The 114240-nt window shown below is 70.3% G+C and carries 100 protein-coding genes and 1 pseudogene (2 of these 101 only partly in view); 41 read left to right on the forward strand and 60 right to left on the reverse strand.

The genetic code is table 11. The annotated features are described in order from the left end of the window. On the reverse strand, positions 1-579 hold the 5' portion of the coding sequence (locus tag F4553_RS38960) for a fatty acid desaturase family protein (RefSeq protein ID WP_184846617.1). It extends 429 nt beyond the left edge of the window; only the first 579 of its 1008 coding nucleotides appear in the window; it begins with the start codon at positions 577-579; its stop codon lies off the left edge, out of view. A gap of 44 nt (positions 580-623) precedes the next feature. Then, positions 624-3368, reverse strand: coding sequence for an AfsR/SARP family transcriptional regulator (locus tag F4553_RS38965; protein WP_184846619.1), 2745 nt, complete (start codon positions 3366-3368; stop codon positions 624-626). Positions 3369-3511: 143 nt separating this feature from the next. Here F4553_RS38965 and F4553_RS38970 point away from each other — a divergent pair, with 143 nt between their 5' ends. Continuing rightward, on the forward strand, positions 3512-4738 hold the full coding sequence (locus F4553_RS38970) for an aminotransferase class I/II-fold pyridoxal phosphate-dependent enzyme (protein WP_221470655.1): 1227 nt from the start codon (positions 3512-3514) through the stop codon (positions 4736-4738). A gap of 4 nt (positions 4739-4742) precedes the next feature. Here F4553_RS38970 and F4553_RS38975 read toward each other — a convergent pair whose 3' ends face one another. From F4553_RS38975 to F4553_RS39010, 8 genes are all read right to left on the reverse strand, one after another. After that, on the reverse strand, positions 4743-5492 hold the full coding sequence (locus tag F4553_RS38975) for a hypothetical protein (RefSeq protein ID WP_184846621.1): 750 nt from the start codon (positions 5490-5492) through the stop codon (positions 4743-4745). Positions 5493-5671: 179 nt separating this feature from the next. Next, entirely contained in the window at positions 5672-6670 is a 999-nt protein-coding gene (locus F4553_RS38980; protein WP_184846622.1) for a hypothetical protein, read from the reverse strand. Continuing rightward, a complete protein-coding gene (locus F4553_RS38985) occupies positions 6667-6987 on the reverse strand; it encodes a PadR family transcriptional regulator (RefSeq protein ID WP_312875553.1) in 321 nt (106 codons plus the stop codon). Before F4553_RS38985 ends, F4553_RS38980 begins: the two co-directional genes overlap by 4 nt. Positions 6988-7071: 84 nt before the next feature. Then, positions 7072-7536, reverse strand: coding sequence for a hypothetical protein (locus F4553_RS38990; protein ID WP_184846623.1), 465 nt, complete (start codon positions 7534-7536; stop codon positions 7072-7074). Between the two features lie 56 nt (positions 7537-7592). Further along, positions 7593-8552 carry a sugar kinase gene (locus F4553_RS38995; RefSeq protein ID WP_184846624.1) on the reverse strand — a complete coding sequence of 320 codons (960 nt, stop codon included), beginning with the start codon at positions 8550-8552 and terminating at the stop codon, positions 7593-7595. Between the two features lie 5 nt (positions 8553-8557). Continuing rightward, the gene (locus F4553_RS39000) at positions 8558-9256 is read right to left on the reverse strand and encodes an SDR family NAD(P)-dependent oxidoreductase (protein WP_184846625.1); all 699 of its coding nucleotides are present in this window, start codon (positions 9254-9256) and stop codon (positions 8558-8560) included. Next, positions 9253-10149, reverse strand: a complete 897-nt coding sequence (locus F4553_RS39005) for a dihydrodipicolinate synthase family protein (RefSeq protein ID WP_184846626.1) — start codon at positions 10147-10149, stop codon at positions 9253-9255. Before F4553_RS39005 ends, F4553_RS39000 begins: the two co-directional genes overlap by 4 nt. Then, complete coding sequence (locus tag F4553_RS39010) at positions 10146-11288, reverse strand: mandelate racemase/muconate lactonizing enzyme family protein (RefSeq protein WP_184847496.1); 1143 nt, start codon at positions 11286-11288, stop codon at positions 10146-10148. Before F4553_RS39010 ends, F4553_RS39005 begins: the two co-directional genes overlap by 4 nt. Before the next feature lie 97 nt (positions 11289-11385). On the opposite strand from F4553_RS39010, the gene F4553_RS39015 reads away from it, so the two are divergent. The 11 genes from F4553_RS39015 (at position 11386) to F4553_RS39065 (ending at position 25265) form a co-directional block, all read left to right on the forward strand. Beyond that, positions 11386-12201 carry an IclR family transcriptional regulator gene (locus F4553_RS39015; RefSeq protein WP_184846627.1) on the forward strand — a complete coding sequence of 272 codons (816 nt, stop codon included), beginning with the start codon at positions 11386-11388 and terminating at the stop codon, positions 12199-12201. Next, positions 12198-13094 (forward strand): carbohydrate ABC transporter permease, encoded by an 897-nt coding sequence (locus F4553_RS39020; protein WP_312875554.1) that lies wholly within the window; start codon positions 12198-12200, stop codon positions 13092-13094. The genes F4553_RS39015 and F4553_RS39020 overlap by 4 nt, the downstream gene beginning before the upstream one ends. Further along, positions 13091-13981 (forward strand): carbohydrate ABC transporter permease, encoded by an 891-nt coding sequence (locus F4553_RS39025; RefSeq protein WP_184846629.1) that lies wholly within the window; start codon positions 13091-13093, stop codon positions 13979-13981. Before F4553_RS39020 ends, F4553_RS39025 begins: the two co-directional genes overlap by 4 nt. 55 nt (positions 13982-14036) lie before the next feature. Further along, positions 14037-15332, forward strand: a complete 1296-nt coding sequence (locus F4553_RS39030; RefSeq protein WP_184846630.1) for an extracellular solute-binding protein — start codon at positions 14037-14039, stop codon at positions 15330-15332. After that, a complete protein-coding gene (locus tag F4553_RS39035) occupies positions 15329-15961 on the forward strand; it encodes a bifunctional 4-hydroxy-2-oxoglutarate aldolase/2-dehydro-3-deoxy-phosphogluconate aldolase (protein ID WP_184846631.1) in 633 nt (210 codons plus the stop codon). Before F4553_RS39030 ends, F4553_RS39035 begins: the two co-directional genes overlap by 4 nt. Before the next feature lie 159 nt (positions 15962-16120). Continuing rightward, a complete protein-coding gene (locus F4553_RS39040) occupies positions 16121-16963 on the forward strand; it encodes a fumarylacetoacetate hydrolase family protein (RefSeq protein WP_184846632.1) in 843 nt (280 codons plus the stop codon). A gap of 10 nt (positions 16964-16973) precedes the next feature. Further along, on the forward strand, positions 16974-18002 hold the full coding sequence (locus F4553_RS39045; RefSeq protein WP_184846633.1) for a glycoside hydrolase family 88 protein: 1029 nt from the start codon (positions 16974-16976) through the stop codon (positions 18000-18002). A 49-nt stretch (positions 18003-18051) separates the two neighbouring features. Further along, on the forward strand, positions 18052-21627 hold the full coding sequence (locus tag F4553_RS39050; RefSeq protein ID WP_184846634.1) for a glycoside hydrolase family 2 TIM barrel-domain containing protein: 3576 nt from the start codon (positions 18052-18054) through the stop codon (positions 21625-21627). 5 nt (positions 21628-21632) lie between these two features. Beyond that, positions 21633-22847, forward strand: coding sequence for a mandelate racemase/muconate lactonizing enzyme family protein (locus tag F4553_RS39055; RefSeq protein ID WP_246468041.1), 1215 nt, complete (start codon positions 21633-21635; stop codon positions 22845-22847). Further along, a complete protein-coding gene (locus F4553_RS39060; RefSeq protein WP_184846638.1) occupies positions 22840-24096 on the forward strand; it encodes a BNR-4 repeat-containing protein in 1257 nt (418 codons plus the stop codon). Before F4553_RS39055 ends, F4553_RS39060 begins: the two co-directional genes overlap by 8 nt. Continuing rightward, a complete protein-coding gene (locus F4553_RS39065; RefSeq protein WP_184846640.1) occupies positions 24096-25265 on the forward strand; it encodes a glycoside hydrolase family 16 protein in 1170 nt (389 codons plus the stop codon). The genes F4553_RS39060 and F4553_RS39065 overlap by 1 nt, the downstream gene beginning before the upstream one ends. A gap of 61 nt (positions 25266-25326) precedes the next feature. Here F4553_RS39065 and F4553_RS39070 read toward each other — a convergent pair whose 3' ends face one another. The 4 genes from F4553_RS39070 to F4553_RS39085 form a co-directional block, all read right to left on the reverse strand. Next, a complete protein-coding gene (locus F4553_RS39070; RefSeq protein WP_184846642.1) occupies positions 25327-25824 on the reverse strand; it encodes a hypothetical protein in 498 nt (165 codons plus the stop codon). Between the two features lie 218 nt (positions 25825-26042). Further along, positions 26043-27419, reverse strand: a complete 1377-nt coding sequence (locus tag F4553_RS39075) for a lamin tail domain-containing protein (protein ID WP_221470656.1) — start codon at positions 27417-27419, stop codon at positions 26043-26045. Positions 27420-27536: 117 nt separating this feature from the next. Then, positions 27537-28724, reverse strand: a complete 1188-nt coding sequence (locus F4553_RS39080) for a hypothetical protein (protein WP_184846644.1) — start codon at positions 28722-28724, stop codon at positions 27537-27539. 108 nt (positions 28725-28832) lie between these two features. Further along, on the reverse strand, positions 28833-29840 hold the full coding sequence (locus F4553_RS39085) for a TIGR03617 family F420-dependent LLM class oxidoreductase (RefSeq protein WP_184846646.1): 1008 nt from the start codon (positions 29838-29840) through the stop codon (positions 28833-28835). A gap of 220 nt (positions 29841-30060) precedes the next feature. Here F4553_RS39085 and F4553_RS39090 point away from each other — a divergent pair, with 220 nt between their 5' ends. Further along, positions 30061-31323 (forward strand): aminotransferase class I/II-fold pyridoxal phosphate-dependent enzyme, encoded by a 1263-nt coding sequence (locus F4553_RS39090; RefSeq protein ID WP_184846648.1) that lies wholly within the window; start codon positions 30061-30063, stop codon positions 31321-31323. Here F4553_RS39090 and F4553_RS39095 read toward each other — a convergent pair. From F4553_RS39095 to F4553_RS39110, 4 genes are all read right to left on the reverse strand, one after another. Beyond that, the gene (locus F4553_RS39095) at positions 31231-33525 is read right to left on the reverse strand and encodes a helicase C-terminal domain-containing protein (RefSeq protein WP_184846650.1); all 2295 of its coding nucleotides are present in this window, start codon (positions 33523-33525) and stop codon (positions 31231-31233) included. The two genes, F4553_RS39090 and F4553_RS39095, sit on opposite strands and share 93 nt — an antisense overlap. A 187-nt stretch (positions 33526-33712) precedes the next feature. Further along, complete coding sequence (locus tag F4553_RS39100; RefSeq protein ID WP_184846652.1) at positions 33713-34393, reverse strand: SEL1-like repeat protein; 681 nt, start codon at positions 34391-34393, stop codon at positions 33713-33715. A gap of 45 nt (positions 34394-34438) precedes the next feature. After that, positions 34439-35374 carry a transglutaminase-like domain-containing protein gene (locus tag F4553_RS39105; protein WP_184846654.1) on the reverse strand — a complete coding sequence of 312 codons (936 nt, stop codon included), beginning with the start codon at positions 35372-35374 and terminating at the stop codon, positions 34439-34441. A gap of 179 nt (positions 35375-35553) precedes the next feature. After that, the gene (locus tag F4553_RS39110; protein WP_184846656.1) at positions 35554-36687 is read right to left on the reverse strand and encodes a lytic polysaccharide monooxygenase auxiliary activity family 9 protein; all 1134 of its coding nucleotides are present in this window, start codon (positions 36685-36687) and stop codon (positions 35554-35556) included. A gap of 256 nt (positions 36688-36943) precedes the next feature. Here F4553_RS39110 and F4553_RS39115 point away from each other — a divergent pair, with 256 nt between their 5' ends. Continuing rightward, on the forward strand, positions 36944-37333 hold the full coding sequence (locus tag F4553_RS39115; protein ID WP_184846658.1) for a DUF1801 domain-containing protein: 390 nt from the start codon (positions 36944-36946) through the stop codon (positions 37331-37333). Here F4553_RS39115 and F4553_RS39120 read toward each other — a convergent pair. From F4553_RS39120 to F4553_RS39140, 5 genes are all read right to left on the reverse strand, one after another. Then, positions 37330-38493, reverse strand: a complete 1164-nt coding sequence (locus F4553_RS39120; protein WP_184846660.1) for an ABC transporter substrate-binding protein — start codon at positions 38491-38493, stop codon at positions 37330-37332. The two genes, F4553_RS39115 and F4553_RS39120, sit on opposite strands and share 4 nt — an antisense overlap. Positions 38494-38554: 61 nt before the next feature. Beyond that, positions 38555-39265 (reverse strand): ABC transporter ATP-binding protein, encoded by a 711-nt coding sequence (locus F4553_RS39125; protein ID WP_221470657.1) that lies wholly within the window; start codon positions 39263-39265, stop codon positions 38555-38557. Continuing rightward, complete coding sequence (locus F4553_RS39130) at positions 39262-39993, reverse strand: ATP-binding cassette domain-containing protein (RefSeq protein ID WP_184846662.1); 732 nt, start codon at positions 39991-39993, stop codon at positions 39262-39264. Before F4553_RS39130 ends, F4553_RS39125 begins: the two co-directional genes overlap by 4 nt. Further along, the gene (locus tag F4553_RS39135) at positions 39990-40931 is read right to left on the reverse strand and encodes a branched-chain amino acid ABC transporter permease (RefSeq protein ID WP_184846664.1); all 942 of its coding nucleotides are present in this window, start codon (positions 40929-40931) and stop codon (positions 39990-39992) included. Before F4553_RS39135 ends, F4553_RS39130 begins: the two co-directional genes overlap by 4 nt. Further along, the gene (locus tag F4553_RS39140) at positions 40928-41782 is read right to left on the reverse strand and encodes an ABC transporter permease subunit (protein WP_184846666.1); all 855 of its coding nucleotides are present in this window, start codon (positions 41780-41782) and stop codon (positions 40928-40930) included. The genes F4553_RS39135 and F4553_RS39140 overlap by 4 nt, the downstream gene beginning before the upstream one ends. Positions 41783-41961: 179 nt before the next feature. Between F4553_RS39140 and F4553_RS39145 the strand changes: the two genes are divergently transcribed. Further along, on the forward strand, positions 41962-43140 hold the full coding sequence (locus tag F4553_RS39145) for a toll/interleukin-1 receptor domain-containing protein (protein WP_184846668.1): 1179 nt from the start codon (positions 41962-41964) through the stop codon (positions 43138-43140). Position 43141: 1 nt separating this feature from the next. On the opposite strand, the gene F4553_RS39150 is transcribed toward F4553_RS39145, so the two are convergent. Next, on the reverse strand, positions 43142-44134 hold the full coding sequence (locus tag F4553_RS39150; RefSeq protein WP_184846670.1) for an aldo/keto reductase: 993 nt from the start codon (positions 44132-44134) through the stop codon (positions 43142-43144). Positions 44135-44242: 108 nt separating this feature from the next. Further along, positions 44243-45049: a ricin-type beta-trefoil lectin domain protein gene (locus F4553_RS39155; RefSeq protein ID WP_184846672.1), complete on the reverse strand. Its 807-nt coding sequence runs from the start codon at positions 45047-45049 to the stop codon at positions 44243-44245. Between F4553_RS39155 and F4553_RS39160 the strand changes: the two genes are divergently transcribed. Next, positions 45048-45452 carry a hypothetical protein gene (locus tag F4553_RS39160; protein ID WP_184846674.1) on the forward strand — a complete coding sequence of 135 codons (405 nt, stop codon included), beginning with the start codon at positions 45048-45050 and terminating at the stop codon, positions 45450-45452. The genes F4553_RS39155 and F4553_RS39160 overlap by 2 nt on opposite strands. A gap of 334 nt (positions 45453-45786) precedes the next feature. Next, on the forward strand, positions 45787-46902 hold the full coding sequence (locus F4553_RS39165) for a DNA polymerase III subunit beta (RefSeq protein ID WP_184846676.1): 1116 nt from the start codon (positions 45787-45789) through the stop codon (positions 46900-46902). Between the two features lie 16 nt (positions 46903-46918). Here the strand turns inward: F4553_RS39165 and F4553_RS39170 are convergent, their stop codons facing one another. Together F4553_RS39170 and F4553_RS43070 are read right to left on the reverse strand one after the other, a co-directional pair. Further along, complete coding sequence (locus F4553_RS39170) at positions 46919-48046, reverse strand: hypothetical protein (RefSeq protein ID WP_184846678.1); 1128 nt, start codon at positions 48044-48046, stop codon at positions 46919-46921. 299 nt (positions 48047-48345) lie between these two features. Next, on the reverse strand, positions 48346-48471 hold the full coding sequence (locus F4553_RS43070) for a hypothetical protein (RefSeq protein WP_376776345.1): 126 nt from the start codon (positions 48469-48471) through the stop codon (positions 48346-48348). A 3-nt stretch (positions 48472-48474) separates the two neighbouring features. Between F4553_RS43070 and F4553_RS43075 the strand changes: the two genes are divergently transcribed. Then, positions 48475-48702, forward strand: a complete 228-nt coding sequence (locus F4553_RS43075; protein WP_184846680.1) for an RICIN domain-containing protein — start codon at positions 48475-48477, stop codon at positions 48700-48702. A gap of 113 nt (positions 48703-48815) precedes the next feature. Here the strand turns inward: F4553_RS43075 and F4553_RS43080 are convergent, their stop codons facing one another. Beyond that, positions 48816-49175, reverse strand: coding sequence for a DUF1062 domain-containing protein (locus F4553_RS43080; RefSeq protein WP_184846682.1), 360 nt, complete (start codon positions 49173-49175; stop codon positions 48816-48818). Positions 49176-49471: 296 nt separating this feature from the next. Here F4553_RS43080 and F4553_RS39185 point away from each other — a divergent pair, with 296 nt between their 5' ends. Beyond that, entirely contained in the window at positions 49472-50647 is a 1176-nt protein-coding gene (locus F4553_RS39185; RefSeq protein WP_184846684.1) for a cytochrome P450, read from the forward strand. 19 nt (positions 50648-50666) lie between these two features. On the opposite strand, the gene F4553_RS39190 is transcribed toward F4553_RS39185, so the two are convergent. Next, positions 50667-51707, reverse strand: a complete 1041-nt coding sequence (locus F4553_RS39190; RefSeq protein ID WP_221470658.1) for a LacI family DNA-binding transcriptional regulator — start codon at positions 51705-51707, stop codon at positions 50667-50669. A 431-nt stretch (positions 51708-52138) separates the two neighbouring features. Between F4553_RS39190 and F4553_RS39195 the strand changes: the two genes are divergently transcribed. The 5 genes from F4553_RS39195 (at position 52139) to F4553_RS39215 (ending at position 57673) form a co-directional block, all read left to right on the forward strand. Continuing rightward, positions 52139-53401, forward strand: coding sequence for an ABC transporter substrate-binding protein (locus F4553_RS39195; RefSeq protein ID WP_184846686.1), 1263 nt, complete (start codon positions 52139-52141; stop codon positions 53399-53401). A 143-nt stretch (positions 53402-53544) separates the two neighbouring features. Then, complete coding sequence (locus F4553_RS39200; RefSeq protein WP_312875576.1) at positions 53545-54375, forward strand: carbohydrate ABC transporter permease; 831 nt, start codon at positions 53545-53547, stop codon at positions 54373-54375. After that, the gene (locus tag F4553_RS39205; protein ID WP_184846688.1) at positions 54372-55259 is read left to right on the forward strand and encodes a carbohydrate ABC transporter permease; all 888 of its coding nucleotides are present in this window, start codon (positions 54372-54374) and stop codon (positions 55257-55259) included. Before F4553_RS39200 ends, F4553_RS39205 begins: the two co-directional genes overlap by 4 nt. A gap of 244 nt (positions 55260-55503) precedes the next feature. Continuing rightward, positions 55504-56760, forward strand: a complete 1257-nt coding sequence (locus F4553_RS39210; RefSeq protein WP_184846690.1) for an arginine deiminase — start codon at positions 55504-55506, stop codon at positions 56758-56760. A 49-nt stretch (positions 56761-56809) separates the two neighbouring features. After that, positions 56810-57673, forward strand: coding sequence for a hypothetical protein (locus F4553_RS39215; RefSeq protein ID WP_184846692.1), 864 nt, complete (start codon positions 56810-56812; stop codon positions 57671-57673). Positions 57674-57796: 123 nt separating this feature from the next. On the opposite strand, the gene F4553_RS39220 is transcribed toward F4553_RS39215, so the two are convergent. Genes F4553_RS39220 through F4553_RS39230 form a run of 3 tightly spaced genes read right to left on the reverse strand, consistent with a single transcriptional unit; the run spans position 57797 to position 60945 of the window. Beyond that, positions 57797-58816, reverse strand: coding sequence for a 5'-3' exonuclease (locus F4553_RS39220; protein ID WP_184846694.1), 1020 nt, complete (start codon positions 58814-58816; stop codon positions 57797-57799). Between the two features lie 35 nt (positions 58817-58851). Next, entirely contained in the window at positions 58852-59715 is an 864-nt protein-coding gene (locus tag F4553_RS39225; RefSeq protein ID WP_184846696.1) for an LLM class F420-dependent oxidoreductase, read from the reverse strand. Between the two features lie 60 nt (positions 59716-59775). Beyond that, on the reverse strand, positions 59776-60945 hold the full coding sequence (locus F4553_RS39230) for a polysaccharide lyase family 7 protein (RefSeq protein ID WP_184846698.1): 1170 nt from the start codon (positions 60943-60945) through the stop codon (positions 59776-59778). A 177-nt stretch (positions 60946-61122) separates the two neighbouring features. Here F4553_RS39230 and F4553_RS39235 point away from each other — a divergent pair, with 177 nt between their 5' ends. Beyond that, positions 61123-61710 carry a cysteine hydrolase family protein gene (locus tag F4553_RS39235; protein WP_184846700.1) on the forward strand — a complete coding sequence of 196 codons (588 nt, stop codon included), beginning with the start codon at positions 61123-61125 and terminating at the stop codon, positions 61708-61710. Next, positions 61707-62612, forward strand: a complete 906-nt coding sequence (locus F4553_RS39240) for a GlxA family transcriptional regulator (RefSeq protein WP_184846702.1) — start codon at positions 61707-61709, stop codon at positions 62610-62612. Before F4553_RS39235 ends, F4553_RS39240 begins: the two co-directional genes overlap by 4 nt. A gap of 22 nt (positions 62613-62634) precedes the next feature. On the opposite strand, the gene F4553_RS39245 is transcribed toward F4553_RS39240, so the two are convergent. Then, positions 62635-63330 (reverse strand): VOC family protein, encoded by a 696-nt coding sequence (locus F4553_RS39245; protein ID WP_184846705.1) that lies wholly within the window; start codon positions 63328-63330, stop codon positions 62635-62637. 167 nt (positions 63331-63497) lie between these two features. Between F4553_RS39245 and F4553_RS39250 the strand changes: the two genes are divergently transcribed. Continuing rightward, positions 63498-63755, forward strand: a complete 258-nt coding sequence (locus tag F4553_RS39250) for an acyl-CoA-binding protein (protein WP_184846707.1) — start codon at positions 63498-63500, stop codon at positions 63753-63755. Between the two features lie 18 nt (positions 63756-63773). On the opposite strand, the gene F4553_RS39255 is transcribed toward F4553_RS39250, so the two are convergent. Beyond that, the gene (locus tag F4553_RS39255; protein ID WP_184846709.1) at positions 63774-64580 is read right to left on the reverse strand and encodes a TIGR02452 family protein; all 807 of its coding nucleotides are present in this window, start codon (positions 64578-64580) and stop codon (positions 63774-63776) included. 100 nt (positions 64581-64680) lie between these two features. On the opposite strand from F4553_RS39255, the gene F4553_RS39260 reads away from it, so the two are divergent. After that, the gene (locus tag F4553_RS39260) at positions 64681-65406 is read left to right on the forward strand and encodes a GNAT family N-acetyltransferase (RefSeq protein WP_184846711.1); all 726 of its coding nucleotides are present in this window, start codon (positions 64681-64683) and stop codon (positions 65404-65406) included. A gap of 39 nt (positions 65407-65445) precedes the next feature. Here the strand turns inward: F4553_RS39260 and F4553_RS39265 are convergent, their stop codons facing one another. Beyond that, positions 65446-66288 (reverse strand): SDR family NAD(P)-dependent oxidoreductase, encoded by an 843-nt coding sequence (locus tag F4553_RS39265; RefSeq protein WP_312875555.1) that lies wholly within the window; start codon positions 66286-66288, stop codon positions 65446-65448. 74 nt (positions 66289-66362) lie between these two features. Between F4553_RS39265 and F4553_RS39270 the strand changes: the two genes are divergently transcribed. Next, complete coding sequence (locus F4553_RS39270) at positions 66363-66818, forward strand: winged helix-turn-helix transcriptional regulator (protein ID WP_184846713.1); 456 nt, start codon at positions 66363-66365, stop codon at positions 66816-66818. Here the strand turns inward: F4553_RS39270 and F4553_RS39275 are convergent. The 7 genes and pseudogenes from F4553_RS39275 to F4553_RS39305 all read right to left on the reverse strand — a co-directional run bounded on the left by F4553_RS39275 (position 66785) and on the right by F4553_RS39305 (position 77100). Next, positions 66785-68272 carry an RNA-guided endonuclease TnpB family protein gene (locus F4553_RS39275; protein ID WP_184846715.1) on the reverse strand — a complete coding sequence of 496 codons (1488 nt, stop codon included), beginning with the start codon at positions 68270-68272 and terminating at the stop codon, positions 66785-66787. The two genes, F4553_RS39270 and F4553_RS39275, sit on opposite strands and share 34 nt — an antisense overlap. A 98-nt stretch (positions 68273-68370) precedes the next feature. Then, a pseudogene (locus F4553_RS39280) lies at positions 68371-69237 on the reverse strand (IS5 family transposase); the annotation flags it as partial. 393 nt (positions 69238-69630) lie between these two features. After that, on the reverse strand, positions 69631-72222 hold the full coding sequence (locus F4553_RS39285) for a CBM35 domain-containing protein (protein ID WP_184846717.1): 2592 nt from the start codon (positions 72220-72222) through the stop codon (positions 69631-69633). A 122-nt stretch (positions 72223-72344) separates the two neighbouring features. Beyond that, positions 72345-73973, reverse strand: coding sequence for an alpha-amylase family protein (locus F4553_RS39290; protein ID WP_184846719.1), 1629 nt, complete (start codon positions 73971-73973; stop codon positions 72345-72347). 35 nt (positions 73974-74008) lie between these two features. After that, positions 74009-75301 carry an ABC transporter substrate-binding protein gene (locus F4553_RS39295; RefSeq protein WP_184846721.1) on the reverse strand — a complete coding sequence of 431 codons (1293 nt, stop codon included), beginning with the start codon at positions 75299-75301 and terminating at the stop codon, positions 74009-74011. 24 nt (positions 75302-75325) lie between these two features. Continuing rightward, positions 75326-76186: a carbohydrate ABC transporter permease gene (locus F4553_RS39300; RefSeq protein WP_221470659.1), complete on the reverse strand. Its 861-nt coding sequence runs from the start codon at positions 76184-76186 to the stop codon at positions 75326-75328. Continuing rightward, positions 76183-77100, reverse strand: coding sequence for a carbohydrate ABC transporter permease (locus F4553_RS39305; RefSeq protein ID WP_184846723.1), 918 nt, complete (start codon positions 77098-77100; stop codon positions 76183-76185). Before F4553_RS39305 ends, F4553_RS39300 begins: the two co-directional genes overlap by 4 nt. Before the next feature lie 139 nt (positions 77101-77239). On the opposite strand from F4553_RS39305, the gene F4553_RS39310 reads away from it, so the two are divergent. Continuing rightward, positions 77240-78268: a LacI family DNA-binding transcriptional regulator gene (locus tag F4553_RS39310; RefSeq protein WP_184846725.1), complete on the forward strand. Its 1029-nt coding sequence runs from the start codon at positions 77240-77242 to the stop codon at positions 78266-78268. A 99-nt stretch (positions 78269-78367) separates the two neighbouring features. Here F4553_RS39310 and F4553_RS39315 read toward each other — a convergent pair whose 3' ends face one another. Next, complete coding sequence (locus F4553_RS39315) at positions 78368-81424, reverse strand: hypothetical protein (RefSeq protein ID WP_184846727.1); 3057 nt, start codon at positions 81422-81424, stop codon at positions 78368-78370. Between the two features lie 456 nt (positions 81425-81880). After that, positions 81881-82357, reverse strand: coding sequence for an NUDIX domain-containing protein (locus F4553_RS42135; RefSeq protein WP_184846729.1), 477 nt, complete (start codon positions 82355-82357; stop codon positions 81881-81883). Here F4553_RS42135 and F4553_RS39325 point away from each other — a divergent pair. From F4553_RS39325 to F4553_RS39335, 3 genes are all read left to right on the forward strand, one after another. Beyond that, entirely contained in the window at positions 82356-83576 is a 1221-nt protein-coding gene (locus F4553_RS39325; RefSeq protein WP_184846731.1) for an acyl-CoA dehydrogenase family protein, read from the forward strand. The two genes, F4553_RS42135 and F4553_RS39325, sit on opposite strands and share 2 nt — an antisense overlap. Positions 83577-83688: 112 nt before the next feature. Continuing rightward, positions 83689-84123 (forward strand): cupin domain-containing protein, encoded by a 435-nt coding sequence (locus tag F4553_RS42725; protein WP_221470660.1) that lies wholly within the window; start codon positions 83689-83691, stop codon positions 84121-84123. 19 nt (positions 84124-84142) lie between these two features. Further along, positions 84143-84691, forward strand: a complete 549-nt coding sequence (locus F4553_RS39335; protein ID WP_184846735.1) for an EF-hand domain-containing protein — start codon at positions 84143-84145, stop codon at positions 84689-84691. 64 nt (positions 84692-84755) lie between these two features. Here the strand turns inward: F4553_RS39335 and F4553_RS39340 are convergent, their stop codons facing one another. Then, a complete protein-coding gene (locus F4553_RS39340) occupies positions 84756-85394 on the reverse strand; it encodes an N-acetylmuramoyl-L-alanine amidase (protein ID WP_184846737.1) in 639 nt (212 codons plus the stop codon). A 164-nt stretch (positions 85395-85558) separates the two neighbouring features. Between F4553_RS39340 and F4553_RS39345 the strand changes: the two genes are divergently transcribed. Next, positions 85559-86146: a GNAT family N-acetyltransferase gene (locus tag F4553_RS39345; protein WP_184846739.1), complete on the forward strand. Its 588-nt coding sequence runs from the start codon at positions 85559-85561 to the stop codon at positions 86144-86146. Here the strand turns inward: F4553_RS39345 and F4553_RS39350 are convergent. After that, positions 86143-86550 (reverse strand): ankyrin repeat domain-containing protein, encoded by a 408-nt coding sequence (locus F4553_RS39350; protein ID WP_184846741.1) that lies wholly within the window; start codon positions 86548-86550, stop codon positions 86143-86145. The two genes, F4553_RS39345 and F4553_RS39350, sit on opposite strands and share 4 nt — an antisense overlap. Before the next feature lie 140 nt (positions 86551-86690). Between F4553_RS39350 and F4553_RS39355 the strand changes: the two genes are divergently transcribed. Beyond that, a complete protein-coding gene (locus tag F4553_RS39355) occupies positions 86691-88337 on the forward strand; it encodes a catalase (protein ID WP_184846743.1) in 1647 nt (548 codons plus the stop codon). 119 nt (positions 88338-88456) lie between these two features. Here F4553_RS39355 and F4553_RS39360 read toward each other — a convergent pair whose 3' ends face one another. Next, positions 88457-89002 (reverse strand): hypothetical protein, encoded by a 546-nt coding sequence (locus F4553_RS39360; RefSeq protein ID WP_184846745.1) that lies wholly within the window; start codon positions 89000-89002, stop codon positions 88457-88459. A gap of 153 nt (positions 89003-89155) precedes the next feature. Between F4553_RS39360 and F4553_RS39365 the strand changes: the two genes are divergently transcribed. Beyond that, a complete protein-coding gene (locus tag F4553_RS39365) occupies positions 89156-90133 on the forward strand; it encodes a hypothetical protein (RefSeq protein ID WP_184846747.1) in 978 nt (325 codons plus the stop codon). A gap of 267 nt (positions 90134-90400) precedes the next feature. Then, the gene (locus tag F4553_RS39370) at positions 90401-91315 is read left to right on the forward strand and encodes a GNAT family N-acetyltransferase (protein WP_184846749.1); all 915 of its coding nucleotides are present in this window, start codon (positions 90401-90403) and stop codon (positions 91313-91315) included. Here the strand turns inward: F4553_RS39370 and F4553_RS39375 are convergent. The 5 genes from F4553_RS39375 to F4553_RS39395 all read right to left on the reverse strand — a co-directional run bounded on the left by F4553_RS39375 (position 91299) and on the right by F4553_RS39395 (position 96429). After that, on the reverse strand, positions 91299-92117 hold the full coding sequence (locus F4553_RS39375) for a hypothetical protein (RefSeq protein ID WP_184846751.1): 819 nt from the start codon (positions 92115-92117) through the stop codon (positions 91299-91301). The two genes, F4553_RS39370 and F4553_RS39375, sit on opposite strands and share 17 nt — an antisense overlap. Before the next feature lie 116 nt (positions 92118-92233). After that, positions 92234-93118, reverse strand: coding sequence for an SRPBCC family protein (locus F4553_RS39380; protein WP_184846753.1), 885 nt, complete (start codon positions 93116-93118; stop codon positions 92234-92236). Next, positions 93115-93738: a winged helix-turn-helix domain-containing protein gene (locus F4553_RS39385; protein ID WP_184846755.1), complete on the reverse strand. Its 624-nt coding sequence runs from the start codon at positions 93736-93738 to the stop codon at positions 93115-93117. Before F4553_RS39385 ends, F4553_RS39380 begins: the two co-directional genes overlap by 4 nt. An 81-nt stretch (positions 93739-93819) precedes the next feature. Next, complete coding sequence (locus F4553_RS39390; RefSeq protein WP_312875556.1) at positions 93820-94839, reverse strand: arabinan endo-1,5-alpha-L-arabinosidase; 1020 nt, start codon at positions 94837-94839, stop codon at positions 93820-93822. A 96-nt stretch (positions 94840-94935) separates the two neighbouring features. Then, entirely contained in the window at positions 94936-96429 is a 1494-nt protein-coding gene (locus F4553_RS39395) for an arabinofuranosidase catalytic domain-containing protein (RefSeq protein WP_184846757.1), read from the reverse strand. Positions 96430-96762: 333 nt separating this feature from the next. On the opposite strand from F4553_RS39395, the gene F4553_RS39400 reads away from it, so the two are divergent. Beyond that, positions 96763-98310: a sigma-70 family RNA polymerase sigma factor gene (locus F4553_RS39400; protein WP_184846759.1), complete on the forward strand. Its 1548-nt coding sequence runs from the start codon at positions 96763-96765 to the stop codon at positions 98308-98310. Between the two features lie 88 nt (positions 98311-98398). Here the strand turns inward: F4553_RS39400 and manD are convergent, their stop codons facing one another. After that, entirely contained in the window at positions 98399-99607 is a 1209-nt protein-coding gene (manD, locus tag F4553_RS39405) for a D-mannonate dehydratase ManD (RefSeq protein ID WP_184846761.1), read from the reverse strand. A gap of 95 nt (positions 99608-99702) precedes the next feature. Between manD and F4553_RS39410 the strand changes: the two genes are divergently transcribed. Continuing rightward, positions 99703-100266 carry a GNAT family N-acetyltransferase gene (locus F4553_RS39410; protein ID WP_184846763.1) on the forward strand — a complete coding sequence of 188 codons (564 nt, stop codon included), beginning with the start codon at positions 99703-99705 and terminating at the stop codon, positions 100264-100266. An 84-nt stretch (positions 100267-100350) separates the two neighbouring features. Further along, positions 100351-102285: a PrsW family glutamic-type intramembrane protease gene (locus F4553_RS39415; RefSeq protein ID WP_184846765.1), complete on the forward strand. Its 1935-nt coding sequence runs from the start codon at positions 100351-100353 to the stop codon at positions 102283-102285. A gap of 52 nt (positions 102286-102337) precedes the next feature. Here F4553_RS39415 and F4553_RS39420 read toward each other — a convergent pair whose 3' ends face one another. Next, on the reverse strand, positions 102338-104545 hold the full coding sequence (locus F4553_RS39420) for a pectate lyase-like domain-containing protein (RefSeq protein ID WP_184846767.1): 2208 nt from the start codon (positions 104543-104545) through the stop codon (positions 102338-102340). Positions 104546-105001: 456 nt separating this feature from the next. On the opposite strand from F4553_RS39420, the gene F4553_RS39425 reads away from it, so the two are divergent. Then, the gene (locus F4553_RS39425) at positions 105002-106198 is read left to right on the forward strand and encodes an ROK family transcriptional regulator (RefSeq protein WP_312875557.1); all 1197 of its coding nucleotides are present in this window, start codon (positions 105002-105004) and stop codon (positions 106196-106198) included. 58 nt (positions 106199-106256) lie between these two features. Here F4553_RS39425 and F4553_RS39430 read toward each other — a convergent pair whose 3' ends face one another. The 6 genes from F4553_RS39430 to F4553_RS39455 all read right to left on the reverse strand — a co-directional run. Then, positions 106257-107363, reverse strand: coding sequence for a substrate-binding domain-containing protein (locus F4553_RS39430; RefSeq protein WP_184846770.1), 1107 nt, complete (start codon positions 107361-107363; stop codon positions 106257-106259). 62 nt (positions 107364-107425) lie between these two features. Further along, positions 107426-108724 carry a multiple monosaccharide ABC transporter permease gene (mmsB, locus tag F4553_RS39435; RefSeq protein WP_184846771.1) on the reverse strand — a complete coding sequence of 433 codons (1299 nt, stop codon included), beginning with the start codon at positions 108722-108724 and terminating at the stop codon, positions 107426-107428. After that, entirely contained in the window at positions 108721-110301 is a 1581-nt protein-coding gene (gene mmsA / locus F4553_RS39440; protein ID WP_446680439.1) for a multiple monosaccharide ABC transporter ATP-binding protein, read from the reverse strand. Before mmsA ends, mmsB begins: the two co-directional genes overlap by 4 nt. A gap of 338 nt (positions 110302-110639) precedes the next feature. After that, positions 110640-111950: a family 43 glycosylhydrolase gene (locus F4553_RS39445; protein ID WP_184846775.1), complete on the reverse strand. Its 1311-nt coding sequence runs from the start codon at positions 111948-111950 to the stop codon at positions 110640-110642. Between the two features lie 78 nt (positions 111951-112028). Further along, the gene (locus F4553_RS39450; RefSeq protein WP_184846777.1) at positions 112029-113666 is read right to left on the reverse strand and encodes a pectate lyase family protein; all 1638 of its coding nucleotides are present in this window, start codon (positions 113664-113666) and stop codon (positions 112029-112031) included. A gap of 293 nt (positions 113667-113959) precedes the next feature. After that, a protein-coding gene (locus tag F4553_RS39455) for an FAD-binding dehydrogenase (RefSeq protein ID WP_184846779.1) crosses the window boundary here: on the reverse strand, positions 113960-114240 show its 3' end. 1369 nt of this gene lie beyond the right edge of the window; only the last 281 of its 1650 coding nucleotides appear in the window; the start codon falls outside the window, past its right edge — the gene reads right to left on this strand; the stop codon is at positions 113960-113962.

Below are 114240 nucleotides of genomic sequence, written 5' to 3' on the forward strand. Positions count from 1 at the left end.
GACCTGGAAGGCGATGCGGTCCCGGCGCATCCGCCGCCGCCAGGCCGGGCTGAGCACCGTGTCGGGCGCGCTGCCGAGGAACCGGTCGCGCACCAGGTGCCACAGGTAGGGCGCCACCTTCGACCCCAGTGCGGGCGCCACGAGCAGGCGGAACCGCGTCGTCGCCGGTCCGTAGACGCCCTGCTCCAGGTGGTGGCGGAGGTCCGGGTCGGCCGCCGGGTCGCCCAGGTGGGGATGGTGCCGCGTGACGTGGCTGTGCTTGTAGGCGAAGTGGAGCTGGAAGATCGGATAGGCGGCGCAGACGGTGCCCAGCATCAGGTTGAGCCTGCGGTTCGCGGCGAGCGTGCCGTGCGCGCTCTCGTGCAGCAGGTTGGAGAAGGCCCGCTGTCGCGAGCCGATCACGATCAGCGCCAGCGGATAGCACCACCAGCTCAGCCGCACGCATGCGGCCACAGACAAGATCAAAAGCAGGACATCGCGGGTGTACGCCACCAGTCCGTGCCAGTTGTCGAGAACGTTGAGCTGCCGCATGCCTTCGTCGACAGCGGGAATGAATCTGTACCTGTGCCACCCGATCATGTGGCCGATGGTTCAACCGCCGGGATGGCGGTTCCTTGGAGATTTCATGAATGGCTGGCCAGCCGCCTCCTCACGTCCGCCGCCGCCTCCGCCGCGTGCTGCTGGAGGTAGGTGCCCAGGGCTTGGCGCCAGGCTTCGCGCGCCTCGTCGAGGTCCCCGGTGAGCTGCTTGGCGTCGCCGAACCCGACCAGCATGGCGGCGGACTCCACGACGTTGCCGCAGCCGTCGAAGACGTCGGACGCGGCCCGGAAGCAGCGCGCCGCCTCGTCGTGGTCGCCGGTGCGCTGGGCGATGACCGCGAGGCTCTCCCAGGCGGCGGCCCGGCCCTGGTCGTCGCCGCCGGCGGTGAACCGCACCAGGGCCTGCTCGCAGAGCTCCCGGCCCTCCCGGTAGCGGCCGCGAGCCGCGTTGCGCCAGCCGAGGGTGTTGAGGCAGCACGCCACCCAGGTGGGCGAATCCGTGGCTTCGAAGAGGCGGCGGGCTTCGGTGAGGTGGTGCTGCCAGTCGCGGGGTGCGATGGTGCCCAGCAGGTAGTGGGCGACGGCCAGCCCGCGGCGGTCGTCGAGCCCGCTGAGCGTACCGATCGCATCGCGGAGCAGCTGTCGCGCGGCGCGTTTGTCGCCGCGCATGGAGTGCAGATAGCCCAGGTAGCGCTGTGCTGTGCCGATCGCGGCGGGGTCGCCGAGCCGCCGGGCGGCGTCGAGCCCGGCGAGCCAGGCGGCGATGCTGTCGCCGTTGTGGCCCTGCCTGCGCCGATGGCTCGTCGCCGACCAGGCCAGTTGCCAGACGAGGTCGTCCCAGCCGTTGTCGGTCGCGACCTGCTGGGCCATGTGCAGGCTGCCGATCTCGGCGGCGAACCACGCCGACGCCGCCGACGGGGTCGCGAGCACGACCGGGTGGGTGCCGGGCTCCGCCGCCGCGAGCGCGATGTCGGGCCGGAACGGGTCGGTGAGCCGGTCCGCGTGGTGCGAGGTGTGCAGGTAGCAGCTCACGAGGCGCCGCAGGGCAGCGTCGCGGACGGCGTGAGGGAGTTCGGCGGCCCGGCGCGAGGCGTAGAGCCGGACCAGGTCGTGCAGGCGGTAGCGGTCCGCGCCGGACTGGGTCACGAGGTGGGCCTGCACGAGCCGGCTCAGCGCAGCCCGCGCCTGCGGGAGCGAGCACCCGGCGAGGCTCGCCGCGGCGGCCAGGCCGACCTCGGCTCCGAAGGCGAGCCCGAGCAGGTCGAGCAGGTCGGCGGCCGAGGCCGGCAGGGCGTCACGGGACTGCTGGAACACCAGGCCGAGGTTCATCGAGACGTCGCCGGTGTGCAGCCCGTCCAGTCGGTCGGACAGGTCGCGCAGCTCGTCCACGAGCGCGGCGAGCGGCAGCTGCGGGCTGTTCGCCGCGCGGGCCGCCAGCATCGCCAGTGCCAGTGGCAGCCCCGCGCAGTAGCCGATCAGCTCCGCGACCGCCGCCGGCTCCGCGGCGACCCGAGCCTCGCCCAGGTGCGCGGTGAGCAGCCGGCCGGCGTCGTCGTCGTCGAACCCGGGCAAGGACATCGGGTGTACGCCGTTGTGGACCGCCAGGCCCGGCAGCCGGTCGCGGCTGACGACGATCGTGAAGCAGCTCGCACCGCCGGGCAGCAGCGGCAGCACGTCGTCGAGGCTCCGGGCGTTGTCGAGGATGACGAGGACGTCGCGCCCGTCGATGGCGCTGCGGTAGTGGGCGGCCAGCGCGTCGACGCCGCCGGTCAGCGGTGGACCGGCCGCGCCCAGCGCCTCCAGCAGCACCCGCAGCGCGGTCTCGGTCGGCAGCGGCCGGTTCGCCGGACCGTATCCGTGCAGGTCGAGGTAGACGACGCCGTCGCCGAACTGGCGCTGGTGCTCCTCGGCCCAGCGTAGCGCCAGCCAGGTCTTGCCGATGCCGCCCGGTCCGGTGATCGCGACGAGCCCGGTGACCCGGCGCGAGCGGGTGAGCGCCGCGAGGCTCTCCTGCCGGCCGATGAAGAGCCGGGGCGGGGCGGGCAGCTGGCGGGGCTTCGGCGAGCTCTGCTGCGGGCTGCGGTGCAGATCCGGGTCGGCGCTGAGGATGCGGTGGTGCAGGTTCTGCAGCTCGGCTCCGGGATCCATGCCCTGCTCGTCGACGAGCCGGTCGCGGACGGACCGGTAGTGCTCCAGCGCCTCGGCGGACCGACCGCTGCGGTGCAGCGCGAGCATGAGCTGCCCGGCGATGCGCTCGTCGGTGGGGCGCTGGGTCGCCATCAGTGTCAGGCCGGGCAGCAGCGCCTCGTGCTCGCCGAGGTGCAGGGCGATCTCGTTGCGGGCCGTCCTCGCGGCGAGCAGCTGCTGCGACAGGCCGCCGCGCAGCCCGGCCAGCCAGGGCGCGTCGAGTCCGGCGAAGGCGTCCCCGCGCCACAGCGCCAGGGCGTTGTCGAAGAGCGCGAGCGCCTGCCGCCCCTCGGCGGCGAAGGCCTGCCGCAGCAGCTCCTCGAACCGCAGGCGGTCGACGGCGGCTGCGGGTACGTCGAGCAGGTAGCCAGCCTTACGGCGGTCGATCCGCACCGCCGGGGCCCCGGCGAGGGTGTGCCGGAGCCGGGACAGGTAGCTGTGCAGCGTGTTGCGGGCCGACACCGGCGGGCTGTCACCCCAGACCCGGTCCACCAGTAGGTCGACGGAGACGGTCCGGTTGGCGTCGGTCAGCAGCGCGGCCAGCACCAGTTGCCCCCGCGCGTGGCCCAGGTCGACCTGCCGCCCGCCCAGCCGCATCTCGAGCGGGCCCAGCAGCCTGAACTCCACCCCCGACTCGCTCACCGATCGATATTAGATGGGTTGTCCCCGTCCCCGTGCCCCGGCGACTTCGGCCAATCCCGGTGAAGGGCCCGGGCGTAGCTCGGCAAAAGGATAGATTAGGGGCATTCTTTCGCCATGTCGCCGACAGACTGAGGAGCTATCCGATGTCCACGGGCATCCATGCGCCGTCGACCAGCGAGCTTGATCGACTGCTGAGCGAGACCACCATGTTCGACGCGGTCATCGAGGAGATCGACGGGCGGCGGATCCGGATCGGCGATCGCTGGCTGACCGACTACGCGTCCTGCAACTACCTGGGTTTCGACCTCGATCCGGAGATCATCGACGCGATCGGGGTGGCGCTGCGCCGGTGGGGTACGCATCCGAGCTGGTCGCGACTGCTGGGCAACCCGCGGCTGTATCCGGACATCGAGGAGCGGCTGACCGAGCTGCTCGGCGCACCCGAGACGCTGGTGCTGCCGACGATCACGCACATCCACTTCTCCGTGCTGCCGGCGCTCGCGGGGGCGGGGACGGTCTTCGTCGAGGCGCAGGCCCACAAGACGATCTTCGACGGCGCCAGCCACGCGCAGGTCAACGGGGCCACCATGCACCGGTTCCGGGAGAACGACCCGGACCGCCTCGCCGACATGCTGCGCGCGGCACCAGCCGATCAACCCCGGATCGTGTGCCTCGACGGGGTCAACAGCATGACGGGCAACGTGCCCGACCTCGTCACCCTCGCCGCGGTCACGCGTGAGCACGGCGCGCTGCTCTACGTCGACGACGCCCACGGATTCGGGATCATCGGCGAGCGGACGGAGCACGAGCCCAGCCCCTACGGCATGCGGGGCAACGCGATCGTGCGGCACGTCGGGGAGAGTTATGACGGGATCGTGCTGGTCGGGGGGTTCTCCAAGGCGTACTCGTCGCTGTTGGCGTTCTTGACCGTTTCTCCCGAGCTCAAGCAGCACCTCAAGGTGACGGCGGCGCCCTACCTGTATTCGGGACCGTCGCCGGTGGCGTCGCTCGCCAGCGTGCTGGCCGGGTTCGACGTCAACGAACGCCGGGGAGAGGCGCTGCGAACGCACCTGCACGCCCTGTCGGTGCGGGTGCTGGAGCATGTGCGGTCGCTCGGGGCGGTGACGCCCAACGTCGGGTCGACGCCGGTGGTCGAGCTGCTCGTGGCCCAGGGCAGGGACCTGGCGGAGGTGTCGGAGCTGCTGTGGGAGCGGGGTGTCTACGCCACGCTGGCCGCCTATCCGCTGGTCCCCCGCAGTCAGACCGGGTTCCGGCTGCAGCTGACGGCCGCGCACACGCACGAGCAGGTCGACGAGCTCTGCCGGGTGCTCACCGAACTCGCCGACCGCGGCGTGCTCCGCATCGCCTGACCCGTCAGGACGCTGCGACGCGCCGGAGGATCGCCTCGCTGAGCTCCCAGCGGTCGGTGTCGCGGCGGAATGCCAGTCCCCGCGCCTTCTTGACGGCGATGGTGACCCGGTCCCGCTGCACCGCGTCGAGGTCGTCGACCATCAGGTCGATCAGGCGCAGCGTGTGGTACTGCTCGAAGGGGGACGCCGGATCGGCGAGCGCCGCCAGGACCGCCTCGAAGTCGCGTAGCGAGGCGTTGCCCTGCATCATCCCTATCGCTGTGATCCGCTGCTCCTTGGCGCCCTCGCGCAGCAGCCGGGACACCTCCGCCGCCTCGAACCTCCCGGTGACCGCGAGCTTGCGGGCCTGGTCGACGACGCGCTCCAGTGCCGCGACCCGCTCCCGGCTCGCGGCCTGCGAACCGCGGATCTCGCTGTATGCCGAGGCGATCGGCGCCGTCGCGTCGAGCAGCGCCTGGGCCTGTGCCCGCAGCCGGGCCGCCTCCTCGGTCTCGCCCTCCCGCTCCGCCTCGGCGGCGGCGGCGAAGAGGTCGGCAGCCTGCCGCACCTTCAGCTTCGCGCCCCCGAACTCGATCTCCTCGATGCGGTTGCCGAGGATCGCCAGCACCAGCAGGATCCCGCCGAAGGCGAGCAGCACCGCCGCCCCTGTGCCGTTCTCGGTGCGGAAGACCGCCAGGACCCCGGCGCCGAAGGACCCGGCACCGAGCAGGCCGAGCACGATGCGGATGGGCACGCTGAAGGTCGAACGCGGCATGGCGACTCCTCGGTCCACACGGTCTATATCGACAACCCGCACAGGGTCGCACATCCCGTCACGGGCTCCCACCCCTGCGCCGCATGGTCTGCCGCGCAGGGGCCGAGGGCTGGATCGATCACGTCGGATACGGAGAACCAGACGCGATCATGGAGGGAGATCGCGTCTGGTTCTCCGCGTCAGACGCGATCTCCCGCCAGGTCGGAGCGGAGCGGTGAGCGGCGTGTCGCCAGGCCCGCCGCGGTGAGGACGATGGCGAGCAGGCTGGACACGAAGAGCATCGCCACGTAGGGATCCTGGATCTCGATCCGGCTGTTGGCGAGGTTGTCAGCCGGAGTGATCGCGGCCGGTACGAGGTTCGGGATGAGGCTGTCCGGGCCGTAGCTCGACAGCACGACCACCGAGACGAAGATCAGCAGTGCCGACACCATCCCGGCGCTGAGCCCGGCGAGCAGGGCGTGTGCGGGACTGCCCCGGTGCCCCGCGTTGCCCCCGGCCGCGAGGGCCGTCGCGATCAGGGTCAGCACGAGCGCCAATCCGACCTCGGTCGGGATCGGCGGCACCGCGAAGGCGAGCACCGTCCACAGTGCAGCCGCGGCCGTGCCCGCTCCGGCGCCGGTGACGAGGACCCGGGCGGTTGCCGCCGTGCGATGGGCGGTCAGGGCCAGGAAGCCGAGCAGGTAGCTCGTCAGCGCCACGGCGAAGATCGGCACCCCGTATGCGGCCTGCTCGACGGCGTTGCCCTTGGTGGCGGCGGAGGCGACGAAACCGGCGGTCATCGCGCCGACGAGCAGGTAGCCGCCGGCTCGCACCAGCCTCGCCGGACCGTCGTCGCGGACCGGGCCGAGGAGTCCGGGGCGCCGGCCCAGCCAGGAGACCGCGACGAGGAGGGTCACGAGGGCCACCATGCCCCAGTGCAGCGGTGCGTAGGCGATCCGGGTGCTCCACACCGCGACGGTGGCGAGAGCGGCGAGCATGAGCAGGGAATATCCGGCGTGGCGCAGCGTGGCCGGTTGGGTGGCGATCACGCGGACGCACCCCCGGGCGAAGCTCCGCCGGTCCGGACCGGGAGCGAGCTCGGCCAGCTCGGCCCGCATCGCCCGGCCCCAGTCCCGGCGGCTCGGCGGCAGCAGCCGGATCGCGGCGTCGAGGAGAATGCTCGCGGCATCTCGGGTCACCACGCACCTCGCAGTTCGGCGCGCGGCGCGCGGGCCGCGGCGGGCGCGCTGTCGCGGGCGACCTCGGCGGCGAGCTGCTCGCCCGCGCCGGTGAGCCGGTAGAGGTGGCGCGGCGGGCGCCCCTGCGGCGGCTCGGTCTCCCAGGCCGCGTCGAGCAGGCCGCGGTCGCAGAGGCGGATCAGGATGGGGTAGAGCGAGCCTGCCTTGAGGCCGACCTCCTGGCCGAGCTCGTAGCCGTATCGCCAGGTGGCGGGCTGGTCGGCGAGGGCGCGCAGCACGCTCACCGTCTGCGGGGATGGTCGTCGGTTCCGGGTCACCCGATAACTCTATCTAGGTAGAGAAAGTGTCGGCATCCGCCTATCGGGCAGGGATCGGCGCGGGGACGGCCCCTGCCCGCGGGTCTATCCGTCGATGCTCACGCTGTCGTAGAAGGCGCAGTTGTACGCCTGTGCCCACGGGCCGTTGCGGGAGCAGACCTGCAGGCTGATGCCGTCGCCGCCCTTCACGTTGCCGTTGGGGAAGGGGTCGAAGTAGACCGTCTTGCCGTGGCCGAGCCCGTTGTATTTGCCGCCGAGCCAGACGCCGTTGAGGCCGACGTTCACCTGCACGCCAACGCCGTCACCGCACATGTCGGTCAGGGTGACGTAGTCGTCGTTGTTGGCGCTGTTGCCCGGATCGCCGGGGCCGTAGTCGACGAACTCGGCGTACGCGGCGGGCGTGTTGGGGTTGGAGCAGCCGCTGGGGATGTTGGACGAGGTGCCGAAGCTGTCGTCGACCGACGCGGCGGCGGGGCCGGCCGTGGTCAGGAGCATGACCGCGGTGGTGGCGACCGCCAGGATCAGCCTGGTGTGCGTGTTCTGTGCCATGGTGTCAACGTATTGATCGACAGATTGCCGAACATCCCGCCATGGATCGACCGGCCCTACGACTTCCGCGGTACCACGCGGGCCAGCAGCGCCCGGGCGGTGGCCCCGTCGGGCAGCCCGTCGGTGTCGCCGGCCGCAGCGACGACCCCCGCCGCGAGCCGGCTGCCGAGCCAGGCGGCACCCGCCGGGGACGCACCGCGCAGCCGGGCCGCCAGGTAACCGCCGCCGAAGGCGTCGCCGCCGCCGACCGGATCCACCACGGTGGACGCGGCGGACGGCAGGTGGACGATGCGATCACCGTCGGCGTGGTAACAGCCGTCCGCGCCCGCCTTGAGCACGGTCTCCCCGACCCCGGCCGCCGACGCCGCCCGGAACACCGCGGCGGGGTCGGCGGTGCCGAGGATCGCCTCGGCCTCCTCGACCCCGATCAGCAGGTAGTCCGCGCTCGCGAGCAGTTCGCGGGCGAGCGCGATCTGGCCGTCGAGGTCACCCAGCGCCGGGCGGAGGTTGGGATCGAACGCGACCGCCGTTCCGGCCGCGCGGGCCTCCCGCAGCAGCGTGCGTACGCCACGCAGCGGCCCCGGACCCAGCGCCGCCGTGATCCCGGAGACCGCGACGACGGCCGGGCGGGCGGCGAGGAGCCGCCGCGCGTCGGCGGAGTCCATCGTGGACGCCGCCGAACCGCGCCGGTAGTAGTGCACCCGCCGCTCCCCGTCCGGCCGCACGTCCTTGAGGAAGAGCCCGGTGGGGTGGTCCGGGTCGACCAGGACCAGGCCGGTGTCGACCCCGAGAGCCCGGGCGTGGTCGGCCACCCGCTCGCCGAGCGGATCGGCACCGACCCGGCTGCAGAGTCCGGCCGCCAGCCCCACCCGTGCGACAGCGGCGCAGAGGTTGAGCTCGGCCCCGGCGACATGCACACCGAGCTGCGCCGATGAGCGCAGATCCGCGCCGATCGGGGGCTGCATCAGCACCATCGCCTCGCCGAACCCGACGACATCGAGGCCGTCCGTGATCACGCCGGTCACAGCCACCGGGCCCGCAGGTCGTCGCGCAGGAACGCGGCCGGGGACGCGATCGACAGCCCGCCGTCCACCGGCAGCACCGCGCCGGTGACGAACCCCGCTCCGGCGAGGAAGTGCACCGCGGCGGCCACCTCGTGCGGCCGCCCGGTCCGCCCGGCCGGGTAACCGGCGGCCGCGTCCGGGTTGCCGCCGTCGTCGATGTAGCCCGGTGCGACCGCGTTGACGCTGATCCCGTGCGGCCCGTACTCGAGTGCGAGCTGCCGGACCAGCCCCTCCAACCCGGCCTTCGCCGCCGCGTAGGCGGGCAGTCCTGGTGCGGCGAGGGTCGCGTTGACAGAGCTCACAGCCACGATCGCGCTGCCGCGGGGCAGCAGCGGGATCGCCGCCCGGCAGACCGCGAAGGCGGTCCCCAGGACGGCGTCGAACGAGGCGTGCCACTGCGCGTCGGTGGTGGCGGTGATCGGCGCGACCGGCATGACGGCGGCGGCGAGGACCACCACGTCGAGGTGCCCGGCCCGGTCGATCACCGCCCGCACGGCGGACTGCGCACCGGCGTCGGTGGCGCAGTCCAGGTGCAGGTCGGCCGCGCCCGCGAGGGAGACGCCGACGACGGTGTCGCCGCCGTCGGCGAACGACGCCGTGATCGCCTGCCCGATCGGGGAGCTCGATCCGACGACGAGCACGCCCCGGCCGGTCACACCAGCCCCAGGTCGGCGAGGATGTCGTCGAGCCACGCGAGGGAGGCGGCGTCGGCGTCGACCGCCGGGGGACGGACGGTGGCGGTGGCGATGATGCCGCGGCGTACCAACACGTGCTTGTGGATGGACCACGCGATGCCCGGCTGCAGGCCGAAGCGGATGAGCGGCAGCAGCCGGGCGAAGGCGGCGCGAGCGGCGGCGGCCTCGCCCGCGGCCCACTGGCGCAGGACCGGGACGAGCAGGTCGGGGAACTCGCAGGCGGGCATCGTGCCGACGGCACCGCGGGCGTACTCCTCCAGCAGGAACAGGGCGTTCTGCCCGCCGAGGGTGAGGAAGTCGTCGGTCGTGCCGTCGTGGACGGCGGCGACCTTCGGCGCGGTGGGCTGGGTCTCGACCTTCACCGAGTCGACACCGTCGATTTTGGACAGCTCGATCAGCAGCGAGGTGGGCATGTTGACGCCGGTCGGGCCGGGCGCGTCCTGCACCATGATCGGCAGTCCGCCGGCGGCGGCGACGGCGCCGTAGAAGTCGACCATCTGGGCCGGGCTGGGCTTGACCATGTAGGGCGGCAGCAGCATCGCGACGCTGGCCCCGTTGGCGGCGGCGGCGCGGGTCTGGTCGATCGCGTCGCGGGTGCCGGTCGCGCCGACCCCGGCGACGATCGGCAGGTCGGGTCCGGCCACGTCGACGATGGTCCGCAGGATCTGGGCCCGCTCGGCGGCGGTCAGGGTGAAGCCCTCGCTGGCGAAGCCGAAGGTGGCGACCCCGTCCACGCCCGAGGCGACCTGGAACTCCATCAGCCGCGCCAGCGACGGCAGGTCCAGGTCGCCGTCGGCGAGGAACGGGGTGGCGAGGACCGGGATCAGTCCGCGTACGTCGGTCGAGCGGGTCATGGTTCCTCCGTGAGGGTGGTGACATCGACGTCGACGCCGAGGCCGGGGGTGTGGGGGAGAGCGAAGCTGACCGGTCCGCCGACGATCGGGGCGGTGAGGATCCGGCTGGCGACCGCCATCGTCCCAGGCTGGAACTCGAAGGCGGGCATGTCGTCGATGGCGGCGCTGACGTGCAGCCCGGCGGCGACGGCGACGCCGAGGCCGACGGAGTGGTGCGGTGCGACGGGCAGGTGGTGCGCGGCGGCGACCTCGGCGATCGCCATCGCCTCGGTGATCCCGGTGCGCCCGACATCGGGTTGGCACAGGTCCACGGCGCGGGCGGTGAGCCACTCGCGGAACTCGTAGCGGTTGCGCATCGCTTCGCCGACCGCGACCGGCGTGCTCAGCGCGGCGGCGAGCTCGCGGTGCGACGTGATGTCCTCGGGCACCAGCGGCGCCTCCAGGAACCAGGCACCGCGCTCGTCGAGCCCTCGCCCGAGGCGCAGCGCGTCCCCGAGGGGGTAGGCCCAGTGCGCGTCGACCGCGACCCGCAGCTCCGGGTGCGCCGCCTGGACCGCGTCGAAGGTGGCGAGGTCCCTCGCCACCCCGTGGCCCAGGTGCAGCTTGATCGCGCGCACGCCGCCGTCGGTCCACCGCCGGGCCAGCGCCGCGCGCTCTTGGTCGGTCGGCGTGGGCAGCCCCGAGACATAGGTCGGGATGTCATCCCGAAAAGCACCACCCAGAAGAGCATGCACGGGTACGCCGTGCGCCTTGCCCGCGAGGTCCCACAGCGCGATGTCGACGGCGGCGAGGGCGTCGGCCTGGTGCCCGACGAGGTGCCCGCGTTCGCGCATGAGACCGGTGAGGGTCGACCACAGCGGCCGGACCCGGCGGGGATCGCGGCCGAGGAGCACGGGCGCGAGGAGCCGGTCGACGATCGCCTGGAGGATCTCCGGCGCGACGGGTGCGAGCGCCTCGCCCCAGCCGTAACTGCCGTCGTCGCAACCGATCCGCACGAGCAGCGACTCGAAGCGGTCGGAGTAGAGGCTGCGCCACGGCGGCCGCAGGTAATAGGCGTCCTTCTCTATGATCCCGTCCGGGCGTGCCCCAAGGTACGCCTCCGGTGGGCGGAGCTTGACGACATAGGACTCGACGGTCATCACTTTCACAAGCTGCTCCCGCTCACTGGTTGACGCCTTGCAACATACGGGATACCTTGCCGTATCGCGCAAGCAATATCCAGAGGGGTTTTCTCACATGGCTTCGGAAACGAGCAGCAACCAGAGCGTCGAGCGTGCGCTCGGGGTCCTGCGGGTGTTCACAGCCGGGCGCGCCGAGCTGCGGGTCTCCGACGTGGCGAGCGCCGTCGGCCTGACCCTGTCGACCGCGTCGCGGCTGCTGGCGACCCTGGAGACGGCCGGCTTCGTGGACCGGGACCCGGTGAGCGGCCTCTACCGCCTGGGCCTGGACATGGTCTCCTTCGGCGGCGCCGTGCTCAACAGCCACCCGGTGCACCGCGAGGCCCGCCAGGTCGCCCAGAACCTCGCCGCGGAACTCGGACTCGGCGCCAACGTCGCGATCCGCCGCGGCGACGAGCTGTTCTACCTGCTCAACTTCGAGGGCCGCTCGGCGCCCCGGCCGTTCGTCCTCTCCGGCCAGCGCAACCCGCTGCACTCCACCGGCCTGGGCAAGGCCCTGCTCAGCGGGCTCAGCCCGACCGAGCGGCGGGTGCTGCTGGAGGACCTGCCCGCATACACCCCCCGGACGGTGACGACGCACGCCGCGCTCGACGAGGCGATCGCGCAGACCGTGGCGCGGGGCTACGCGAGCGAGGTGGAGGAGCTGGCACTGGGCCGAGCCTGCGTCGCTGCGGCGATCCGCGATGGATCCGGCGCCGTGGTCGCAGCGCTCTCGGTCTCGGGCCCACTTTCTGCAATCGACTTGCAGAATCGGGAAGCGGTTCTCGCCCGCGCCGTCATCGAGGCCGCCGATTCGATCAGCATGGGCCTCGGCTACCACGGTCCGGCGCGGGTGCCGTCGCAGCAGAGCTACGCGGAGGTGTGGCAATCGTGACCGCCCCCACCGTCGAGCGGCGACCGCTGTCCAACAAGACCTTCGGGTTCCTGCTGACCCTGCCCGCGCTCGTGCTCTTCGGCGCGATCGTCCTCTACCCGCTGGTCGGGTCGCTGACGACGAGCCTGTTCGAGCAGAGCCTGGTGCAGGAGGGCCGGGAGTTCGTCGGGCTCGACAACTTCCGCGCCGTCCTCGACGACCAGTTCTGGCCGGTCCTGTGGAACACGCTCGTCTTCACGGCGCTGGGCACGCTGGTCCCCTTCATCCTCGGCTTCGCCCTGGCGCTGGCGCTCAACACCCGGCTGCCCGGGCGGGCGGTGCTGCGCGGCGCCTTTCTCTTCCCCTGGGTGATCCCGGGCGTCGTCGTCTCCTTCGCCTGGCTGTGGATCTTCAACGCCAACTACGGGCTGCTCAACGGCATCCTCGTCCGGCTCGGCCTCATCGCCGAACCGGTGAGCTGGCTCGGCGACCCCGACACCGCGATGTGGGCGGTGATCGTCGCCAAGTCGTGGGCCAGCTTCCCGTGGATCATGGTGATGCTCCTGGCCGGGCTGCAGACCGTACCCAGCGTCCTGCATGAAGCCGCCGGGATGGACGGCGCGGGAGTCCTGCGGCGGTTCTGGCACGTCACGCTGCCGCACCTGCGCGGCATCATCGGCATCGTGGTGCTGCTGGAGATCATCTGGAACTTCCAGCACTTCGACATGATCTACGTGCTCACCGGCGGCGGCCCGGCCGGCGCCACCACCACCTTCGCCGTCGCCGTCTACGACACCGCGTTCAAGGGCTTCGACCTGGGCCGGGCCGGTGCGCTCGGCGCCCTGTGGCTCGTGCTGCTGCTCGTGCTGGTCGTCGTCTACGTCCGGTTCGCCGAACGGGAGGAGCAACCGTGACCGCCACCGCACACGCCCCGGCGCAGACCGCCACCGTGGTCGTGCCCCCGGCCCGCACCCGCAGGCGCCGGCCGAGCAACTGGGTCGCCGGGATCACCGTCGCCGTCATCGGGGTCTTCGCCTTCGGGCCGGTCTACTGGCTGCTCGTCACGGCGTTCACCCCCAACGACGACGTGTTCCAGTTCCCGCCCCGGTTCTGGCCGGAGCACTTCACCCTGGAGCACTTCACCAACCTCGCCGACAACGCGGTGCTGGGGCGCTACCTCGTCAACAGCCTCATCGTCTCGACGCTCACCGCACTGCTCACGGTGCTCGTCTCGGCCTACACCGCCTACTCCTTCAGCAAGTTCCGCTACCGGGGGCGCAAGTCGCTGATGTCGCTGATCCTGGCGTCGCAGATGTTCCCGCAGGCACTGCTGCTGATCACGCTCTACCTCGTCTTCAGCGCCTATGGACTGCTCAACTCCTACCTGGCGCTGATCCTGTCCTTCACCACCTTCACGCTGCCGCTGTGCGTCTGGATGCTCAAGGGGTTCTTCGACACGATCCCCAACGAGCTGCTGGAAGCGGCGAAGGTCGACGGTGCCGGGCAGTTCGCCATCATCCACCGCATCCTGCTGCCGGTATCCCTGCCCGGCCTCGTCGCCACCGGCCTGTTCGCCTTCATCCGGGGCTGGAACGACTTCATCTTCGCCCTCACCCTCGCCGGACCGGAGAAGCAGACCCTGCCGCCCGGCCTCGTCAACACCTACCTCGGGGAGTTCCAGGCCGCGTGGCCCGACCTCATGGCCGCCTCGCTCGTCGTGTCCCTCCCCGTCGTCATCGGCTTCGTCATCCTGCAGCGCTACCTCGTCGCCGGGCTCACCGCCGGCGCGGTCAAGGGCTGAGCACCACCCTGCACCCCTCCCTGAAGATCCAGCGCAAATCCCCTGGAGAACAACGATGTCTCTGTCACCGATGAACCGCCGCAACGCGTTCAAGCTGCTCGGCCTCGCCGCCGGAGCCAGTGCCCTCGCCGCCTGCGCCCCCTCGGGCAGCAAGTCCGAGACCTCCGGCGACCCGCTCGCCGAGAACGGCGTGAAGAACTTCAACTTCACCGCCTGGTCGCTCAACGAGGCCTCCACCAAGGACGCCCTCACCGGCCTCGTCGACACCTACGCCGGTGCCTCCGGCGGCAAGATCACGACCGCGTCGTACCCCTACAACGACTACCTCAACCAGCTCCTGCTCCAGGTACGCGGCGGCAGCCTCAGCGGTGTCGTGCAGCTCGACGTGGCGTGGCTGGCGACGCTCGCCGCCACCGGCAAGCTCGTCGACCTCGGGCCCCTCGTCGCCCAGGGCGGCTACACCGACGCCGCCGTCGGCATCGGCAAGGCGGCCGGCAAGCAGTACGGCCTGCCGTGGACCTCGGCCGGCATCGGCCTCATCGGCAACTCGGAGCTGCTCGGCCGGGCCGGCATCACCGCCGCCCCGAAGACGATCGACGAGTTCGAGCAGGCGCTGCGGGCACTCAAGGGCCTCGGCGGCGGCGTCGTACCGTGGGCCGCGATGACGAAGGTCGACCAGCTCAAGGACTTCATCGCCTGGATGTGGGCCTTCGGCTCGCCGGTCGTCGAGAACGGCAAGATCACGGTCGGCGACGACGCGAGTGTCGAGGCGCTGATCTGGTACAAGAAGCTCTACGACGAGAAGCTCACCGCACCGGACGTCAACCGCTTCGACGCCCGCGCGCTCTTCTCCCAGGGCAAGGTCGGCTTCTACGAGGACGCGATCGGCGGCCGGGGCGCGGTCACCAAGACGGCGCCCGACAAGGAGCTCGGCTCCAAGCTGATGCCGATCTCCCGCCCGGTCAAGGCGTCCGGCGACACCCCGCGCCACCTCGCCTGGGGCCACGCGCTCGCCGTCCTGCAAGGTGAGGGCTCCGGTGCCGCGGCGAAGTTCGCCTCGACGATCACCAGCGACCCGGCGTACACGGCGAAGTGGTTCAAGACCGCGGGCCTGCCGCCGACGACGAAGGCCGGACTCGCGACCTCCGACGTGACCAGCGATGCCTATATCGCGGCCTTCACCAGCACGATCGGCGCCAACACCACGCCGGACCCGTTCTGGATCTACCCGAAGTTCGCGCAGATCGAGACGGCGCTCGCCAACGCGGTGCAGTCGGCGCTGATCGGCAAGGCCGCCCCGAAGGAGGCTCTCGCCACGGCGAAGTCCCAGATGGACGCCCTGACCTCATGAGTGCCGACGGCGGGCTCGGCCGAGTGATCGCCATCATCAGGCTGCCGTCCGCCGAGGACGCGGTCCGCGTCGGCGAGATCATCGCCGGCGCGGGCCTCACCGCGGTCGAGGTCACCCTGACCACCCCCGGCGCGCTCGACGCGGTCACCGCGCTGCGTGCCGCCCTCCCGGCATCGTGCCTGGTGGGAGCGGGCAGCGTGCGTACGCCGCAGCAGGCGCTGTCGGCGCGCGACGCGGGGGCGCAGTTCCTCGTCACCCCGACCCTGAAGCTGCCCGTCCTCGCCGCCACCGCCCTGCCGGTGATGTGCGGCGCGTTCAGCCCCACCGAGATCGAGACGGCGTCCGAGGCGGGCGCCGCCCTGGTCAAGGTCTTCCCGGCCGGGGCGATGGGCCCGAGCTATGTCCGCGAACTCCTCGCCCCCATGCCGGAGTTGAAGCTGGCCCCCACCGGCGGCGTCACCCCCGACCTGGTCGGCGCCTACGCGGCAGCCGGTGCGGTGGCGGTAGGCGTAGGCAGCGCCCTGGTCAGCGCCGCCCTGGTCGCGTCCCGGGACTGGCCCGCCCTGCACACCCGAGCCACCGCCTTCGCCACCGCCGCAGCGGCGGCCTGGCCCGACAATTCCTGTTGATCAAGGGAAGACTCGCCGCATATCGGACCCCCGTGATGGTGAGTCTTCCCTTGATCAACGCGAAATAGCTGTAGCGCAGCGTGACCGGAGCCGCGGCGGAATCGCCGTGGCTGGGTGGGGTGCGTCTTTTTCGACCTGTGAGACGGGAGGCGGTGTGCCATGCGGTTCATGCGGATCGGATCGGTCGGGCTTGAACGGCCCGCGGCGATGGATCGGGACGGGACGGTCTTCGACCTCTCGGCGATCACGCCGGACGTGGGCGGGGACTTCCTCGCCCACGGCGGGGTGGACCGCGCCGAGGTGGCCGTCGCCGCCGGCGGGCTGCCCGTGCTGGACCTCGCGGGGCAGCGGATCGGTGCGCCGATCGCGCGGCCGGGGAAGGTGGTCTGCGTCGGGCCCAACTTCCGCAAGCCGGGGGTGACCGACTACCCGGACGAGCCGGCGCTCTTCCTCAAGGCGGCCGGCACCGTCGTCGGCCCCGACGACACGGTGCTGCTGCCGCGCGGGGGAACCGCCGTCGACTGGGAGGTGGAGCTCGCCGTCGTCATCGGGGCGACCGCCCGCTACCTGGACTCGCCGGCTGACTCGAAGGGCGTGATCGGGGGATTCGCGGTCTCGCACGATGTCTCCGAGCGGGCCTTCCAGCACGAGCGGGGCGGCACCATCGACAAGGGCAAGAGCTGCGAGACCTTCAACCCGCTCGGGCCGTGGCTCGTCACCCCCGACGAGCTCGGCGACGCCGACGGGCTGGGCATGCGCCTGTGGGTCGACGGGGTGCTCCGCCAGAACGGCACCACCAGCGACATGGTCTTCGATGTCGCCTACCTCGTCTGGTACGCCAGCCAGTTCATGGTCCTGGAACCCGGCGACGTCATCAACTGCGGCACCCCGCCCGGGTGCGCGATCGGGCTGCCGGACAAGCCCTACCTGCGCGCCGGTCAGATCGTCGAGATCGAGATCGACGGCCTGGGCCGCCAGCGCCAGGTCATCGGCCAGGCCTGAGGGAGGGCGGATGCGCGACACGATCGAGTCGGTGGCGTCGCGGACGCTCGACCACGACTACCGGGTCTGGGGATTCGGCGAGGGGATGGCCCTGCTGGGGCTGCTCCGCGCCGGAGACCGCTACGACCGTCCGGAGTGGATCGACGCGGTCGCCGACCTCGTCGTGCCCTCCCTCGGATGGCGGGCGGAGCCGACCGACCACCTCATCCCGGTCGAGGTGCTCGTCGAACTGCACCGGCTGCGGCCGGGGATCCGGGTCGACGCGGCGGTCGCCCGCTTCGTCGCCGCCGTCTGGCGCGACGGCGCCCCGCTGCCGGTGCACCGGCCCGACCTGGTCGAGCTCGGCGACACCGTCTGGGTCGACTGCATGCACACCGACTCGCCCGGCCTGGCGCTCGCCGGGCAGCCGGACGCCGCCACCGCCGCGATGACCCTCGCGTGTGCCCGGTTGCAGGACGAGTCCGGACTATTCAGTCACGGGTTCACCACCTCGACCGGGCTCGCCAACGGTGTCCACTGGGGACGCGGGCAGGGCTGGGCGCTGCACGGCCTCGTGGCGCTCCCACCGGCCGATCCGGAGCGGGACGCCGCCTACGGCGCGCTGCGGCGCAGGGCTTCCCGACTGCTGGCGGCGCTGGCCCGCCACGAGAACGGCCCCGGCAGAGGCTCGGAGAACGGCCCCGGCAGAGGCCCCGAGAACGGCGCCGCGAACGGTCCCGAGGATCGGCACGAACGCGACGGGACCTGGCGCACCATCGTCGACGACCCGGCCGCCCCGGTCGAGCACAGCGTCTCGGCGCTGGTGGCGGCCGGGATCTACCACGGTCTGCGTACCGGGATGGTGGATCCGAGCCGGCGTGCCCTCGCCGACCGGAGCCTCCGCGCGGCCGTGACCGCCCTCGACGGCTACGGCGGGCTGCCGGTCTCGGCAGCCACCCCGGCCGGAACCACCGACAGCTACCTCCACCGCACCACCGGCGTCTTCCCGTGGGGCCAGGGCCCGCTCCTGCTCGCGCTCCTCGACGCCGCGACCCCTTGATATCCGTTCACCCGCTCCCACCCGAAACCCCGTCCTCCCGGAGGCGTCAATGTCCCTGCCACGCCGCGATATTCTGAAGATCATCGGTGCCGGTTCCGCCGGTGCGCTCCTGCCCACCTCCCTCTTCGCGAGCAGCGCCGAAGCGCTCGCACCCGGCCACGCCGTCACCGCCGGGCAGGTCGACGTCAGCCTCGACGGGGTGTGGAAGTTCGCCACCGACCCCGGCCGGACCGGTGAGGCGAGCGGCTTCGCCGGCACCGCCCTCAACGACACCGCCTGGGCCGACCAGCTCGTCCCGGGCAACTGGGACGCCCACGACTCCTACGCCAACTACCGGGGTCTCGCCTGGTACCGCGAGAAGGTGCCGAGCCCCGCCCACACCGCCGGGCAGGTGGTGCGGCTGCGCTTCGAAGCCGCCTACTACCAGGCGAAGGTCTGGTTCAACGGCACGCTGCTCGGCGAGCACAAGGGCGGCTACACCGCGTTCGAGTACGACGTGACGGCCCTGCTCGCCGGGTCCGGCGACAACACGATCGCGGTCGCCGTCGACAACACCTACTCCGTGGGTGCTTGGTGGCCGTGGGGCGGGATCAGCCGGTCGATCGGGTTCACCGTCAACGACGCGGTGCGGATCGAACGCCAGCACGTCATCACCACCGTCACCCTGGCCGGACCGTCGGCGCAGCTCAAGAACTGGGTGACCGTCTCCAACAGGTCCGCGACCGCGCAGACCGTGACGCTGACCGGTGTCGTCAGCAACGCCGCCGGGCAGGTGCTCGCGGGAGTCACCGTGCCGAGCGTGCAGGTGACCGTCCCGGCCGGCGGCAGCACCGAAGGGCTCTTCACCGTCAACCTGCCGACCGGCAGCTTCGCGCTGTGGGGCCTGGACCAGCCCAACCTCTACACGTTCACCACCACGGCTAAGGTCGGCGGCACCGTCCGGCACGCGCTCGCCGACCGGTTCGGGCTGCGCACCGTGCAGGTGCAGGGCACGTCGCTGCTGCTCAACGGCGAGCCGGTCCGCCTCAACGGCTACAACCGGGTCGGCGACGACCGGGTCGTCGGTGCCACCGAGCCGACCTACCTGATCCGCCGGGACCTGGACCGGATGAAGGCGTCCGGCGCCGCCATGTCCCGCATCCACCACGTCGCCCAGGCCCCGGAGCTGCTCGATTACGCCGACGAGAAGGGGCTGCTCATCATCGAGGAGATCCCGGTCTGGGGGAGCGGCGCCAACCTCAACCCGACCGACCCGGTGACGGTCGGGCAGCTCACCGACATGATCCGCCGCGACTACAACCACCCGTCGGTGATCGCCTGGTCGGTGGCGAACGAGATCCAGGGCGCCAGCGCCGCCGGGCGCGCCTACGTGCACGACATCATCGACTACGCGCGGTCCACACTGGACAGCACCCGCCTCTACACCTACGTCTCCAACAGCTTCGGCAGCGCCGCCACGGGGGCCGACGAGGCGCTGCAGTACACGGACTTCGCCTGCATCAACATGTACGGCGGGTTCGGCAGCGGCGCCGACCACGTGCACAACCTCTACCCGAACAAGCCGATCTTCGTCAGCGAGTACAGCTCGGACTCCTTCACCTTCCCGATCACCCGCGAGGACGTCGACTTCACCACCAGCTCGGCGGCGACCGCGACCGCGTTCACCGGGCGGCCCTGGCTGATCGGGTCGTCGCACTGGACCTACAACGACTACCGCAGCAACTACAGCGGCACCTCGCCGAACCAGGTCCGCGGCTGGGGCATCCAGAACGTGTGGGGGCAGCTCAAGCGGGCGTACCCGCAGCTGCAGGCGACGAACGCGCCGATCCGGTCGCTCGCGATCACCACCTCGGCCGGGTCCGGCGCGCGGCTGAGCCTGCTCACGCTGACGCCGCGGGGGACCCTCGCCACCGACGCGCCCGCCTACATCCTGCGCGGCTACCGGCTCGCCTGGCAGGTGACGAACGCCGCCGGTCAGGTGCTCGACGGGCGTCTCATCGACCTGCCGGAGATCGCGCCCGGCGCCGCGCCGATCCAGGTCGGCGTCGGTTGGACCGACCCGGGCACGGCGGTCGGGCAGCGGTTGACGCTGCTCAGCCCGCTCGGCTACGAGATGGCGGTCACCACCGCCGACCTGCGGTTGCCGTCCACGCCGGGCGGCATCACGACCGTCGCCGCCGACGGGGCGCTGCGGATCGCGTTCGCACCGGTCGCGGGAGCCGTCGGCTACCAGGCCACCGCCACGGTCGGCTCGACCGTCGTCACCTCCGTCGACACGGCCGACCCGTTCATCGACATCACCGGGCTGGCCAACGGCACGGCCTACCAGGTGTCGGTCAAGGCCCGCAACGGCTTCGGCAGCTCCGCGGCGTCGGCGCCGGTCACGGTCACCCCGTCGGCGGGGGCGCTCGGCCTGCCGCCGCGCTGGCAGGACCTCGCCCCGATCCCGGGCGGCCTCGTCGCCGGGTTCATGACGGTGCCGAACGCCGTCAGCTACCAGGTCGAGGTGAGCACCGGCGGGACCGTGGTCCGCGACTACCTGACCACGCTGAAGGCGTCGACCAGGATCGAGGGCCTCGCGGCCGGGCAGGCGCACAGCGTCCGGATCCGGGCCCGCAACGCCTCCGCCGTCATCACCGCCTGGTCGGAGCCCCGGACCGCCGCGACCCAGGGGACGATCACCACGACCGTCCACGGTGCGCTGCGCGGCGACGACAGCCTCGGCGTCCGCATCACGCCGGACCGCTATGCCGAGCGGCACGAGGTCGCCGTCACCGGCGGTGCCACCCACGTCATCGAGGCGGCCGCGGTCGACCTGCTGACCGTGCCGGGCCTGTCTGCCGACCAGAACCACACGCTCGCGGTGCGCACCCAGACCGCCACCGGCTGGTCGTCACCGGTCACCGTCACCGCCAGGACCAGACCCACCACCCCCGGGGGTACGCCGACCGCACCCACCGGTCTGACCAGCGCCAACAGCGGCGGCCAGACGACGCTCACCTGGACCGCCGTGGCCGGGGCCGAGGGCTACCTCGTCACCGTCGACGACTGCGGTGCCGAGACACCACTGGCGACCGTAGCCGGTGTCACCAGCCTCCTGCTAGGCACGATCGCCGAGGCGGCCGGACGGACACACCGGGTCCGCGCGGTCACCTCGGGCGGGATCAGCGCGGGGTCGTCGGCGTACCTGGTGCCCGGCACGCCCGGACCACGGCAGGTCGTGCTCACCGTCGCGGCGACCGCGCCGAACTGCTCCGGCACCGTCGGTTACACCGAGACGACCGGCACCTGGTCGGCGAGCTCCCTCATCGGCGTCGACGGCACCCCGAGCCGTTACAGCGACACCGCCGGTGCCACCGCCACCTGGCGGCCGACGATCGCCGCGGCCGCCAGCTACAAGGTCGAGATCTGGGTGCCGGCGAATTCGCTCAGCACCACCGCCGCCCAGTACGCCGTCACCCACACCGGCGGCACCGCGACCGTCGCGGTCAACCAGGTGACCCAGTCGGGTGCCTGGATCACCCTCGGCACCTGGGCGATGGCGGCGGGCGCGGGCAAGGTCGTCACGAGCTTCAGCGGCGGGTTCCTGCGGACCAACGCGATCCGCTTCACCCCGGTGGTGTGACCGCGATGAAGGTCGTCTCCGTCGAGGCGTTCCCGCTGCTCGCCGAGCCGATCGGCGAGCGCTACTGGGGAGCCAGGGCCTGGAGCACCAGCGGGGCCGCGCTCGGGACCTACCCGGTGCGGGCGCGGCGGCGCTACGCCTACTCCGCCACGATCGACACCGTCCTGGTGCGGGTCGAGACGAGCGACGGCGTCGTCGGGTGGGGCGAGTCCAAGGCGCCCGTCGCCGCCCGGGTCACCGCCGCGCTCGTCACGGAGCTGCTCGTGCCGCTCGTCGTCGGCAGCTCCGTCGACGAGATCGCGGTGACGTGGGAGCGGATGTACGCCGCGATGCGGGTCCGGGGGCACGACGCCGGGTTCTGGCTGGAAGCCGTCGCCGGGGTGGACATCGCGCTGTGGGACGCCTGGGGACGGACCCTGGGCCAGCCGGTGCACAGCCTCCTCGGTGGCGGGTTCCGGGTGGGCGTACCCGTCTATGCCTCGGGAATCCCCGCGGCGCCCGCGGGCTCCGGCGATGCTGGACTCGCGACGGTCCGCCAGACCGCGCAGCGGTTGCGCGACGCCGGCTGGACCGCCGCGAAGGTCGCGATCGGGGTGACCCCGGAGCGCGACCTCGCCTCGGTCGCCGAGGTGGCGGCGGTGCTGCCGACCGTCTACGCCGACGCAGCCGGGCAGTACGACGTGCGCCAGGCCCTGCGGGTCGGGCGCGGGCTGCAGGACCTCGGCGTCGGCTTCTTCGAGATGCCGGTGCCGCCCGAGCAGCTCGACGACTACCGGCTGCTCGCCGACCGGCTCGACCTGCCGATCGCCCTGGACTCCCTCGCCAACCGCTACCAGGCGTTGGAGTTCCTCCGCGCCGGTGCCCTGCACGTCCTGCAACCGGACGTCTGCCGGGCCGGCGGGATCACCGAGACGATGCGGATCGCCGCGCTCGCCGACGCCTTCGGCGCGCAGGCCACCCCGCACGTGAGCATCGGCTCGGCGGTGCACTTCGCAGCGAGCCTGCAGTGCGCGGCAGCGATGCCCAACATCGAGGTCATGGAGCACTGGATCGTCGAGAACCCGCTCGCCGCCGTCGCCACCGACCTCGACGCACCCCTCCCCGGGCCGGGCGGACCGATGGTCCGCACCGTGCCCACCGCGCCCGGCCTGGGCATCACCGTCGACGAACCGACGGTGCGGCGCCTCGCCGGGCAGTCAGTCAAGGAGTGTCATGCGTAGAACAACGCTGGTCGGTGTCGCGGTCCTCGCGGCTCTGGCCCTGCTCCCACCCGGCTCGGCGAGCGCCGCGGCCGTCATCACCACCGTCCCCTACACCATCGACTCGTCCAACCAGGCGGCCTGGTGGTCGCCGCTGGAGACCCACGTCACCGGCAACCAGTACGCCTACCTGGCCTTCAACGAACCCGGCGCCACCGCCGGGACGCACAAGGTCGCGATCGCCCGCCGCGACAACGCCGGTGCCTGGACCAGGCTGCCGGTGATGAACGGCGGGTCCCAGGCCGAGTACACCGACGACATCGGCCACAACCAGCCCTCGATGGCCCGCGACGGCAGCGGACGCTTCCACGTCTTCGCCTCCATGCACAACAACGCGTGGCGCTACTTCCGCTCCGACACCGTCGGCGGCAACCCGCAGAACCACTCCGCCGACCTGCCCGACCAGGGCGTCGGCGTCACCTACCCGGTGGTGACGGTCGCGCCCAACGGCGACCTGTATCTCATCGCCCGCCTCGACGGCGCCACCGCCCGGTCCGGGCGCCTCTACCGCTGGACCAACGCGACCTCGACCTGGTCGCTGATCGGGAAGTTCGCCGAGTCGGCCAACCGGGCCGTCTACCCCGACGACCTGCAGTTCGACAGCGCGGGCAACCTGCACATCCTGTGGGAGTGGGGGCTGTACCCCGCGACCGCGTTCCGGCACGAGCTGAGCTACCTGCGCTATCAGCCGTCGACCGGCGTCTTCACCGACCGCAGCGGGGCCGTCGAGACCGTGCCGGTCAGCCTCGCCACCGCCGACATCATCCAGCCGCTGGAGGCGAACGAGGTCTACGGCGGCAACGCCAGCACCGGACCCGCCGTGCAGAGCGCCAAGCTCACCCTCGACGGCACGAGTCCCAAGGTCGCCTACCGCTACCGCAACACCGCCAGCGGTGCCACCTTCATGGTCCGCTACGCCTGGGTGACCGGGGGAGCGTGGTCGCACGACACCGTCTACTCCGCGAGCCAGACCTCGGCCGCGATCGACATCACCTGGCACCCCACGGACGGCAAGCGGATCTACTACATCACCACCACCGGCACCGACCGGGTCTTCATGGCCACCCTGCCCGCGACGACCTGGGTCAGCGCCTCCGTCGCACCCGGCAAGGTCATCGACCGGCTCGCCGTCGAGCGCGACGCGACCGGCACCGACATCCTCTACCTCGCCGACTCCGCCGGCGGGCACCTCTATTACGGGAGGAACTAATGCGCCGCCTTGTCATCTTCACCGCTGTGGCCGCATGCGCCGCCGCCCTGGTCACCGCCGCTCCGGCGCAGGCCGACCCGGTCGGCACCGGCTGGACGCTCGCCTTCAACGACGACTTCAACGGCACCGCCGTCGACACCGCGAAGTGGAACTTCCGCACCGACGTCAAGGCGTTCAGCGCGCAGCGCCCGGAGAACGTCACGGTCGCCGGTGGGTTGATGAGCATCAACCTCAAACAGGAGGCGTACGCCGGGAAGAGCTTCACCGGTGGCGGTCTCATCAGCAAGCAGGCGCTGCGCTACGGGTATTACGAGACCCGGGCGAAGATCAACGACGGGGTGGGCTGGCACAGCTCCTACTGGCTGATGGCCGGGGACGGCAGCACCACCTTCGGACCGGAGCGGCGAACCGAGATCGACGGCTTCGAGATCGACTCGAAGTCGTCGCCGACGGCGCTGAATACCAACCACTCCGGCGTCCACGCCTGGAACGGCACCTCCACCATCGACGCCTACCACCCGGGCTCCACCTACAACACCGGGCTGGACCTGCGGCAATGGCACGTCTACGGCATCGACTGGTCCGAGACGTCGGTGAAGTTCCTCATCGACGGCGTGCTGAAATACACCGCGCCCTACACCCCGGCGCAGTGGACGCACGACTACACCAACATCTGGCTCACCAGCATCGGCTACGGCACGTCACCGGACCCGGCGTTCCTGCCGACGGCGGTGCAGTTCGACTACATCAAGTACTGGCAGCGCGACTACTACCTCGACAACGACGGTCCGGCCGCCTACGGCTACTCCGAGACCGGCACCTGGCTCGCCTCCACGCTGAACGGCTGGAACTACACCTCGCCCAGCCGATACGCCGCCTGCCACAGTGCGGGCAACACCGCCACCTGGCGGCCCAACCTGGGTGCGGCCGGGAACTACGAGGTATTCGTCTACAAGATCGCCGCTGCCAACAGCGACAGCAACGTCCGCTACGACACCGTCCACAATGGTGTCACCAGCACGTCGTACGTCAACGGTACGACCGGCACGTCGGGATGGGTGTCGCTCGGCTCCTACTCCTTCGCGGCCGGCACGGCTGGATCGGTCAAGCTGACCTCCAGCGGTTCGGGCTGTGCCCGGGCCGACGCGGTCAAGTTCGTCCGGGCCTGACCAGCCCTTCGTGATCGTGGGGCGGGACCGTGCCGGGCCCGCCCCACCCGTGACGGCCCCTTCAGGTGGTGGCGCAGAAGCTGACCGTGACCCGGACCAGGGTCTGGCGGGCGGCGTCCTGCCAGTCGCGCTGCAGGCTGACGCAGGCGCCGGGGTTCAGATCGGGGTGGACGGAGAAGTCCACCGAGCCGTGCGCGAACGGCTGCGACCGGAACGCCCCGACCTGGTCGAGCTCGAACTCGACCGTGAACGGGCTGTCCACGTCGACGCTGCCGAAGCTCACGACCTGGAAGGTCGCCGCGTCGTCGACCGGCAGGCTGCCGCCGAGCCCGGAGCAGACGACGGTCGGGCGGCCGGGGCTGCTGGCGAAGACCGGCTGCGCGAGCTCGTCGGTGTGCGCGTCGACGCTGCCCTCCAGCATGAGGCAGCCCCGGCCCTGGCTGGCGACCTGGATGTCGGTGACGGTCACCGAGAAGATGCTCTCGGTGGACTCGAGGACGGGTGCGCCCATCGCCAGGCCCGCCGCAGTGAGTGCAATTACTGAAAGTGACGAAATCATGCTAAAACTGTAGCATTTTGTAAGGCAATGTCCGTTGAAAGTAACGGAGAGTAGTTTTTCGGCGATTCACGGGCTAGAGAGTTGACATCGCAAAAAACGAGCCCACGGATTCGGGAAATGCATGATCGCGTTGTTTCCGGGAAACAGTCCCCTCGCAGGCGGGGTGAGGGCACCGCTTCCCGGAAACAACGCGATCATGCGAGCGGTCGAGGTTCGGATCAGCAGGCGATGGTTCCGCTGCGCAGGGCGTGGCTGCTGGTGTTGCCGTCGTCCGACCACAGCACCGGCTTCAGGCCGCCGGAGCAGGCCGCCGGGGGAGCGATGGCGAAACCTTCGTTGTTGTAGTTCGACATCCCGGTCGGCCGGTTGTAGGTCGTGGTGGCGGCGTACCGGCCCTGCGCGTTGACGACCATGGTGACCGCGCGTCCCTGGCAGGTGTCGTCGCAGGCGGCCCAGAGCCGTCCGGTGGCCGGGTCGAACTCCAGGTCCATGACGGCGGCGAGCCCGCTGGCGATCGTGGCGACCCGGGTGAAGCCGGTGCCCGTCTGGGTCAGTGCGTACGCGTAGACGGTGCCGGTGGCCTCGGCGGCGACGAAGTAGAGCCCGCTGCCGTGGTTGGCGTAGGAGTTCGGGTCGTAGGCCGCACCGGTGTGCTCGTCCCGGAAGCCCGCCGCCGTCAGAGTCGCGTCCGGGACCCAGGTGATCCCTTCGAGACCGCTGTTGGCCGCGACCGACGGCAGGTCGGCGGTGAGGTTCCACTCGGCCGTGGCGTTGAGCGTGGTCGCGGTACCGGCCGCGCTGAATCGCAGAACCTTCTGCAGGCTGGTGCCGCTCTGGTCGTTGTTGCGCTCGGTGACCACCAGGATCCCGTCCGGGGTGACGACCACGCCCTCCGCGTCCGGGTCGCCGGAGCCGTTGGCGTAGCGCAGGGTCTTGCCGGCCGACCAGCCGTTCGCGGTGTCCGCCTGCCACAACGAGCCGTTGGGTATGAGCCGGTAGAGCCTGCCCGGACCGTTCTTCACCGCCCAGACCACACCGGTGCCCTCATAGGACAGTCCGCTGAGGTTGGTGCCGAAGAAGCCGCTGGTGTCGGCGTTGGCGACGGCCGAGCCGCCCGGCCACGCGCTGGGCGGCGGGGGCGGGCAGGCATTGGCCGAGCCCTTGGTGGCCGCGGTGGTGGTGACGAAGGAACCGGTCCCGTTGGCGCACCGGCCATAGGTGGTGGAGGCGTGGCTGGTCCAGGAGTAGGTGTCCACCAGCGTGCTGCCGCCGGGCTGGTAGAGCCGCGCCGAGTCGGCACTTCCCAGTCCGAACGCCGGGTCCACGTCGAGGGCGACGTACCCGCCGGGTGCCAGCGACACGCCCGACCCGATCGTGAACGTGTGACTGCTGTCGTTGTCCTTCACCACCCAGCCGGACAGGCTCACCGCAGTGGTGCCGATGTTGGTCAGCTCCACCCAGTCGCCGGGGCTGCCACCGCTGGACTCGACCTCGTTGATGCGGATGTCCGCGGCGTCCGCGTGTGCCGCCGGGCTGAGCAGTCCGACAGTCGCCACCCCGACGAGGACCGCCATGGTGAGCCGAAAGATACGCACAGTGGTTCTTCCCTTCACAGCTACGGCGAAGCCCACGATCATGGGCTTCGCCGTATCGTTCATCGGGGCCACGGCTGCGAGCTGAACAACGGACGAACGCAGCGGTGACCCCGGCTGTCAGGAATATTTCGCCTGCTCCACGGTGAAGACGTTGCGGGTGCCCTCGTTCTCGCGAACCGTCCACAGCAGATCCGGACCGTCGGCGTCCTCCCAGTAGGAGAGCCCTTCGGTCACCGAGACCCAGGTGAACGACTTCGCCGCCGCTCCCGGCTCCCAGTAGTAGAGCGCCTTGGGCGAGCTCGCCCCGAACCACCAGCGCCCGTTGTGGGACACCGCGCCCTGCACGTGCGGGTAGGTGTAGGTCAGCGCCTCGCTCGCGTGCACCATGCCGTCGGCGCCCGGCTTGAAGACCTGGGTGGTGGCGTCGAGGGGGAAGCGCACCGCGTGCTTCGTCCCGGTGGTCTCGATCCACTCGGTCGTGACGAGGGAGGTCTTGGCCCGGTCCAGACCCAGCGTGGACCACTGCAGTCCCGACGAGCCGGCGTTGCGCACGGTGCCGACCGAGGGCAGCACGTACTTGTAGCCCGCCGACGTGTAGGTGCCGTCGGCTTGGCGGCCGATGCCGTCTCCGGTGCTGACCTGCCAGATCTTGCGCATGTCGAAGACCTCCAGGCCGACCGAGCCGTTGGAGACGTAGAGGTAGTTGCCGTACCAGGAGATGCCCGACGTGTGCATCGTGTAGGCGCTGAAGGTGGGCCTGCCCTGTGCGTCGGTGTAGGGCTTGACCAGCATCAGCTTGCGGTACATGTTGGGGAAGTCGGCGTCCCAGTCGGTTAGGATGATCTTGCTGCGGATGGTGGTGTCGCCCCCGCACTCGTCCTTCTGGTACCAGCTCGTCGCCACGAGCTGGTGGCCGCTGTAGTCACCGCCGGTCGCGTCGCGGGTCGTCGTGAGGCCCTGCGGGAAGGTGTGGCAGTCGGCGGTGTCGTCGGCGTTGAAGCAGAATCCGTCGACCGTCCCGACCAGGGCGCTGAGCGTGCTGGTGTTGCAGAGCGCCCGGCGGTCGTAGTTGGCGTCGTCCATGACGTTGCCGACCGTCTTGCTGGGCAGCAGCGCGTCGAGGGCGGCGGCCGCGGCGGCGTACGCGCCATAGTTGACCTTGATGGCGAACGGTGCCGTCGAGACGACCTTGGGAGTTGCCACCGCGGCCGAGGCCGGCTGGGGCGCCGCTATGAGCGAGACGGCGAGGCCGGCCACGATGACCAGGCCCGTCCTGGCCCACCGATGGGAACGGAGTCGGCGCATGAGCACTCCTTCGAGAGTCGCAGTTCGTGCCCTATCGGGCGAAGTGCTTCTCATGCTCACGATGTCCGCTACAGATCCGCTACGAAACGGCACCAATCATCGTCGATGTCATGCTTCCCTCAGCAGCCGCATCACCTCGGCGGTCAGAGCCGGGTCGACCGGGTAGGGCGTGTAGAGCGAGATCCGGCCGACCGTCGCGCCGAACCGCTCCCGCAGCCCGGCGGCGACCTGCGCGGCATTCCCGCTGACGGCGAAGGTCGACAGCACCGGGTCGTCGATCGCGGCACCCATCTCCTTCCAGGCGCCCTGCCGCGACAGCAGGTTGAGCCGCTCACCCAGGTCGCCCCAGCCGTGCTGGTCCAGCACCGGCCGGTAGGACGGGGTCGAGCCGTAGAACGCGATCTGCTGCCGGATCGCCGCCTCCGCGATGGCCCGCTCCCGCTCGTCGGCGCCGAGCACCGCCAGCACCGGCAGGCAGAACGTGAACCCGTCGAGCGAACCGCCCCGGCCCTTCCTGACCGCGGGCACCGTGTGCTCGGCCAGGTAAGCCGGGGTGGTGAAGCTGTGGCACAGCACGCCGTCGGCGACCCGCCCCGCGACCTCGGCCATCCGCTCGCCGACCGCCGCCAGCAGGATCGGCGGGTTGCCGTGCGGGTTGGGGCCCGGGTTGAAGAACTCCGTCATCAGCGTATGGGTGTAGAACGCACCCTTGAAGTGCAGCCGGTCGCCGGTCGACCAGGTCCGCCAGATCGCCCGGACGGCGGCGATGAACTCCTCCATCCGCGCGGCCGGCCGGCTCCAGGGCATGCCGAAGCGGCGCTCGATGTGGGCCTGCACCTGCGAGCCGAGGCCGAGCTGGAACCGGCCGCCGGAGAGGAGCTGCACGTCGTTGGCCTGCATCGCGACCGTCATCGGGTTGCGGGCGAACGCGACGGCGATCGACGACTGCAGCGTGATCCGCTCGGTGGCGCGGGCGGCCAGGGTCAGCCCGGTGAAGACGTCGTGGCGGGTCTCGGGCACGCCGAGCCCGTCGTAGCCCGCCGCCTCGGCGGCCACGGCAGCGGCCTCCACCTGGAACGGCGTCGCCGCGATGTCGGCGCCGAAGTCGACGAGCATGAATCCCCCTGCGTGGTAGTGGCCGGGCAATCGTCGCAGACCCGTCCGGCATCGGACGGCGCGGATCGCTGGTCGGCCGATCGGGGGTGAGGAATCCATCCTGATCGCTCTACGCATCCACCGGTCGTCCTGACATGATCATCGCAGTCGGCCCCCGGCGCAGCGGGCGGATCGCCAGCGACGATCCACTCAGCGGCGACGCCGCAGACCTGGAGCTCCGGTGCCTTCCCTCTTCGACAAGTGCAACCGTTTCACCACCGCTCGGGACCTGCAGAACGCGGGCACCTACCCCTACTTCCGCCCGATCTCGGAGTCCGCCGACACCGTCGTCGTCATCGACGGCGAGGAGCGGATCATGATGGGCTCCAACAACTACCTCGGCCTCACCCACCACCCGGAGGTGCTGGGTGCCGCCCGGGAGGCCCTGCGGCGCTACGGCTCCGGCAGCACCGGCAGCCGCCTGCTCAACGGCACCCTGGACCTGCACGGGGAGCTCGAACGGGAACTCGCCGCCTTCCTCGGCAAGGACGACTGCCTCGTCTTCTCCACCGGATACCAGGCCAACCTGGGCCTCATCTCGACCCTGGTCGGGCGCGGCGACCTGGTCCTGCTCGACAAGCTCGACCACGCCTCGCTGCTCGACGGCGCGAAGCTCTCCTACGGCGAGGCGCGCAGGTTCCGCCACGGCGACCTCGGGGAGCTGGCGGCCCGGTTGTCGCAGGTCGCCGACGGCACCGGGGTCCTGATCGCGGTCGACGGTGTCTTCTCCATGGACGGTGACATCGCCGACCTGCCCGGCCTCGCCGCGCTCGCCCGGCGGCACGGCGCGGCGCTCGCGGTCGACGACGCCCACGCCCTCGGCGTCCTCGGCCCGCAGGGACAGGGAACCGCCGGGCACTACGGGATGACCGGCGAGGTCGACCTCATCGTCGGGACCTTCTCCAAGGCGCTCGGCTCGATCGGCGGCTACATCGCCGGAGACGAGCACGTCGTCCACTTCCTGCGCCACCAGTCGCGGCCGCTGATGTTCACCGCGTCGCTGCCCGCGGTCAACACCGCCGGAGTCCTCGCCGCCCTGCGGGTGCTGCGGCGCGAGCCCGAACGCCGGGCGGCGCTGTGGCGCAACACCGCGCGGCTGCGCGACGGGCTGCGGGCGGCCGGGTTCGACCTCGGTGCGACCCGGACGCCGATCATCCCGGTGCTCACCGGCACTCCGGAGGCGACCTACCGGATGTGGTCGCGGCTCTTCGAGGCCGGTGTCTTCACCAACCCGGTCGTGCCGCCCGCGGTCGCCGCCGCCGGGTGCCGGTTGCGGATGACGGTGACGGCGACCCACACCGACGAGCAGCTCGACCACGTGCTGGACGTATTCGTCCGGCTCAGCCGGGAGCTACTCACCGGGCCCGAGGGGCTGGACGGTCGCGATGCGGCTGACATTGAACATTCTGGTGTCCGCACGCGTCCGGCACCAGGCATGCAGTGACCCGCCGTGGAGCTCGATCTCCTCGATGACGCGCAGGCTGCTGCTGCCGTTTCCGTCGACATACCCGATGGTGACGGGCAACCTGTTCTCGACCACATGGGCGAGCACCCGCACCTCGGCGTCGCTGAGCTGCCGGGAATTCGCGCGGAGCGCGGCGAAGGTCGGGGTCGGCTTGGCCGTACTCATGTCCGGTGCCGCGAGCAGAGCCTTCGCAACCGTCACCGGATCCGCCACCGAGTCCGCAGGAGCGGTGCGGGGCTTGGGCTGGGCAGCGACCGTGGCGCTGCGGACGGTGGTGCGGACCTCCACGACGGGCTGGCCGTCGGCGGACTCGGCGACGGGGGAATAACCGGCGTCCCGGAGAGCCGCGATGGTCTCCGCGAGGGAGACGGTTGACGTCAGGACGGTGGGGGCGATCAGGCGCAGGCCGAGTTTGCGCAGGCGGCGGTCGGCCGCGATCTCGGCGAGCAGTGCGGTCTCGTCGCTGCGCAGGCAGCATCCGGCAGCGATCGCCCGGACGTTGCCGTGGCGGCGCGCGACGTCGTTGAGCAGGTAGGTCAGCGGCTGCGGCAGCCCGTCGGGGGAGATCGCGGCGAGCCGGTCGAGGAGTTCGGCGGCGGTATGCCCGGCGTCGAGTGCGCGGCGGACGCTGCCCGGGCTGAAACGCCAGGTGCTCGCGGTGCCGCGGGTCTCCGGATCCGCGGTGAGATCGAGCAGTTCGGTGAGCTCGGGTGCCGGGGTTCCGGCGACGATGGCGCTGAGGTCGGCCTGCAGCCGGGCGATGCGCTGCGAGCTGCCGATATCCCCGATCGTCGTGGCGACGTTCCCGCCGCCGAGCAGGGCGTGCCCGGCCGGGCTGACCGCGTCGGCACCGATGAGGCCGAGCAGTGACGCTTCGCGCCACGTGGCGAGCGCGTGCTCGGGAGTGAACCCGGGACCGAAGGCGGCGGGCCGCTGCCAGATCATCGAGGCGATCAGCGGCGCCGGATCCTTGACCGCACTCGACGGTACGAGGGCCGCCTCGCCCAGCAGCGCGGACCGCAGCACCGGGGCGTCCAGCGGGTCGTCGGACGGCTGCAGCGGCACGAAGGGCAGCCGCCACCAGGCTTCGACGAGCACGGTGAGCCGAGCTGCGGGCTCGCTGCGCAGCCACTCGTCGTAAGCGGCGGTCGGTGCCACCCCCGCCTCGGCCCGGGCGAGCAGACCGGCGCCCTCGGCGAGGTCCAGGCACAGGAGCGCCTCGTGGTCGGCGCAGCCCATGAGCTTGACGAGCCGCCGGATCTCCCGGACACCGAGGCCACCGGACTTGAGCGTGGTCAGGGGCGCCCGGTCTGCCTCGCCGAGCAGGGCGGCCGCATGGCGTACCAGCGATGATCCGCTCGCGGCGGCGGCCCGCGCGATCGTGGCCGGGTCGACCGCGACGCGGGCGACCTGCGGCTGGACCGCGTCGAAGGGCGCGGTATAGGTCTCACCGCGCAGCGCCAGCGCCACCTCGGCCGGCATGGTCAGCTCGTATCCCCAGTCCGTCCGAACGAGCAGGCCGCACTCCATCGCCCAGCGTTCGGGCTGCTCCGGCCGCCGCCCGCCGTAGAAGCCGAGGTCGATGAAGTCGACGTCCTCGCCGGTCAGGGCGACGTGGTGCAGCAGATCGCGCACCGCCTCCGGTGCGTCGGCGACGACGGCCCGGACGTGCGCGGCGTCGCAGAGTGCGGCGGTCACGGCCGCGAGGGTCTCGGCCTTGCGCGGCGCCGCCGTGACGCGCAGGCCGCGCGCGAAACCCCGCAATTCCTCGCTGGTACGCCGAGCCAGCGCCTCCTGCACGGAGATGCCCAGTCCGAGGGGCTTGCCGAAGGCATCCCGGACGATCGGCATCAGCACCGGGCGATCACCTGTCCGCAGCAGCCCATGGTCGACAAGGGACGCGATCGCGTCTTGGAGAGCGGCCGGATCGGGCCTGCCGAGCAGGTGCCGCAGCGTGATCGGGTCCGCTTCGCCGCCGAGTGCCGCGATCGCCTCGGCGACCTGCAGGGTCGGCCGGTTGAGCCGCTGCAGGGCGCCGACCACCGACCGGGGGGTCGACAGCCGCTCGGCGAGCTCGGTCAACGACAGGGGAACGGGCGCGGTCAGGGCATCGGGGCGCCGCTGGAGCAGGCCGGTGAGGCCGTGCTCGCCGAGGTCGCGCATCACCATGGCGTCGATCATCGGCGGGCTCCTGAATCCGGGGGTTCGCGCGGACGGCGAACGGTCCTGAGACACCGCTACGCTACCCGTCGACCGAATCACCGGCCGACCCAAGCAGGCACGTCAGCCGTCAGAGCTACGGGTCCGGCTCTTCACCGTCCCGAGGACCGCTGGACGCTCCGCCGTGGCGGTGCGGAGGGAACCGGGTTCAGGAAGTGGACGGGGTGTAGAGGGTGGCCCGGTCGACTCCGGCGGCGCGCAGCTCCTCGATGATGATCCGGATCAGCGTGCGGGCCATCATCGGCATCGGCGCGTCCTGGCAGTCGAGGTAGAGCTCGGGATCGCCGTCGTCGGCATTCACGCCGACGTCGTCGGGTGTGAAGAGGGCGTCGTCCTCCGGTCTAGCCTCCTGCGCTGCGAAGAATGCGTCCTCGTCCGCGTGCTCCTGTCCGTTCTCGTCGACCAAGAACATGCGGTCCTCGGCGGTGCCGAGGGCGCGGAGGACCGCCCGCCGGTCGTCGGACCGGACCTTGACCGACCATTCCTGGCCTTCGATGGAGGTGCCGTCGTCGTCGAGCTGGAGGTGGAAGGTGTCCGGGTCGACGGCGACGCCCTGCGGGTCTCCCATCGAGCTCGCCGCGCGGCGCAGCCACTCGCGGGCCGCGGGATCCTCGGCCTCGAGGTATGCCTCCGTGATGCGCCAGAGCATCTCCGGGTCCGAGCCCTGAGCGGCGCGCTCGAACCAGGCGACGGCCTCGTCGTGTGTGGTCCACGGCTGGTTCACGTGGTGGCGGCCGAGGAGGAACGCAGCCTCGGCGTCGCCGTCCTGGGTGGCACGGCGGGCCCACTGCTCGGTCTCGGCCGTCCCCGCCCCGATCGATTTGTTCATGGCCACATGATGTACGCCGGGTACGACATCACGGTCGGCACCGCCCTACGGATCGACCCAGTCGGGCAGCTCGACCGTCACGGGGACCGGGGTGGCGTGGCTGAAGCTCAGCACGCTGCGGGGCACCCGGTAGCCGGGCCGGTCGTAGCGGGCGGCGAGGTCGGCCACCGGCGTACCCGGATCGAGCATCGCCCTGGCCAGGTCGTCGAGCTCGCGCTCGCGCGCGGCCGTGAGGCCGTCGGCGGCCTCGTCGAAGATCCCCCACGAGTCCCAGCAGAGCATCTCGCGCTTGTTGAGGGCGGCGAGTTCGGTCAGCAGGTTGTGCACGAGGAACTGCCGGCCGCTGGTACCGGGAGTGTCCACATCGGGCGCGACGATGAAGAGGTTCGGGTGGATCTCCCCGGCCCGCGCGGCGAGCCAGGCCTGCGACGAGGAGATGAACCGGTCGGTCGCCACGTCGAGGGGGTCGATCACCTCGCCGTCGGTGGGGTCGGCGAAGCCGTCCTCGAGCTGCGCGTCCACCCTGCGCCAGCGCTGCTCACGGGCGTCCCACGCCTCCGCGATGACGTGGTCCATCTTCCAACCGCCGATGAGGTACGTCGCGAAACCGGTCCGGACCCGTGCGGGGATCCCGACCTGGCGGGCGATGGAGACGAAGGTGACCGCGGCGTCCCGGCAGCAGCCGACGACCCGCTGCAGAGTCGGGCGGGGCGTCGTCAGGGGCACATCGGCCAGCTCGAACGCGCGGGAGAAGATCGCCGACGAGTAGCGCAGATCGATCTCGGCGATCCGCTCCGGCGCGAACCCGTGCTCGGCGATCCCGCCGTCGGCCCAGTAGTAGTGGATCAGCTCGCGGGTCGCGTCGCGTACCGCAGGGATGTCGCCCGGGAGCGCGGCGAGCCGTGGCGCGTGCGGGCCGGGGTCGGTGATCGGGCTCTGCTGGGCGTAGTAGGCGAGGTCGGACCGGGTCGGACTGGTCATGCGGGGGCTCGCCTCTCCGATCACCGTCAGTATCGAGGCAAATCTATAAGCTCTGGTTCGCGACCAGCAAGGCGTGCGTTATTCGCCCGTGCCGTCTTGCGTGCGACGCCCGGCATCGTGACGGCATCGGGGTCCGGCAGGCGTGCCGATGCCTGCCGGACCCCTGGAGCGCTGCTCGCCTAGACCGGTGCGCAGGTCAGGGTCGGTGCTCCATTGGTGCTGGTGGTGGCGCTGCCGAGGAAGCCGAATGTCGTGCTCGCCCCGGCCGCGAGAGCGCCGTTGTAGGTCTCGTTCTTCGCCGTGGCGACCGTGCCGCTCACGGTGACGAGCGCGCCCCAGCCGCTAGTGATCTTCTGGCCGTTGGTCCAGCTCGCGGTGACGGTCCACTTGGTGATCGCAGCGGAGCCCGCGGTCACCTTGATCTCGCCCTGGAAACCGCCGGGCCACTGGCCGACCAGCGAGTAGGTGGCAGCGCAGCCGCCCGGGACCGGAGACACGGACGGCGTCGGCGGCGGGGTCGACCGGCTCGGCGACACCGAGGGGCTCGGTGAGGTCGACCGGCTGGGCGACACCGACGGGCTCGGCGAGCGCGACGCGGACGGCGACACGGACGGGGTCGGACCGCCGAAGTTCACGTCGCTGCAGAAGTAGTACGACTGGTCCAGGTGGCTGGCCTGCCAGATCGTGTAGACGATGTGGCGGCCGGTGCGCCCCGGCGCGGTGGTGGGGACCTGGATGGAGACACCGCCGGTCTCGGGGGTCCACTGCGAGGCCGGAGTGTTGCCGACGTGCCCGAGCAGCTCCAGGTTGCCCCAGCCCAGCGGTTGGGTGAGGGGGTTGTAGCCCTGCTTGGTGACGTAGACGGCGATGTAGTCCGCACCGTGGCTGGCCTGGTCGAAGAGCTTGACGCTGAAGCTGTTGCCGATCGACTGGGCCTTCCAGTCGCCGACGGTGTCCATCGCCCGGTAGCGACCGCCCTGGGTCAGGCCGGCGCTGCACAGCTGGCCGTCGGGGATGGCGCCCTGGTGGTTGCCCGCGACACCCTCGCGGAACAGGCCGTTCCAGTTCCACATCGCGTTGGTCTCGGTCTGCCAGGCCTGCCAGCACATCGGGTCCTGGGTGGCCATCGCCGGGTTCTGGAAGTCGCTGCCCCAGCGCTGCCAGCAACCGTAGTTGCGGGATGCGGGGGCCACGATGTTGCCGTGGGCGTCGGCGACATCCGCCAGCACCGTGGTGAGTGTCGAGGCCGCGACGACCGCCATGATCATGGCGTAGAGGGCGATCCGCAATCGTCGGGCGTTTGAGGTGGGCATGAGGGCTCCTCCTTGGGGAAGCGTCATGCACGCGTGGGCGTCAGCCAGTGGAGCCGGGACCGCCAACCGTACCGAGGCACACGCATGGACGGACATTGGTGAGATGCGGGGGAACGCCCTTCCACCCGCGCCACTGCTGGCTCCCGCTGCAGTATGGCATCGACCATACGTAATCTTCTGAGCCCCGTCAAAGGTCGGATCACCTGGTGGCGGAGTCGGGCTGCGAGAGCCGACGCCAGAGGCTTAGCGTGGGGGGATGAGTTACGTCGTCGATCCCCGAGTGGACGCATACATCGGGCGGCTGTCGGCCTGGCAGCAGGAGATCTGCCAGCGGGTCCGGGAGCTGGTCCACGCGGCGGACCCGGAGGTCGTCGAGACGATCAAGCGCACCGACAAGCCGTACTTCGTGCTCGACGGCAACGTCTGCGCGCTGCTCGCGGCGAAGGACCACGTCAACGTCTTCGTCTACGACGGCGCCATCGTGCCCGATCCGGAGGGGATCATCACGGCCGGGCACGACAACAAGACCGCACGCACCGTCGCGTTCCGCCAGGGCGAGACGATCAACGCGCCCGCCCTGACGGCGATGCTCAAGCAGATCATCGCCAACAACCGGGCCGGTGGCTGGCGCAAACTAAAGTCCTAACCGCCGCAGCCCGTCGGGACCTCGCCGGTGTCGCGGGGCTGCTGCGGCCCGAGCACCTCGACGATCTCCAGGCTGCCGCCGGGCGTCACCTTCGCGATGATGCTGTTGGTGACGAGCTGGGTCCAGCCGCCGAACTTCACGAACGTGGCCGTGCCCTGCGGCGCGTTCGCGACGGTCACCCCGCGCAGCGCCGTGCGGACCGCCCCGGTCTCCGTCGTCCCGGCCGCCTCCACCGCCGCCTTGTAGGCGTGGACGCCGGTGTAGAGCGACTCGCCGATCTGCGCGAACGCGGCCTTGCCGCCGAAGCGATCGTTGGCGCGCTGGACGAACTGGCTGCTCTCGGCGGTGGTGAGGCTCGCGACCCAGGCCTGGTTGGTCTCGGCGCCGGGCAGCACCCCGGCGAGCTCGTGGGCGCGCAGCTCGTCCATGCCGGGGGAGGCGAACTGGGCCTTCACGCCGAACTGCTTGTACTGATTGGCGAAGGTGAAGAAGTCGTTGCCCGTGACGACCGTGAAGACGACATCGGCACCGGTGGACTGCGCCTTGCGCAGCGATGTGGAGAAGTCTCCGGTCGCGAAGGGGTAGAAGTCGGCTCCGACGAGCTCGCCGCCGTTCGCCGCGAGGGTCTCCTTCAGGTTGTCCAGGACGAAGCGCGGGTATTCGAAGTCGGTCCCGACGAAGTAGACCTTCGAGCCGTACGTTTTGATCAGGTGCGGGATCCAGGGCCCGTTCTGCTGGCTGTCGAGCTGGCCGAGGCCGACGAGCACGTCGGTGCACTGCGGCAGCAGCGACGAACCCTCGGTGGGGAAGAAGAGCAGCTTCTGGGCCTCGGTGGCGATCTTCAGCGCGGGGGACAGCTCGATCCCGGTGAAGGGACCGAAGATGACGTCGGCGACGCGGACCAGGTCCCGGGCCGCGGTGGTCGTCGTCCGCGCGTCGGTCGCGGTGTCCTTCACCACGATCTCAAGCCTTCGTCCGCGTACGCCACCGGAGCCGTTGATCTCGTCGGCGGCCATCGTGACGTAATCGATCATCGACTGGCCGACGTAGGAGCCGACACCCGTCTGCGGCACCAGCAGCCCGAGGCGGATCGGCCTCGTGGCCTCCTCCTCCGGACCACCCGGGGTACCGCAGGCGGCAACGCCCGCCAGCAGCGCCATGACCGCGGCCACCGCCAGCCGGCCTCTCCAAGGACGTTGTGTCTTCACAGTCCAACCTCTCTCACACCGAAAGGAACACACGCAGGCTCTGCTCGTCGCCGAGCTGCTCGGCCGTCAGCTCGCCGACCACGGAGCCCTTCTCCAGCAGCAGCGCTCGCTCGACCGTGGCGGCGAGCAGGGTCGTGTTCTGCTCGACGAGGAGCAGGCCGACGCCCCGGTCGCGGCTGATCGCGAGCAGCGTGTCGCGCAGGCCCTCGACGGCCACCGGGGACAGGCCCTCGGCGGGCTCGTCCAGCAGGAGGACCTTCGGGTCTCCGGCCAGCGCCCGCGCGATCGCCGCCAGCTGCTGCTCGCCGCCGGACAGCGTCCCGGCGAGCTGGTGGCGCCGGTCGGCGAGGTGCGGGAAGTAGTCGTACACCCCGGAGGTCGGAAGGTTCTTGGAGCGGGCCGCGAGGCGCAGGTTCTCGTCGACCGTGAGGCGCGGGAAGAGCCGGCGGCCCTGCGGGACGTAGCCGAGGCCGTGCGCGGCGATCACGTAGGGCGGGCGCCCGGCGATGTCGTGCCCGCCGAGCCGGACGGTCCCGCGCGTCGGCGCGACGATCCCGATCAGGGCCGCGAGCAGCGTGGTCTTGCCCGCGCCGTTGCGGCCGACGACGCCGACGCGCTCACCGGCCCGGACGTCGAGGGTGATGTCGCGCAGCACCGGTACGCCCCGGTAGCCCGCGGCGAGGCCCGCGACCTCCAGCCGCACGTGTCGTTCACCGGCGCTCATCGGGCCGACCGTCCCAGGTAGACATCCTGCACCGTGTGGTCGGCGCGGACCTCGTCGAAGGTGCCCCGGCGCAGCACCGCGCCCTGGTGCAGCACGATCACCTCGCCGCCGACCGCCTCGACGAAGCGCATGTCGTGCTCGATCGCGATCACCGTCATCTCCCCGCACAGCTCGTCGATCATGCGGGCCGTGGCGAGGGTCTCGTCGTCGGTGAGGCCCGCGCTCGGCTCGTCCAGCAACAGCAGTTTCGGGGCGGTGACCAGCGCCATTCCGATCTCCAGCCACTGCCGCCGCCCGTGTGGGAGCTCGCTGGCGGTGGTCCGGGCGAGGTCGGCGAGCCCGGTCACCGCGAGCACGTCGGCGAGCGCGGGCGGGGTCGCGCCCGCCGCGATCCGGCTCCGGGCGGCCGGGCTCTCGGCGGCGATGCGCAGGTTGGTCCCGACGCTCGCCTCGGGGAAGCAGCTCGGCACCTGGAACTTGCGCGCGATACCGCGACGGGCGATGCGGTGCGGTGACCGGCCGGTGATCTCCGCGCCGTCGAGCAGTACGCGTCCCGCGCTCGGCCGGACCGCTCCGCAGATGACGTTGGCGAGGGTGCTCTTGCCCGCGCCGTTGGGCCCGATGACGCAGTAGCGCGCCCGGGCGGCGAAGTCGAGGCTGACGTCGTCGAGGGCGAGCAGCCCGCCGAAGCGGCGCGAGATGTGCTGGAGGGAGAGCAGCACCGTCACGGCGCCACCCCCGCGCGGCGCTGCCGCAGCGCCTCGGTGACCCGGGGGGCCAGGAGCACGACACCGACGAAGAAGAGCCCGAGCAGGATCGGCCAGGCCTGCGGGACGACGGCGGTGACGACCTGCTGGAGGAGGCGGACCACGAGCACCGCCGCGACGGCGCGGTAGACGTTGCCGCGCCCGCCGACCGCCGCCCACGCCACGGCCTCCGTCGCGAGCAGCAGTCCGACCAGTTCGGCGGAGGTGACCTGTGTGGTCAGGGCGTAGAGGCCGCCGCCGATCCCGGCGACGGCGCCCGCCGCCGTGAACGCGAGCGTCAGGTAGAGCGGAGCGGGGATGCCGAGCGACACGGCCTTCGCCTCGTTGGTGGCGATCGCCGACAGTGCGCGGCCGTGGCGTGAGCGCAGGACCAGGACGGTCGCGGTGCAGACGGCGACGCAGACCGCCAGGGTGAGGTAGTAGCGCGACACCGAGTCGTCGAAGACCAGGCCGGGGCCCAGTTCCAGCGGCGGGTAGAGGTAGAGGCCGGTCTGCCCGTTGGTGAGGTCGCCCCAGGCCAGGGCGACGGACCCGGCGATAGCGGTCAGCGGCAGTGTGACGATCGCGAAGAGTGCCCGGCGTACGCCGCCGTAGAGCAGGAAGTAGCCGATCACGCCCGCGACGGCCGCCGGAACGATGACCGTGAGCAGCAGCGGGAGCCAGCCGACGGCGCCGGACCGCGTACCGATGACGGCGACGCAGTATGCCCCGATGCCGAAGAAGACGGACTGGCCGAAGCTCATCAGGTCGCACCGTCCCCACAGGACGGTGACGCTCACCGCGAGCAGGCCCAGCGCGAGCGTGTCGGCGGCGAAGTCGAGCCGGTAGGCGGGCAGCAGCCACGGCAGCCAGAGCAGGCCGGCGAGTGCGGCGAGGCCCGCCAGGACTCGTGCCTTCATCGGGCTGATCCCAGCAGTCCGGCCGGGCGGAGCCGGGCGAGCACGACGGCGAGGGCCAGGACGATCGCGTTGGCGGTGACCGGGGTGAGGGCCTCGGTGAAGAACTGCTGGCTGACGCCGAGGATCGCCGCGGCGGCGAGCAGGCCGGGGATCGAGCCCTGACCGCCGATCAGCACGACGAGCAGGGCGGGCACGAGATAGGGCAGCCCGATCCACGGCGTGACGTTGGTCTGCCCGGCGAGCAGCACCCCGGCGAAGGCCGCGAACGCCGACCCGATGCCGAACGCCAGCGTGTTGACCCGCGCCGTGTTGATCCCGATCGCCGGGGCGATCTCGCGGTCGGAGATGATCGCGCGGATCTGCAGCCCGAAGGTGGTGCGGTAGAGCCACCACAGCGCGAGGGCGCTCACCGCGACGGCGGCGACGATGGTGAAGGCGCGGTACTGCGGGTAGGACGTGCCGAGGAGGCGGATCTGGCCGCTGAGCGGGGCGTCGACCGGCTTGGAACGCGATCCGAAGACCAGCTCCAGGGTCTGCAGCAGGATGAGGCCGACGCCCCAGGTCGCGAGCACGGTGTCGAGCGGCCGCTGATAGAGGAACCGGATCACCGAGCGCTCGGTCGCGACGCCGATCGCCATCCCGGCGGCCGGTGCGGCGAGCAGGGCCAGCCAGAAGGAGCCGCCGGCCTCCATGACGGCGTATGTCGTGTAGGCGCCGATCGCGATGAAGGCGAGGTGGGCCAGGCTGATCACGCCCATCACGCCGAGGGTGATGCCGAGGCCGAGGGCGACGACGACGAGCAGGCCGATGAGGTGCAGCGCGTTGAGCACGTCGACCAGGGCGTCGCCCATGAGCGCCATCACCTCCGGTCGCCGAACGCAAACATTGAGCCAAATCTATAGCTGGCGCAATGGGGTCCGCAAGGTGTGTTTTATCCTGCTGTGCGGCATTAGTGCGTCCGCCTCCGGGTGGCGGCCGCCATCGCATCGGCCGATGTCGACCGTCCGATGTGTCCGTAGCATGACCCTGCGTGAGTGGTCACGTCTTCATCAGCTACAGCCGCGTGGACCGTGCCTATGTCGAGGAGCTCGCCGCCTTTCTCGCCGCCGCCGGGACGGAGGTCTGGTTCGACTACGAGATCGAGTTCGGCAGCCGCTTCGACGAGGAGATCCAGGAGCGGATCGCGACCTGCGGCGTGTTCGTCGTGGTGCTGACCCCGGACTCCGCCCGCTCCACCTGGGTCAGACGCGAGATCGGCTACGCCGACGACCGAGGTAAGACGATCATGCCGCTGCTGCTCGCCGAGTGCGATGTGCCGATTCGGCTGACCGGCAGCCACCACGAGGACGTCACCGGCGGGCAGATGCCGAGCGAGCCGTTCCTGGCGCAGCTGCGCCGCCTGGTCACGCTGGCGCCCGAGGATCAGCGGCCCGGCTCCGAGCCCGACACGGTGGCCGGGATCGTGCGGCAGACCCGGGACAATCTCGCCAGGATCCGTGCGGAGCACCCGGGTGCCCGGGACCGGATGCCGAAGGCCGCGCCGGTCTACGACGCCCGGGACTGGCCCGACCCCGCATCGATCAAGACCAGCGAGGACTTCCGGTCGGTGCTGCAGATGACGCTGGTCCGAGCGGGCGCGCCCAGCTATGAGGAGCTGGCCCGGCGGACCGGCGGCATCCTCAGCGCCGCCGACGTCCGCGACGCGATGGAGCGGACCTACTTCTGGGAGAGCTCCGCCGACGACGACTGGCGGGAGGTCTCGCTGATCCTGGGGGCGTTCGGCGTGTCCGGGGCGCTCGTCGCGAAGTGGAAGCGCGCCTTCCACCGCATGCTCCGGCTGGACCCGATCCTGGAGAAGCGGGCGGCACACCCCCACTCGCTCGCTCGTCTCCTGGGCTGGACGCTGCTGGGCACGGTGGTCCTCTTCCTCGTCGGCACCGCGCTCTCCCAGCTCCCCGGCGGGTTCGGCGGCGGCAACTGGGTGGCGTTCGCGGTCAGCATGCTCGTGCTGGGCTTCCTGGTGCTGGGATCCGGGTCCTCGGCATGGGACGCGGCGAACAACTACGGCAGCACCCTGCTCAAGATCGTGTGGCCCGTGCTCTTCGTCGCGGCGTTCCTGACGGGGTGGCGGGTGGTCGGTCAGCTGCGCGGCGACGACGTGGCGACCATCGGCCGGGTCGCCCTGTCCTGGCTCGGCTGGCGGTTCTGAACTACTCCCCGGTCGGTGCGGCCGCCGGCAGCAGGCCCGCGCTCGTGAGCTCCGCCCACAGCCCGCCGGGGATCGGGTGGTCGAGCAGCGCCGCGGTCTCGGCGATCTCGTGCGGTGCCCGCGCGCCGACGACGACGCAGCTCACCGCCGGGTGCGCCAGCGGAAACCGCAGAGCGAGAGCCAGCGGGGGTACGCCGAACCGCGCGCACGCCGCGCGCAGCAGCCGGACCCGCTCCACCACCGATGCCGGAACGCTGTCGTACCCGTAGGCCGCCCCGGTCCGCGGCTCGGCGAGCAGCCCCGACTGGAACACCCCGGCGATCATCACTCCGAGGTCGCGTTCGGCGCACAGCGGCAGCAGCTCGTCGAGTCCGGACTGGTCGAACAGCGAGTAGCGCCCCGCCAGCAGCACGCAGTCCAGGCCCGGCGAGGCTGCCTCACGCAGGAAGCGTGCCGCGACGTCGGCGTGGTTGACCCCGAGCGAGACCGCCCGGATCACCCCGGCCGCCCGCAGATCGGCGAGGGCGCGGTAGGACTCCCGCAGCGCGGTCGGGTAGTCCTGGTCGGGGTCGTGGATGTGCAGGATGTCGATGCGGTCGAGCCCCAGCCGGTCGAGGCTCTCCTCGACCGAGCGGATCACCGCCGGGTAGCTGTAGTCCAGCCGCGGCCCGACACCCGGCGGGGGATCGGCCCAGATCGCCTGGGTGTCCGGCCCGTCGGCCTCGATCAGCCGCCCGACCTTGGTGCAGAGCACGAAGTCGTCGCGGGTCCGGTGGCGCAGCGCGAGTCCGGTGCGGGTCTCCGAGCGGCCGTAGCCGTAGACCGGGGCGGTGTCGAAGAGGCGGAGACCGGCGTCCCACGCCGCGTCGACGGTGGCGATCGCCTGTTCCTCGGCGACCGGTTCGAAGAGTCCGCCGATGGAGGCGAGACCGAGTCCGAGGCGGCTCACCCCGATGCCGGTGCGGCCCAGCGGCACCACGTCGTCCGCACGCATGGGCCGACATTAACACCATGATCGTCGCAATCAGCCGAGATGCTCTAGCGGATGTGATGCCGGACGTGCGGGCACGGCTCGACCTGCGCCGCATCGAGCGGGGGAGGCCTATCCGACGAGCTTGTACTGCTGCGCGGTGCCGCCCTGGCACTGCACGAGCCCCAGCTGCGTGCCGTTGTCGACGATGCCGTACGGGTCGTCGATGCAGATGTTCCCCGCGACGTTGACGATGGCCCCGTCGGGTTGGACCTGCCACCGCTGGACGTCACCGTTGGAGTCCTCGCACCGCTGCACCTCGAGGGGCGTGCCCTGACGGGTGCGCAGCCCCTGCGGAATGATGCAGAGGTAACGGTAATTGGTCAGGGAGATCGTCCCGTTGCCGTTGAAGGTCCATTGCTGCATCGCCGAGCGGTCGACGCAGTCGGTCACGACCACGGCCGTTCCGGATTCGGGGACACTGCCTTTCGCCGCGATGCATTTGCCGCTCGGCACCACCGTCGAGAGGATCACCGTGCCCTGCAGAACGGCGGGTTTCGCCGACTTGGACGGCTGCGGTGGTTTCGCCCGCGTCGTGGCCGGTGCCGGATGTGACGACGGCGCCGACGGGCTGTCATCAGGCTGAACCGGGTGGCCCTGGCTCACGTCGCAGATCCCGGTGCCGCTGCATATCACCGGAGCCCACCACGGTGACGACGCCAATCCGACGAGCGCGGTCAGGAGACCCAGTACCGCGACGACAATATTGGCGCTGACGCCTTTGCGCTCGTCGTTCGGCATCGGTCTCCTTCGCAACACGGCATACATGACGGGCAATGTCAGAGGCAGCTGCATGGTACCGATCGGCGGCAAGCCCGGTCCATCACGCCCGCCGACCTCGGCCGCATTGTCGGTGGGCGGTGGCACCATCTCGCGCATGACGATCCGACCTTCCGAGAGCTGGCGCAACCTCGTCGCCCGCGAGGCCGCCCAGGTGGCCGAGGGCACCCTCGCCCAGGCCGACGCCTATGCCGCGCAGCTCTTCCCCGAGTCGCTGCTGACCGCGACCGACAAGCTCCTCGCCAGGTTCGAGGACGAGGTTCGGGGGCTCGGCACCGACCCGTCCGACGACGACGTGATGGCCGCCGTCCGCGATGTCGTGCTGAAGCTCAACGACATCAACGACGAGCACGACGGCGCGGCCTACGAGACCGGCGAGCGCGAGCAGCTCTGCGAGTACATCGACGGCTTCCTCGGCGAGTCCGGCATCGACGTCGAGGCGCTCGCCGGCCGGCAGGGGTTCGGCCGCTGGGAGCTCACCGACGAGTGGCGCGACTGGTAAGCACTGGCCCGAGGAGTGAGGGAGCGTGGCGGCTGAGCCCCGCCGGGCGCGCCGGGGAGCTGCGCTGGCCCGAGGAGTGAGGGAGCGTAGCGACTGAGCCCCGCCGGGCGCGCCGGGGAGCTGCGCTGGCCCGAGGAGTGAGGGAGCGTAGCGACTGAGCCCCGCCGGGCGCGCCGGGGAGCTGCGCTGGCCCGAGGAGTGAGGGAGCGTAGCGACTGAGCCCCGCCGGGCGCGCCGGGGAGCTGCGCTGGCCCGAGGAGTGAGGGAGCGTAGCGACTGAGCCCCGCCGGGCGCGCCGGGGAGACTGTCGGTGGTCGCCGCTAGCCTGCGGGTCATGCAGACCACCGTCGTCACCGCGCGGCTCGCCGAGGCCGCCGCCCTGCTGGTCCGGCTCATGCCCGGGCGTCCGGCCTTCGCCGCTCATGCCGGGGTGCTCCTCACCGCCGACGACGACGGCATCGAGCTGGCCGCCACCGACGGCGAGCTGACCGCGCGGGTGCGGGTGCCGGGCTTCGGCCACGAGCCCGGTGCCGCGCTCGTCTCCCGGCGCGGTTTCGCGGCGACGACGGCGGCAATCGACTCCGCCGAGATCCGCCTGATGGCGGAGGGGTCGCGGCTCGCGGTGCGGACGCCGAACGCCCGGTTCGCGCTGCCGCTGCTGGACCGGGTCGGTTACACGCCACCGGCGCAGCCGCCGGCCGTGGTCGGCACGATCGACGGCGGGCTGCTGCGGTCGGCGGCGGTCCCGGTGGCCGGGGCCGCGTCGCAGAAGGACGCGCTGCCGATCTTCACCGCGGTCCGGGTGCGGTCCGAGGGCGATCGGCTGGAGCTGGTCGCGACCGACCGGTTCCGGATGGCGATGGCGGCTCCGGCCTGGTCTCCGGCGGCTCCGGCCGGGGTGGACGCGCTGGTCCCGGCGGGGTTCCTCGCCGAGGCGGCCCGGCAGGCGGCGGGCTCGGGCGACGTGGCCATCCACGCGGACGGCGACCGGTTCGGGTTCTCCTTCGGCGGGATCAGCGTCTTCGGCCATGTGCTGGCGCAGGCCTTCCCCGATGACCAGGTCCGGCGCCTCTTCCTGGCGGAGCCCGAGGCCGAGGCCGGGCTCGACGCCGGTGAGCTGGCCGGGGCGGTGGAGCGGGCAGCCCTCTACGCCGGGGCGCGGGGCCGGGTGTCGTTGCAGCTCGGCGGCGGGGTGATCATGGTCCGGGGGAGTGACGAGCAGGCGGGGGAGTCCGAGGAGTCGGTCAAGGCGACGGTGCGGGGCGGGTTGATCAGCCGGACCTACCAGGCGCGCTACCTGCTGGATGCGCTGCGCGGGTTCACCGGCGGTCCGGTGGTGCTGCGGATGCAGGCCGGGATCCGGCCGACGGTGTTCGCCCGGCCGGAGGGCGCCGATCCTCGGGAGCTGCGCTATCTCGTGGTGCCGCTGCGGCTCGCCCGAGACGAGTGAGCCGCAGCGAGGCTGCTCAGGGCGTGCGCGGGGCGATCCCGTCCTTCGGCTCCGGATCGATGTGGAACCCGGCCTGGATGCTGAGGAAGCGGTATGTCGCCTGCTTCAACGCCCACAGCAGCCATCCCGGCTCGCCCTCGGCGATGGCCCGCCCGTCGGCGTGCCCCGACGTCCCCACGAGCACCCACGAGTGCGCGACCGAGAACACCGACCGCACCGGCCCGTTGACCCCGAGCGGGGTGACCGCACCGATGCCGTCGCGTACCTCGCGAGCGGCGTCGTCGCTTCCGTAGAGCACGGCCCGCAGCGTGACGAGCGCGTCGCTGTCGTCGGTGGTGTAAGTCGCTGTGACCGTTCGGATGCAGTGCCGGTACTCCAGCAGCGAGTCGGCGGCGAAGACCCCGGCGCAGCCGTCGAACTCGTCCCGGTCGACCCGCTGCAGGACGTCGCCCGAGGCGGTGATGGTGGTGTCCGGGAACGCGTCGGCGGCCCGGTAGTAGGTGGGGTCGGCCCGGGTGATCGCCACGGGAAGCGCGGCGAGGACGGCGAGCACGGCCAGGCCGACCGGAAGCAGCGGCGAGGTGCGCCCCTTCGAGACGACCGAGGTGGCGAGGACGAGCACGATCCCGATGCCGATCCCGATGCCGGCCCAGCGGATCCCGGTCGCCATCTGGTCGCTGCCGGGTCCGGCCAGGATATCGTCGAGGTCGGTGTGCTTGCCGGGGACGAAGAGCAGCACCTGCAGGAAGAGCGGAACGCCCAGCAGCGCATAGCCGATCCGAAGCCAGCCGGGTTTGACAACGGCGGCGAGGTTCCACCCGATGAGGCTCCATCCGGCTAGGTAGAGCATGGGGAGGCTGATCACGAGCCATCCCGCAGCCGCCATCCCGCCCGAGGTGCAGCCGGTGACGACGCAGGCCGTCTGCATGATCGCCGACCGGGAGTCGCGGCCGAGCAGGACGTAGAAGGCGATCAGCGCCGCGATCCCGAGGAAGACGAGCATGCCCCACCGGCCCGAGCCCTGCTTGCGTTTCGCCGCCTTGGGGGCGGTCGCGGAATCCGCCGCGCGCTTGGCTGCGGCGGCAGCCCGGCGCTCAGCGCGAGTCGTGACCTGCTGGACGGGATTGGGGGTCTCCTCGCTCATGATCGGCGATCGTAGTAGGCGCGCGCACGTCCGGTCGTTCCAGGTCACGAAGTATGTGATCGGTATCAGTGCACGAATACCCACCATCGTTTTACATGACGAGCATCCGTCCGCTCGCAATGACAACGTTGTCTGGCCTTATGTGCTGAAAATAGACCCGCAGGTCGGCGGGTGCCTGCCGCACTTCGCGTCTCGGCGACGGCGCCGGGTACGTTCGACCTGCCGCTGCCCTACAACGACAACTTCGACGGGTAGGCCACCCGTCCGATGGCGAAGCTCTTGCCCGACATGCAGGGCTCCTACGAGGTGCGGCCCTGTGCCGCCAGCCAGACCAGCGGCATCCGCCCGGCGCTGTGGGACTGCAACAACGGCTTCAACCAGGACCGGGTCTCCACCACCTCCAACCAGCTGAAGGTCTTCGACACCAGGTGCCTGGAGGCGGCCGGTGGCGCGACCGCCGACGGCACCGCGGTGCAGATCTACCACTGTGCAAAGGCTCGGCCGCCCAGCAGCGGCGGATCCGCACCGACGGCGCCGTCGTCGGAGTCGGGTCGGGCGAGTGCCTGGATGCCTCCGGGAACGGCACCGCCAACGGCACGCTGTTCGTCATCTGGACCTGCGGCGTCGCCGACAACCAGAAGTGGTCGCGTAGCTGACGACGATCCGTCCCTGTAGATCGCCCGCCGATTGGCCACGTGGCCAATCGGCGGGCGCCCCAGCCTGCCCCAACGGGGCAGAGCGCATCAGTTCAGCGGCCGTTGCCTCTTGATCAATAAGACCCGATCTGCCGGTGTCTAGGCGCCAGGCGTTGTCCCAGCCGAGGGCGATGCGAGTGTGGCATCGCACGACCGGAACCTGGTGCGGTTCGACTGTCGGGCCGGCGGCGTCGTACGGCCGGTCCGACACCTCCGGACGTGTGGAGCCGCATGTTCATCCGCTCCAGGACCGTGAGTCTTCCCGGCTCCCCGTAAGCGGTGCAGAGCGCGAGCAGCCAGGTGTCGAGGATCTTCTGGTGTGCGTTGACGCGAAATCGGCTGTCGGCCCGGAAGTGCTCGGAGGGATGCGCGTGGCAGCAGCGGCTCGCGAGCGGTAGGCAGGTGGGCACGGCGGCGGCCCAGTTCTTGAGCATGGAGGTACACCGGTTCCAGTGAGAAGTCCGCAGCAGGAAGGAGCGCGGCGCACAGGGGCGACGCGCGACGAATCAGTGTTCGGGAGGTCTCACAGGGTGTACAACGGAGTGTCCTTGCCTTGTCGACTTGGCTGGGCAGCACGGTAGCGGCGCGAAGCGCCGGTAATCCACCGGTTTTCGAGCACCTCGCCGGCGGGTGTGGCTTACCCGGCTCCGGGTGACACGATCGAGTGAGGTTCGTGTCAAATATTTGGCTTAATGAATGTCTAGGTGGGTGGAAGCTCGATCATCGGGAGATGATTTCCAGCACGGAGAGCCCGTTCACCGTCGGCTCGCCATCGCCCGGGGCGCTGGGAAGCGCGCTCGCGGCGATCGGCCGCGACCAACCCGTCGTCATGGACGAACACATGGGCGCGCCCCTCGTGCTGCGTCACCGCGACGTCTCGGCCGCGCTGCGCAACCCGGCCGCGTTCAGCACGCGGTTCTACGGCGTGGGCCCGATGGCCGACTCGCTGATCGCGCGCGAGGGGTCCGACCACGCCCTCCAGCGGCGCATCCACAACCGATTCTTCAGCCCTGCGGCGAGCGCGCGCTACGCCGCGGTCGTCGCGCCGATCGCCCGGGCGGCCTTCGGTGGCCTCGCCGCGCGAGGTGAGGCCGAACTCATCGAGGATGTCATCGCCAGGTATCCGATGAAGGTCTTCCTGAGCCTGCTCAACGTTCCCGACGAGCTCGGCGATCAAGGACTCACCTGGGTACGGGAGATCATGATCTGGCTCAGCTCGCCGATGAACGCCGAGTTCGCCGCGCAGGGCACCCGGTCCTTCGCCGAACTTCAGGACTACACGACCGGGCTGGTGGAGCGGGAGCGGGTCAGCCCGAGTGACAGCATGCTCGGCGAGATCGTCAAGGCGCACCTCGACGAGGGCGGCTACTCCGCCGAGGCGGTCACCGTCGCGGTCGTATCGCTGCTGCTGGGCGGGTTCGAGACCACGGTGCAGCTGCTCACCGCCACGGTCGCCTCACTGCTGCTGCACCCCGAGGCGCTGCAGCGGGTGCGGGCGGACCCGTCGCTGGTGAACGCGGCGTTCGACGAGGCGTTCCGGTGGGCGAACCCCACCGCCGGGCTCTACCGGCAGGTCGTGCGGGACATCGAGATCGCGGGCGAGCCGGTCCTGGCGGGCGGCATGGTCTATCTCGCCATCGCCGCCGCGCACTTCGACGCGGACGCCTTTCCGGATCCGGAGCGCTTCGTGCTCGGCCGGACCGCCTCACACCTGGGTTTCGGTCTCGGCGCGCACTACTGCGTCGGTGCGCCGCTCGCCCGCATCGAGGCCCGGGCCGCGCTCTCCGAGCTGCTGGCCGCCTGCCCGGGGCTGCGGCTGGACCCCTCGGCCGAGCTGAGCTTCCGCTATGGCGCCAGAGGATTCCCGCAGCACGGCGCCGAGGCGCTGCACGTCCTGACGTCCTGACCGGCCGGGTGTCGCCGGATCAGCGCACCAGGCTGGCCGGATCCGGCGGGACCTCGCCCGAGCCGCGCAGCACGAGCTGCGTCGGGATCACGGTCTGCAGGGGTGGCCCGTAGAGGTCGGAGGAGCGGGCTATCGCCAGGCTGACTGCTTCGCGCCCCATCCGCTCGGGGTCGTGGGTGACCACGGTGACGCCGAGGGTGTCGGCGAGGTCGAAGTCGTCGAAACCGATGAAGGCGACCTGCTGCGGCACGTCGCGCAGTGCGCGCAGGACACCCGTACTCACCCGGTTGTTGCCCGCGAGGATCGCGGTCGGCGTGACGGGCCCGGCGAGCAGCTCCCGGACGACCCGCTCGGCGTCGGCGGCCGTGACGGCGTCCTGGCGCTCCCATTGCGGCACCGCGGCGACACCGGCCTCGAGGAGTGCCTGGCGGTAGCCGGCGAGCCGCTCGTCGTGCGTGTACATCGCGCTGCCGATGAAGGCGATCCGCCGGTGGCCGTGTGCGAGCAGGGACTGGACCGCCTCGGCGGCGCCGGCCCGGTTGGCGAAGACGACGCTGTCGGCGGCGAGGTTGTGCGCGGGCCGGTCGATGCAGATCACCGGCGTGCCGAGCTGCTGCTCGCCCGCGAGATAGCTCTGGTCGCCCGCGATGGGGACGAGGAGCAGGCTGTGCACCCGCCGCTCCAGCATCGCCCCGACGACGCGGGCTTCCTGCGCCGGGTCGTCGCCGGTGGCGGCGAGGACCATGGTGAGGCCGTGCTCGGCGAGGAAGCGCTCGATCCCCGCGGCGACGTGGGAGTAGAACGGGTTCTTCAGGTCGCCCATGACGAAGGCGACGGTCCGGGAGACGCCGCCCTGGCGCAGGTCCCGCGCGAGGTGGTTGGGGCGGAACCGCAGCCGCTGGGCGGCCTCGAGGACCCGTTCGCGCGTCGACGGGCTGACGTTGTGGTGTCCGGTGATGACCCGGGAGACGGTCTTGGCGCTGACGCCGGCGAGCCGTGCCACGTCGGAGAGGCGTGCGCGACCCGGAGGCAGGCGCATCGGGTCTTCGTCGCCGAGCATCCGCAGACTCCCCAGGACCTATCGACTAACCGCTGGTCGAGCAGAATCTACACGGTCTCCGCGCTGCGTCGATGGGGGGAGCGGTACGCCTTCTCCGCCGACGAAGATCACTTAAGGTTGCAGTTTCATAAACGGCGGGTATCGGGCGGGTGCCTCCCGGCGACGGCCTCGATTGCTGGTGCTCGATCTGCGGAGTGCGAGTTTGTTCGAGTGTGTTGATAAGTGTGGCAGGTCACCGCACTCGCGCCGTTCGAGGCGCTGGATCCCCTGGATTGCCGGTTCGATCGGTGCGGGATAGCTTGCGTGTCTGCTCACTGCGCGACGGCCGGGAAACCGGCCGGAAACAACGGTTGCCGCGATTGACAACGTTGACAGCTTTCGCCATGGTGAGTTCCGCATCTGAGAAATCAACTTCTGTGACCGGAGGAAACATGCGTTTTACCAGGAGTACGGCGGTGGCAGCGCTCGCTGTCGCAGCCCTGTTCTCTGCTTCGGCCTGCTCCGCTGACGAGACCGCCGCGGCGAGCAAGGACGTCGAGGTGTTCACGTGGTGGGCGGACGGTGGTGAGAAGGCCGGACTCGACGGTCTGGTCGCGCAGTTCGGCACCTCCTGCGCGGACTACAAGTTCGTCAACGGCGCGGTCGCCGGTGGCGCGGGCACCAACGCCAAGGCCGTTCTCGCCAGCCGCCTGCAGACCAACGACCCGCCGAGCACCTTCCAGGCGCACGCGGGTGCCGAGCTCAGCGACTACATCAACGCCGGGCAGGTCGAGGACATCTCCGCCGAGTACGCGACCTGGGGCCTGACCAGTGCGTTCCCGAAGGGCCTCATCGACAACATCACCGTCGACGGCAAGATCTACTCCGTCCCGGCGAACATCCACCGCGCCAACGTGCTGTGGAGCAACAAGACCGTCACCGCCAAGGCCGGCATCACCAAGGACGCCGACACCCTCGACGGCTTCATCGCCGACCTGGACAAGCTGAAGGCCGGCGGCGTCGCCGCCCCGCTCGCCCTGGGCAAGGACTGGACCCAGGTCATGCTGCTGGAGGCCGTGCTCATCAGCGACCTCGGCGCCGACAAGTTCACTGGCCTGTGGAACGGTTCGACCGACTGGAAGGGCGCCGATGTCACGGCGTCCATCGAGAAGTTCAAGAAGCTGCTCACCTACACCAACAAGGACCGCGACACCCTCGACTGGACCGACGCCGAGAAGTCGATCATGGAGGGCAAGGCCGCCTACCAGCTCATGGGGGACTGGGAGGCCGCCGACCTCGACGCCAAGGGCTTCAAGGACTACGGCTACTCGGTCTTCCCGGGCAACGGCTCGACCTTCCAGTGGCTCGCCGACGCGTTCGTGCTCCCGAAGGGCGCCAAGAACGTCGACGGCACCAAGTGCTGGCTGAAGACCGTCGGCTCGGCCGAGGGCCAGAAGGCGTTCAACAGCAAGAAGGGCTCCATCCCGGCCCGTACCGATGTCAGCTCGGACGGCTTCCCGGCCTACCAGCAGGCCGCCATGGCCGACTGGAAGTCCGCCAAGCAGGTCCCGAGCTGCGCCCACGGTGCCGCGTGCTCGCAGGGCTTCCAGGGCGCGATCGTCAGCGCCGCCGGTAAGTTCTCCTCCGACGGCAACGTGGCCGCGCTGCAGGCCGCGCTCGCCGCTGTCGCCGCTCAGTTCGCCGGCAAGAAGTAGCACAGCCGACCGGGGGCGCCGCGTGACCTCGCGCGGCGCCCCCGACCGGAAACCATTGTCAAAGGAGCCCCTGCATGCGCGCCTGGAAGCGGCCGTGGCTATCCGGCCTGCTGCTGATCTCACCCTCGCTGATCCTGCTCGCGATCCTGGTCTACGGCCTCATCGGCTGGACCATCAACCTCTCGATGCAGGACCGTCACAACGCTCGTGACTCCAAGGGTTTCGTCGGCCTCGACAACTACACGAAGCTCTTCACCGATGACATCAACGACCGGTTCCTGCACTCGCTCAAGAACCTTCTGATCTTCACCGCCGTCTTCATGATCGGCACCCTGGTACTCGGCATGATCTGGGCGCTGCTGCTGGAGCGCGGCGCGCGTGCCGAGGGTATCTTCCGGACCGTCTACCTCTTCCCTATGGCCGTCTCGTTCGTCGCGTCCGGCGTGGTGTGGCGCTGGCTGATGAACCCCGGCCAGGACGACAACTCCGGCGGCATCAACGCGATCTTCCACGGATTCGGGCTGGACTTCCTGCAGAACCCCTGGTGGACCGACCCCGACTGGGGCATGGCCGCGATGGCGGTGCCGGCCATCTGGCAACTCGCCGGGTACGTGATGGCGCTGTTCCTCGCCGGGTTCCGGGGGATCCCCGACGAGCTCCGAGAGGCGGCCGCGATGGACGGCGCCACCACCTACCAGCTCTACCGCCGGGTGCTCTTCCCGCAGCTCACGCCGACGGTGCTGTCCGCGATGATCATCACCGGGCACATGTCGATGAAGATGTTCGACCTGATCATGTCGGTCTCCGGTGCCCAGTGGATCACCGAGGTCCCCGCGGTCTACGTCTGGCAGACCCTGCTCACCAGCGACTACGCCAAGGCGGCGGCCATCTCGGTCTTCCTGCTGATCGTCGTCGCGATCGTGGTCGTGCCCTACCTCGTCAACGTCAACCGGGCGGAGAAGCGTTCATCATGACCACCCTCGCCCCCGACGTGACCCGGCATGCCCCGCCGCTGCTGAACAAGAAGAAGTCCCGCAGCCCGTTCAGCGCCGGCAACATCGCGCGTCACGTGCTGCTGATCTTCTTCGTCCTGATCGTGCTGATGCCGCTCTACGTCCTGATCGTGACGAGCTTCAAGTCCGGCCGCGAGATCGGCGTCAACGGCCAGTGGACCCTGCCCGAGACCTGGACCCTCGCGTCCTGGCAGAAGGCGTGGACCGCGCTCGGGCCGTCGTTCCTGCGGACGTTCCAACTCGCCATCCCGGTCGCCCTCATCTCGTCGTTCGTCGGCGCGGCGAACGGCTTCGTGCTGTCGCGCTGGCGGTTCCCCGGTGCCGACGTGGTGTTCACGCTGATCCTGTTCGGCATGTTCATCCCCTACCAGGCGGTCATGATCCCGCTGCGGGAGGTCGTGCAGTTCATCGGCCTGCCCAGCGGCATCCCGACGCTGACCTTCGTCCATGTCATCTACGGCATCCCGATCTGCACGCTGATCTTCCGCAACTACTACGCCACCACGGTGCCGGTCGAGCTCATCGAGGCCGGCCGGGTGGACGGTGCCGGGCTGCTGCGGACCTTCCGCTCGCTGATCCTGCCGATCTCCGTACCCGGATTCGTGGTCACGATCATCTGGCAGTTCACCTCGTCGTGGAACGACTACCTGTTCGCGATCTTCCTCTCCAACACCCGCAACGGGCCGATCACGATCGCGCTCAACGCCCTCGCCGGTGCGCAGTCCCCGGACTACGCGGCGTCGATGGCGGGCGCGCTCATCACCTCACTGCCGACCCTGCTCGTCTACGTCCTGCTCGGCCGGTGGTTCATCGGCGGACTGATGGCCGGAGCGGTCAAGAGCTAGGCGGTCCTGGGCTGGGCGTTCCGGCCTTCCGGACCGGGACGCTCGACGGCGGTGCCCGGCCTTCGTCGACACCGCGAAGACCGGGCACCGCCCAGAACGGGCGGTGTGGCACACGTCGCCGAACGCGTGGCCGCACCGTCCGTTCGCCGATTGGCTCGCCCCGCCGCTGTCCTGCATATATGGTTTGGGTGGCTAGGAGTCCGTCGCCCCGGAAGCCGTGGGTTGCGAACCGACGGGGGTGGCGATGCAGCAGTTCGGCGTTCATTCCGAGGTCGGCACCCTGCGCAAGGTGATGGTGCACCGGCCGGACCTGAGCCTGCTGCGGCTCACCCCGTCCAATCACGACGAGCTGCTCTTCGACGACGTGCTGTGGGTGGAGCGCGCGCAGTACGAGCACGACGAGTTCGTCGACCGGATGCTCGAACGCGGCGTGGAGGTCTTCCACCTGCACAACCTGCTGGCCGAATCGCTGGCGGCGAGTGACGAGGCGCGCCTGCAGGTCATCGAGATGACCGCGTCCGAATACACGGTCGGGGTGTCGCTCGTCGACGAGGTGCGCAGCGTGCTGGCCGCCTTGAAACCGGAGGATCTCGCCACCCACCTCATCGGCGGGCTGACCGTGGCCGAGTCCGGCCTCGACGTCGGCAAGTTCAAGAAGACCTCGCTCCCCGCGGCGGCGCTGACGGACACCGGCACCTTCATCCTGCCCCCGCTGCCGAACACCCTCTACACGCGCGACTCGTCGTGCTGGATCTACGGCGGTGTGTCGATCAACCCGATGTACTGGGAGGCCCGGCGGCTGGAGGCGTACAACGTCGCCGCGATCTACCGCTGGCACCCGATGTTCGCCGGGGGCGGGTTCGACCACTGGTATTCGGAGTTCGGCGAGCGCTTCAACGCGATGGACTTCGGTCGCACCTCGCTGGAGGGCGGCGACGTGCAGCCGATCGGCAACGGCACCGTCCTGATCGGACAGAGCGAGCGCACCCAGGCGCGCATGATCGAGCTGCTCGCGAGGGAGCTGTTCGACAAGGGCGCCGCCGACCGCGTGATCACGGTCGTCATGACCAAGGACCGGGCGCACATGCACCTGGACACCGTCTTCACGATGCTCGACCGCGACGCGGTGACGCTCTACCCCAAGGTGATCGACAACGCGCGCACGATCAGCCTGCGTCCCGGGCGGAAGTCCGGCCAGTTCCACGTGACCCAGGAGAAGGGGCTGCTGCCCGCCGTGGCCGATGCCATGGGCGTACCCAGGCTGAGGGTCGTGGAGACCGGTGGCGACGCCAATCAGCGCGAGCGCGAGCAGTGGGACGACGGCAACAACGTGGTGGCGCTGGCGCCCGGCGTGGTGGTCGCCTATGAGCGCAACACCTACACGATCGAGAAGATGCGCCAGGCCGGGATCGAGGTCATCACGATCGAGGGGTTCGAGCTCGGCAAGGGACGCGGCGGCGGACACTGCATGACCTGCCCGCTGCTCCGCGATCCCGTCTGAGCGTCCGGCCCGCCGAGTCCCGCGGGCGCGTCCGTGGAACGATGCCCCGATGAGCAATGTGAATTTCTTGATCAACGGACGCCGGGCCGCCGTCGGTGCGCTGGTGGTCGCAGTGACCGCGGCCCTCGGCCTGGTGGCCACGCCGGGGATCGCGGCGGCGGCGAGCTTCTCCTCCTTCAGCGCGGGCGTTTTCGCGCCGGGCCAGGTCAAGCACGTGTGGTGGAACAACGCCAACTCCGACGCGTACGCGCCGGGTCTGCAGGCGGTGGGGGTCGACGACCCGGACGTGTTCTGCAACGTGGAGGTGCTGCGGACCTGGTACCAGCGCACCTCCGCCGGCGAGCGCGAGTTCCACCTGGAGATCGAGGGCGACCAGGCGGAGCGGTGCCAGGTGACGGTGTGGCTGGCCCGGCTGACCAAATTCCGCGAGTCCGCGACCGGCGACCTGGCGCCGGGCGCCTCCAAGGCCTCGGTCTGGAACAACGCCCACTCGGACCAGAACATCTACGCCGTCGGCGTGCTCGCCGCGCAGCCGGCATCGGGTTCCTGCGCGATCGAGGTGACGACGCAGTACCGCACCCAGCCCAACGGGGAGAACGAGTTCGTCTACCGGGCCACCAACGTCGGGACCGTCACCTGCTCGGCCCAGCTGCGGCACGTCGTGCTGCCGGTCTACAACAGCCTCGACATGATCCCGGTCAATCCCGGCATCGGCATCAGCATCTGGCCCGAGCTCTTCCCGGTCGGCCGGAAGGTGGTCGTGCCGGGAGCCGCGCCCGCCGCCGTGTCGGCGGGACCGTGCCAGTTCAGCGTGGGGACGACGAGCTATGTCGGGGCGGACAGCTCCTTCACCCGCTACAAGAACACCGGCGCGGTGGCGTGCGGGGTGAAGGCCGTTTTCGCGGCGCTGTGACGACCGCTTCCCTGAACTTTGATGCTGGACCGGCGGCGTGTCGGAGTCGATCCTGACGGTTGTTGCGGAATGCGCGGCGTGTCCAGCATTAAAGTTCAGGGAGGTGCGGGGGCCAGGCGGGTCTCAGAAGAGGGCCAGCTGGCCGGGGGTGGGGTCCCGGCGGGAGGCCATGCCTCGGCGGAAGGTCCACGGGCGCAGCTCCACCACCGGCTCCTCGGCCCGCTGCGGCGGCAGTCCGCCGGTGAGCGCCCACAGCGACGGACCGAGGTTGATGCCCCGGTCCGACAGGGCCTGCCGCATCACCATCCGGTTCAGCGGCAGCCGCACGGTGTCGAGCTCCGGCACCGGCAGGTCGTCGCGCATGCTCATGATCCGGCGGTTGCGCTCGACGATCGCCCGCATCGCCGGTTTGCCCAGCTCCTCGGCGGCGAGCTCGCCGACGACGTCGCGGACGGACTGCTCGTCGCCGCGGTCCAGGGCGGCCCAGGCGGCCTCGACGGTGTCGAAGGCCTGGAGCAGGCGCGCGGCGGTGGCGGCGCCGAATCGGCGTACCCCGTGGAGGTTGTCGGAGGGATCACCGCGCAGCGCGGCGTAATCGCGGTATTGCCGGGGTTGCACGCCGCAGATCGCGAGCAGGCTCGCGGCGTCGACCATGACCGCCTCGTCGAAGCCGCCGTTGCGGATGCGCAGCACCGAGGTCGTGTCGTCGATGAGGGCGAAGGCGTCGCGGTCGCTGGTCATCAGCACCGAGCGCCAGCCGCTGCGGCGGGCGTGCTCGGCGGAGCTGGCGAGCACGTCGTCGGCCTCGAACGCGGTGGGGACCACGGTGCAGATCCCGGCGGCCCGCAGCAGCTCCGGCGCACCGGCGAGCTGCTCGACGAGGTCGGCGGCCTTCTCCGGGCGGTGGCCCTTGTATGCCGGGTAGTCCAGGCGGCGGGCGGAGTGGTCGGGGCAGTCGAAGCCGACGACGACCGCTTGCGGCCGCAGGTGCGCCGCCGCGCGGGCGACGTAGTTGAACAGGCCCCGCAGTGCCCAGACCGGGCGGCCGGACCGGTCGGTGAACCCCTCCAGCGACGCGGCGTGGTAGGCGCGGTGGAGCAGGCTGTTTCCGTCGAGAACGAGCAGCAGGGGTGCGGGGGGCACCGGACCAGACTAACCGGCGCCCCCGCCCGGTCCCGTCAGGCGTCGGCGAGCGCCGGGATGACGTCGCGGCCGATGAGCCGCAGCGGTTCGAGGTCCCACACGCCCTGGACCGAGCCGAGCGCGCCCTGGAAGCCCAGGCCGGCGAGGCGGCGCAGGTCCTCGACGATCGCGTCGGCGCCCTTGGCGGGGTCGAAGCTGTAGTAGACCGTCTTGTAGATCTCGTCGTAGTCGCGGCCCTCGCGCTCGCAGTGCTCCTTGAGGATGTCGAGCTTGCGGCCGACATCGGGGGTGGCGAAGAGGTTGCAGGCGTCGCCGTACTTCGCGACCAGGCGCAGGGTCTTCTTCTCGCCGCCGCCGCCGATCATGATCGGCGGGTGCGGCCGCGACAGCGCCTGCGGCGAGTTGATCGGCCGGTCGAGCTGGAAGTGCTTGCCCTGGAACGGGGTCTCGTCGCCCTGCCACATCTGGTGGCAGATCCGCAGCGTCTCCTCGAGGATCTCGAAGCGGGCCGAGACCGGCGGGAAGCCGAAGCCGAGCCCGAGGGACTCCTCCTCGTTCCATCCCGCGCCGATGCCGAGCCAGGCGCGGCCCTGGGAGAGCACGTCGAGCGTGGTGATCGTCTTGGCGAGCAGGCCGGCGGTGCGGTAGTGGCCGCCGGTCACGACCGTGAGCAGCTTGATCCGCTCGGTGCGCGCGGCGAGGAAACCCAGCGTGGTGTACGCCTCGAGCATCTCGTTCTCCGGCGGGCCGACCATGCTGATCTGGAAGAAGTGGTCCATCACCGCCAGCCACTCGAAGCCCTGCTCCTCGGCGACGGAGGCCACCTCGGCGAGCGCGGGACCGAGGGTGGCGGGGCCCTGCGGGCGGGTGAAATCGGGAATCTGCAGACCGATACGCATCCATCGACCCTATATCGGCGGTGGGCGCTCCTGGCGGAGAAGCACCCACCGCGGCTGCTCCTAACCGTGCGAGACGTTCAGCGCGTAGAACTTGACCTTGGCACCGTTGCTCGTGCTGCTCGACGACGACTGGTTGTAGTCGCCGGCCTTGAAGTACTGGCGGTACTGGTTGAACGACGACGGGATGGGGTAGCTGGTCGTGGTGCCGTTGATGGTGAGGTTGATCCGGCCGCCGGAGATGTTGATGACATAGCTCCACTGGGTGCCGAGTGCCACGTGGCCGACCGGGTGCCGGGTCTGGCCGCCGTCGGGGGAGTTCTCGGTGCCGAGCGCGATGTCGCCGTTAGCCGCGTAGTAGAGCTCCAGCAGCGGCTTGGTCGACGGTCCGCCCGAGCCGAGGTGGACCTGCCCGACGCAGACGCTCTTGGTGACGGAGACGACGCGCAGGCGGGCGCTGAGGGTGTGGTTGCCCGACAGCGTCCAGTCGGCGGCGCTGCCGTTGGCGTTCATCTCCCGCAGCTCCGTGCGCGCGTAGTTGGAGTTCGGCGTGGTGACGCCCGCCTCCGGGTCCCAGAAGGTCATCGAACCGTCGTTGGCGTCGGTCCAGAAGTAGCTGGGGTTGGTGTAGCCGTTGGGGCCCTTGAGCTGCGCGGGCTGGATCGTGGTGGGGGAGCCCGGCGACCCGATCGGCAGCTGCAGCGACCAGATCGAGAGGTTGAAGTTGCCGCCGGGGGCGACGTTGGGGTTCAGCCCGCCGGCGGCGACGTCCACGTCGAGGTAGTCGAGGTTGGGCGGCCCGTTGGCGGTGGTGCCGGTGATGCGGATCTTGCTGGTCCCGGCGGCGATCGGGGCGGTGACCGCCTTGCTCGCCCAGGTGTCCCAGTTGGCGGTGGCCGGGAACGACAGCCCGGTCGCGATGGCGCTGCCGTTGAGGGCCACGGTGGAGGGCCGGTCGACGGCGGTGCCGTTGGCGTAGCGGATGGTGATCGTCGCCGTGCCCGCGCTCGCGGCGGTGACGGTGAACTCGACGTAGCTGCCGGTCACGTTGTCGGAGTTGACGTACGAGCTGCCGGAGTAACCGGTGTGCAGCGTCTCCAGGATGCCCTGCGAGATCGTGGCGTTCTCGGCCTCGTAGCGGATCGGTGCGGCGTGGGCGGGGGTGGCGACCGGGGCGAAGACCGCCACCGAGGCGGCGACGATCAACGCTGAGAGGCGGGTGTGGAACCTCATGAACCCTCCGTACTAACAGATAGGAAAGTTGCCTAACAAAAAGAGATGAGAACACCTGCTCCTATGCGTGTCAAGGGTGGGCATGCCTCGATCTCCGATCACCGGGTGACCGGATCGGTCCGGTGCGAGGCATGATGGTGCCTGTCGGGCCGAGGATCCGCGAGGAAGGATCGAGGCATGAAGAAGCGAGCACTCGTCGTCATCGACGTCCAGGAGTCATTCCGCCAGCGCGACAGCTGGGCGCTGAGCTCCAACCCGGAGATCGCCAAGCAGGTGACCCGGCTGGCCGAATCGTTCCGCGCCAATGGCGAGGCCGTGATCTGGGTCCTGCACTCGGAGCCCGGCACCGGCGGCGTCTTCGACCCCGCGCTCGGCTTCGTGCGGCTCTTCGACGGACTGGAGGCGCTGGCCGGGGAGCCGGTGCTGACGAAGACCGCCCACAACGCCTTCACCACCACCAACCTGCAGCAGCGCCTCACCGAGCAGGGGATCGGCGAGGTCGTCGTCTGCGGCATCCGCACCGAGCAGTGCGTCGAGACCACCGCCCGGCTCGCGTCCGACCTCGGCTACGACGTCACCTTCGTCACCGACGCCACCGCCACCCAGCCCATCGAGCACCGCGACGCACCGGCGGGCCGCTCCAACGCGGAGATCCTCGCCGACCCGCGTACCCTGCACACCGCGGAGATCCTGGCCCGCACCGAATACGCCCTGGCCGGACGCTTCGCCACCATCGCCACCGTCGAGGAGTTGACCGCCGCGTGACCAGGGTCGTCTTCCTGCTCGCCCCGCAGGTGCACCTGCTGGACCTGGCCGGCCCGGCGCAGGCGTTCTCGTCCGCGACCGACTACGGCCAGGACTACACGCTGCACTACGTGGGGGAGCAGGAGGACGTCCCGACGTCGCAGGGGGTCACCCTGCGCGCCCGTCTCGACTGGCCCGACCTCGACCCCGACGACCTGCTCGTCGTGCCCGGCTGGCGGTCGCGCACCCCGGCCCACCGGGGCAAGTTCGCCCGGCCGAACCTGGACCGGCTGCGGGCCCACCACGAGCGCGGCGGCACCGTCGCGAGCGTCTGTGCCGGAGCCTTCGCGCTCGCCGAGGCCGGGCTGCTCGCCGGTCGCCGCTGCACCACCCACCACGACCTGCAGGACGACCTCGCCGACCGCTTCCCCGCCGCGACGGTCGTGCGCGACGTGCTCTACGTCGTGGACGGCCGCGTCGTCACCTCCGCGGGCATCGCCAGCGGCATCGACCTCGCCCTGCACCTGCTCGCGCTGCGCCACGGGCCCGGCTTCGCCGCCCGCATCGCCCGCGAGATGGTCGTCTTCGCCCGCCGCAACGGCGAAGAACCGCAGGCCAGCGTCATGCTCCGGCACCGCGCGCACATCAGCGACGCCGTGCACCGGGTCCAGGACCTCATCGACGCCGGGTACGCCGACCGCCTCCCCCTGGCACAGCTCGCGAGTGCCGGCGGGGTCAGCGAACGGACCCTGACCCGGCTCTTCGGGCGGGCGGTGGGGATGACGCCGCTGCGTTACCAGCAGGAGCTGCGGCTGGAACGCGCCGAGCACCTGATCGGCCACGGCGCCACGGTCGAGTCGGCGGCCCGGGCGGTCGGCTTCGAGGACGCGAGGATGCTGCGCCGCCTGCGCAGCCGGGCGTGACGGCGCAGCGGCCGCCCGGTGCCTATGCCGGCGGGAAGGCGCAGAACTCGTTGCCCTCCGGATCCGCCATGATCCACCAATCGATGTCGGCGTCCGGTCCGCGCAGCACCGTGGCGCCGAGCCGGACCAGCCCGTCCGGGCTCGGCTCGGTGAGGCTGACCTCCCAGTAGAGCCGGTTCTTCGCGTTCTTCGGCTGGCCGGCCGGCTCGAAGGTCCAGGACGGCCAGGGAAATCCGGCAGCATCGACGATCCGGCTGCCGTCCATGACCCGGCCGGCGGTGACGGTGGCCCACCAGCCGGCGAGCGTGTTCGGATCGTCGCACTCGACGGTCAGCTCGCAGGCTTGTCGCGGCCGCCCCGCCGGGCCGTCGGTGAACCGGTGCGCCCGGAACGGATTGCCCTCGGGGTCGGCCAGGGTCCACCACGGGTGCGCGTCGCTCGGGTTGTCGTGGACCACCGCGCCGGCGGCGGTCAGGGCGGCGAGATCCTGATCGTGCAGCTCGATGCCGAGCCGCACCCGGACCGGGTGCGGTACCGGCTTTTCTGCGGGGCTGATCCAGATCGAGGTCTCGCCGTGGTGGCTGGGGATGTCGTCGATACGCGCGGTACCGTCACGCAGCTCGACGGGGGTGGCGTTCAGCGCGTTGGCCCAGAACCGCGCGAGCCTCGCCGGCCGGTACGCATCCAGGCTGATGGCTTTGAACTGTGCGAGGCTCATGATGGTGTCCCCTTGTCCGCGACGTCGTATCGCATCGTTATCCGACTATGGGAGCGTTCCCATAGCGAGACGCGCTCAAACTCCCGATGAAGCGGTGAAGCGCCGGTGCGCGTGAAGATGGCGGCAGGCCATAATGACCGGTACATACACCGACCGGAGGTTGCGATATGTCCCTGGCTGAGGCGTTCGAGCAGGCCCAGATCGACGTGAAGGCGCTGTCGAAGCGTCCCGACAACGACACCCTGCTGCGCCTGTACGCGCTCTACAAGCAGGGCACGCACGGCGACGCCACCGGATCCCGGCCCGGCGTGCTCGACTTCGTCGGCAGGTCCAAGTGGGACGCATGGCAGAAGCTCCAGGGCGAGAGCGCCCAGAATGCCCAGCAGCGCTACGTCGACCTCGTCACCGAGCTCCGCTCGGCCTGACCGACCGGCGCCGAGGGATCAGCCGCCGGTGCCGAACTCGGCGGCGAAGGCGGCGTGCACCGGCGTACCGGTGAGGTTGTCGTAGATCGCGAAGACGACCCGGTCGAAGGCCGGGACCTCCCGCAGCGCACCGGCGAACGCCGCCGCGACCACGGCCGGGTCGTTGCGGAACACCCCGCAGCCCCAGGCCCCGAGGACCAGCGTGCGGTGCCCGTGCGCGGCGGCGACCCGCAGCACCCGGACCGCCCGGCGCCGCAGCACCGCCGGGACCTCGGCGGCATCGTCGGGCTGGTTCCGAACGATCGCGCCCAGATTCGGCGCGGCCGCCACGAGGAACGACGTCAGGTACGGCTGCTCCAGCAGGTTGCCCTTGTCGTCGCGGAAGACCGGCACGCCCGGCGCGTAGATCACCTGGTCGGTGTAGCGCAGGTCGCGCTGCTCCCGATGCAGGCGGTAGAAGTCACCCGCGGCGAGCAGGCACGGGTAGAGCGCCGACGACCGGGCGATGCTCTCCTCCTGGGCCTTCGCCCCGCCCAGGAAGCCGCCACCGGGGTTCTTCGCCGACGCGAAGACCAGGCAGGCGGCGTCCGGTCCGGCCCGCCGGGCGGCGACGAGGGTCGACTCCCGGGTGACCTCGACGGCCGCCGTGACCGGTGCGGTCCCGGCGGAGGGCGGCTCGCCGTCGTGCGGGTAGAGCCTCGTCCCCGCGACTGCGGCGCGCACATCCCGGCCGATCGAGATCTCGGCACCGGCGTCGTTGGTGTAGGCGCCCCTGTCCGCGAACTCCACGGTCCGCCTGGCGATCTCGCGCAGGAGGCTGCTCACGGGCTGATCCGGGTATCACGATGTGACATTCCTGAACGCTAGGCAAGCCGGCCCCCGACGGCAACCGATTTGATCAGGAGCGGCCGATACCGTCCACGCCATGGCATTGCCTTCTCCGCTCGCTGGAAGGAGCGCGGTCCTCCAGGCCGCGCGGAACCACCCGTTCGCGCGCCTGCGGGCCCACGGGCAGAACCTCATCGGGTACGCCGGGGAGCGCTCGGTGGTGTGGACGGCCGAGAACGGGGGTGTGTCCAGCGTCTGCGCTGTCGGCGACCCGGACGAGATCCTCGCGATCTGTGCCGGGGCCGACCTGATCCGCGGTGCGGCGGTCCTCGAACTGCCCCATGTGGACATCGACATCCTGGCACCGCTGTTCCGCATCGAGAAGCACGACCACTGGTCGGTCCTGTGGACCCGGGAGCCGTCCCCGCACCACGACGCCGACGACCGCGTGGTGCTGCTCCCCGAGAGCGAGTACGCCGCGATCGACTCGCTGCTGGACATCGCCTTCCCCGCCACCCGCAACCGTCCGGGCCAGGGGCCGATCCGGCGCTGGTTCGGCATCCACGAGGACGGTCAGCTGGTCGCGGTAGGCGCCGACCGCAGCCGGAACGGCGTCGGCTACCTCGTCGCCATCGCGGTCCTGCCCAGCAGGCAGAGCCGCGGCCACGGCGCGGCGCTGACCCGGCGGATGACCCGTGAACTGCTCGGCGAGTTCGACATCTGCGCCCTCGGCGTGACCGCGGCCAACACCCGCGCCCGGCTCCTCTATCACCGGCTCGGCTTCACCGAGGGCATCGACCTGACCTCGGTGCGCCTCCGATGACCTGCTGCGCGCGGTCCGGCGCGCATCGGGCCGGGAGGGTCAGGCGGTGATCCAGGCGAGGATGTCCTTCGTGGCCGTGGCGAGCCGTTGGGCGTCGCCGGGATCGAGGGTCGACGTCTTCAGCGGCACCGGCTTGTGCCGGTCGATCGCGGTGAGCGGGGCATCGGGCGGGGTGTCGACCCAGCCGACGATGGGCCGCACGGATTCGGCGACGGGCCGGGCCGAGATACTCGCCGCGGCCCGGATGACTGCGCGGAGGACGACCGGGAGCGGAGTGAGGTCACCGCTTCTCGTGAAGCCGGGGTGGTAGAGCACGTAGCGCGCGCGGGAACCGGAGTGGGCAGCGAAGTCCACACCGAGCAGGTCGTTGGCGCGTCCGGCCTGGAGCTGGGCGGAGATCATCGAGTATCGGTCCGCCGACTGCAGATCGTCCCAGCGGATCGAGCCCTTGGTGGTGCCGACCCCCGCGACGTTGACGATGACCGGGGCGGGTGCCCGGTCCAGAGCGGCGCGCAGCCCATGGCTGAGCAGGTAGCGGCTGAGGTAGTAGAGCGCGAAGGTGGCCTCGAGCCCGTCGGCCGTGACGATCCGCTTCGGCGCCTGCCGGTTGGCGAAGAGGGCCAGGGCGTCGACGACCGGCCAGCGCCCCCGGACGGTGTCGATGACACCGTGGGTGCCGGCGACCGAGCTGAGATCGGCCTGGAGGAACTCGACGCGGTCCGCCGCCCCGATCTCGGCCGCCCGGGCCAGGAGTGCGCGCCCCTTGTCCGCGTTGCTGCCGATCGCGACGACCTGATCACCCCGCTCGGCCCGGGCGAGCACCAGAGCGCGTCCCATGCCGTCGGTGCCGCCGCTGACCACGATGACGCGCTTGTGTGACACGGATCCTCCTGGTTACCGGCGGTGCGTACGCTCATCCTCGGTAACCACCCAGGCCTGCGGAAGAAGGCAGTTTGATGTCTGCTGCGAACACCGATGTGCCCTCCCTGGTCAGCACCCGTCTCCCGAGCCCGGTGCCGTCGGCCGAGCACGACCAGTGCCCCGTCACGGAGATCCTGCGCCGGGTGGGGGACAAGTGGTCCGTCCTCGTCGTGGTCCTGCTCGGGCAGCGCACCTACCGCTTCAACGAGCTGCATCGGGGCATCGACGGGATCAGCCAGCGCATGCTGACGCGTACCCTGCGCGGTTTGGAATTGGATGGTCTGGTTCTCCGCACCGTCCATCCGAGCGTGCCGCCGAGCGTCGAGTACAGCCTCACGCCGCTGGGCAGCAGCCTGCTGCATCCGCTGTCGGCGCTCGCGGACTGGGCGTTGCGCCACCAGCTGGAGATCGCCGCGGTCCGCGGCCGTCCAGCACACGGCTCTGTCGGGCTGGCGGGTTACGGCCTGTCTCGAAGTCCTTCTGGATCATGAGACAGCGCCCTTCTCGGGCGTCCGCGCCTCACCCCTGGTGGGGTGGGTGTGGTTCCCGCGTCGTGGGGGCCGGTTTCACCCGCGCGGGTGCGCGGGCCAGTGCCTTCCCCTCGGCGGGCGTTGGTGACCGGGCCTCCTGCGTGGGGGTCCCGGGTCTGGGCGTGGTGCTGTTCGGCCCAGACGGCGAGGTTGACCGCGGCGTTGTGGTCCCGGTCGGCCTGGTACCCGCACGCGTTGCAGGTGAACACGCGTTGGCCGAGCGGTACGACGGACGCGACGGTGCGGCATGCACTGCAGGTCTTGGTCGACGGGTACCACCGGTCGACCAGGACCACCCGCCCGCCACGCCAGGCTTGTTTGTAGGTGACCTGGCGGGCGAGTTCGGCCCAGGCGGCGTCGGCGATAGCCGCAGCGAGGCGGTGATTCTGGAGCATGCCGGTGACGTTGAGGGTCTCCAGGGCGAGCCGGTCGTGGGTCTTGACCAGCTGGTTGGAGACCTGGTGCAGGAACCGCGCCCGGACCGCCCGCACGTAGGCGTGGTGGCCGGCCAGGCGGGCGGCGGTGTCGCGGCGGTTGGCGGAGCCGGGCTGCTTGCGGGAAAGGCTGCGGGCGAGGCGGCGCTGCCGAGCCATCCCGGCCCGGGCCGGGCGCGGCGAGTCGTCGATCCGCAGCACCTCCCGGCCGTCGGCGCGGGCGGCGACAACGAGCGCGCTCAGACCCCGGTCCATTCCCACCCACCCCCGGCCCTCCGTCCCGGCAGAACCGGCCTGCGTGTGCTGGTGGGCTTCGTGGAGATCCGCAGCTTCGCAGGTCAACACCACCGACCAGCGCCCGGCCCGGTAGGCCACAGTCGCGGACAGGACCCTCGCCCGGCCCTTGGACAGCATGCGCCGCAACCGACGTGTGTCCTCCCGCACCACCAGGACACCGATCCCGGGCAGGGTCACCGACCGCGGGCCGTCGTCGCCGACCCGGATACCCGGCCTGCCCGCAGTCGAGGTCTTGCACCGGATGCGGAACCCCGGCGGGACACGCCTCTTAGACTTGAACCTCGGGAACCCGACCCGCCGCCCCGCCCGGGCACCCGCCTTCGACCCCGTAAACGCCGCCAACGCGCGCCCGAGGTCGACCGCGGCCTCCTCGAACACCTGCTGACTGACCTCACCACGCCACACCAGACCCGTCGCCACGACCGAAACCGACCCGTCCCCAGCGGCGACCATCACCCGCCCGGCATCCCCGGACCGCTTCCACGCGTTGAACGCGTTGATCAAATCGAAGCCCGTCCACGGCACCTTCACCACACCACCACGGGCCTTGGCATCGAGGGCGTCCTTGACCAGGCGCAGGCACTGGTTGTACCCGAACCGGGATGCACCCGCATGCCGCCGCAGCAGTACCTCCTGCCCGGGTGTCGGGTCCACAGTGAACCGGAACGCGGTGAAACGAGCCACGACACGCACCATGCCACACACCACCGACAACAACACCACCTATGAAACACGCCATTGGCCCTTAGGGGAGTGTCTCGAAGTGCGTGTAGCCATTCGTTGATCGCGGTGATGTGGATCGTGGCGAGGTAGCGGGTGGCGAGCTTGTCGTAGCGAGTGGTCATGGTTCGGTTGTGTTTGAGCTGGTTGATGCCGCATTCGACGGCGTGCCGCTGTCGGTAGGTGACCGGGTTGAATGCGGGTGGGCGTCCGCCTCGGGAGCCTTTGGCTTGGCGGTGGGCGTCCGGGTCGATCTTCGATGGGATGCATGCCTTGATTCCGCGGCGGCGCAGCAGTTCCCGGTTGGCCCTCGATGTGTAGGCCCGGCCGGCCAGGACCAGGTCCGGCCGGATCCTGGGGCGCCATCGAGGGTGCGGGGCACCCGGATGCCGGCCAGGACCGCCGCGAACTGTGGGCTGCCGCCGCGATCGCCGGCGGTCAGCAGCATCGACAAGGGTCTGCGGCCCTGGTCGCAGGCCAGGTGCAGCTTCGTTCCACCCGCCGCGCGACCTGCCGAACGCGTGGTCGTCGGGTTCTCCGGTCGGCGGCTCAGCCTGCAAGAGGCCGTGCCTACGAGCGCCGGCGGCATGCTGGTGGGCTCGGACGGTCGTGGCGTCGACGCTGACATCCCACCCGATCAGCCCGGCCGCGTCCGCCCGGGCCTGTAGTCCGGTGACGAAGCGCTGCCATGTCCCGGCCCGCTGCCAGCGTCGGAACAGGCCGTACACGGCCTGCCATGATCCATAGCAGGCCGGGACGTCGCGCCACGGCGCGCCGACCCGGACCCGCCACCGTACGCCGTCTATCAGTTGCCGTCTGCTCCACGCCGACGGCCGACCCGGCCGGATACCCGCAGGCAGCAAGGGTGGCAGCAGCCGCCATCGCGCGTCGGTCAGGTCGTGCCGCCTCGTCACCGATAAGGTGTCCACCGAGGTCTCCGGTATTGCTGGTTCTTCTTCGTCGATGAACCTTCTACCGGAGACCTCGCTACTTATCGATCACCAACACACCGCAACTTCGAGACACTGCCTAGATCGGGTCGCGTCGACGGCCTTCGCCCTGTGGCCGCTACAGAAAGTGACCGCACCGGCTGGGGGACCTGACAGTGCGCGCGAGGCTTTGCTCTGCTTACACCGACGCATCGGCGGGAATGTCCGGACTCAGTGGTCGATGCGCAGGTGTAAGCAGAGCAAAGCCTCGCGCAGAGCACGGCCTGCCCCCACAGCTCGCAGTCACGTCCGGTAGCGGTCGTCGGCCGCGGAGGTGAGAGCGGCCCGTCGCGGAGCGGGTGCTCCGCGACGGGCCGGTCCGGCAGTGCCGGGTTACTGCCTGGTGAGAGTCACCGCGTCGATCGACAGCCACTGCCCGCCGCTGCCGGCGGAGTAGAGGCCGATCGTGAGCTGCCCGTTGGTGACCGGGATGCCGGAGATGACGACGGTCTGCCACTTCGGCCAGCCGAGCGCCGGAATCGGTGCGGTGAGCTCCGGCTGGGCGGTGCCGTAGTTCTTCGCGCTGAGGTAGGCGCTGCTCTGCCCGCCACCGCCGACCGCCTGGACCGTCAGGGTGTAGGTGCCGTTGGCGAGCCCGGTGACGGTCTGGTCGGTGAAGACCTCGAAGGCGCTCGCCTTGTAGTGGGTGAGCCGGTAGCCGCCGGTGACGCCGCCCGCCTCGGTGAAGTCGGCGTCGGCGGAGGTGCCGGTGCTCCCGGCCCACGTGCCCCAACCGGTCGGAGTCTGGGTGGCCCCGGCGGCGTCGAAGCCGGCGTTGGCGACGGCCGCCGCGGTCTCGGCGGCGTAGACCGGGGTCGGGGCCGTGCCGAGGTCCAGGTAGTCGACCTCGGTGAACCCCACCCCGCCCTGGCGCAGGCGGATCGTGTTGCTCCCGGCCGCGAGGGTCACCGGCAACAGCTGCGGGGTCGCCGCGAAGTTACCCCACGCCTCGGTACGCGGGAACGGCGCCACGAACCGCTGCACCCCGTTGACGAGCACGTCGAGCCTGCTCACGGCGCTGGTGCCGTTGGCGAAGCCGACCGCCATCCGGTATTCGCCGGCGCTCGGCACGGTCACCGAGAACTGGACGTAGTCGCCGGTGTTGTCGAGACCGCCGACATACTGGCCGCCGGACGCCGTGCCGGCGCTGCGGACCTGCCCGCCGGACCGGGTCGCCGACTCCGCCTCGTAGCGGGTCGTCGCCGGTGCGGTGATCTGGGTGACGGTGAGGTTGTCGATCGCCGCGAACCCGGTGGCTCCGGTCGGCAGGTGCAGCCCGACCTGCGCCGTGGCGGCCGTCGCGGTGAACTCGATCGACCGGTCGACCCACTGCCGGTTCGTGACGGCGTATGTGCCGACGGCGGAGGCGTAGCGGTTGTCGGCGAACAGGCGCGCCGTCTGATTGCCCTGGATGAAGGCGCTGACCCGGTAGGTCGCACCGGTCTGGAGGCCCCGAACGGTGGTGGAGAGCTTCGCCTCGGTGACGGACGCGTCGGTGACGACCGTGCCCTTCCAGGCTCCGGACTGGGCGGTGCCGTTGTTCTCGGCGTAGACGTTCGGGCTGCCGGGGTCCGTTCCGGGGGTCCAGATGCTCCACCCGGCGAGGCTGCCCTGCTCGAAGTCGGCGTTGTTGACGAAGACCCGCTTCTCCGGGTCGACCGTCTGGCCGTTGATGCTGAAGGCGGTGGCGGTGGTGCTGCCGCCCCGAGCCGTCACCTGAGCTGCGGTGTTGGCCTCATAGAGGCTGACGATGCTGTCCCAGGACTGGCTGACCGGGTAGCCGCTCTTGATGTTGGGCGGGAAACCGGTGGTGAGGTCGTTGATGTAACGCCCGGCGTTGTTGGCGTAGATGCGGTCCTTGAACTCCTGCGGCGTACCCGCCATGCCCTTGATGATGCCCATGAGCCCGGCGACGAACGAGGCCGTGCAGTCGGCGTCGTTGCCGATCAGCGACGCGATCTTCAGGCTGGTCAGGTAGTCGTTGTTGCCGTAGAGGATGGCGATGATCGCGGACCCGTTGTTGCGGTCCGGGATCGCCATCTCGTTGTCCTGGCCGTAGACGTTGCGGACGAACGTCATCAGCTGCGCCTGCGCCCACCGCCAGTCGGTCGGGTTCTGGTCGTGCAGGGCGACCACCCGCTGATAGACGGCGTAGGGCCAGCTGTCGCGGGGCAGCACGACCGAGGCGTTCGCGAGCACCGTGCGGGCGTCGGTGGCGAAGTACGCCTGGCTGTACATCGTGCCGAGCAGCTTCGCCCAGACGACGGAGTCGAACTCGCCGGTGACGGACCCGAAGCGGCCGACGAGGTCGCGGGCGGTGGCGGGCATCCCCGGTGCGACGAGGCCCAGGGTGTCGTTCTCGATGTAGGGCTCGGTGAGCCAGTAGTGCCGGTCGTACTCGGCCTGCCCGGTCAGCGGCGGGACGAGGCCGTCGTTGCGCATGGCGGCGTTGGCGATGTCGCCGGGACCCCAGTCGCCGACGTTGTGTGCCACCCACTCGTCCTTGATGTCCTGATAGGAGGCGTCGGGGCCGTGGTCGGAGAGGATCAGCTGATTGAACAGGTCGATGTGGTAGTCGTCGTCGCTGCCGGTCTCGGCGGCCGCGAAGTGCGGTGCGCCGAGCCGGTCATAGCCGGGGTAGCCGTTCGGGGTCCAGCAGCTCAACGGTGCGTCCCCGCTGTAAGGGCCGTAGGTCGGCTGGAAGCAGACATCGGTGGGTTCGGGGCTGGGGCTCTTGTACTCGAACCCGGTCAGGACGCCGCCGACCTGCCCGAGCAGGGCGGCGAGCGTCTTGTCCCGGTAGTCGGCCCGGGTCAGCGTCAGGGTCGCTGCCTCGGCGGGGCCGGTGGGGTGCGCCGCCACCGGGAGCGTGGCGGCGGCGCTGAGGAGGATGAGGGCGGTCGTGGTTCTCGCGGTTCGGCGCATGGGGGCGGAGCCTTCCGTGAGTGACGGGATGCCGCGGTCGCGGCCTTTTTCGCGTTGATCAAGGGAAGACTCGCCATCCGGGGCGTCCGATATGCGGCGAGTCTTCCCTTGATCAACGCGAATTAGAGGAACTTCTCGGCGTACTCGTGGGCGTCGCGGACGATCAGGTCGACCCGCTCGGGGGCCTGGTCTAGGGTGCCGTCTACGACGGTGAGGGTGGGGAGGACGCCTTCGCGCACCGGCAGGCGCCAGTGGGCGTTGTAGCCCGCCTCGTGGACTCCGGTCGAGCCGAAGGCCGGGTCGCCGAGGCAGACGTGGCCGAACGAACGGTTGGTGCCGGTGAACAGCGCCTCGTCCGGCTGGTCGTGGTGGGTGGGTACGGTGTCGCGGTGGCCGGCCTGGACCAGTGGGATGATGCCGCCGATCCCGTCGAACCAGGCCTCGCCCGCGATGAGCAGGTCGGGGCTGCCCGCGCGGATCAGCTCGACGAGGGCCCGCAGCCCGGCGGTGGTGGAGCCGCGCGGGTCGTTGTTGTACATCGCCGAGATGTCGAGGAACGCCGCGTCGAACCCGTAGTCGTGGTGCAGGCGCACGATCTGCTCGGCGAGGTGGTGCCGCCACGGCTCGTAGGAGGGGTTGACGAGCGAACCCCAGCTGTGGTCGTAGTGGCGCGACGCGTCCCAGTCGACGGAGCCGATGGGCGTGTGGCCGCTGGGGTTGAGCAGCTGCCCGGGAGCCGCCCAGGTCTCGAATCCGGGCAGGTCGCGGGCGGCGACGTTGGCACCGAACATGGGCATGATCCGGGCGCCGAGGTCGTGCGCGCCCTCGACGAGGCGGCGGAACCCGGCGGCGCCGCCCATGCGCTCGTCGACGTCGAAGCGGCCGTACCAGCGGTAGTAGCGGCCCTCCCAGCCGGGCAGGTAGGCGAGGATGCGCTTGGGGTCGATCTTCTCGCCGAGGCGGCGCAGCGTGTCGAGCATGCCGTCGTAGTCGAGGAAGATCCGGCCGGTGAAGTGCATGCCGTTGAGGCTGACGACGAGCGAGGTGTCGTCGCGCAGCCACGCCGGGACGTCGTCGCGGCCGGCCCACTCCGGCAGGGCGTAGGCCTCGCGGATGTGCGCGGTGTGCTCGGCCCACACCGGGCCGAGGTCGGTCACCCTGCGCAACTCCCAGTCGGGTACGCCGAACCGGCTGCGCGGCTTCGTCGCGTCGGTGTCGGCGATGAGCTCGAGGTCGCAGGTCTCGGGCGCGTCGAAGTGCGGCACGATGGCGAACCGCTTGGCGCGGACCTCGGTGTCGAGGCTGCGTACCACGGTGGTGATGCCGTCGGGCCTGGTGAGCCCGAGCAGCGGCGTGGCGAGGTCGAACCAGCCGTTGGGGTACTGCACGGTGCGCCCGGTGACCGGGACCGGCAGGGTGCCCTCGCGGACCGCCGTGACCTCGCCGGTGGGCTGGTCGTGCAGGACGACCGCGACGCAGCGGATGCCGTCGGGGTGGGTCGCGGTGACGCTCACCGTGACCCGGTCGTCGATCTCGGTGATGCGCACGACGGCCTGGCCGGGCCCCTGTTGCTGGCCCCCGGCCCAGGTCAGACCGTCTGCGCTGATGACGGTGGTGTCGCCGTCCTGCTCGACCCGCAGCCGGTCGGGGTCGAGTCCGTAGGCGTTCTCGCCGGTGTGGACGCGGACGGTGACGGGCCCTAGCGCCGTGGTGAACCGGGGGTGGGGCCACCGGAAGCTCAGGTCTTGCATGGTGGGTGCTCCTTGCAGTGCGGGTGCGGGTGAGGTCAGGAAGCCAGGCGGCTGCGGAAGCCGTCGTTGCCGGTGCTGATCGCCTTGGCGGTGTCGCCGACGAAGATCCAGTCGCGCAGGAACTTCAGGTAGGGGCCGGTCGGGTCGATGAACAGCGAGTTGTACTTCGCGGTCACCGGCACCTTGGCGGTGGCGATGAGCTTGTTGGCGACGAGCAGCCGGGGCTCGGCCTGGGTGGCGGCGTTGTCGGCGGCGTCGGCGCGGACGGTGAGCTGGCCGGTGTTGGCGACGACGGTCTTCTGCACGTCGGCGGACATGCTCCAGGCGATGAAGTCCCAGGCGGTCTGGGCGTTCTTGGCGCCCTTGGAGATGCCGATGACGTCGCCGCCGAGGAAGGCGGAGGTGCCCTGGGAGCCGGGGATGGCGGTGACGCCGAAGTCGAGGTTCTTGTCGGCCTTGTAGACGCTGACGCCGAAGCTGCCCAGCGCGACCATGCCGACCTTGCCGGACTGGAAGCCGGTGAGCCAGGTGGCGCCGTTGTCGTCCTTCGCCGCGGGCGGCATGAGCTTCTCGTCCCACATCGTCTTGTGGGCGTTGAGGGCGGCGGCGACGGCGGGGCTGTCGAGCGTGGCCTTGGTGCCGTCGGCGTTCATGATGTCGCCGCCGCTGGCCCAGATGTAGGGGAGCAGGGTGTAGGCGTTGCAGCCGGCGCAGTTGCCGGCCATGGTGAAGCCGTAGGTCCCGTCGCCGAGCGCGGTGATCTTGCGAGCGGCGTTGACGAGCTCGTCGAGGGTCGTCGGCGGCTTGGCCGGGTCGAGTCCGGCCTTGGTGAACAGCGCCTTGTTGTAGTAGAGCATCGACACGTCGAGCTGGTGTGGCAGGGCGTAGATCTTGCCGTCGACGGTGCTGATGTCGACGCCGGCCGGGGCGAGCTCACCCTTGTAGGGCAGGGCGTTGACCTGAGCGGTGATGTCGGTGAGCAGGTTCTGGCTGGTCAGCGACTTGACGTTGGCGATGTCGACGGCCGCCAGGTCGGGTGTGTCGCCGCTGCGGACCGCCTGGACGTACTTCTGCACGTACTGGGCGTCGGGCACCGTCAGCATGGTGATCTTGCGGTCGGGGTTGGCGGTGTTCCAGGCGGCGACGAGTGCCTTGTCCAGGGGTTCGTCGGCGGCGCGTACCCAGAGGGTCGCGGGCCCGGAGCCGCTGAGCGCCGCGGGGGCGCCGGTGTCGGTGGCCGGAGTGTTACTGCAGGCGGAGACGGTGACGGCCGTGACGAGGACGGCCAGCACCGGCACCAGCCGGCGCAGCCGGGGTGCGGTAGACATTGTTGACTCCTATGTGAGTGGCACTTATTCCTTGACGGCGCCGCCGGTGAGCCCGGCGACGTAGTAGCGCTGCAGGATGAGGAAGATGACGACGCACGGGACGGCCGAGACGACGGCCCCGGTCTCCAGTACGCCCCAGTTGAGCGTCCCGCCCGCACCGGACTGCAGGTTGGCCAGGACGACCGGCAGCGTGTACTGCTCCTGCCGGGTGGTGAAGATGAGCGCCGCGAGGAACTCGTTCCAGGCGGTGAAGAAGGCGTAGAGCGCGACGGTGGCCACGCCCGGCGCCACGATCGGCAGCAGGACCCGTCGCAGGGTGGCGAACGGTCCGGCACCGTCGACGATCGCCGCCTCCTCGACCGCCGCGGGGACGGCGGCGAAGGCGGCCCGCATGGTGAAGATGCCGAAGGGGATGGCGAAGACGGTGTAGACGAGGACGAGACCGGCGAGCGAGTTGGTCAGGTTCAGGTCGTCGAGGATGACGTAGAGCGACGGGACGATCGACTGGAACGGGATCATCAGGGTGGACAGGACGATGAGGAAGAGCACGCCGCGGAACCGGAACCGGAACCGGGCGAATCCATAGCCCGCGAGCACCGACACGACGCTCGCGGCGACGACGGTCCCGAGGGTGACCAGGGCACTGTTGAGCACGTTGCGGGCGAGACCGGCGTCGAGCAGGCGCCGGTAGTTCTCCAGGCTGGGGCTCGACGGCAGCAGGGTGGGCGGGGTCTGGGCGAACTCGGCGCTGGTCTTGACCGAGGCGAGCAGCAGCCAGCCCAGCGGTGCGACGAACAGCAGCGCGAGCAGGCCGAAGACGGTCCAGAAGGCGGCGGCGGGCAGCCAGTCCGGGCGCCGGAGCCGCCGGGGCGTCGGGGTGGTCACGCTTCCTCCCGGGTACGCGTCAGCAGCAGCTGGATGCTGGTGAGGATGAGCAGGATGACCATGAGGGCGATCGACATCGCGGCGGAGTAGCCGAGGTTGAAGTCGATGAACCCGGCCCGGTAGATGAGGTAGACGACCGGGATGGTGCTGTTGTCGGGGCCGCCCTGGGTCAGGATGAAGAACTGGTCGAAGGCGAGGTAGCTGCCGATGACGGTCAGGATGAGCACCAGGCCGATCGTCGGCCGCAGCAGCGGCAGGGTGATCTTGAAGTAGGTCCGCAGCCGGGAGGCCCCGTCGACCTGGGCGGCCTCGTAGTAGTCCTTCGAGATCGCCTGCATGCCGGTCATGAGCAGCAGCATCGTCAGCCCGACGGTCTTCCAGACCACGAGCACCACCACGACGGCGAGGGCCGACGGGAAGCTGGAGAAGACCGAGACCGGCCCGTCGACGACGCCGAGGCGGCGCAGCAGGTCGGGGATGATGCCGATCCGGTCGTCGAGCAGCCACAGCGTCACGTAGCTCGCCGTGGCGAAGCCGATCACCACCGGCACCACGTACGCCGTCCGCAGCAGCCCGACCCCGCGACGGCGGTGGCGGACCGCCGAGGCGAGCACCATGCCGACCACGAGCAGCGCCGCCGTGGCGATCACCGTGTAGACGGTGGTGAAGCCGAGGCTGTCCCGGAACGACGTGTCGTGGGCGAGCCGTTCGTAGTTGGCGAGCCCGACGAAGCGGCGCTGGCCGAGCAGCGACCAGTCGTAGAACGACATCACCCCGGTGACGATCACGGGGAGGATGAACATCCCCAGCACGAGCAGGACGGCCGGGGCGACGAAGAGCAGGCCGAGCCGCTGCCGGCGGGCCATCGGACCACGCCGATGCCGCCGGGACCGGGCCGGTGCCGCGCTCGTCATAACCGCCTCCACGTTTACTTAATCGATTTCGTAAGCCGGAACGTTACCGCCAGATATCCGGATCATGTCAAGGGGCCACGCAGAATATTTCTGCTAGAGTCCGCTCGACCGACGTTTACGAAACCGATTGAGGAGTCCGGTGGCCGGATCGCACAGCTCAGCCGCCCGCGTCACGATGCGCGACGTGGCGTCCGTCGCCGGCGTCTCGACCGCGACCGTCTCCAAGGTGCTCAACGAGCGACCCGATGTGGGCGATGAGGTGCGCAAACGTGTTCTCGACACCATAGCTCGGCTCGGTTATCGCCCCAACGCGGTCGCCCGGGGGCTGCGCTCCCGCCACACCGACACCATCGCGATCCTCACCGACGACCTCGAGGGGATCTTCACGACCGCGCTCATGCGCGGCGTCGAGGACGCCGCCTCCGACTACAACACCTCGGTGCTGCTCGCCAACAGCTACGGCGACCCTGAGAAGGAGCGCACCCACCTGCGGCGACTGCTCGACCGGCAGGTCGACGGGCTCATCATCATGTCCGGCAACCGGGTCCGCCCCCGCTCCGGCCCGGCGCTGCCCCTGCCCGGTACGCCGTATCTGTTCCTCTACGAGTACGGCGTCACCGAAGCGGTGCCCAGCATCCTCCCCGACGACCACGGCGGAGCCGTCCTCGCCGCCCGGCACCTGCTCGACATCGGCCGCCGCCGGATCGGGTTCATCAACGGTCCCGCGTCCTGGGAGGTGACCGCCGACCGCTTCCAGGGCCTTGTGCAGACCCTCGACGCGGCGGGTGCCCCGCTCGATCCGATGCTGGTGCGGCAGTCGCCGTCCTGGGCGCCCGAGGACGGGTACGCGCTGGCCAGCGCCATGCTCGACAATCCCGAGCCGCCCGATGCGATCTTCGGCGCCAGCGACGACCTCGCCACCGGTGCGATGGCCGCCATCCACGACCGGGGCCTGCGCATCCCCGGCGACATCGCGGTCGTCGGGTTCGACGACCGGTCGCTCGCCGTGCACCAGCGGCCGCCGCTCACCACGGTCGCCCTGCCGCTGCTGGAGATGGGCCGGGTCGCGGGCCGACGGCTGCTCGCCGCCGTCAACGGCGAGCCGCAGAGCCACGAGCTGATCCGGGTCCCCTGCGAGCTCAAGATCCGCGCCTCCACGATCGGCTGACCCACCCCGGTCACGTTTTGCAGCAAAGCGTGGCCATCTCGTTCGACGAGGCCACGCTTTGCTGCAAAACGTGACCGGAGTGGGGTGCTCAGGGCAGATTCAGCGCGATTCGAGCCCTGCCGTGCCTCCCGCCCGGCGTGCGAAGCTGCACAGCAGGCCACCCGCCACCGTGAGCACACCCCCGGCGATCGCCGCGTCCCCCGGCAGCCCGGTCGGAATCCCCAGGTAGACGGTGATCCCCAGGATCCGGGACAGCCCCCAGGGCAGCAGTGCCATCTGGTCGTTCCAGATCGTCAGCGCCGCCTCCAGCCCGATCGCCGCGATCACCGACCCGAGTACCGCCAGTGGCACGCCGAGCCCGACGAGCACCGCCCCGATCGCCCGTCGCGCCTGCCAGCCGTACCCGTCGCGCAGCACCAGCCCGGCTGCGACGAAGACCCAGCAGAACGCGGCGAACGCGATGGTGATGTAGACCGCCCGCGAGGTCGGCGCGGTCCAGAACTGGAACCAGTAGCGTCCCGGTCCGCGGCCGGACAGGGCGACGAGCAGCACCACCGTCCGCAGCAGCGCCGCACCGCCGACCGCGGCCCAGAGGTGGAACGGGTCGCGGCCGCGCACCAGCAGCCGCAGCACGACACCGAAGAGCAGCCAGGCACCGAGCACGAGCACCAGGTGCGCCGGTGCCGTGAACCAGGTGAAGACCGACCGGCTCGCCACCAGCGCGGCGACGGGCAATGCGAGCACCAGCACCCGATCGGTCCGGGTCGGCGTCACGTCGAGGTCGGCCACGCGCCATGGCCGGGTCGCGCCGAGCCACAGCCCGCGCAGCGCCGCCGAACCCGGTAGCCCCGGGCCCAGCAGCCGCCGGCCGAGAGCGCTGCCGAGCAGCAGCCCGATCAGGACCAGACCGAGCAGGCCCCGGGCCAGCCACGACATCAGCTCGTCGCGGTCGGCGCGGTGCATGCCGATGTCGGCGGCGGTGAAGTTGTAGGCGGGCAGGTCGACGTCGCCGCCGTAGCGGTGGACATGGGCGTCGCGGGTCTTCCCGTAGCGCTCCTCGGCCTCGTGCCAGGCCCGGAAGGCGTCGTCGGACCCGGTGTCGAGCCACTGGGCGTGGCGCAGGAACATCGTCCGGTAGTCGGAGAGGGTCTGGAAGAGGTCCGCCTGGTAATCCGCGGCGGCTTCGAACCGGCGCCGGAGTTCGGGATCGCGCCACGAGGCCTCGGGGGTCGCTTCGACGAGGTAGGCGATCCGGCCGGCGAGCACGGCGGCCTGCTCGCCCTCGGCGATCACCTCGTCGATGTGGTCCCGGGTGACCTGGTAGATGCTGTCCAACGCGGCGGAGTCGCCGGTGACGATGTCCCACTCGAAGATCCACATCATCGGCGGCGGTTGGAGGCCGAGGGCTTTGACCGTGTTGTCGGCGTACCGGCTGAGGTAGAGGCCCTTGGTGATCGCCTCGCGGGAGAGCGCCATGGCCTCGCCCACGGCGGCGACCGTCGCCGGGTCGGTGGAGAGGGTCTGGCGGATCCAGTCGGCGGTGATCGCCGCCGGGTCGGCGTCGGGCTGCCAGGCGAGCCGGGCCGCGGCATAGGTGTTGAGGTCGTAGAGCTGCCAGAACCCGGTCCGCAGGTAGAGCGACATCGGTCCGGCTCGCAGCGGTCCGCCGTCCTGGGTCCAGGTCCACACGCCCTCGATGTGCGGGTTGGCCGACAGGGCGTACTGCAGTGCCTGCCGGTGCAGGTCGGTGAGGTCGTTGGGGAACGCGCCGAACCCCTCGAACTCGCGCCGGGACTGGAACTCCACGATCCGCCGCTGGTCGCCGACGGTGAGGGTCTCGTTGAGCGGCAGGTGGCTGTAGAAGTCGCCGAGGGAGTATTTCGTCGAGACGACGAGGTGCGGGTCGTTGAAGCCGCCGAGCACCGTCTCATAGGACGCCGGGTTGGTGTGCAGGTCGCCGACGGCGCCGACGCCCACGGTCCAGGTGCGGAAGATGACATCCTTGCCCGCCGGTCCGGCGGCGCCGAGCAGCGCGGTGAGCATGGCGCGGACCGCCTCGGGGGTGGTGACGGCGATGCGCGAGCTGTAATCCCAGCCGTGCTGCTGGTAGACGTCGCCGCCCTCGCCGATGCGGACCATCAGCCCGGCGAGGAACGGCATCCGGTCGAAGAGCTCGGCGAGCCCGGCCCGGTAGACCGCCCAGAGCTGGTCGTTGCTCGTGTCGAGACCGCCCGCCACCCGGTCGAGGTAGCGCTCCAGCGGCGGCGAGAGCGCCAGCATGTCGGTCATCAGGAAGACCTTCATGCCCATGTCGTGGGCGTATCGGAAGACCGGTCCGAACGCGGCGACCATCGCCTGCGCGGTGGCGAGGTGGGTGTCGCCCGCCGGATAGACGGCGTGCCCGTCGCCGACGCCGGCGAAGGTGACGTACTCCAGGAATCCGGGCACGACCACGCCGTTGTAGCCCTGGGCCAGCGAGTGGTCGACGAACTGGCGGAACTGCTCGGCGATCCGGTCCACCGCCGCCTGGTCCACCCACGGCGCGGCCGGGAGCAGCGCGGATCCGACGACATCGGTGTTGAGGGAGTAGTCGGTGCCGGCCGCGAACGCCGTCCGGTCGGGCTCCCGGCCGACCGAGCCCGCGTCGGTGAGCCGCAGCCCGAGCTTGGGCGTGATCACGCCGCGCTGGATCTCGGCACCCGACCTGATCCGGTCGGCGACCGCGTAGAGCCCGGCGACCGCGCCCGCGACGTCTCCGGCGGCGACCGTCAGATCGGCACCGGCACCGTCGATCCGGAACGCCTCGGCGGATGTACCGACCGCGGCACCGAGCACGACCCGCAGCGTCCCGGGCCCGGTCGCGTCCGGTGCGATCCGAGGCCGGGCGAGGCCGCGCGCGACCAGCGCGTCGGCGACGCTCTCGGCGGCGAGTCCCAGCCGCGCGCCCTCGGGCACGGCGATCGCGGCGACCGGTGGCGCCGCCGCCATCGGCTCCGCGGGCCGTGGGGTGACCGATTCGACGGGTACGCGCACCGGCGTGAACGACAATCCCAGCGTCCCGCCGATCCCCTGGGCGACGGCCGCTCCGACGAGGAGCAGCACCACGGCGATCCCGAGGGGGAGGTGCGGGCGGCGAAGGCGAGGGGAGGCTGGCACCGCGCCATGCTAAAGGACCGGAGGGCTCCGCGCTGACCTGGGGATTCGGGGCTGACTGCCGCGGCAGCCTGGGGAAGCCGTCAGATGCGATGCCTCAGGCCGGATCGAATCTGCCGTAGGGCCAGTTGCCGGGAGCGAGCGGGTCGGCGCTGGTGTAGAAGCCGCGCAGGTTGGCGGGTGATCTCCTCGTTGGTCAGCGTCCCGTCGCCGTCCGAGTCATAGGCGCCGAGGATCGCTTCGGCGACGGGTCCCATGACGCGCCGTCGGGCGGTACTCGGGCGCCGCAGACGAGGCGGCGGGCGAGCTCCCGGCCTGCACATCGTTGATCATGATGGTGCTCCCTTCGGGTGACGGTTCGTCACGGCCAGAGCCCGCGCAGAGCCGAGGGCAGCGACGACGGTGGTGCGGTCGGCCACTGCCGCGGGTCGGCGCCGAGCTGCGCCAACTGCTCGATGGTCACCCGGCTCCACGGCGAGAGCGTGACTGGTCGTCGGCCGCGCTGTTCACGAGCCGCTGCCACGGCACCCACCGGGCCGCCTGCACCTCGTCGGGGTGGGGGGTGATGGTGCTGCCCGCCGACACCCGGAGCACCGGACCCATCTCGTTCTCCCGCACGCCCGCCATCTCCGCCTCGTAGCGCACCGAGCCCAGGACGAGGCGAGCCTGGGCTGCCCACGTGCCCAGCTCGGCGCCGAGCCGCCGGTTGACGGCATCGATGAGCCGCTCCCCGGGCATCGGGTGGCCGCAGCAGCTGTTGGTCCAGACCCCCGGGAACGCCTGCGAGCGGCAAGGCGGCTTTCCGCGTGACGGAACGCCGTGATCCCGCCAGCGTGTGCTTCGCTTCCGTGACGTGGAACGACCGCTGTCGGCGGCGTCGTGAAGGGTGCCAACGTGGTCTGGCTGCGCTGCAAGGGTCTGCGAGGAGTCGGTCATGAGTGAATTCGTTTTGACGGAGCGCCATCGACGCCTTCGTGAGGAGGTACGGCACTTCGCCGAACATGTCGTGCGGCCTCGAGTAGCCGAGATGGAGGCGGCCCAGGATGTGCAGCATGAGCTCCCTCGGCTGATCTCCGCGCAGGGTTGGATCGGCGTCACCATCGACCGGGAGTACGGCGGTATGGGGCTTGGGCACCTCGCCAAGACCCTCGTCATCGAGGAGCTGTCCCGCGTGAGCGGCGCCATGGGAGCGATGGTTCAGGCCTCCCTGCTCGGCACCGCCAAGATCATCAACTTTGGCGATGAGGCTCAGCGGCTGAGATGGTTACCGGCCATTGCCGCAGGTCACTGCCTGCCCACGATCGCGGTCACCGAGGCGGCCTCGGGCAGCCACGTCCTCGGCATGACCTCCTCGGCCACCAGGGACGGGGACGCTTACGTCTTGAACGGAAGGAAGGTCTACGTCGGCAACAGCCACGTCGGCGACCTGCACGGAGTGGTGGTGCGTACGGGCATCGGCTCCCGAGGGCTGTCGGCCTTCCTCGTCGAGGCCGACCGGCCGGGACTGTCGCTGGGCGCCCACCGGCCGGCCATGGGGCTGCACGGCTTCAGCTTCGGCGAGCTCGTGTTCGAGAACTGCCGGGTGCCCGCAGCGAGCATGCTGGGCTGCGAAGGCGACGGGCTTGCCGTCGCCTATTCGTCGAGCGTCCTCTACGGCAGGCCGAACCTGACCGCGGTGGCACTCGGCATCCATCAGGCGCTGATGGAGGAGACGCTGGCGTTCGTCTCGGAGCGGCATCGATATGGCGCCTCGCTGTCCGCGCTACCGACGATCAAGCTGAAGGTAGGTCAGATGCAGAGCCGGCTGATGACGGCACGACTCACCGCCTACCACGCGGTGCAGTTGCTGGATGAGGGGCTACCGTGCGACTCCGAATTGATCAACGCGAAGCTCGTCAATGTGAGTTGCGCGTTGGACTCGGCTCGCGACGCCATGGAGATCCATGCCGCCTGTGGGCTGTTCCCCGACCGGCCGGTCGAGCGGTACCTGCGCGACGCCCACCACATCTTCGCCCCTGCCGGCACGTCGGACATCCAGCTGCTGCGGCTGGCGGAGGTAGCGCTTTGCCTGTCCCAAGGCGAGTGGTCCAGGTCCGTCGGTGACCATCGGCCGGCGGGAGCGGAAGCACCCTCGTCCGGTACGGCGAACCGTTGATCTTCGTCACGGCTCGGGCGGGGCGTCCCCGATCGAGCTCCTTTCCGTGCGGCGGAACGCGCGCTGGGCGGGCCGTAAAAACCGGCGCACGATGACGGAAAGGAGTGTGGATGTGAGCAGCGGGTCGATCGAGGAACCCGGTGACGTTCGGGACTGTGTCCTGATCCCGGGCGGGGGTCGTCAGTTCGAGGGGCGGCAGAACGTTTCCTACTTCGAAGGGATATCGGCGCAGTCCGCCGGATCCAAGGCGCTGTGCCTCCATGTGATGCGGCTGCCGCCTGGCGGGCACGCCGAACCGCACCTGCACGCCGACCACGAGTCTGCGGTCTATGTCATCAGCGGGACGGTGGAGCACCGGTGGGGAGACGGACTGAGGGAACGCATGCTGGTCCTGCCGGGTGACTTCCTCTACATCCCGGCAGGTGTGCCGCACGCCCCCTACAACGCCAGCGATACCGAGCCCGCGGTCGCGGTGCTCGCGCGAACGGACCCGAACGAGCAGGAGAGCGTGGTGCTGCTGCCCGACCTCTCCGTACCGGATCGCTGAATTCCATAAAGGAGGCAGCATGCTGAACCATGCGCAGGTGGTGAAGATCCGTCGGCTGTTCCTGCTCTACGACAGCGACCGCGACGGGCGGTTGACGAGGGGCGATTACGAACTGGCGGTCGCCCGGTTCCAGGCCCATATCGGTGCGGCGGACACCTCGCCGCGGGTGCTCCGGATGCGGGAGCTGCTCGTCGGCCGCTGCTGGGCCGCTAACGCCGTCATGGACGGCGACGGCGACGGAATGATCAGCGTCGACGAGTTCGTGACGGCCCACGAGCGCCTGCTTGCCGCCGTCGACGCCGAGCAGCAGCTCCGCGACCGTGCCGCGGTCCTGTTCGAGGTCATCGACGAGGCAGGGAGGGGCGAGATGTCCCTGGCCGATTACCTGGCTGCGTTCAGCGCGTGGGGCGCTCCGGAGGAGTCCGTCCGTCGCTCTTTCCGGGTGATCGACTCCGATGGAAGCGGTCGGGTGACCCGCGACGAGTTCGAGGAGCATTCGATCGCGTATTTCCGCACCGATGACCTGAACGGTCCCGGTGCCGCCTTCTTCCCCCATCCGAGTCCGTAGGCGCCGCCTGCGGATGGTCCTGGGGCGGCGCGGCCGTCCCAGGACTCACGATGATGTGTGCTGATCAGAGGCCGAGGAACAGGGCGATGCCCTGGGCGTGGCCGCGTGCGGTGGCGGTGATGAAGTCGGCGCGCTTGAGCAGGTTGGCGTTGGCGACCGTGTCGATGAAGAGGTTCTCGGTGAGCACGGCCGGCATCGCGGTCTCCCGCAGCACGTGCAGGTTCTGCTCCTTCAGGCCCCGGTCGGTGACGGCGGCGACCGTCCGCATCCCGGCGATGACCTTCGAGTGGATGTTGTTGTGCAGCCGGAGGGTGGTGCCGCCGAGACCCGGGTAGCGGTAGCTCTCGAAGCCGGTGCCGCCGCCGGCGTTGATGTGGATGCTGATGAAGATCGCCGCGCCCCAGGCGTTGGCGTCGTCGGTGCGGTAGGTGAGGCTGCGGGTGATGTCGGTCGTGCGCGACATGCGGACGTCGACGTTCCAGTTCGCCTTGAGGATGTCGCGGGTCTGCAGGGCGATGCTCAGGGTGACGTTCTTCTCCTGCAGGCCGTTGGCGACCGCGCCGGGGTCGGTGCCGCCGTGGCCGGGGTCGATGTAGACCTTGGGAGCGGCGGCGAGGGCGGGAGTGGCGAGCCATGGCGCCACGGCGAGTCCGGCGGCGGCGGCGAGCAGGGTACGGCGCCGCGCGACAGAGTGACCGGTCATGGGGGTGCACCTCTCAGTGGGGGGCGAGGTGGAGCGGGGTGGTGCGACTGTATCGCATGCGAATCAATCAATGAAGGTCTCTTGCGTAAATCTATGATCACGGGAAGGTATTCTTCACTGCTCCCGCTGACTACCGCCCGGTAGTGTCGCGGCATACTCACGCGATGGAGATCCGCATCGGCGTACCCGGAGATCGGCAAGCGCTCGCCACCACGCTCGCCGAGGCGTTCGACGACGACCCGGTCTGGACCTGGCTCCTGCCCGAGTCGCAGCGCCACGAGCGGCTCGTGCGGATCTTCGGGGCACTGCTGCGCTTCGCGCTGCCGCGAGGACACGTCTACACCACCGCCGACCGCCGTGCGGTGGCGATGTGGTCACCGCCCGGCGAGTGGAGGCTGCCCCTGCCGGCCCTGGTCAAGGCCGCACCCGACATGGTCCGGGCGGCCGGTCCGCACCTGCCGCGGCTGCTCGGACGCCTCGGCGCCATCGAGAAGCTGCACGGCCGCCAGGGGCCGAACCACTGGTACCTCGAGTTCATCGGCACCGCCACCGGCAGCCGGGGCGCCGGGGCCGGATCGGCGCTGATGGGCCAGGCGCTGCAGCGGTTCGACGCGGCCGGGATCGCGACCTACCTGGAGTCGTCGAACCCGCGCAACCTCGGCTTCTACCGCCGTCACGGCTTCGCCGTCACCGGCGAGCACACCTTCAGTGCCGGACCGCCGCAGTGGACCCTCTGGCGCGACGCCCGCTAAGCGGGTTTCGCCGCTGCCGCAGTCAGCAGGTCGACCATCTCCGGCAGGTCGAAGAAGTGTGCGATCTCCAGGGCTGAGCGACCCCCGGCGGCCGGGTCGGCGCCAGCCGCGAGCAGCGCGCTGACGGTCTCGGCGTTGCGGCGGAAGACGGCCGCACCGAGGGCCGTCTGGCCCCGGTCGTTGACCCTGCTCGGGTCGGCACCGGCGGCGAGCAGCGCGCTCACCGTACCCGGATGGTTGTGGTATGCCGCGAGGATCAGCAGCGAGTCGCCCGTGCCGCCGGTGAGGTTGACCGGCACCCCCGCGTCGACGGCGCCGAGCAGTTCCTCGGTCTTACCCTCCCGGGCCAGGTCCAGCACGCTCTGCAGGAAGGCGAGTTCTTCGTCGGTCAGCGGCTCGGGCATGCGGCCAGTCTAGCCAGAACTTGATTGGATCCAGATTGAAAGCCCGCGTCGGGGGTATGCGGTACATGCGGATTCTGCTGGTTTGCCAGCATCGGGAGGCGGTGGGCCAGCAAAATCGTAACGAACCCGAGGAGAGTGCCATGACCGACGAGACTGCCGGCGCGCCCCAGGACCGGGCGGTGCTGACCACCAGGCAGGGCCACCCTGTCTTCGACAACCAGAACCAGCGCACGATCGGCTCGCGCGGTCCGGCGACGCTGGAGAACTACCACTTCATGGAGAAGCTGGCCCACTTCGACCGCGAGCGCATCCCGGAGCGGGTCGTGCACGCACGCGGTGCGACGGCCTTCGGGTATTTCGAGGCCACCGGCAAGCTCGGCGACGAGCCGATCGCCCGGTTCACCCGGGCCAAGCTCTTCCAGGAAGCGGGCAAGCGGACCGAGCTCGCGATCCGGTTCTCGACCGTCGCCGGCGGCCGCGACTCCTCCGAGCTCGCCCGCGACCCGCGCGGCTTCGCGGTGAAGTTCTACACCGAGGACGGCAACTGGGACCTGGTCGGCAACAACCTCGCCGTCTTCTTCATCCGCGACGCGATCAAGTTCCCGGACTTCATCCACTCGCAGAAGCCCGACCCGGTCAGCTTCGAGCGCCAGGTGGCGAACCGGGTCTTCGACTTCATCAGCCAGTCGCCCGAGTCGCTGCACATGGTCACGCTCGTCTTCAGCCCGCGCGGCCTGCCGTCGTCCTACCGCACCATGCAGGGCTTCGGCGTCAACACCTATAAGTGGGTCAACGCCGCCGGAGAGACGAAGCTGGTCAAATACCACTGGATCCCGAAGCTGGGCGTCAAGTCACTCACCGCGGACCAGGCGGCAGAGCTTCAAGGCACCGAGTTGGGTACGCACACCAGGGACCTCTACGAGGCGATCGAGCGCGGCGACCACCCGGAGTGGGAGCTGAAGGTGCAGCTCATGGACGACAATGACCACCCGGAGCTCGACTTCGACCCGCTCGACGACACGAAGGTCTGGCCGGAGAACGAGTTCCCGCTGCACACGATCGGGAAAATGGTGCTCGACCGGGTGCCGAAGAACTTCTTCGCCGAGAGCGAGCAGATCGCGTTCGGCACCGGCGTCCTCGTCGACGGGCTGGACTTCAGCGACGACAAGATGCTGGTCGGGCGGACCTTCAGCTACAGCGACACCCAGCGCTACCGGGTCGGGCCCAACTATCTGCAGCTCCCGGTCAACCAGGCCAAGGGCACCCAGGTGCGGACCAACCAGCGCGACGGCCAGATGGCGTTCTATGTGGACGACGCGGGGGCGAATCCGCACGTCAACTACGAGCCCTCCATCACCGGCGGGCTCGCCGAGAGTGCCGATCCGGGACCCCGGGAGCAGGGGCCGGTCATCAACGCGCGGCTGACGCGGCAGCGGATCGAGCGTACCGACGACTACACCCAGGCCGGGCAGCGCTACCTGCTGTCGGAGCAGTGGGAGCGCGACGACCTCGTCACCAATCTGGTCGGGCAGCTGAGCCAGTGCGACCGGCCCATCCAGGAGCGGATGGTGTGGCACCTGTTCATGTGCGAGGACGAGCTGGGCCGGCGCGTGGGGGACGGGCTGGGGATCAGTGCGGACGACGTACGCGGGCTGGCACCGCTGGCCACGCAGACGTTGACCGATGCGGAGCTGGAGCGGGCGGCGAACCTGGGCAAGAACGGTCCCCGCGACGTCACCGGCCTGACGATGACCCACTGCGTCCCCAACGAGAACACCACGGTCTGACCAACCCCCGGCCGTGTGGCGCGGTGCCACGTCGGACCGATGGGGGCATCCACCCATAGTGATCGTCAACCGCGGTCGCCCCGACCGGTCGGGGCGACCGCGGTTGACATACGGATCGCTTAGTCCCCGCCGCCGCCGTCACCCCCGCCGTCTCCGCCGCCGTCGCTGTCGCCGCCGTCATCGGAGTCGTCGTCGTAGTCATCGTCATCGTCGTCATGGTCGTGCCCGTGGTGGCCGCTGCTCCCGCGACGGCGCCGACGGCGCTTGCGGCGGAAGAGGGCGTACATGCCGAGGAAGAAGATCGGGATGGCGAGGAACGCCAGCAGCGTTTCGGTGTTGTCGACGGGAGAGGTGAACGCCAGGCCGGTCAGGCCGGGCAGCTCGTGCGCCTCCAGGGCCAGCTTGGGCGGGCTGGAGGCGTTCACGATCCGGCCCGCTTCGCCGTAGAGGGTGCCCTTGACCGTGGCGCCGCCGGACTGCCAGGCGATCTCGTTGCTCCCCGGCAGCCCCGCGTAGGGCGCCTTGCCGAGGCCGTCGGAGTAAGTGCCCACACTGGACACAGTGGTGATCTCGTCACCGGCGACCTTGGCGATGAGGGGAACGGTGGTGTTGAACGCCAGCAGGAGGCTGTAGAGGACGAGGAGGAGTCCGATGATACGTCGCATGGCGCGCAGACTAGCGGCGATCATCAACGTCCCGCATTCCTCTATCGGATGCCAGACCCAGGACGATCGGCTCGGCTGCCGGTTGAGGCGCTATCCTGCGTTGTCGGCAGCTTCGGTGCTCCATCTATCGAACAGCCGGACCTGGGAGATTTCTTGTTCGCTGGGGGCGCCTTGCCATTCGCCGATGTCAAACAATCGAAGCAGCATGGTGCTCCGCTAGCTGTCGTGTTTATTTCTTTGATACCCCTGGCTTTCAGTGAAGTGTTCTTGGAAGCGCTCTGTGAGGTTCTGGGCCGAACCGAGCCGTGGTGGGGCCTGCTTGCGCTTGATCTCGGACTTTTGTCCTTGATGGGAGTACTCATTTGGGGCTTTGATCGGCGTCCCGTGGCGGCAAGACCCAGGCAGATCCGGTGGTGGGTGGCCGGCGCGGCGCTGACTCTCGTTCTTGACGGCATTGAGACCCTCCTCGAATTCGTTTTCAACCTGAAACCCGGTCAAAACACACCCTTGTGGACTGACATCCTCCTTGCGGCGTTCTACCTGGTATCCCTAGCCGTCATGCTGGCGGCAATCGTGGGAGCCAGTCCGGTCGCCCTTCTGCGGCCACGTGTTCGTCGAGCCGAATCGCATCAGTGGCGGCGTCTGAGGTCGGCGATACCTCTGCTTCTGGGTACCGCCGCAGGCTATGCCGGTGGGCTGATCTGGGATCGCGCCCTCAACAACGATGATCGTAAGTATTATATGGATGGTGCGGTTGGCATGTGTTCTGGCGCCGTCAGCCAGGAATACTTCGCCCAGCTCAGCCAAGTAATCCCGCTTCTGCTCGTCGCCGTGGGCTTGGAAGCCGGACTCTTCCGCCACATGCTGCACGAACCGGTCCAACGTGCGATGACGGCCATGACCGTCATCATTCTGTGCGCCGGTGAAGCGCTGGCGATCTCGACACTGCCGTGGACGAATGCCCGGTGCGGCGACACTTTGCAGGGCTGGCACGAGTATGTCGCGTTCATTTTGACGCTGGAAGCGTGTTCAGTGGCGTTGGCAAGCCTGGTCTGGGCCGTCACCTTCCGGTCCCCCGAGCCTCGGGATCGACGCGGCACTCCTGTTCTCGTAAGAACGGGACGGCGGTAGCTCCGAGACTACGCGGATTCACCTTGCCCGGATCCCGGTCGCCGATCGCTAGGCCCGTGCAACGCCTGACGATAGCTGTGACCTCGGATTGTAGGAGCTGCGTCGAAGGTACGTCTAGCAGCTGCCAAGGTCCTCGCGGCGACCAACGGGAAGAAGCAAATCGTAACGATGAGGTGAGTGCCGACCAGTGCACGCACGAGAAGGCGGTCTGGCCGAGAAGGTGTGTTCGCCGGATAAACCAGTTGTGCGGGTTGCTAGACATACCTGGTGACCGACGTTCAGCTGCGCGACATGACCATCGACGACGTGCCCGCCGTGGCCCGCATCCGTGCCGCGGCGTACCCGTGGATGGTGGCGAGCGTCGACAACCAGCGCAACTGGTTCCGGACCGTGCGCCCGCAGGCGCGGGCGATGCGCCTCGTCGCCGAGGTCGGCGGCGAGGTCGTGGGCTTCGGAACCGGCGGCTTCAACCTCTCCACCGCCGAGCAGGCCGCCGCCGAGGTCAACGTCGCCGTGCTCCCCGATGCCCGCAGGCAGGGGACCGGCACCGCGCTCTACGCCTCGATCGAGGCGCACCTGCGCGAGATCGGCGCCCGCCGGGTCCGCGCCTACGTCCCCGATGAACCCGCCAACCTGAGCTGGGCCGCCGGGCACGGCTACGCCGAGGGTGCACGGGACCGCTACTCCGAGCTTCGGACCGGGTCCCTGCCGCCGATGCCGCCGATCCCGGCCGGGGTCGAGCTGCGGAGCATCGCCGAGGTCGGACCCGAGGCCGTCTACGCCCTGGACATGGCCGCGTCGATCGACGAGCCGGGGGACATGACCTATGACGGGCTGCCCTATGAGCTGTGGCTGCACCGCTACTGGCAGAGCCCCGACATGCAGCACGAGGCGAGCACGGTGGTCGTCGTCGACGGGGTCCCGGCCTGCGGCACGTTCCTGGAGGGCGATCCGGCGACGGGCCGGTGCACCTCCACCGGCACCTGCACGCTGCGCGACTACCGGGGCCGGGGGCTGGCGAAACTCGCCAAGTCCGCCGCCCTGCGCAAGGCGCACGAGGCCGGCCTGCACACGGCGATCACCTGCAACGACTACACCAACGGGCCGATGGTCGCGGTCAACGACTGGCTGGGCTACCGGGTGACAGCGGCGGAGTGGTCGATGCTCAAGCAGCTGTCCTGAGCCGGAGACGACGCCAGGCCCGCAGCTCGGCGCGGAGCTCGGGATCGACGAGGTGCGCGCCGAGCGGGCTGACAGCGGCGACCAGGCGGAACGTGTCGCGGATCAGGTAGGCGTCGGCCGGCCTGGCGGCTCGCGCTTCGCGCACGGTCAACGGGATCCGGGCGAGGCACGCGCGGACCAACTCGTCCAACGGCGGCAGCAGGTCTGCCACCGCAGCGAGGTGCCCGTCGCGCAGGAGCGCGGCGGCGAAGCGGGCGTCCTGCAGCGCCACGTCATAGGCGGTGAAGGCGCCCGCGCGCTCGGCTCGGCGCACCTCCGCCATCCGGTGGGTGACCCATTCGCGCAGCCGGGAGCCCGTGCGCAGCCTGATCTGCCGGTCGAACGCCGCCAGGCTGCGGATCCACGGCGCGACATCGGTCTCGGCCGGGCGGAGCCGGTGGCCGAGCAGCTTCTCGACGCGCTCGATCCGCGCTTCGGCGATCGCCGCACCGGCCGGGTCGGCGTTGCCCCGGCGACCGAGCTGGTGGGTGACGACGGAGCCGAGCGGCTCGTCGCGCCACTTGCGGAAGCCGACCGGCCGCCGTCCGGCGAGGCGCTGCTCGGCCCGGTCGGCAGCCCTGTCGTCGATCGGGCCGTGGACGCCCTGCACGGTGACGAGGGCGGTGGACGCGCCGCGGCGGTCGGCGCGGTTGGCCCGCCGTTTACCGCGGGGGATGTTCTTGCGCGAACTCTTGTCGTTCTCGCCGTAGGTGTTGCGGCGGTCCCGCTCATAACTCAAGCGCTTCTTCTCCTGCGGCGTCACCGGCCCACGGTACGAACCGGCCCGGTCGGCGCGCCAACGAATTCCCGGACACCGCCACCGCGGCACGCCCCGACCGCTGGTGCTCGGTCGGGGCGTGCCGCCGTTCGGCTGGTGCCCTAATTGTTGGTGAGGAGTCCGTCCGGGATGCCGTCGAGGTGCACCTCGACCCACGCGGTGCGCCAGTTCTTGATCTCGTGGTAGCGGCGCAGCTCCACCAGGCCGGCGAGCGCGCCGAGCCAGCCGTCGTAGGGCGGCTGGGTCTCGTCGAATCCGCTGTGGACGAAGGCCAGCCGGGTGCGCCCGTCGGAGTCGGCCAGCTCCCAGGACTGGACCATCTCGCCCCAGTCGATCGACATCGAGCTCCCCGGCTGGATGTCGAGGACGCGCGCGGGATGGGGGTTGGCTTCGAAACCGCCCATCGCCCAGCGGCCGCCCGGGTGCAGCTCGGCCTCGAGTTTCACCCCGGCCCAGCGGGAGAAGTGCTCCGGCTCGGTCAGCGACGTGTAGACGGCCTGTCGGTCGGCGTCGATCAGCACCTCGGCGCGCAGCTCCGGGCTGGTGAAGTCGCACAGCACGAGGGGTTCCCGCCCCTCGGCGTAGTCGGCCAGGTTGGCCAGGGCCAGCGCCCAGTAGGTGTGCATCAGGCTGCGGTCGCCGGGGGTCGTCAGGACCTCGGGCCAGCCCGGCACCTCGGTCTGGGTGAGCGTGAGCAGCGTCGATTCGCCGTCGGCACCGGAGTCGTCGACCAGTCCGATCTCGACGGAGGTGGCGACGCCGTCGAGGTCCCAGTCGAAGCGCAGCGAGCCGTCGTCGGCGTGCCGCAGGCGCTGGTGCGGCGCTTCGCCGTCCGGGGTGAAGCGGCCCCAGAACCGGTAGCGGTCGGGCAGGTCCACCTCGGCGTGCTCGGCCAGCCAGACCCGTAGTGCCGCCGGGTCGGTGAGGGCGCGGTGCACCGCGCCGCGCGGGGCGGCGATCCGGATGCGCTTCTTCAACGTGGTCATCGGTCTTCTTCTCCTCGTCGGCTGCTGTCGTCTTCGTCGTGGGAGCGGTCGGGGTAGCAGGCGACGGCGAGCCGGAACGCGTCACCCTCGGCGCCGCCGTACTTCGTGAAGAGATCCTGCAGCGCGGCCTTCAGATCGGCCATGAACTCGGGGCGCCGGTCGGGGCGCACCCGGATCTCGCCGGCGACGCCGAGGGACGGCAGGTCCGGCTCGGCGGTGCGGAGCCCGGCGGCTCGGCGGGCCGCCTGGGTGTGGAGGGCGGCGACGTCGGACTGGACGTCCTCCATGAGGTCGAGCAGGTAGCCGAGGCTGGCCTCGTCGCGTTGCTGGCGCTGGCCGATCCGGCCGACGAGGCGGGGAGAGAGCCAGTAGGCGCGCGCGGTGGCCTGGTAGACGCCCTCGTTGATGCCGCGCACCCGGCGCTCGGCGACCTGGGTGGCGATGCCGTGCTCGACCAGCCGCTTGACGTGGTAGTAGACGCGCTGCTGGGTCTGGTCCAGCCGGGCGGCGACCTCGGTGCACGACCGCGGCTCGGCCAGCTGCCGCAGCACCTCGATGCGCTGTGGTTTGAGCAGCGTCTCGGCCTGCTCGACCCGCTCCAGGTACAGGAGATCCCTCATCACAAAAATCATCCTGTACGCACAAAATAGTTTTGTCAATCGGCTGTGCTTCGGGCGGCGCTCCCGCGTTCGGCGCGCCGCTCAGAAGATGTAGGGCCACCCGGCGGCGTCGTAGCCGATGCTGTTGATGCCCAGCAAGGACGCGCCGTTGTCGGCGTAGTAGTGGTAGAAGAGCTGGTCGCCATCGGTGTCGGCGATGACCGCCTGGTGGCCCGGGCCGTGGATGCCGCCGTGGGAGGCGAGGAGCTGCGTACCTCCGCCGGCGGCCATGTCGGTGCCGTTGCGGTCCAGGAAGGGGCCGGTCGGACTGGCCGAGCGGCCGACCATGATCCGGTAGGTGCTCGCGGCTCCGCGGCAGCACAGGTCGAACGAGACGTAGAGGTAGTACCACGTGCCGCGCCGGAACACGAAGGGCGCCTCGATGGCGCCGCCGCCACGGCCGGCGATCCCGCGTACGGTGCCGTCGAGGCGCCGACCGGTCGCGGGGTCCAGTTGGACGAGCTTGATCCCGGACCAGAACGATCCGAAGGTGAGCCACCACCGGCCCTGGCTGTCGGTGTAGAGGTTCGGGTCGATGGCGTTGAAATTGTCGGAGGTCCGCGATTCGATGACGAGGCCCTGGTGGGTCCAGGTGCCGGTGGCGCCGGTGGTGCTGGTGGCCAGGAATATGGCCGACCGGTTCGAGCCGAACGTCGAGGCGGAGTAGTACAGGTAGTAGCGCCCGTTGCGGTAGGAGATGTCGGGTGCCCACAGGTTGCGGCTGTTGTTCGTGTAGGTCAGCGTCCACGGTGCGCCGTTGGGGAAGACGGTCCCGGCATTGCGGAACGTGATCCGGTCGGTCGAGGTCTTCAGGGTGATGTTGTTCCCGGTGTGCGCCAGCAGGTAGCCGCCCTGCGGGCGGGTGACGACCGCCGGGTCGTGGACGCCGATGTCGCCGGTCACGTAGCCGGGGTCGGGGTAGTTCGGCGCCGCCGACGCGGCACACTGATCGACGGCGACTCCGCCGATGGCCGCCATGGCGGTGGTCACGCCCGCGGCGAGCCACGCCCGCCATCCGTGCCGTCGGGAGAGCCGGGAGGGTGCTTCGGTGGAGGTGAACACGGCGAGCGTCCCTTCCGCGAAGGTGATCAGGATGTTCAGCAGTCCCGGGCCGCCGGACCGCCCATGCCGCGGTCCGGCGGCCCGGGACCGGTCCTGCTACGGAGCGATCGACCAGAGCTGGCACGGGTTGTTGAGCCACATCCACAGGCGTGCGGGCGTACCGTTCGCCGTTCCGCAGTCCTGGTCGTCGAGGACCATGCCGCTGTTCTCGACGACGAGCTCGTATCGGCCGTTGCCGGCGGGAATGACCGCCCACTGCTGGCACAGGTTGCCGAGCGACTGCCACAGGTTGACGGCGGTGCCGAGGGCCTGCCCGCAGCCGACCGCGTCCAGCACCTTGTTGGCGTTGACGTTCGTCAGCGTCCACTTGTTGGCACCGACGCTGTTGAAGCGCCACTGCTGGCACGTGTTGCCCAGCGGCTGCCACTGGTCGATCTGCGTACCGTTGGCGGTGCCGCAGTTGACCGCGTCGAGCACCTTGCCGCTCTGGAGGTTGGTCAGGCGGTAGGTGGCACCGTTCACGGGGAAGCCGACGCTCTTGCTGTAGCCGACCGACACGATGTTGGCCTGCACCGAATTCTCGGTGGCGTCGCTCGGGTAGCCGCTGGTCATGACGCCCTCGAAGAAAGAGCCTACGGAGCCGTTGCTGTTGTCGCCGCCGATGCCGAGGATGATCGCGCCCTGCTTGGTCATCGGCCGGTAGCCGGCCTGGGTCGGCAGGCCGCCGTTGTAGCGGGTCGTGAGGCCCCCGGACTGCGCGTTGCCGTCCTTGATGGCGTAGGTGGTGGTGCCGTTGTTCTTCAGCACCGCGGTCACGAACGCCGAGGAGCGGCCGGTGTTCGCGGTCCAGGAGCCGTTGCCGCCCGCGAAGAGCCCGTTCTCGAGGTCGGCGGCGACCCGGGGGCCGCCCGCGCACGGCGAGAACCAGCACAGCGTGCCGAAGTAGATCGCGTCCATGTCGCCGTTGCCGGTGTCCATGTTGTTGGTCTCGGCGTTGCCGTAGTCGAAGCAGCACCGGTCGTTGGTGTGCGTGCCCTCGGTGACCATGTACATGCCCTCGGGCTGGCTGCCGGTCGCGATGCCGTTCGTCGCGTTGTTGCGGTAGCCGTTGCCCGCCGAGATGTAGACGCCGTAGACCTTGTGGCCACCCGCGGTGACGGGCAGTGCCGCCGCGTTCGAGCCCTGGTCGGCGGTGGGGTTGGCGCCGCCGCCGGGTGCGATGGTGAGATCGTTGTGACGCGAGGTCTGGTCATAGATGCGCACGATCGTGCAGTAGGTACCCGAGCAGAACGAGTCCTGCGCGGCCGCGTTCGCGTAGCCGCCCGCGCTGAGTACGCCGATGTTGGCGGTCGCGCCGTCGGACCAGCGCCGCACCTGGTAGAGCGCACCGTTGTAGGTGCCGAAGAGCGCGCGGGTGGTGCTGTGCGCGGCGACGCACGGCGTGCCGCCGTTGGCGTAGATGTCGCAGGAGAGCGTGCCCGCCGCCTGCGCGGGAGCGGACGCCGTCACCAGCACGGTCATGCCGAGCGCGGCGGCGGCGCCGAGAGCGAGGATGGATCGCCGCCATCGAGTTGAGGACCAGGGAGCCATAAGAGTCCTTCCATATGCATGCCACGCACGCGAAATGCGAAGTAAAACATCGATGACCACCGGTGTTAACGTTAACATTGCTCCGAAAGAGCCCGCGGTTGTTAACGTTAACGGAGCCTTACATGGATGTTTCGATCCGTCAACAGACTCCCGCGGGCTGAGTGTTTATGGCATCACGCGACGTCGGCCGCGCCGACGATCTCGACCCCGGAGGTCCGCAGGCTCGCAGCCGGGCGGGTGAGCCAGGGCCAGAACTTCTGCCGCGTCTTGACTGGACGCCGCAGGCTCCGTCAGAGTCAACCACCACGATCCATCTACGACAGCGAATTGCGGATGCCACCCAACAGCTCCAACGACCCGGCGCTCGTCGTCGCGGCGCAGGCCGGTGATCAGCGGGCGCTCGACGACCTGATCGCCGCCTACCTGCCCTTCGTCTACACGATCGTGCGCAGGGCGATGATCGATCCTCCCGAGTGCGACGACGTCGTGCAGGACAGCATGGTGCGAGCCCTGCGGGAGCTGCGGGAGCTGCGCACCCCGGAGAGCTTCCGGGCCTGGCTGGGCGCCATCACCGTTCGGCAGATCAGCACCCACCTGCACCGGCGGAGCGTCAACGCCCGGCGTACCGCCCCCTTGGACGACCTGGCCGGAATGCCGGACGCCGACGCGTCCTTCGAGGGTTTGACGATGCTGCGGCTGGACCTGGCCGACCAGCGCCACCAGGCGGTACGCGCCGCGCGCTGGTTGGACGGCGACGACCGGACGCTGCTGTCGCTGTGGTGGCTGGAGGTCGCGGGCAAGCTGTCGCGTACCGAACTCGCCACGGCGACCGGGGTGAGCGTCGCGCACGCCGGGGTGCGCGTCCAACGGATGCGCCAGCAGTTCGACCAGTGCCGTGCCCTGGTCGCCGCGGTGTCGGCGCAGCCGCGCTGCACCGATCTCGACGGGGTGCTGAAGGGCTGGGACGGTACGCCCAGCACCGCCTGGCGCAAGCGGATCACCCGGCATGTCGGTTCCTGCGGCACCTGCACGCCCACCGTCGACCGGCTGGTGAGTGCGGACCGGCTGCTCGTCGGGGCGGCCCTGCTCCCTGTCCCGGCCGCGCTCGCCGCCGCGCTGATCGGCAAGGGCGCGCTCGCCGGTGCCGCATCGTCGGCGGCGCTGACGGCCGGAGCGAAGGCGGGCCTGCTGGGGAATCTGACGAAGGCGGTCGCGTCCCACTCCGTCGTCACGGTGCTCGTCGCGGGCACCCTGGCTGCGGGCACGACGGCCGCCGTCCTGAACTGGCCCGCCAGCCCTCCGGCGCTCCCGGCGGTAGCGGCGCCGCTGCCTCCGGCTGACACCCCGGCGCTGCCGAGCCCGTCCGCCGCCCAACCGAGCCCCTCCGCCGCCCAGGCCAGCCGCCGGTCGAGCCCGAGCCCCTCCCGCAGCGCAGCCGGGCCGCTGACGGCTGGACCCGCCTCGCTGGAGTCAGCCGCGCAGCCCGGCCACTACGCCACCATCCAGAATGGTGTCGGCGTGCTGGCGGCCCTCTCGGCGACGAGCGCTGCCACAGCCCGCCAGCAGGCCACCTTCGACGTGGTGGCGGGCCTGGCCGACGCCGGCTGCTTCTCCTTCCGCGCAGCCGACGGACGGTACCTGCGCCACCAGAACTGGCGGACGAAGTCGAACTACAACGACGGCACCGAGCTCTTCCGGTCGGACGCGACGTTCTGCGTCCGACCGGGATCGACGAGCTCATCGCTGGTCTTCGAGTCCCAATACGCGGGGTGGTTCCTGCACCGCCGGGGTGGCGAGCTGTGGGTCGACTACACCGACGGCAGCGCCGCGTTCCTCGCGGACAGCTCCTTTCGGATCCGGCCGCCGCTTGCGGATCGGTGAGCCTGCCGCTCGCGGATCGGTGAGCCCGCCGACACGGCGGTGCGGTGCCGGAGGGCCGCCGCGGGCAGCCACGCGGGATGGTACGCGGTCACCAACTGTGCATCGTCCCGTCTTCGAGGCGGTTGACCGGCAGCGCCGCCGGGCGGTAGGGGTACCGTGCGGCGAGCTCCTCGTCGATGTCGACGCCGAGGCCGGGCTCCTCGGACGGGTGCAGGTAGCCGTCGGCGAAGTGGTAGCCGTGCGGGAAGACCGCGTCGGTCTCCGGGGTGTGCCGCATGTACTCCTGCAGCCCGAAGTTGGGGATGCTGAGGTCCACGTGCAGCGCCGCCGCCATGCAGACCGGCGACAGGTCGGTGGCGCCGTGCGAGCCGCTGCGGACGTGGTGCAGCGCCGCCAGATCGAAGATCCGCCGCAGGTGGCTGATCCCGCCGGCGTGTACGACGGTGGTGCGGATGTAGTCGATGAGCTGCTCCTGGATCAGCTCCCGGCAGTCCCAGACGGTGTTGAAGACCTCGCCGACGGCGATCGGGGTGGTGGTGTGCTGCCGGATGAGGCGGAAACCCTCCTGCAGCTCGGCGGGGACCGGGTCCTCCATCCACGTCAGCGCGTACGGCTCCAGGCTCTTGCCCAGCCGCGCCGCCTCGATCGGGGTGAGCCGGTGGTGCACGTCGTGCAGCAGCTTCAGCCCGGGGCCGAACGCGTCGCGGACCTGCGCGAAGACGCCCGGCACGTGGGCGAAATAGCGGTCGGTCGACCAGACCGCCTCGCTGGCGATCGCGGCGTCGGCGGGCTCGTAGTACATCTGGCCCCGGCCGACGCCGTAGGTGGTCGCGAGCCCCGGCACCCCGGTCTGGACCCGCACCGCCTTGTAGCCGAGGTCCACATAGCGGGCGACCTCGGTGAGCACCTCGTCGACCGTCTCGGCGCTGGCGTGGCCGTAGACGGTGACGCCGTCGCGGCAGCGCCCGCCGAGCAGCTGGTAGACGGGCAGCCCGGCGACCTTTCCTTTGATGTCCCACAGCGCGGTGTCGACGGCGGCGATCGCGGTCATCGTCACCGGGCCGCGCCGCCAGTAGGCTCCCTTGTAGAGGTACTGCCAGGTGTCCTCGATCCGGGCCGGGTCCCGGCCGATCAGCGCCGGGATGACGTGCTCGGTCAGATAGGCGGCGACGGAGAGCTCGCGGCCGTTGAGGGTGGCGTCGCCGACCCCGGTGACGCCGTCGTCGGTGATGATCTTCAGCGTGACGAAGTTGCGGCCCGGGCAGGTGACGATGACGCGAGCATCGACGATCTTCACGTGCCCAGCCTGAAATTCGCTTCCGCCGATGTCAAGAGGTACCGGGAAGGCGCTGCGGCCGGCTGCCGATCTCCCGGCCTCGTTAGGCTGGGCCGATGAGCGTGACTGACGGGCGATCCGGGCCGCCGCGCTTGCGGCTCGCCGGAGCGGACGACTTCGAGCAGGTCGCGGCCCTGCACGCCGACAGCTGGCGGCGGCACTACCGGGGTGCCTTCGCCGACTCCTACCTCGACGGCGACGTCCTCGCCGAACGCCGGGCGGTGTGGGCGGAGCGGCTGGCGGCTCCCGCCGGCACCGAGACCGTCCTCGCCGAGCAGGGCGAGGAGCGCCTGGTGGGCTTCATCCACGTCGTGTTCGACGACGACCCGCGGTGGGGGAGCTTCATCGACAACCTGCACGTCGCCCACGACCAGCGCCGCACGGGCATCGGCTCACTGCTGCTGGGGCAGGTCGCCCGGACCGTCGCCGAGCGGCCGACCGGCGGCGGGCTCTACCTGTGGGTGCTCGAGCAGAACGCAGCCGCGCAGCGGTTCTACATCGCCGCCGGTGCCACCTGCGTCGAAACGGCGACAGTGGCTCCGCCGGGCGGCGATCCGACACGGCTGAACGGCCATCCGCGCAAGCTGCGCATGGTGTGGGCGGCCGATGCGCTGGTCTGAGACGGTCGTGGGCCGCCGATTGTCTTTCGCTCCAACGTCGTCTTCTCGATAGCCGGGGTTGTCGTCGATTGCTAGGTTCTGGCGATGGCCGTCCTGATGATGATCGCCGCGTGTTACGGCGTATGGCAATTGGCGATCCTGAGCTCCTGGACCCGGACCGTGCGCTTCGGCGTGCTCCTGCTGGCGGTCACCGTCGGTCTCTACGGTGCCGGTGTCCTGTCGGTGTTCGCGCAGCTCCTCTACACCCGGGGTGTGGTGGCGCTGACCGACACGCCGCTGCCCGAGGTGGTCCGCACCGCTTCGTACACAATGGATCCCTTCATCGAGGAGCTGGCGAAGATCGCGCCGCTGGCGCTGCTGGTGCTGCTGCACAAGCGGATCCGCGCGCAGTGGGGCCTGACCGACTACGTGCTCGTCGCCGCGGCGATCGGTTCCGGCTTCACTCTCGCCGAGGCGCTGCTGCGATTCAGCAACGAGGCCGCGCGGATGCCCGACGCGCAGGGCGGCATCGTGTCCGGGTGGACGGAGATGTCGGGCTTCTCGCTGACCTACTTCCCCGGCCTGAGCAGCATCCTCACCTCGTGGCTCCCGGCGCCCGTCGTCAACGGCGACCTGTTCGCCGGGGCATCCGACAGCGCGACCAACCCGCACCTGGTGCTCAGTGCGCTGGCCGGGCTCGGCCTGGGGCTGCTGCTGCGCAAGGGCTGGAAGCTGCGCCTGGCCGGGGCGGCGCTCATCTTCTACGCCTGGCTGGACCACGCCAGCTTCAACCAGCGCATCGCGGCACCCGACGACGGCGGGGTGATCGGTCTGGTGGCCGGTCCCATGAAGGTGATCGGCACCGTGGGCTGGCTCTACCCGCTGCTGGCCCTCGCAGCGGCGTCCTATCTGGACTTCGTGGCCGCCCGGACGTCGAAGCGTGCCTTGCCCGACGTGCAGACCCAGGTGTCCCTGCTCGACTTCGCGACGAAGGGCCTGCCCTGGACGCCGCTGATCGCGTGGCGGTTCGTCCTGGCCCGCCGCAACCTGTACTTCGCCCACGCGTCCGGTCGGGACACCGCCGACCTGCACCGGGTGGTGCGGGAGATCCGTGACCGGATCGACGCGTCCAACACCGCCGCGGCCTGGAGCAACGTCAAGCCGCCGCTGCCGAACCCGTTCGCGTCGGGCAGCGGCATCCGCCGCTACCTGCCGCTGCTGGTCCCGCTGGTGCTGCTGGTGCCCGCCTTCCTCTACTTCGTCGTCGGCACGATCCCGCTCACCGCCGGTGTGCAGAAGCTCATGATGTCGGCGTTCGCCACCCCGGTGATCCTCCTGTTCAGCCTCGTCGGCCTCGCCTGGCTCGGCTGGCGGCTCATCGGCATGCTCCGCCAGCGGCGGCAGCTCGCGGCGGCACCCTCCGCCGAGCTGATAGCCAAGGGCGAGCTGCAGCTCATCACCGCCTTCGGCGCGCTCGCGACCGGGGTGACCTCCCTCATCATCGGTCTGACCGGCAGCGGTCTGGACCAGCCGCTGGTGTCCAACATCCACATCCTCGACGCGCTGGGCAGGGGTGTCGCGCTCAGCGGCCTCCTGCTGATGCTCATCGCCCTGGCCCTCGTCCTCTTCCCGCCGGGCGGGCTGGCCCTGGCCGGCGGCGGCATGATGGCCGGTGCGCTGTCCCCGGCCGCCCTCGCCGGATTGGGAGCCGCGCTCGGTGCGCTCGGTGCTCTGCTCATGCACGCCTCCAGCGGTGGCGGCAGCGGGGGCCGGGGCGACGACTACTGGGAGGACAAGTACGGCGACGAGGCCAACAAGTACGAGGACGCGCCGCGCAACGAGCGGATGAGCGACGCGAACAAGCAGGAGCTGCAGGAATCGGGCTGGCTGAAGGAGAAGGTGCCCGACACCGGCACCCGGCGCGAGTTCATGAAGTGGCTGGAGCAGGGTCACAAGCAGGGCGAGGCCCACGTCCACCTGCGGCCGGGCTCACCCGAGGCGGAGGCGGCTCTGCAGGAGTTCCTCGCCGAGACGCTCTGAGAACGCCGACGGCGGCCGGCCCGGGGATCCGGACCGGCCGCCGGCCGAGCGGTTACGGGAAGTTCAGCAGGTAGACGTTGTTGGTGGTGGAGTTCGCCGCCGCGCCGGTGTTGTTGATGACGCGGGCGATGGTGCCGACGCCGCCGAGGGAGACGACCGCCATGTTGTGGAACTTCACTCCGGCCACCGCCGGCACCTCGAACGCCCGGGCCGACACGACGGCCGGGTTGACGTTGAAGTAGCAGTAGCTGCCCAGGCCCCAGGCCTCGAAGGTGGTGACGCCCGACCCCACCTTGATGGCCGGGTAGCCCTGCGTGGAGCCGTTCATCCAGGACGCCTGGTTCGGCGGGTCGTAGGGCATCTCGTTCTGGAAGAAGATGATCCGGCCGTTGGCGCCGTTCCAGACCACCTCGTTCTTCTGGTAGTGCTCGACGAACAGGCCGGTCGCGAGCACGTTGTCGCCGTTCACGGTCAGGCCGTTGTCGGCGGTGTTGACGGTCCAGCCGATCCCGGCGCCGTGGTCGGCCCGCCAGGCCCAGGTGTGGTCGATGATCGTGTTGTTGGTGTTGACGACCAGGCTGTTGGTGGCCTTGCCCGCGACCATGCCGCCGATCCGGAAGAACACGTCCTGGATCGTGGTCGGGTTGCCCGAGTGGGACACCGAGGTCTTGGCGAGGCCGACCTTGAGCAGGGTGTCGCTGTTGGTGGTGCCGGCGTCGAAGAGCAGGCCCTTGATGCGTACGCCGTCGACATCGGCGACGTCCATCGCGTTGACGCCGCCGTCGGGGATGATCGTCGCGTAGCCGATGCCGAGGACGATCGTGTTCGCCTTCGTCACGTGCAGCGTCTGGTTGACGTGGTAGACGCCGGGGGTGAAGAAGACGTTGCAGCCGTTGGCGAAGGCGGTGTTGATCGTCGCCGCCGAGTCGCTCGGGCGGGCCACGAAGAAGGTGCTCATCGGCAGTGAGCTACCGGGCGTGGAGCCGCCCGCCCAGCTCGGCCCGGACGCGTTGGTCCGCAGCGACGGCACGAACACCCGGTACTTCCCGGCGCCGTCGAGGTAGAGGTAGGGCACGTCGCGGGAGATCGGCGTGGTGGCGAGGGTGGTGTAGCGGGGTCCGGCGGCCGGGTTGGTGTTGAAGTTGTTCGCGGGCGCCCCGTTGACGCCGGAGAAGACCATGTTCCAGTTGGAGCCGCTCCAGCTGCCGAGCTGGCTGTCGCGGGTGTACCACTGCTGCTGCGAGGCCGACTCGCTGTTGCCGTCGACCTTGGAGTCGGCGATGTAGCCGCCGCTGGCCCAGCCGTAGCTGGCCGGGAAGAGGTTGAGGCCGCCGATGATGTGCATGCGGCGGAACGGTGCCGCCTGGGCGACGGCCCAGCGGTTGGTGCCGCCGAGCGTGTTGACCGAGAGGTTCTCGGCGGAGCGCCAGAAGTTCTGGGTGGCGTTGCCGGCGTCGCTGGCGTTGAACGCGTCGACCGTCACGGCGCCGTTGATGCGGGTGTCGTCGGGGTTCAGGCCGAGCCCGGCGATCGAGGTGTTGAAGCCGATGTTGGCGCCCACAGCGTACGGCGTCGAGCTGGGCTTGAACAGCAGGGCGTCGCGGCGGGTGGCGAACTGCGCGGTCTGGGTGCTCTTCTGCGCATCGAAGACGGTGTTCAGCGCGGCCTGGATGGTGGCGTCGCTGGAGGAGTGGTCGAAGATGCGCACGTTGGGGCCGAAGTCGGGCGTGTCGGAGTAGGTCGGGCAGGTGCCCGTCGGCGGGGTCGCCGTCAGCGAGAACTTCTGCGCGCCGGTGCCGTTGCAGTCCCAGATCGTCAGGCGGGTGCCGTTGGCGGTGGCGCCGCCGGGGGAGTCCATGCAGCGGCCGGACTGGGGGTTGCGCAGGGAGCCGTCGGCCTGCGCGGTCCACTGCTGGGCGCCGGTGCCGTTGCAGTCCCAGAGCTGGAGCGGCGTGCTGTTGGCGGTGCCGCCGCTGGTGATGTCGAGGCAGCGGCCGATCGCGGTCAGGGCGGTGCCGCTCCAGGTCCAGTGCTGGTCGGCGGCTGCGGCCTGGCAGTCCCAGAGCTGGATCGCGGTGCCGTTGACGCCGATGTCGTCACCGGCCACGTCGACGCACTTGCCGCCCGGCCCGTTGATGGGGTTGCCGGCGACCGCGGCGTAGGCGGACTGGACGGGGCTGGCGAGGCTGACGGTGGCGCCCGCAGCCGTCAACGCCAGGACCAGTAATCCGATCCGGAGTGATCTTGATGGGCTTCTCATAACGTACCTGCTCTCCTGGTGGGTCAGGGACGGACGCCCACGCTGTGAGAGCGCTCTCTTGCGAGGGTTGCCACAGTGTTACGGCGCTGTAACTCGCGTGTCAAGTAGTGATGAACGCCAATCTGACAACGTTGACAATCATGGCGCATTCATGTTGGATGGTCGATGTTGTAGTTCCCCCAGCATCACCCCCGGCACCGGTCCGCCTCGGCGGCGACCGGTGTGCTGCGCAGCGAGGGGTCGGGGCGCAGCCGGGTGGCGCTGCGGGACTGCACACCGGCCTTCCGCTGACGGCGGTGAAGGCCCTGCCCGCATGGGCACGACCCGCCTTCTCGTCGGTGCGCATCCTCGCTTAAGCTGCTGTACTAGGGAATTCGCGTCACGGCGCCATGAGGAAGGGGCACGTTGCGGCAGGTTGGCACGAACCTTCCCAAGGTCGGGGCGTACAACCGCGCGGTGGTTCTGGATGTCATCCAGCTGGCCGACGGGATCAGTCGGGTCGAGCTCGCCCAGCACACCGGACTCACCGCGCAGACGGTCTCCGGCATCGTGCGCAGGCTGATCGACGAGGGCGTGGTCCGTGAGGACGGTGCCAGCAGGATCGCCACCGGCGGCAAGCCCCGCACCATCCTGCGGGTCAACGCCGACGCGGGCAGCGCCGTCGGGCTGCACTTCGATCCCGTCGAGCTCACCTGCGTCGTGGTGGATCTTTTGGGCCGGGCCCTGGTGACGACCCGGCGGCCGCTGCCGCAGACGGCCGAGCCGGACGAGGTCATCCGGGCCATGGCGGAGCTGGTGGAGGCGGTCCTCGCGGTGGCCGGGGTGTCCCGGCAGCGCGTGCTGGGCCTGGGGGTGGCCACTCCCGGCCCGATCGACCAGGACCTCGGCCTGGTCATCTCGCCGCCGCAGCTCGCCAAGTGGCGCCGGGTGGCGATGAAGGAGCTGCTCGAGGCCGCGACCGGGCTCGCGGTCACCATCGACAACGACGCGACCGCCGCGGCGATCGGCGAGCGCTGGGCGGGTGCGGGCCGCGGTGTCGCCAACTTCGCATACTTCTTCCTGGGTACGGGCATCGGCGGCGGCCTGTTCCTCGGTCACCAGGTGCACCGTGGCGGCTCGTTGAACGCCGCCGAGTTCGGCCACATCACGATCATGGCGGACGGACCGGAGTGCTACTGCGGCAGCCGGGGATGCGTCGAGCGGCTGATCAACCCGAAGGCGATCGTCGCGGACGCCCGCGAGCGCCTGGCCGGTGCCGGCGGGGGCGGCAGCGGCCCGCTCGCGCAGCGCTTCCGCCGGGACCCGGCGACCGTCGACTACGAGGCCGTCTGCGATGCCGCCGAAGCGGGTGACGAGGTGGCGACGGCTGTCGTCCGGACCGCGGCGGACCGGCTCGCGTGGGCGGTCGTCAACGTGGCCAACACCGTCGATGTCGACCTGGTGATCCTGGGCGGCAACGGGATCCGGTCGGTCGGGACGGCCTACCGGGACGCGGTCGCCGCGGCCCTCGCCACCCGGCCGATGGCCCGGCAGATCCGCGTCGTCGACGTGGTGCTCTCCCCGCTCGGCGCTGACGCGGCCGTCGTGGGAGCCGCGTCCCTCGTCCTGCACAGCACCTTCTCGCCGCAGGTCACCTCACTGCTGGCGGAGTAGCCCCGACGCGGTCGTGGGGCCCCCGCGAACGGGAGCCCCACGACGCTGTTCGTGCTGCTTACTTCGTCAGCGGGCCCAGCTTGGGGTCGTCGACGTAGGCCGTGGCCGCGTTGGCCTTGGTCACGATGATCGGCGGAAGCAGGTAGGACGGGACGACCTTGACACCGTTGTTGTAGGACGAGGTGTCGTTGACGGTCGGCGTGGCACCGGTCTGCAGCGCCTGGACCATCTTGATGGTCTCGGCGACCAGCTTGCGGGTGTCCTTGTTGATGGTGGAGTACTGCTCGCCAGCCATGATCGACTTGACCGACTCCACCTCGGAGTCCTGGCCGGTGACGACCGGGATCGGCTTGCCGGCGCCCTTGACCGAGGTGATGATCGCGCGGGCCAGGGTGTCGTTCGGCGAGAGGACGCCGTCGAGGGTCTTGCCGGAGCTGTAGGTGGAGGTCAGCAGCGAGTCCATCCGCTGCTGGGCGCCCTCGGCCTTCCAGCCCTGGATGGCGGTCTGCTTGACGTCCTTCTGGCCGGAGCCGACGATCAGGTCACCCTTGTCGATGAGCGGCTTGAGGACGTCGAGCGCGCCGTTGAAGAAGACGCCCGCGTTGTTGTCGTCCGGCGAGCCGGAGAACAGCTCGATGGTCCACGGACCGGTGGCCTTCTTGGCCTTCAGGCCCTCCACCAGCGCCTGGCCCTGGAGCTGGCCGACCTTGAAGTTGTCGAACGCGATGTAGTAGTCGATGTCCTTGGTGTTGGTGATCAGCCGGTCGTAGGCGATGACCACGGCACCGGCCTGCTTGGCCTGCGCCACCTGGGTCGAGAGCTGGGCGGCGTCGGTCGCGCCGATGACGATGACCTTCGCACCCTTGGTGACCATGGCGTTGATCTGCGCCTGCTGGTCGGCGACGGTGGTCGAGGCACCGGCGTACTGGACGTCGGACGCGAAGCCCGCGGCCTTGAGCCCGTTGGTGAACAGGTCACCGGCGAGGACCCAGTTCTCCGAGGTCTTCGACGGCAGCGCGACGCCGATCAGGGCGTCCTTCGCGAAGCCGACGGCCGGACCGGACGCGGTGCTGGAGGTCTCGCCCTCGCGGGCGGTCGTGCAAGCGCTCAAGGCCAGCAGCGCGGCGGCGCCGACCAGGAGGGTTTTGCTGAGGTACTTGCGCATGCGGGAGTAACCCTTCTCTGTTGAGATGGTGCGGTGTGGGGTCGGGCGGCATTTCGCCGAGGTCAGCCGAGGGCGGGAGCCCTCTGTGGTTCGCTGTCCGCTTCGGACTGCGCCGGTGGCGGCTGCGGGTCGTCCTTGCGGAACGGGCGGGTGAGCGATTCGATGATCGAGAATCTTCCCTGGCTGCGGTTGTAGACGTCGAAGGCGACGGCGATCAGCAGGAAGAGGCCCCGGATGATCTGCCCGACGTCGGTGCCGGTGCCGAGCAGCTGCATCCCGTTGATGAGGACCGCCATCACCAGACCGCCGACGATCGAGCCGCTGATGGTGCCCAAGCCGCCGGAGACGGCCGCGCCGCCGACGAAGACCGCTGTGATCGCTTCCAGCTCCCAGCTCAGCCCGTCCTGCGGGCCGGAGGCGGTGGACCGGGCGACGAAGATCATGCCCGCGAGGGCGGCCAGGACCGACATGTTGGTCATGACGAAGAAGTTCACCCGCTGGAGCTTGACGCCGGAGAGCTCGGCGGCGCGGGAGTTGCCGCCGATGGCGTAGATGTGCCTGCCCCCCGCCGTGTTGCGGGTGTAGAACGAGTAGGCGAGGACCAGGACGGCCAGGATGATGCCGGAGATCGGGAAGCTCGTCCCGACGCGACCGCCGGCGAATCGCAGGGTGGCGAAGGCGATGACGCCCACCATCACCGCCAGCCGCAGGATCGAGATCCACAGGGGAGCGGGGTCGGCGCCCATCTCCTGGCGGGTCTGCCGGGTGCGGTACTCCCGGACGGCGACCGCAGCGACGGCGACGATGCCGAGGAGCAGGGTGAGGTTGTTGTAACCGGTGGTGGGGCCGACCTCGGGGAGGTAGCCCGCGCCGATGACCCGGAAGCCCTCCGGGACCGGGACGGTGGCGGCGTCGCCGATCAGCTGGTTGCCGCCGCGGAAGAGCAGCATGCCGGCGAGCGTCACGATGAACGCGGGGATGCCGACGTAGGCGACCCAGAAGCCCTGCCATGCGCCGATCAGGGCGCCCACCAGCAGGCCCAGCAGGATTCCGGCCGGCCAGGGGATGCTGAAATCGTGCATCGCCTTGGCGACGACGATGCCCGTGAACGCCGCGACGGAGCCGACCGAGAGGTCGATGTGCCCGGCGACGATCACCATCAGCATGCCGATGGCGAGGATGAGGATGTACGAATACTGGCTGACCACCGCGATCAGGTTGCCCGGTGTCAGGGTCAGTCCGTTGGTGAGGACCTGGAAGAGCACCACGATCGCCACCAGCGTGAAGATCATGCCGAACTGGCGGATGTTCGAAGTCGTACCCCCGAAGAGGTTCTTCTGTAGGTCTTTGAGCCGGCTCATGGCGTCGCCACCCTCCTCGTCGATGTCATCTGCTTCAGGAGGAGTTCGGGAGTGGCGTCGCGGCGCGCGATGTCTCCGGTGACAGCGCCCTCGAACACCGTGTAGATGCGGTCGCACACCCCGATGAGCTCGGGGAGCTCGGAGGAGATGACGATGACGCCCTTGCCCTCATCTGCCAGGCGCTGGATGATGCCGTAGATCTCGTACTTCGCCCCGACGTCGATCCCTCGGGTGGGCTCGTCGAGGATGAGCAGGTCGGGGTCGGTGAACATCCACTTCGCCAGGACGACCTTCTGCTGGTTGCCGCCGGAGAGCTTGGTGATGCCCTCGTCGACGGTGGGCGTCTTGATCCGCAGGCTGGTGCGGTAGGACTCCGACACCTGGTGCTCGGCGACCTTGTCCAGGACGCCGTGCCGGCTGATCTTCGACAGCTTGGCGGCGACCATCGAGGTCTTGATGTCGTCGAGCAGGTTGAGGCCGATCGCCTTGCGGTCCTCGCTGACGTAGGCGAGGCCGTGCCGGATCGCGGCGGCGACCGACTTCAGCTCGATCTCCTCGCCGTCCTTGATGATCTGCCCGCCGAGGTAGACCCCGTAGGACCGGCCGAAGACGCTCATCGCGAGCTCCGTGCGGCCGGCGCCCATCAGGCCTGCGAAGCCGACGATCTCGCCCCGGCGGACGTAGAAGCTGGAGTTCTTGCACACGAGGCGCTCGGCGGAGATCGGGTGCCGCACGGTCCAGTTGCGGACCTCGAAGAAGACATCCCCGATGTTCGGGGTGTGGTCGGGGAACCGGCTGCTCAGCTCACGGCCGACCATGCCGCGCACGATCCGGTCCTCGTTGATGCCGTCCGCGTGCACGTCGAGTGTCTCGACGGCCCGGCCGTCGCGCAGGATGGTGATGGAGTCGGCGACCGCCTCGATCTCGTTGAGCTTGTGCGAGATGATGATCGAGGTGATGCCACGGTCCTTGAAGCCCCGCAACAGGTCGAGCAGGTGCCGGGAATCGGTCTCGTTCAACGCGGCGGTCGGCTCGTCGAGGATGAGCAGCCGGACATCCTTGGCGAACGCCTTGGCGATCTCCACCAGCTGCTGCTTGCCGACGCCGATGTCCTTGATCAGGGTGTCCGGGTCCTCCTTGAGGCCGACCTGCGCCATAAGCTCGATCGCCCGGCGGTTCGCGGCCTTCCAGTCGATCGCGCCCAGCCGCCGCGGCTCGTTGCCGAGGAAGATGTTCTCGGTGATCGACATGCCGGGTACCAGCGCGAGCTCCTGGTGGATGATCACGATCCCGGCGCGTTCGCTGGACCTGATGTCAGCGAACCGGCTCTCCGCTCCCTGATAGACGATGGAGCCGGAGTAGGTCCCATGTGGATAGACGCCGCTCAGGACCTTCATCAGCGTCGACTTGCCGGCGCCGTTCTCGCCGCAGATCGCGTGGATCTCGCCGGTGCGCACGACCAGGCTGACGTCGGCGAGGGCGACGACGCCGGGGAACTCCTTGGTGATCGACCGCATCTCCAGCAGTACGGGGGCGCTCATGCGGGCTCGTCCCGGGCTGCGAGCGGCGCGCACCATCTCGCTGACATCGAGTTGCCTCCCGGGGCAGGGTCATGGGATTGGTCGTCGCGGGGAACGCCGTCGGGTCCGAGCTGCTCTACGCCACCATCAGGCGGTGGCCCGGACAGCTCGCCTGCTCACTGAGCACGGCGTCGCTCGCGGATGCGGGGATTCGCGTGGTCTGGCCGCCTGGTGGTCGGCTGTGTCACGTCGATCCGCTCCTCGCAGTGTGAGTGTTTCCTTGTGCTACGCCAATGTTTCAGGACATCGACGTATGCGAGGACCTTAAATCAATTCGTTTTACTAAGTCAATACTGCGGAGCCCTCCGATAGAGCGCTCTCCGGCGGAGTGCCGCTCACGCGATCTCGACGTAGTCCACTTCGGCCCAGCGGCTGAGGTAGGTGAGGCGCACGGTGTTCCAGCCCGCGGTGAGGGTGATGCCGGCGGTCGCCTGGCGCCAGGTGTCCCAGCCCGAGTTGGGGTAGGTGACGGTCCCGGCCGGTGCGCCGTTGACGGTCACGGAGTGCTGGGCGTCGCCATAGCCTGCGGCGTAGCCGATGTGGGCGTTGTAGCCGCCGCTGCGGGGGGCGTAGACGGTGAACTCGACCCAGCTGTCCGCGTAGTCGATATACGCCACCACCTGGCCCTGGGATGCGGTGGCGGCGTTGCGTACGGCGCTGTGGTTCAGCACGGCCCGCTCGGCTTCGGTGCGCACCCGGCTGCCGCGCACGACGGGGTACTCGCCGGCCCAGCCGAGCGCGGCCACGTACATCCCGCGGGCGGAGTAGTTGTTGATCCACCCGTGCAGGACGAGGCTGTCGCCGCCGGCCTCCCGGATCACGTCGGCTCCGCCCGGCCCGCGCACGGCGGAGTCCACACTCGCCGTCGTCACCAGCGACCGGTACGCCTTCGCGTAGGGCCCGGTCAGCGACGTCGACGTGGCGTAGCTGGTCTGGTAGCCGTCGCCGCCGTAGCCGCCGAGCGAGTAGAACAGGATGTAGCGGCCGCCGGTCTTGGTCAGGACGGGTGCCTCGATGATGCCGGCCTCCTCGGGTAGGCCGCTGCGCAGCAGCTCCACCCGGGAACCCTGCAGGGTGGTCCCGTTGGCGGCGACCTGCTGCAGCCACAGGCTCGTCGGCTGCCCGACGGCGTTGCCGTCGTCCTTGTAGAGCAGGTAGCGCAGGCCGGTGCTGTCGGTGAAGCTGGAGGCGTCGATGTCGCCGCCCTCGCCGCCGTTGCAGACCAGGGGCTGCGTGCCGACCGGCGTGAACGGGCCCAGCGGGGAGCCGGACACGGCGGCGCCGATGCACTGCCGCCCGACCGCGATGCTGCGGGCGGTGTAGTAGAGCAGGTAGGTCCCGTCGGCGCGGCGGGACACGTCGGGCGCCCAGGTGAGCCCGCCCGAGGCCCAGGCGCCCAGGGTCGGCAGGGCGTTGCCGCGCCGGGTCCACGGCCCGTTCACCGAGGGTGCCGACGCGACGGGGACGTTGCCGTTGCCGTTGTTGGTGGAGTAGGCGTAGTAGGTCCCGTCGAACTTGCCGATGTCCGGATCGGGGAAGTCGCTGCCGATCACGAGGGCCGGCGCGGTCGTGGCGGCGAAGGCGGCACCGCCGGGGACGACGGCGAGCGGGACGGCGACGAGCAGCACGGCAAGAAATCGACGCATGTGTAAGTCTAAACAGAATTTACAGTAATGCACGAGGTGGGCGCCGGGATTCGGCACCCACCCCGTACCGGATGGGGGTTAGATCTTGCCGACGCCCGCGCCGGCGGAGACGAGCGCCGGGACGGCGGCCGCGCTGTCGGGCGAGTAGGCGTAGTAGCTGCCGGGCTGCCCGCTGCACGAGCCCGAGGTCACGATGGGGTCCTCGGTGTTGACGTTGATGTTGCCGCGCGCCTCGATCCGGCCCGCGGAGCCGCCGACGTCGTTGCGGGTGGGCTTCTCGACGTCGTCGAAGTAGTTGTTCTCCACGACGAGGCAGGCGTTCATCTGCGACGCCGCGCCGTAGCCGGTGATGTGCAGGTAGTAGTTGTTGTAGATGTGCACCGGCTCGCCGAACCGGACCCGCGGGTTGCGCTGCGAGCTGCCGTCGAGGAAGTTGTGGTGGTAGGTCACCTTCAGGCGGCCGATGTCCTGCGCTCCGTTGGAGTCGTCGTGGCCGAGCAGCATGTTCTTGTCGCTGTTGTGGAACCGGTTCCACGAGATCGTGATCCAGCTGGAGCCGCGCTTGGCGTCGAGCGCGCCGTCGAACTGCTCGGACAGGTCGTTGTGGTCGATCCAGACGTGGTGCGAGAACATCTGCACGTTGATGCAGTCGTCCGGGCAGTCGCGGATGGTCAGGTTGCGGACGATGACGTTCCTGACCGCGTTGGCCGGCGGTGCGGTGACGGCGTCGTCGATGGGCAGGCCGATGTTGAGCCCGCCGCCGGTCAGCCCGGAGCCCGCGCCCAGCCCGACGATGGTCTTGTCGGAGGTGACGTCGTGCATCGGCCCCGGCAGCGTGATGGTGCCGCTGACCTGGATGACGAGTTTCCCGGGCTGGGCGATGGCGCTGAGGAACGCGGCCGCGGTGCTGACCGTGACGGTCGGGCCGCCGGTGCCGCCGCTGGTGCCGTTCTGGCCCCAGGCGTTGACGCTCGCGTAGCCGTCGGCCTGGCCGGGGGTCGGCGGCGTCGGTGACGTGGAGGGCGAGGGCGACGGGGGCGCGGACGGGGAGGCCGACGGCGACACCGATGCCGAGGGGGAGGCGGGGCTCGACGGGCTGATGGACGGCCCGGGTCCGGGGGAGTCGGTGACCACCACGTCGTCGAAGGAGGCGCCGGAGTAGTAGGTGGTCAGACCGATCTTGCCGGTGGCGAAGGCGGAGTCGGTCCCGGAGACGGCGAGAGCGCCGTTGAGATAGCCGCGCAGCGAACCGCCGAAGGCCTCGAACCGCAGCGTGGCCCAGGTCCCGGTGCTGACCGAGGCCGGTGCCGACGCGATGGTCGCGTAGCCGCCGCCGGTGCGCTTGCCGAGGAGCACCTGGCCGGGGCCGAGGGCGAGGTAGTAGTAGTTGGTCATGCTCTGCGCCCGCCCGATGAGGCCGACGAGCCGGCCGGATCCGGAGCTGAAGGCGAGTGGCTTGACCCGGGCCTGGACGGACTGGTTGCCCCAGGCCGAGCCGGCCTGCGCCTTGGCGTCGCTGCCGGTGCTCGTCTGCTGGAAGACCGGGGAGCCGTCGGCGACGACAGCCCAGCTGCCGCCCGATTTGGACCAGCCGGTGGAGTTGCCGTCGTTGAAGTCGTCGTTGAACAGGGTCGCGGCGTGGGCGGTCGTGGTGAGGACCAGCAGCGCGCTGGTGACCACGGCGGCGATCCCGCTGGCGAGCCAGGCGTGTCTCATGGTCGGGCGGCGTGAGAAGGCGGACACGGTTCGCACGTCCTTTCGGGAGCGGCCGCCGGGGGACGCGGGCGGCCGGGGAGGACCTGCGACGGGACGGGCCGCAGGGTGGTGCGGTACGTTCCCTGTCACGCTACGGAAAGCGCTTTCCGATCGTCAAGATGTCACATATGCAGATGTGTTGCACTGATTCTCGGCCTACTTCGTGGGCAATTGGCACTGTTTGCCGTGCCGGAAATGCGGCTGCGGAGCGCCGAGTTGCACCGGCGGCGCCCCGCAGTTGCAAGCACTCGGCGTCAGGCGGTCGCCTCGATGACGGCGCGGCCGGCCTGGCGGCCGGAGAAGATGCAGCCGCCGAGGAAGGTGCCCTCCAGGGACCGGTATCCGTGGACGCCGCCGCCGCCGAAGCCGCTCGCCTCGCCCGCGGCGTACAGGCCGGGGAAGGGTGACGTGTCGGGGCGCAGGACCCGGCCGGACAGGTCGGTGTGCAGGCCGCCGAGGGATTTGCGGGTGATGACGTGGAGCCGGACGGCGATGAGCGGCCCGGCCTTCGGGTCGAGGATCTTGTGCGGCGTGG

This window comes from Allocatelliglobosispora scoriae, from assembly GCF_014204945.1.
Classification (GTDB): Bacteria; Actinomycetota; Actinomycetes; order Mycobacteriales; family Micromonosporaceae; genus Allocatelliglobosispora; species Allocatelliglobosispora scoriae.

Coding starts and splice junctions, on each gene's coding strand:
- F4553_RS39225 (WP_184846696.1), bottom strand. CDS start 59,715: ATGCGTATCGGTCTGCAGATTCCCGATTTCACCCGCCCGCAGGGCCCC.
- mmsB (WP_184846771.1), bottom strand. CDS start 108,724: ATGAGCCGGCTCAAAGACCTACAGAAGAACCTCTTCGGGGGTACGACT.
- F4553_RS39210 (WP_184846690.1), top strand. CDS start 55,504: ATGCAGCAGTTCGGCGTTCATTCCGAGGTCGGCACCCTGCGCAAGGTG.
- F4553_RS39140 (WP_184846666.1), bottom strand. CDS start 41,782: ATGGGCGACGCCCTGGTCGACGTGCTCAACGCGCTGCACCTCATCGGC.
- F4553_RS39030 (WP_184846630.1), top strand. CDS start 14,037: ATGTCTCTGTCACCGATGAACCGCCGCAACGCGTTCAAGCTGCTCGGC.
- F4553_RS43080 (WP_184846682.1), bottom strand. CDS start 49,175: ATGCTCAAGAACTGGGCCGCCGCCGTGCCCACCTGCCTACCGCTCGCG.
- F4553_RS39450 (WP_184846777.1), bottom strand. CDS start 113,666: ATGAGACACGCCTGGCTCGCCAGCGGGATCGCCGCCGTGGTCACCAGC.
- F4553_RS39410 (WP_184846763.1), top strand. CDS start 99,703: ATGAGCGTGACTGACGGGCGATCCGGGCCGCCGCGCTTGCGGCTCGCC.
- F4553_RS39285 (WP_184846717.1), bottom strand. CDS start 72,222: ATGCGCCGAACCGCGAGAACCACGACCGCCCTCATCCTCCTCAGCGCC.
- F4553_RS39155 (WP_184846672.1), bottom strand. CDS start 45,049: ATGCGCGAGATGGTGCCACCGCCCACCGACAATGCGGCCGAGGTCGGC.
- F4553_RS39170 (WP_184846678.1), bottom strand. CDS start 48,046: ATGAGCGAGGAGACCCCCAATCCCGTCCAGCAGGTCACGACTCGCGCT.
- F4553_RS39065 (WP_184846640.1), top strand. CDS start 24,096: ATGCGCCGCCTTGTCATCTTCACCGCTGTGGCCGCATGCGCCGCCGCC.
- F4553_RS39205 (WP_184846688.1), top strand. CDS start 54,372: ATGACCACCCTCGCCCCCGACGTGACCCGGCATGCCCCGCCGCTGCTG.
- F4553_RS39005 (WP_184846626.1), bottom strand. CDS start 10,149: ATGACCCGCTCGACCGACGTACGCGGACTGATCCCGGTCCTCGCCACC.
- F4553_RS39270 (WP_184846713.1), top strand. CDS start 66,363: ATGTCTGCTGCGAACACCGATGTGCCCTCCCTGGTCAGCACCCGTCTC.
- F4553_RS39115 (WP_184846658.1), top strand. CDS start 36,944: ATGAGTTACGTCGTCGATCCCCGAGTGGACGCATACATCGGGCGGCTG.
- F4553_RS42135 (WP_184846729.1), bottom strand. CDS start 82,357: ATGACCGACTCCTCGCAGACCCTTGCAGCGCAGCCAGACCACGTTGGC.
- F4553_RS39185 (WP_184846684.1), top strand. CDS start 49,472: ATGATTTCCAGCACGGAGAGCCCGTTCACCGTCGGCTCGCCATCGCCC.
- F4553_RS39060 (WP_184846638.1), top strand. CDS start 22,840: ATGCGTAGAACAACGCTGGTCGGTGTCGCGGTCCTCGCGGCTCTGGCC.
- F4553_RS39430 (WP_184846770.1), bottom strand. CDS start 107,363: ATGCGCAAGTACCTCAGCAAAACCCTCCTGGTCGGCGCCGCCGCGCTG.
- F4553_RS39295 (WP_184846721.1), bottom strand. CDS start 75,301: ATGTCTACCGCACCCCGGCTGCGCCGGCTGGTGCCGGTGCTGGCCGTC.
- F4553_RS39350 (WP_184846741.1), bottom strand. CDS start 86,550: ATGCCCGAGCCGCTGACCGACGAAGAACTCGCCTTCCTGCAGAGCGTG.
- F4553_RS39215 (WP_184846692.1), top strand. CDS start 56,810: ATGAGCAATGTGAATTTCTTGATCAACGGACGCCGGGCCGCCGTCGGT.
- F4553_RS39245 (WP_184846705.1), bottom strand. CDS start 63,330: ATGAGCCTCGCACAGTTCAAAGCCATCAGCCTGGATGCGTACCGGCCG.
- F4553_RS38990 (WP_184846623.1), bottom strand. CDS start 7,536: ATGGCACAGAACACGCACACCAGGCTGATCCTGGCGGTCGCCACCACC.
- F4553_RS39445 (WP_184846775.1), bottom strand. CDS start 111,950: ATGCGTCGATTTCTTGCCGTGCTGCTCGTCGCCGTCCCGCTCGCCGTC.
- F4553_RS39260 (WP_184846711.1), top strand. CDS start 64,681: ATGGCATTGCCTTCTCCGCTCGCTGGAAGGAGCGCGGTCCTCCAGGCC.
- F4553_RS39105 (WP_184846654.1), bottom strand. CDS start 35,374: ATGACCAGTCCGACCCGGTCCGACCTCGCCTACTACGCCCAGCAGAGC.
- F4553_RS39040 (WP_184846632.1), top strand. CDS start 16,121: ATGCGGTTCATGCGGATCGGATCGGTCGGGCTTGAACGGCCCGCGGCG.
- F4553_RS38970 (WP_221470655.1), top strand. CDS start 3,512: ATGTCCACGGGCATCCATGCGCCGTCGACCAGCGAGCTTGATCGACTG.
- F4553_RS39325 (WP_184846731.1), top strand. CDS start 82,356: ATGAGTGAATTCGTTTTGACGGAGCGCCATCGACGCCTTCGTGAGGAG.
- F4553_RS39150 (WP_184846670.1), bottom strand. CDS start 44,134: ATGCGTGCGGACGACGTGGTGCCGCTGGGCCGCACCGGCATCGGGGTG.
- F4553_RS39395 (WP_184846757.1), bottom strand. CDS start 96,429: ATGGCTCCCTGGTCCTCAACTCGATGGCGGCGATCCATCCTCGCTCTC.
- F4553_RS39015 (WP_184846627.1), top strand. CDS start 11,386: ATGGCTTCGGAAACGAGCAGCAACCAGAGCGTCGAGCGTGCGCTCGGG.
- F4553_RS39080 (WP_184846644.1), bottom strand. CDS start 28,724: ATGCGCCGACTCCGTTCCCATCGGTGGGCCAGGACGGGCCTGGTCATC.
- F4553_RS39165 (WP_184846676.1), top strand. CDS start 45,787: ATGCAGACCACCGTCGTCACCGCGCGGCTCGCCGAGGCCGCCGCCCTG.
- F4553_RS39035 (WP_184846631.1), top strand. CDS start 15,329: ATGAGTGCCGACGGCGGGCTCGGCCGAGTGATCGCCATCATCAGGCTG.
- F4553_RS39110 (WP_184846656.1), bottom strand. CDS start 36,687: ATGCCCACCTCAAACGCCCGACGATTGCGGATCGCCCTCTACGCCATG.
- F4553_RS39190 (WP_221470658.1), bottom strand. CDS start 51,707: ATGCTCGGCGACGAAGACCCGATGCGCCTGCCTCCGGGTCGCGCACGC.
- F4553_RS39160 (WP_184846674.1), top strand. CDS start 45,048: ATGACGATCCGACCTTCCGAGAGCTGGCGCAACCTCGTCGCCCGCGAG.
- F4553_RS39230 (WP_184846698.1), bottom strand. CDS start 60,945: ATGAGGTTCCACACCCGCCTCTCAGCGTTGATCGTCGCCGCCTCGGTG.
- F4553_RS39345 (WP_184846739.1), top strand. CDS start 85,559: ATGGAGATCCGCATCGGCGTACCCGGAGATCGGCAAGCGCTCGCCACC.
- F4553_RS39055 (WP_246468041.1), top strand. CDS start 21,633: ATGAAGGTCGTCTCCGTCGAGGCGTTCCCGCTGCTCGCCGAGCCGATC.
- F4553_RS39335 (WP_184846735.1), top strand. CDS start 84,143: ATGCTGAACCATGCGCAGGTGGTGAAGATCCGTCGGCTGTTCCTGCTC.
- F4553_RS39095 (WP_184846650.1), bottom strand. CDS start 33,525: ATGATCGACGCCATGGTGATGCGCGACCTCGGCGAGCACGGCCTCACC.
- F4553_RS39235 (WP_184846700.1), top strand. CDS start 61,123: ATGAAGAAGCGAGCACTCGTCGTCATCGACGTCCAGGAGTCATTCCGC.
- F4553_RS39070 (WP_184846642.1), bottom strand. CDS start 25,824: ATGATTTCGTCACTTTCAGTAATTGCACTCACTGCGGCGGGCCTGGCG.
- F4553_RS39360 (WP_184846745.1), bottom strand. CDS start 89,002: ATGCGACGTATCATCGGACTCCTCCTCGTCCTCTACAGCCTCCTGCTG.
- F4553_RS39195 (WP_184846686.1), top strand. CDS start 52,139: ATGCGTTTTACCAGGAGTACGGCGGTGGCAGCGCTCGCTGTCGCAGCC.
- F4553_RS39100 (WP_184846652.1), bottom strand. CDS start 34,393: ATGAACAAATCGATCGGGGCGGGGACGGCCGAGACCGAGCAGTGGGCC.
- F4553_RS39125 (WP_221470657.1), bottom strand. CDS start 39,265: ATGAGCGCCGGTGAACGACACGTGCGGCTGGAGGTCGCGGGCCTCGCC.
- F4553_RS39045 (WP_184846633.1), top strand. CDS start 16,974: ATGCGCGACACGATCGAGTCGGTGGCGTCGCGGACGCTCGACCACGAC.
- F4553_RS39340 (WP_184846737.1), bottom strand. CDS start 85,394: ATGACCGGTCACTCTGTCGCGCGGCGCCGTACCCTGCTCGCCGCCGCC.
- F4553_RS39355 (WP_184846743.1), top strand. CDS start 86,691: ATGACCGACGAGACTGCCGGCGCGCCCCAGGACCGGGCGGTGCTGACC.
- F4553_RS39135 (WP_184846664.1), bottom strand. CDS start 40,931: ATGAAGGCACGAGTCCTGGCGGGCCTCGCCGCACTCGCCGGCCTGCTC.
- F4553_RS39385 (WP_184846755.1), bottom strand. CDS start 93,738: ATGAGGGATCTCCTGTACCTGGAGCGGGTCGAGCAGGCCGAGACGCTG.
- F4553_RS39010 (WP_184847496.1), bottom strand. CDS start 11,288: ATGACCGTCGAGTCCTATGTCGTCAAGCTCCGCCCACCGGAGGCGTAC.
- F4553_RS39415 (WP_184846765.1), top strand. CDS start 100,351: ATGGCCGTCCTGATGATGATCGCCGCGTGTTACGGCGTATGGCAATTG.
- F4553_RS39050 (WP_184846634.1), top strand. CDS start 18,052: ATGTCCCTGCCACGCCGCGATATTCTGAAGATCATCGGTGCCGGTTCC.
- F4553_RS39250 (WP_184846707.1), top strand. CDS start 63,498: ATGTCCCTGGCTGAGGCGTTCGAGCAGGCCCAGATCGACGTGAAGGCG.
- F4553_RS39380 (WP_184846753.1), bottom strand. CDS start 93,118: ATGACCACGTTGAAGAAGCGCATCCGGATCGCCGCCCCGCGCGGCGCG.
- F4553_RS39420 (WP_184846767.1), bottom strand. CDS start 104,545: ATGAGAAGCCCATCAAGATCACTCCGGATCGGATTACTGGTCCTGGCG.
- F4553_RS39305 (WP_184846723.1), bottom strand. CDS start 77,100: ATGACGAGCGCGGCACCGGCCCGGTCCCGGCGGCATCGGCGTGGTCCG.
- F4553_RS39085 (WP_184846646.1), bottom strand. CDS start 29,840: ATGCTCGTCGACTTCGGCGCCGACATCGCGGCGACGCCGTTCCAGGTG.
- F4553_RS39400 (WP_184846759.1), top strand. CDS start 96,763: ATGCCACCCAACAGCTCCAACGACCCGGCGCTCGTCGTCGCGGCGCAG.
- F4553_RS39120 (WP_184846660.1), bottom strand. CDS start 38,493: ATGGCGCTGCTGGCGGGCGTTGCCGCCTGCGGTACCCCGGGTGGTCCG.
- F4553_RS39290 (WP_184846719.1), bottom strand. CDS start 73,973: ATGCAAGACCTGAGCTTCCGGTGGCCCCACCCCCGGTTCACCACGGCG.
- mmsA (WP_446680439.1), bottom strand. CDS start 110,301: ATGGTGCGCGCCGCTCGCAGCCCGGGACGAGCCCGCATGAGCGCCCCC.
- F4553_RS38975 (WP_184846621.1), bottom strand. CDS start 5,492: ATGCCGCGTTCGACCTTCAGCGTGCCCATCCGCATCGTGCTCGGCCTG.